Below are 111,372 nucleotides of genomic sequence, written 5' to 3'. Positions count from 1 at the left end.
CCCGGTCACGACGCCCGCTCCAGGGCCTCGGCGTAGGAGACCGTGCGGGCGCCCGGGTGAGCGGCGGTGTAGGCCTTGGCGGTCGCGGCGGTGACGAACGGGTGGAGAGCGTCGCCGTCCGCCACCCACACCGACTTGTCCGCGAACCAGAGCGTGCCGGTGGTCGTGTCGGAGACGTACGCGGCGCGCACGTTCCCGCGGTGGGCGGACACGTGACGGAGCAGGGCGGACGCCGAGGTGAACGTGCGCGTCCCGGTGGCGCCCTCGGGCCACACCTCACCGGCGGCCGGAGAGGGACCGGCGGCCAGGGCGTCGGCGTATCCGGCGGTGCCCAGCGCCTTCTTCACGTACCGGTCGTCGACGAAGGCGTCCACGTCGACGTCCCCGACGAGCTTCGCCGACTTCAGCACGGACACGTCCTTCTTCAGCGCGGCGATCAGCCGGGGCTTGAGGGCGGGACCGAAGGTGGCGATGCCGTGTGCGCCGTTGTAGAGGTAGACGACCTCGGCGGGCAGCCCGGTCGCCTTCGCGACCTTCTCCGCGGCGGGCACGGGATGGTCGTGGAGGTAGTCCGTCGCCCGGTACTGGGCCTTGAGGAAGGCCTCCAGGACGGCGGGGCGTTTCTCGGCGAAGTCCTTGCGGGCGGTGACGCCGTGGAACGTCGGCAGGCGCAGCGCCGCCCCGTCGTACAGGGCCTTCGCCTTGCCCTGGTGGGCGAGGAGACCGGGCCAGGCGACGAACTGGGAGAGGGCGTCGGCGCTGCCGGCCGAGAGGGCCGAAGCGCCCACCGCGGGCTGCTGGTTGAGCTTCTCGATGCCCTTGTCGGGGTCGATTCCGGCGCGTTGGAGGGCGCGGACGAGGGTGCCGTCGGCCGCCGAGCCGATACTCGTCGACACCTTCTTGCCGCGCAGGTCGGCGAGGGAGTCGAGCCGCGAGTCCGGTGCGGTGACGATGGTGTTGAGGCCGCCGCTCAGGTTGTAGCCGGTGACGGAGACGAGACGCGTCGGGCGGTTGAGCTGGGTGCCGCGGGCGGCGTTGATGAGCAGCGGGAAGTCGCCCATCGAGCCGATGTCGATCTTCCCGGCGGTCATCTGGGCGGTGATGGGGGCGCCGGTCGCGTAGTCCTGCCAGGCGACGCGGTAGGTGGTGCCGTCGCCGAGGGCGTTCAGCTCCTGCTCGAAGTAGCCGAGCGAGCGGAGCAGGGTGCCGGCCGTCACGGTGTTGATCGTCTTGGACTGGTAGCCGACGGTGACCGTGACCGTCGAGCCGCCACCGGCCTCGGCGTCGCCGCCGCAGCCGGTGAGGGGAAGCAGGAGGGCTGCGGCGGTCATCGCGACCGCCGTGCGTTTCGCGTTGCTGGGCATGGGAGTTCGGGCCTCTCGCCGGAGCGGTTCGACGGATCAGCGGAGCAGGTACGGCATGTTGACCGTGACGGCGCCGGTCGGGCAGCGGGCGGCGCACGGGCCGCAGTACCAGCACTCGTCGACGTGCATGTAGGCCTTGCCGTTGCTCTCGTCGATGGCGAGGGAGTCCAGCGGGCACATGTCGACGCAGAGGGTGCAGCCGTCGATGCACTTCGACTCGTCGATGGTCACGGGCACGTCGGCCCGCTGGGGCGCCAAGGGCATGGCTGTCTCCAGGAATCGGTACGGGAAGAGGGCCGCGCGGGGCGGTGGGCCGGGCGCCGGTGCGGCGTCCCCGGCGCGGACGGGGCTACAGCAGGCGGTGCAGCCGGCCGTTCATGGTGATGCGGTCGCCGCGGAAGCGGATGAACTCGAGGTCGACGGGGCGGCCGTCGGCGAGGTGGGTGAGCCGTTCCAGCATGAGTACGGCCGTGCCGCGCGGCGCCTCCAGTACGGCGGCGGAGTGCGCGTCCGCGTTCACGGCCTCCAGGGTGATCTCGGCGTGCCCGAGCGGACGGCCGGTGACCGACTCCAGGAGGCGGAAGACGTCCGTGTTCTCCAGGTCGGCGCCGAGCAGGGCGGTGCCGATGTCGAGGGGGATGTAGGTGAGGTCGAGGGAGAGGGGGAGACCGTCCAGGCGGCGCAGGCGCTCGATGTAGAGGACGTCGGCGCCGGGCGGCACGCGCAGGCGTTCGGCGACCGGCCCCGGTGCGGGCACGGGGCCGACGGTCCGCACCTCGTTGCTGACCTGGCCGTGTTCCCGCAGGGTTTCCGCGAGTCCCATCAGCCGGTCGAGTCCGTGGGCGTACTTCTGGGCGACGACGACCGTGCCGACTCCGGGGACCCGGGCCACCAGGCCCTCGGCGCGCAGCAGGTCGAGGGCCTGGCGGACGGTGTTGCGCGAGACGCGGTAGTCGTCGCCGATGGCTGCCTCGTGCGGCAGGGTGCCGTCCGGGAAGCCGCCGGTCAGCACTTGCTGGCGCAGCAGGTCGGCGAGCTGCCTGGCCCGGTCCGCACGCAGCCGCCGCCGGTGGGCGGCGACGGTGGTCGCGCCGGCTCCGGCGTGCTCTCGGATGCGTTCGGTGGGCATGCGAGGGACCCTACCCACGGGGTCCGGGCCGTGGTGTTGCCGCAGTGTTGCGCCACCTGCGCCACCCCGGAGGAACCCGCTGACCTGCACGTCCCGGTCCCCACGAGACAAGATCTGCCACCACGCCGCGCTCCCGCCGCGGTGACCGCCGGGGCCCGGACTCCCTCGGCCACGCCGCGCTCCCTCCCCCCGGTGACCGCGGGGGCCCGGACTCTCTCGGCTGCGGCCGTGCGGCGCCCGTCGCGGGGAGCCGGACACGCGGCGCAGGGGTCGGCGGCGGTCGTTCCCGCGGGGCGCGGCGGCGGGCGGGAGGCCGGCTGCCGCCGCGGCCCGGTCGGGGCGAGGTCAGCTCCTCGGCACCACCGTGCCGGTCACCTCGCCGAGGCCCACCCGCGTACCGCCCGGCCCGGGGGCCCAGGCCGTGAGGGTCACCTCGTCGCCGTCCTCCAGGAACGTCCGCTTGCCGTCGGGGAGTTCGAGGGCGTCGCGGCCGTTCCAGGTGAGTTCCAGCAGCGAACCGCGCTCGCCCTCGGCGGGGCCGCTGACCGTCCCGGAGCCGTACAGGTCACCGGTCCGCAGGGACGCGCCGTTGACCGTCATGTGCGTCAGCTGCTGTGCCGCCGTCCAGTACATGGTGGAGAACGGCGGCTCGGAGACCGTGTGCCCGTTGATCGCGACGGAGATGCGCAGGTCGTAGCCGCCGGGGTCCTCCGAGGCGTCGTCCAGGTAGGGGAGGAGCGGGTGGGTGCGCTCCGGCGGCGCCACCCGCGCGTCCTCCAGCGCGTCGAGCGGGGTGATCCACGCCGACACCGAGGTGGCGAAGGACTTGCCGAGGAAGGGGCCGAGCGGGACGTACTCCCAGGCCTGGATGTCGCGCGCCGACCAGTCGTTGAGGAGGCACAGGCCGAAGACGTGGTCCCGGAAGGCCGACAGGGGGACGGCGGCGCCCATCGCGGAGGGGGTGCCGACGACGAACCCCACCTCCGCCTCGATGTCGAGGCGGACGGACGGACCGAAGACCGGGGCCGCGTCCGTGGGGGCCTTGCGCTGGCCCGAGGGACGGATCACGTCCGTGCCCGACACCACGACCGTGCCGGACCGGCCGTGGTAACCGATCGGCAGGTGCTTCCAGTTCGGCGTGAGGGAGTCCTCCGCGTCCGGGCGGAAGATCTGCCCGACATTGCGGGCGTGGTTCTCGGAGGCGTAGAAGTCGACGTAGTCCGCGACCTCGAAGGGCAGGTGCAGTGTCACCTCGGACAGCGGATGCAGCAGGGGCTCGATCGCCTCGCGGTGGGCGGGGACCGTCACCCACGCGGTGAGCGCGCGCCGTACGTCGGACCAGGCCGTGCGGCCCGCGGCGAGCAGGGGGTTGAGGGTCGGCTGCGCGAGCAGCGCCTCGTAGGGGGAGCCGAGCGCCCGTGCCGCGGCGCCCGCGTCGAGCACCCGGTCGCCGAGCCGCACGCCCACCCGCCGGGCGTCCGGGCCGGACCCCGAAGGGGAGAACACGCCGTACGGAAGATTGTGCGGACCGAAGGGGTCGCCCTCGGGGACATCGAAGGGGGGCATCGGGTGCTGCCTCGCTTTCGTGCTCGCCTGTGATCCATGTGTTCCACGCGTTCCGTGTGGTCGCGGCACACGTTACGTGGGAGGGACGACCCGGGGCAGGTCCCGTGACGGACGGCTCACGCGCGGACGGCGGAGTCCGCGTCCGCCGGTACGGGGAGCGTCGGCCGTCCCGGCGGGGGCACCGTGCGTCACACCGGCGGCACGGTGCGTCATGTGCGGGGTGCCCCGCGTCACAGGACGGCGCCCCGTGCCACGGGTGATGCCCTCGATTCCCTTGCGGGTGAACGGCGTTGCTGTCGGGATACCGGACGACGTCCGGTTCACGCCGGGCCGTTGGGACGTTCGATCCGTATTCTTCGGATCATGGCCGCTCCGACTGCATATTCACTCATCGCCACTGACCTGGACGGAACGCTGCTGCGCGGCGACGACACCCTCTCCGACCGGTCGCGGGCCGCGCTGGCGCGGGTGGCCGAGGCGGGGGCCCGGCATCTCGTGGTGACCGGCCGCCCGGCACCCCGGGTGCGTCCGCTGCTCGCCGAACTCGGCAGCGAGGGGCTGGCGGTGTGCGGGCAGGGCGCGCAGCTGTACGACGCCGGGGCCGGCCGTCTGCTGTGGTCGGTGACCCTGGACCGTGAGCTGGCCGAGACCGCGCTCGGCAAGATCGAGGCCGAGGTCGGTCAGGTCTTCGCGGCCGTGGACCAGGACGGAGTGGACGGGCTCACGCTCATCGAGCCCGGCTACCTGATGCCGCACCCGACCCTGCCCGCGGTGCGGGTGCGGCGGCGCGACGACCTCTGGGCGGAGCCGATCAGCAAGGTGCTGCTCCGCCACTCCGCGCTGTCCGACGACGAGTTGGCGTCGGTGGCCAGAGCGACGGTCGGTTCACTGGCGACGGTCACCATGTCGGGGCCCGGCACCGTCGAACTCCAGCCATGTGGCGTGACCAAGGCGACGGGTCTCGCGCTCGCCGCCGGACACCTGGGCCTGTCGCCGGCGGACACGATCGCCTTCGGTGACATGCCCAACGACCTTCCCATGTTCGACTGGGCGGCCCGCGGCGTCGCCATGGCCAACGCACATCCCGAACTCAAGGCGGTCGCCGACGAGATCACCCTGTCGAACGAGGAGGACGGCATCGCCGTGGTCCTGGAACGGCTGTTCCCCGGCCCTCGGGACCGGGGAACGGCAGCGGCCGTGCCGGTGCAGGGCGCGGCGGGCGCCCTGCACCGTGCGGCTCAGTAGGCGCCGAAGACGTTGTCGATCGAGCCGTACTTGTCGGCGGCGTAGTTGCAGGCCGCCGTGATGTTCGCGACGGGGTCGTACGGGTCCATCGACGTGCCGTCCACGTGGTACGCGGCGAAGGTCGGGTCGATGACCTGGAGGAGACCCTTGGACGGCGTGCCGGCCACGGCGTTGGAGTCCCAGTTGTTGATGGCCTGCGGGTTGCCGGACGACTCGCGCATGACGTTGCGGTGGATGCCCTCGTAGCTGCCCGGGATGCCCTTCTGGGACATGATGTCCAGGGCTTCCTTGATCCAGCCGTCCAGGTCGTTCGTGTAGGTCTTCGCGGCCGCGGGGGCGGCGGCGCTCTTGGCCGTCGCGGTGGCCGCCTTCGCGGTTCCCCCGACGGTCTTCGTGCCGACCGTCAGCTTCAGGCCCGGCCGGATCAGCGACGGGTCGCTGCCGATGACCGCGCGGTTGGCCTCGTACAGCTTCTTCCAGTCGCTGCCCTTGGCGTGCTCGCGGGCGATCTTGGACAGGGTGTCGCCCAGGGCCACCTTGTAGGTGACGAGCTGGACCTGCGGGACCGCGGCCGGTGCGGACTGCGCGGCCTGCGCCGGCTGCGCCGCCTGGGCGCCGGTCGCGCCGATGACGGGGAGCACGAGCGCGGCTCCGCCCGTTCCGACGGCGACGAGCCCGCGGGTGAGGGCGTTGTTTCTGGGACGACGGTGCTTGCCGCGAGCGGCCATGGCGAATTTCCTCTCCGGTGCCTGCGAGGTGAGCTGTCGGGTTCGGGCTGGAGTTGCCCGGCCGCACGGTGACGCGCGACTTCACCCCGAGCCGCTCCGGTGCGTCCGGATCGGCGGCTTACCTGGGTCCCCCGCTCCTGCCGTGCGTGGGTGGGTGGGGTCACCGAGCGGCGGCAGGATTAGGCGGGTCCGCTCGGATCGACTGGAACGTATGCGAGAGCACATGTCCGAAACAAGGCCCGATTTCCCATCGCAGGGCTTTTGATCTACCTCTGAGCAGGGGGGAAATAGTCCGATTAGACCGGAACGTGAAACTCAACTTGCCTTTAGCAAATGGAGACTTGTCCGGCCCGCCGAGCCGGAAGATCCATTGCCGCGTGACCCATTTCACGCAACCAAGCCCCATCAATGGGGCGCGATGCGGCCAACTCGGGCATTACAGGCACCGACCGGGCGGCCGGACACCGGCCGCTCCCGCGCGCCGGCTCCGTTCGTCGGCCCGTCGGGCGCGGCGGCGGAGGGCTAGCCGGCCGTGCGCGGGATGCGCCTCTCCCAGGTGCGGTGGAAGACGACCTCGTCGCCGTCCTTGCAGACGACCTCGTTCCGGGTGACGAAGTCCCTTGCGTCGCAGGTGATTTCGGAGTGGGTCTCCACGTGGGCGTGCCAGGAGTCCTCCGGCCGGTGGAACCGGATCGACCAGTCGGCGCGGGCGCGGGCGGAGAGCGGGTCCGACTCGTCCGTGGTGTACGTCTCCAGGGCGTCCTCGGTGACTTCGAGGCCGTCGGGGTACACGCGGGTGCCGCCCTGGCGCGGGTCCACCTCCAGTCGCCAGGTGCCCGCGGCGACGTCCCGCACGACCAGCCGTTCCGGGCGGGGTTCGTCCAGCGTGGCCGGGACCACCGCGCCGAGCGGCGGTGCCTCCTCCGCCTCCTCGAAGGTCACCGAGGGGTCCAACTCCCTGGCTCGTACCGGAAGTTCCAGCGAACTGCCCTCCGGGTGCAGCGTGAAGCCGGCGTCCGAGCCCGGCTGGGGCCAGACCCACGGCCAGTAGGCCGAGGAGACCGACAGCCGGATGCGGTGGCCCGGGGGGAAGGCGTGGCCGATGGCGGTCAGCTCGAAGGCCACCTCCTGCGTGGCGCCGGGCGGCCACTCCACCACCCGGTCCGTGCCCTCCCGGGCGGAGAGGTTCAGCACGCCGCGCGTGACGAGCGTCGACGCACCGTCCGGGAACACGTCGCAGACCCGCGCGATCACCTGCCCGCGCGGCACCGGCGAGGTCAGCCGCAGCCGGACCCGCGGGCGGCCCAGCACCCAGGTCTCCTCCCGCACCTCGAACTCGAAGCACGCCGACTTCGCGTCCTCGTCCCGCTGGTCGGGCGGCAGGTCGGCGTCGCCGCCGAGGGGGAGGAAGCGGCCGGCGTCCAGGCCCGTGTGCAGGGGCGAGCGCACCGGTACGGGCACGCCCTGAAGCGCGTACGACACCGGTGTCACCGACGGCGGGGGCCAGGCGTCGTCCCCCACCCAGCGGCCGGGCAGGTCCGGGTAGACCGTGGCCGGCCGGTGCGAATCGGTGATGTACGCGCGCAGCAGCGGTTCGGACATCACGTCGGCGGTGCCGTCCCTGCCGTCGGTGCCGTCCCTGCCGTCGGTGCGGGCCCGTCCGTCGGTGCCGTCCCCGTCCGAGGTGCCGACGCCGTCCGGGCCCGGCTTCAGCCAGTGGTCCCACCAGCGCAGCGTCTCCTGCAGGAAGCCGATCGCGGGGCCGGGCGGCAGCCCCCGGTCGGGGTACTGGTGCGACCAGGGTCCGATCAGGCCCCGTACGCGGTCGGCCGGGAGGTACTCCACCAGCCGCAGGACGGTGTCCCGGTACGGGTCGTGCCAGCCGCCGACCGCCAGTACCGCGGCCCGGACCGACCCGTAGTCCTCGCGCACGCCGCCGCTCCGCCAGTACGCGTCCCGGGTCTGGTGCGCGAGCCAGGCGTGGACGGGTGGCTCCACGGCCGCCAGCCGCTTCACCCACATGTCGCGCCACATCACCTGGCCGACGTGCCGCGGGTCCGGCGGCCGGGAGGCGAAGGCGAGCATCGCCGCCGCCCGGGCGTGCAGGCCGCAGGCGAGGACGGAACCGCCCAGGTAATGCCGGTCGTTGTCGTAGCGGTCGTCCGTCGAGCAGACCGCGACGACCGCCTTGAGCGGTCCGGGTGCGAGGGCCGCGACGCGGAGGGAGTCGAGCCCGCCCCAGGACAGGCCGAACATGCCGACGCTGCCGCTGCACCACGGCTGGTCGGCGAGCCACCGGACGACCTCGGCCCCGTCGAGGGCCTCCCCGGGGGCGTGCTCGTCCGCCGGCAGGCCCTCCGAGTTGCCGTGGCCGCGGACGTCCACGCGCACCGACGCGTAGCCGTGGCCCGCGTACCAGGGGTGGCGCTGCCAGTCGCGGGGCGCGGTCCGGTCCGTCAGGCGGTGCGGGAGGTACTCCAGCAGCGCCGGTACCGGCTCGTCGGTGACCGGGCGCCACACCCGTGCGTACAGCCGCATCCCGTCCGGCAGCGGGATCAGGACGTCCTCGTGCACCGACTCGTAGGGGAACGACGTACGGATGTGCGGGCTCATCGCGGTGACCTCGGGGAGTGGGGTTGCCGTGCCTCGGGGAGCGCGCCGTGCGGAGAGCGCCCGTGTCGCGCGCCGGAGGCCTGCACCCGGCCAGGTGACGGCGTCGTGCGGTCCGCGGGCCACCACCCCCGACACGCCGGTACGCCCCCCGTGCCACGCCGCCCCGGTCGGTGCGCGCGCCGACCGGCCCGCCCCCGGCGGGGTGCCGCCGCCGGCTGGAGCGGGCCTCGGCCCTCGCTTGTCCGCCGGTGTGGTTCCGCTCGACCGTCACCGGACGGGGAACGGCCGCCTCCGGACCCGGGACGGCCGGGCGCGCCCCCGGGGCGCGGCGCCGCGGGCACCGGGGCACCGGCCGACGCCTCGCGCGCGAGGGGAGGCGGCCCGTACGGCCACGGGGCGGGGGAGGTGCGCGCCCGGTGGGGCCGGGTGGCGGCGGCGCGTCGGGGCACGGGAGCCTTCCGGTCGATGTCGGTGTATGTCCGGTCCTATCGAGTGATCAAGAACATACCGTCCGTCATCCCGTACCGCCCGGGCGCGACTGCCCTTCCCGGGGGAGGGAAGTCGTAGGTGGGGACGGTGGGCGCTCGTGGTGATCGAAACGTGACCGGATACGCTGACTTGAGTGATGGCAGCGACACATCGACAAACCGTGTCATCGACCGAATGATCGACCGAGTTCGCCATGTGATCGTCAGCAGACAGGAGAACCTCTCGTGACCGTCGTCGGGCCGTTCGGGCTGAGCGTGCGGGACCAGGCTCTCGAAGCCGATGTCCAGGCCGGATTGACGGCTGTCGAGGAGGGCCTGCTCGAAGCCACCAAGAGCGAGGTCCCCTTCATCACGGAGGCCGCCCAGCACCTCGTGCGGGCCGGTGGCAAGCGGTTCCGGCCGCTGCTCGTGATGCTCGCCGCGCAGTTCGGTGACCCCTACTCCCCGGGCATCGTGCCCTCGGCCGTGGTCGTCGAGCTGACCCACCTGGCGACGCTGTACCACGACGACGTGATGGACGAGGCCGAGGTCCGCCGCGGGGTGCCCAGCGCCAACACCCGCTGGGGCAATTCCATCGCCGTCCTGACCGGCGACTTCCTGTTCGCCCGCGCCTCGCACATCCTGGCGGACCTCGGGCCGGAGGCCGTCCGGGTCCAGGCCGAGGCGTTCGAGCGGCTGGTCACCGGCCAGATCCTGGAGACCGCGGGCCCCCGCGACGAGCGCGACCCGATCGACCACTACCTGGACGTGCTCAGCGGCAAGACCGGCTCCCTGGTCGCCGTGGCGTGCCGGTTCGGCGCGATGATGTCGGGCGCCGACGAGACGGTCGTGGACGTGCTCACGCAGTACGGCGAGCGGCTGGGCGTCGCCTTCCAGCTCGCCGACGACGTCCTGGACATCGCGTCCGACTCCCACGAGTCGGGCAAGACGCCCGGCACGGACCTGCGCGAGGGGATCCCCACGCTGCCCGTGCTGCGGCTGCGCGAGCGGGTGGAGCGGCTCGGGCTCGCCGAGGACATCGCGCTGTGCGAGCTGCTCGACTCCGACCTGACGGACGACGCCCGGCACGCCGAGGCGCTGGCGCGGCTGCGGGTGCACCCCGCGCTGGAGCAGGCCCGCCGGGACACCGTGCGCTACGCCGAGGACGCGCGGGCCGCGCTGGCTCCGCTGACCGAGTGCGACGCCAAGGCGGCGCTCCTGGAGCTGTGCGACGCGGTGGTGCACCGGGCCGGCTGAACCGGTCCGCGCCCGACCCCTCCACCGGCCCCGACCTCCCCACCGGCCCCGACCTCTCCACCGGGCCCGGACGGCACGCTCCGTCTCCGGGCCCGCTGCCCGGCGCCGCCCGCCGCTCAAGTGTGGCGCGTGTCACACTGATCACCTTGAGTTGAGCTGCGGTTCCGCTCCGTAATCCTCTCCGGAGGCCGCCGCAGGGGGCGTCGGCCGGGACGCGGGGAGACAGCAGCACCATGGGATCCAACAGCACGTTCGCAGCGCGCCGCACGAGCCTGTTCCTGGCCGGTGCCGCGGCTGCCGCGCTCGCGGCGGCCGCCGTTCCCGCGGCCGCCGACGGCCGAGCCCTGCCGGAGGACGGCGGCACCGTCCTCGCCGCCAGTCTGCGCGGCGCCAACGAGGTCCCGGTCGCGGATGGTCCCGCCGTCGGCGACCGGGACGGCGCGGCTCTGGAATTCATCAGGATCGAGGGCGACACGGTCTCCGTCGCCGTGAGCTGGCGCGGCACCGGCAAGCCGACCCGGCTGCACCTGCACGAGGGCGCCAGGGGCACGAACGGCGGCGTGGCGCTGGACTTCACCGAACTGCTCGACCGGGGCGGGAAGCACCGCGCCCGCGGCTCCGTCGAGGTCGAGGACGCCGCCCTGCTCGCCCGGCTGAAGAGCGAACCGGGCGCGTTCTACGCCAATCTGCACACCTCCCGGTATCCGGGCGGTGCCGTCCGCGGGCAGCTCCACCAGGTCACCACCGCCGTCGACTTCCGCCACGTGTTCGACAACTTCCAGGCGACGGTGGTCAAGGGCGAGCAGATCTACGAGTGCAAGCCGGCCGCCACCGGCGGCCACGCCTACGCCCAGCGGGACGTCGGCGCGGTACTCGCCCGCCGCATCGCTCACTCGTTCGTGGCCCCCAACTCCGGTACGCCGCAATGGGTCGCACCCGACGGCAGCGCGGTCACCGGCGCGGTCCTCACCCGGACCCCGAACGGCGACGGGAACATCCCGGAGCTGGACCTCAAGGCCACCGCGTCCGGGAAGCACCGCGGGCTGCTGGCCGGCACGGCCGAGATCCTGCGCCTCAACACCGTGGGCGGGGTGGCCCCGGCCGGGTCCTGCGCGCCCGGCTCGGTCGTCGGCGTGCCCTACCGGGCGGACTACGTGTTCGTGCAGCGCTGACGGGAGGCCGTCGGCCCGAGGGCGGTGTCTCCCCGTGCGACCCCTACGGGTCGGGGGAGGCGCCGCCCCTTCGTGTCATACCGCAGCAGTACACGGAGTTGAGCCCGGGGTCTGACGCTTCTTCCCGGCCGATTTGGTCAGATGGAAAGCACCACTCCTCATCAATTCGGGTGAGAATGGCGGCACAGGGGTGGACGAGGACAGTGACTGAAGGCCGCCGCCGATGACGGAGGTAAGGGCAGACATGGCACCGTACGAATCCGAGGACACGTTGGCCGACGAGGCCGACGACATGCGCGCGGGCCGGCGCAAGGCCGCGCGGTACGTCGTCCCGGTCGCGGTCGTGGGGGTGGCGGCGGCGACGATCGGGCTCGTCCCGGCCCTCGCCGACTCCGGCGACCCCGACCTGCCGAAGATCACCGCGCAGCAACTCGTCGAGAAGATCGCCAAGTCGGACACCCAGCAGCTGTCCGGCACGGTGAAGATCAGCACCGATCTGGGGCTGCCCGACCTGGGCGGCCTGGCGGACAGCTTCGCCCCGGGGGCGGCCGGCAAGGGCGGAGACTCCTCCGCCGACCCGTCGTCCAAGCTCATGGAGCTGGCCTCCGGCACGCACACCCTGCGCGTCGCGGCCGACGGCCCGGACCGGGGCAAGGTGTCGCTGCTGGACAAGGCGGCCGAGTACAGCGTCATCCACAACGGCGCGGACGTCTGGGCCTACGACAGCAAGTCGAACGAGGTGTACCACTCGACGGCCCCCGAGGGCTCGCCGAAGTCCGAGGCGCCGAAGGACGTCCCGGCCACCCCCCAGGAGCTGGCCGAGGAGGCCCTGAAGGCGGTCGACGACACGACGTCGGTGACCGTCGACGGCACCGCGCAGGTCGCGGGCCGGGACGCCTACCGGCTGGTCGTCAAGCCGAAGCAGTCCGGTTCCACGGTCGGCGCGATCACCGTCGCCGTGGACGCGAAGACCGGGACGCCGCTGAAGTTCACACTCACTCCGGCGAGCGGCGGCGCGGCCGTCGTGGACGCAGGCTTCACCAAGGTCGACTTCGCCCGGCCGGCCGCGTCGACCTTCGACTTCACCCCGCCGAAGGGGGCGAAGGTCACCGAGGACGACACCGCCTCCAAGACGCCGAAGTCCCTGCCGAAGTCCTCCCCGAAGTCCGGCGAGGACCTTCCCGGGGGAGTCGGCGGCCCGAAGACGATCGGTGAGGGCTGGACCGCCATCGTCCGGTTCGACACGGGCGGGGAGGGCCTGCCGTCGCAGTCCTCCGGGAACAGCGACGTCTCCGGGTTCCTGAACTCGCTCGGCGACCGCGTCAGCGGCAAGTTCGGCTCGGGCACCGTCTTCTCGACCCGCCTGGTCAACGCGCTGATCACGGACGACGGCCAGGTGTACGCCGGTGCCGTCACCAAGGACGCGCTGGTGAAGGCGGCCGGCGCCGCGAAGTAGGTCCGCGCGCGGGCCGGCGACCGACGAAGCGAGGGAACGCATGGAGGAACTGTCCGCCGCGGAGCCCGATCGGGTGGACACGGTGATCGCCACTCGCGCGCTCACCAAGCGCTACCGCGGCGGACAGCTCGCCGTCGACGGCCTGGACCTGGCCGTCCCGGCGGGCAGCGTCTTCGGCTTCCTCGGACCGAACGGCTCGGGGAAGACCACCACCATCCGCATGCTGATGGGCCTGATCGAGCCGACGTCGGGCACGGCGCGCGTGCTGGGGCAGCCGATGCCCCGGGCCGCGCGCGCCGTGCTCCCGCACGTCGGAGCCCTCATCGAGGGACCCGCCCTGTACGGATTCCTCTCCGGGCGCGACAACCTCCTGCGGTACGACGCCGCCGACCCGACCGCCGACCCGCGCACCCGGCGGACCCGCGTCGCCGCCGCCCTCGACCGGGTCGGGCTCAACGCCGCCGCGGGCAAGAAGGCGAAGGCGTACTCGCTGGGCATGAAGCAGCGGCTGGGGCTCGCCGCCGCCCTCCTGCAGCCGCGGCGGCTGCTCGTCCTCGACGAGCCGACCAACGGCCTCGACCCGCAGGGCATGCGCGAGATCCGTGCACTGGTCAGGGAGTTGGCGTCCGACGGGGCCACCGTCTTCCTCTCCTCCCACCTGCTCGACGAGATCGAGCAGGTGTGCACGCACGCGGCCGTCATGGCGCGGGGCCGGCTCCTCACCCAGGGCCCGGTGGCGGAGCTGGCCGCGGGCGCGCGGGGGCGTCTCGTCGTGACCACGCCGGACACCGGTGAGGCGGCGCGGGTGCTGAAGGAACAGGGGCTCGCGGATGTCGTGGTGACCGAGACGCGGGTCGGTGCGGAGCCGCCCGACCGTGAACTGGCCGAAATCAACGCCGCGTTGGTCACCGCGGGCGTACGAGTGCGCGGCTTCGGAGTGGAACGGGCTTCGCTGGAGGACGCGTTCGTGGCGCTGACCGGGGAGGGCTTCGATGTCGCGGGCTGAGGTACCGGCCGCCGAGGGTGCCGCCCGCACCGTACGCAGGCCCCGTCCGCTGTGGACGCTCGGGCTGTTCCGCAGCGAGCTGGTCACCACCTTCCGGCGCTGGCGGACGATCGCGCTGCTGGCCGTGCTCGCCGCCGTACCCGTCCTCATCGGTGTCGCCATCAGGATCGAGACCGGCGACGGCTCGGCGGCGGGCGGCGGGGGCGGCGAAGGACCGGCGTTCATCTCGCAGATCACCAACAACGGGCTGTTCCTGGTGTTCACGGCCCTGGCGGCGACCCTCCCCTTCTTCCTGCCGATGGCGATCGGCGTCGTCGCGGGCGATGCCCTCGCCGGCGAGGCGAACGCGGGCACCCTGCGCTATCTGCTCGTCGCCCCCGCGGGCCGTACCCGCCTGCTGCTCACCAAGTACGCCACGGTGCTCACGTTCTGCCTGGTCGCGACGCTGGTGGTGGCGGTCTCCGCGCTGGCGGCGGGCGCCCTGCTGTTCCCACTCGGGGAGCTGACGACGATCTCGGGGACCCGTATCGGCCTCGCCGAGGGATTCGGCCGGGCCCTGCTCATCGCGCTGGCCGTCGCCGCCTCACTGATCGGGGTGGCGGCGCTCGGCCTGTTCGTCTCGACGCTGACCAACAGCGGTATCGCGGCGATGGCGACGACGGTCGGCCTCCTCATCAGCGTCCAGATCCTCGACCAGATCCCGCAGCTCCACGCCCTGCAGCCGTACTTCTTCTCCCACTACTGGCTCTCCTTCGCCGACCTCATGCGCGAGCCGGTGTACTGGGACGACCTGATCCGCAATCTCGAACTGCAGGCCCTGTACGCGGCCGTGTTCGGGTCCGCGGCCTGGGCGCGGTTCACGGCGAAGGACATCTCGGCGTAGACCGGGGCCGGGTCGTCACACGCCCGCCTCCCGGCGGAGCTCGTAGGGGAAGCGGGCGAGCGGTGCCTCCCGAGCGAAGAACGTCTTCGCGCGGGCCAGCGCGACGGAGTCGTCCAGGACGTCACCCGGCTTGCTGCCGTTGCCGAGCAGCACCCCGCCGAAGCGCATGCCCATGTAGGCGGCCGAGTTGTGGAGCGTGCCGATCAGCGGGTCGGCCACCTCCTCCTCCGTGTGCGCCAGCGCCGTGACACCCCACAGGGTGCGCCCGGCGAGCGTCTGCTTGAAGTCGATGCCCGGCGTGCGCAGCCAGCCCGACCAGTGGTCGAGGTAGCGCTTGACGGGTGCGGAGAGGGAGTACCAGTACAGCGGCGAGGCGATCACGATGTCGGTCGCCGCGAGCGTGGCGTCGAGCAGCAGGCCCGCGGTGCCGTCGGTGGGCCGGACGTGGTCGGTGTCGTGCCGCAGGTCCTCGAACTCGGGGAGCCGGTGCTCGGTCAGGCTCAGCCAGCGCTGCTCCACGTCGGGGGGCAGTTGTTCGGCGGCCCGGCGGGCCAGCAGCTCCGTGTTGCCGTCGGTGCGGCTGCTGCCCAGGAGGAAGAGGAAGGAACGGGACATGGGGCGGCCCTCCGGATGCTCGGCGTACGACAATTACATGCGTGCGCAGTATATGCACGAGCAAGTAACTCTGTCAGGGGGCAGGGGCGGCGAGGGGGTGCGGCTCAGGGCCCCGGGTGGGTGAGAGGGGGCGGAGGCCCGGGTGAGCGGAGGCCGGCCCGGATCTCGGCGGCCTCGGCGACGGCGGCCAGCAGCGGCTCGGCGCCGTGCCGGGCCACCAGCTGAAGGCCGACCGGGCAGCCGTCGGGCCCGATGCCCGCAGGAAGGCTGGCAGCGGGGTGACCGCTGAGGTTGAATGCCCAGGTCAGAGCGGTGGAGTAGCGGTCACCCGGACCGGCGTGGCCATGCGGTGCGTTCGGTGTCGCCGGGGTCAGCAGCAGCTCCGCCCGCGCGAAGACCGCGGCGAGCCGCCGGTCGTTCTGCTCCCGGACCGTCCGCCCCGCCCCCGGAGCGGCCCCGGGCGTGCGCAGGGCCAGCCAGGCGGGACCGGGGTCCGCCAGCCGTACGTCCCCCGGAACCAGCCGCACGACACCGGCCCGGACGAGCCGCTCCACGGCGCCGTACGCGAGAGCCGCGAGGGCATCCGCCTCGGCGTCCCCTCCGGCGAAGCCGAGACCGGGGGACCAGACGGCGGCGAGGGGCGCCGGGTACGGGAGCGCACGGCTGCCCGGAACCGGCGCCGGACGGGATCCGGAGGACGGGGCCGAGGGAGGCCCTGCGGTGTGACCCGGAAGGGGGCCGGGTCGGGCGGCCGGGGTGCGGGGGCCGTCCGGATCCGGGCTCGGACGGGCGGGCGGCGGGCGGAAGTTGGCCGGATCCGGGCCATGGGGAGAGGGCGATGAGATCCCCGGGGCGGCACGCGTGACGGAGTCGGGGCGCATCGCCGCGGAGGGAAACCTGGCCGGATCCGCGCCCGGATGGTGCGACGGTGGCGAGTCCGCGCCGCGGGCCGGTGCGGCGGCCGAGGCGGAGCGGACCCCGGACCCGGTGCGGGCGGCGGCGTCGGACACGACCCGCCAGTACGCCGCCAGGTCGGACGCGTGCCGGGTGAGGACACCGGCCGCCGTCAGGCCCGTGCGGTCCGCGGACGGGAGGCGGCCGTTCGTGGTCTTGAGGCCGAAGACCCCGCACCAGGCGGCGGGGATGCGGACGGACCCGGCGCCGTCACTGCCGGTCGCCATCGGCACCACACCCGCGGCGACGGCCGCCGCGGACCCGGCCGACGAACCGCCCGGAGTCCGCTCCTGCCGCCAGGGATTGACGGTCCGCCCGTGCGCCCCGAGCCCCCAGGTCTGCCAGGCCGTGCCCGGACCCGGCACGGACGTCGCGCCCACCGGCACGCAGCCGGCGTGGACCAGAGCCGCCGCGGCGCGCAGCCCATGGCGTCCCTTCACCCCGATCGGCACGCCCGCGAGGACCGGCCGCTCGCCCGCGGCGACCCGCGCGTCCACCTCGCGGGCGCGGCGCAGCGCCTCCGCGTCCCACACCTCGGCGAACGCGCACAGCACAGGCTCCACGGCCCGGAGCCGCGCCAGGCAGGCGGTCACCACGTCGACGGCGCTGACCGCGCGTGCTCGTACGGCAGCGGCGATCTCCACGGCCGACAGGGTCTGGTACGCGTCAACTTCCATGTGCCGTCCCGGTTCTGCTCCGGCCCTGCGGTGCCCGGCAGCCCCCGCGGGGCCGTCCCCGGCGGCGGTCGCGATGCGTGGTGCGTGCGGCGGTCAGCGGGGGCCGCGTCTCCCGGACGGCAGGGCCGCCCCGGTCAGCCGCGCCAGCCGCTCGCACTCGCGCGGAGGCTCCCCGAGGTCGCCCACCCGCCAGGCGGGCACCCACGGCACGTGGTAGACGTCGATCGTCGTCTCGATCGCCTTGACGTGCTGGGCCAGTTGACGCGGAAGCCGGCCGGGCGCGTCGGCGACCAGGACGACGGCGTCGAGGTCGAGGCCCGGTGGTACGTCCCCGCGCCGTAGGGTCTCCAGGGTGTGCGAGACGGACTCCAGCCCGGTGGCGTGCGTACGCGCCACCAGGAGCAGCGAACCCGGCTCGCCCTGGTCGGGCCGCGGCCAGTTGCGGCCCGCGTCGTGGCCGCCGAAGACCGTGGCGAGGGTGGTGGCACCCGCGCCGCCGTGGGTGGCCACCCAGGCGAACCGGCGTGCGGTGGCGACTCCTTGGGCCGGTTGCGGCTGTTCCTGGTCCGGTCCGGTGACCGGACCGCGTATCCACACCTCCGGGCCCTGCGGCCCCTGCCCTGCGGTCCCCTGCATCGCCGTTCCCCTCCGTCGTCGTCCGTCGGTCCGCCCGGCTCCCCGGGGGCGGGGGCGCGGGTTCCTGGGACGAGCCTGTGACGCCCTGGTGACCCAGGAAACGGGAGTGAGCCGGGAGACTCAACCACAGGTGCGCGATCGGGCCTCGACGGGCCGGGTCCGACCGGCCGGGCCCACGTGATGATCTCCCGGGGGGATCACCGGCGGCGACCGGTTCCCGGCGGCCGACAACCGCACACCGGCGGCCGGCGTCCATGTCGGTCGGAGGGCCGCGGCGGGGGGACGGGGGTTCCTCGCCGGCCGGGCCGAATCGCGAGTGCAGAGGGGGGCGTTGATGCGTACGAACGGGGGACCGGCCGCGGACGCGGGTGTGCCGGGTTCGTCCGTCGCCCGGACGGGCCCACGGGCCGACGTCTTTTTGAAACTGGTGCGTTCGGGTACGGGCAAGCCGAGGCGCGTGGCGGAGGTGACGTCGGCGGAGGCAGCGGCCCCGCCGTCCGCGCTCTCGCCCGCCCCGTCTGCCACCCCTTCCTCCACTGACCGACCCGAGTGAGGGAACCGATGTCTCGATTCAGCCGCGATCAGAAGCGGGAACCCAGGCGGGGGCGGCAGGCGCCCGCCGCCTCGGCACCGGGGGCGAGGTCGGGGTCGGGCGTGACGCCGATCGAGGTCCGCGTGCGGGCCCGCGGCGGCGCCGCCGCGTCCGGCGACGGGGGCGCGCTGCCCGGCGGTGCCGCGGTGGCGACGGTCGGCGGCATGCCGGTCGTCACGAGCCCCGGCGAGGTCGTCCAGGACGCCGTCCTGAACTACCTCCACCGCATCGCCCTCGCCACGGGCCACCCCGTCCTCGCCATGGTCCACGACGAGAGCATCGGCTACGTGGTCCCGCTGCAGGTGTACGTCGACGGCTCCAGCGAGTACGCGGGCAACCCGGTCCGCGTGGGCCCGGCCCCCACGACCAGGCCGAGCGCCCCCGACCCGGCCCCCACAGCCGTGCCGAGCGCCCCCGGACCGGCTCCGACGGCCAGGCCGAGCACGCCCGAGCCGGTCCCGGCGCCGGGGCTGAACGCTCACGAGCGGGACCGGACGGCCATGCCGAGCGCCCCCGGACCGACGCCGACGGCCAGGCCGAACAGGCCCGAGCCGGTCCCGGCGCCGAGCACGCCCGACCCGGCCCCCATGGCTTTGCCGAGCGCCCCCGGGCCCGCTCCGGCTCCGCAGACCACGCCGTCCCCGGGCCCCGCGCCCACCGGGATCCACGTCCCCACGTCGCACCGCCCTGGGACGGGGGCGTCCGTGCCGGGCCACGGCCCCGCTCCCGTGACGAAGCCCGCCGTCGCACCGGGATCCGCACCCTCGGTCTCCGCCGTGCCCGTCGGCGAGGCGTCGTCCGCGCGGGACGCGGGTCCGGCGCCGACGGACCGGCCCGCCGGCCCCCTCCACGCCCGGGCCCCGGAGCCCGCGCCGCACCCCACCGCCCCCGCGGCATCGGCACCGAGCGCAGACCCCGCACCCGGCGTCGGGCCCCGCTCGAACCCCGCACCCGCATCCGAGCCGGGCCCTCGCCCCGTCCGCCCGCACGGTCCCGCATCCGACGCCGCCCCGCCCTCGCCGCCCGTCCGGGACAAGGCGACCCACCAGCTGCGCGCGCTTCCCGAGCCGGTGCCGGGTCCGCTCGCCCAGGGCACCCCGGCGGCCGGGTCGGTACCGGTTCCGCAGCCGTCGGACCCCTCCGCACCGGGCACCGCGGCCCCGGAGTCCCCGGCCCCCGGCGCGAACTCCCTCATACCGCCCGCGCCCGCCGCCCCCGGGCAGGACACCGCGGCGCCGGACGCGCGGCCGGCCCCCGTCGAGGGTGTCGCGAACGTGCCGACCTTTCCGCTGAGGGCCGTGCCGGAGCCGGAGCCGCCGGCTCCCGGTGCCGACGGCACCGTGGCCACGTACGTCCTGCGGGCGGTCCCGGAGTCCGCGGCGGACTCCGTCGGGACGCCCGGTCCGGCCCGGCCCCGGGCGGAGGCCACCGCCGGTCCCGGCGTGGAGCCTCCCGGCCCCGCCCGGCCGGCGCCCGAGCCGTCCGCCGAGGACCGGCCGGCACCCGGCACGGTCTCCGCGCCGACGGGCGAGTTCGGCCCGGCCACCGGCCCCGAGTCCCCGGCCCCCTGGGAGCAGCCCCGCCCGGCCGGGGCGGACGGCGGCGCCGATCCGGCCCCCCTCACCCCCTTCGAGCGCGAGGACGAGCCCTATTCCGCACCCGAGTGGAAGGTGATCCCCTCCTCCGGGCTCATCCCGATGGTCGAGACGGAGACGGAATCCGAACCCCTGCCCGCCCCCGAGTGGAACGCGACCCCGACCCGAGGGGGCAACCCGGCACCCGCCCGCGACACCGCCCCGGCCCGCCTGCCGGAGCTGGGACCGGAGCCCGAACCCGACCCGAAGCCCACGCCCGCCCGGGGATTCGACGCCGTGGCCGAAGCGGTGCTGGCGCCGGACGGGGAAGCGGGCGCGCCGGACGCGGTGCCCTCGCCGTTCGCCGAGCCCGTGGCGCGGATCAACGAGGCCGTGAAGCAGGGCCGGATCGAGGATGCGGCGGGCCTGGCCGAGCGCACGGTGGCGGAGGCGTCGGCGACCTGGGGCCCCGAGCACCCCGAGGTGCTGAAGCTGCGCGAACTGACGTCGTACATCGCCTACTTGGCGGGGGACCCGCTCAGGTCGTTCCACCTGTCCCTGGACCTGGCGCGGCTGCGCAGGCGGCACGGCGACCCGGGTGCCGCGTACGGGAACGTGCAGAGCGCCGCCGCGGCCTGGCGCGCCGTCCGCGACCCGCTGCAGGGCCTGCACCTCGGCCGCGACCTGATCGGCGTCTGGACGGAGCTCACGGCCGACGAGGGCCCCGCCGCGGACGACCTGGAGCAGCTGGAGAGCGCCCGCACGCGCATGGGCCGCCTCGCGGAGCGCGCCCGCTCCCTGTCGGACAACCCGTACACCCGCAACCCGCAGCCCCCGGCCCGGTGAGCCCGTACGGTCCGGTCCGGCCGTCCCGCGCGGCGACCGGCGGCGCCGCACGGTGAAGCGCGGGCACGGGCCCGACGGCCCGCGCCCGCGCTCGTCACACCCTCGCCGGCGGGTGCCTAGGCCGACAGCCCCCAGACGGCGTACGCCAGGGCGTCCGCGTTGCGGTTCAGCGCCGTGTCGTTGATGTTGGACGAGGTGTCGCAGGACGAGTGGTAGCAGGCGTCGAACGCCCGGCCCGCCGTGCCGCCCCACTTCGTCGCCTGTGCGCTGGTCTTGATGTAGTCGGCGCCGCTGAACAGGCCGCCGACGGGAATGCCCGCGTTCTTGAAGGGCGCGTGGTCCGAGCGGCCGTCGCCCTCGGTCTCGATCTCCGTGGGGACGCCGATCCCCGTGAAGTAGGTCTTGAAGGTCTTCTCGATCGCGGGGTCGTCGTCGTAGACGAAGTACCCCGGGTTCGGTGAGCCGATCATGTCGAAGTTCAGGTAGCCGCTGATCCTCGAACGGTTCGTGGTGGAGAGGCTGTTGACGTAGTAGCGCGAGCCGACCATGCCCAGTTCCTCGGCGCCCCACCAGGCGAACCGGAGATGCTTCGTGGGCTGGTAGTTCGTACGGGCCACGGTGAGCGCCGCCTCCAGCACGGCCGCCGAGCCGGAGCCGTTGTCGTTGATGCCGGGGCCCGCCGTGACGCTGTCGAGGTGCGACCCGGCCATGACGACCCGGCCGGTGTCGCCGCCGGGCCAGTCGGCGATCAGGTTGTAGCCGGTACGGCCGCCGGAGGTGAACTGCTGGACGGTGGTGGTGAATCCGGCGGCGTCCAGCTTGGCCTTGACGTAGTCGAGCGAGGCCTTGTAGCCGGCGCGGCCGTGCGCGCGGTTGCCGCCGTTGGCGGTGGCGATGGACTGGAGCTGGGAGAGGTGGGCCTTGACGTTGGCCACGGGGATGTCGGGCGCGGCGGCCGCTGCCACGGGGGCGGGGGCCGCCCCGGCTATGGATCCGCCGACGAGCAGCGTGGCGACGGCGACGACCGAGGCCGCCGAGGCACGCCCAGGAATGGAGAGCTTCATGTGGGGGGCTCCGAATTCCAGGGAAATCCGACGGAGCCGCCACGAGGGGTGCGTGGGGCGTCCGGGGACTCCACGGTGAATGGGGTGCCTGGATGGTGAAGCTGGGACTGACTTACCGTCAAGAGCGGTATTCGGTCAGGGGCGTTCGTATACCGGAGACTCCGCTCCGAGCGTGCGGTCGGCGTCCCCGGCGGCCTCGCCCCAGGCGACCGCTCCGCCCTGCTCGGCGGCCCCGGTGCGCGTTGCCGGGCCGGCGGTTCCGGCCGGAGCGGCGGTCCTGCGGGCCTGGATCTCGGCCCGAGCGCGCGCCGAGAGGCGCGCGGTCCGCAGCGCGTCGAAGGTGAGCAGCGACAGCGCGACCCAGACGAGTGCGAAGCCGGCCCACCGCTCGGGCGGCATGGCCTCGTGGAAGTACAGGATGCCCAGCAGGAACTGGAAGACGGGTGCCAGGTACTGGAGCAGCCCCAGTGTGGAGAGCGGTACCCGGATCGCGGCCGCGCCGAAGCAGACGAGGGGGATCGCGGTGACGACACCGGTCGACGCGAGGAGCACGGCGTGACCCGCGCCCTGCGTCGCGAAGGTCGAGTCGCCGTGGGCGCTCAGCCACGCCAGATAGGCGAGCGCGGGCAGGAACTGGATCGCCGTCTCCGCCGCCAGCGACTCGATGCCGCCGAGGTTGACCTTCTTCTTCACCAGTCCGTAGGTCCCGAAGGAGAAGGCGAGACAGAGCGAGATCCACGGCGGGCGGCCGTAGCCGATGGTCAGCACCAGCACCGCCGCGAGGGCGATGCCCACGGCGGCCCACTGCGCGGGCCGCATCCGCTCCTTGAGCACCAGGACGCCCAGCGCGATGGTGACCAGCGGGTTGATGAAGTAGCCGAGCGAGGCCTCCACCACGTGGCCGGCGTTCACCGACCAGATGTAGACGCCCCAGTTGACCGTGATGACCGTCGCGGCGACCGCGACCAGGCCCAGTCTGCGGGGCTGCCGCACCAGTTCGCCGAGCCAGGCCCAGCGCCGCATCACCAGCAGCGCGACCCCGACCACGGCGAGGGACCACACCATCCGGTGGGCCAGGATCTCGACCGCTCCGGCCGGCTTCAGCAGCGGCCAGAAGAGGGGGACGAGCCCCCACATGCCGTATGCCGCGAAACCGTTGAGCAGGCCTGTCCGCTGCTCGCTCTTCGACTGCCCGGCCACCGGCGCCTCCCTCGTGCACGGCTGCCTCCGTGCAGCCTCCCCGACGGTAGCGCCGGGCACCCGCCCCTGTCATGTCCGTATCGCCATACGGTCATGACAGGGTGGGCGGGGGGGGGGGGGGGGGGGGGGGGGGGGGGGGGGGCCCCCCCCCCCCCCCCCCCCCCCAGGCGGCGGGCCGGTGGTCCGTCGGCGCCGCGGCGGGGCGTCAGGCCTTCAGCGCCACCGCGATCGCGTCCGCGACCGGCGTGGTGGGGCGGCCGATCAGCCGCGCCAGGTCGCCGTTCGTCCCCGCGAGCAGCCCGCGGCCGACGGCCGCGTCCACGTCCACCAGGACCGCGGCGAAGGGCTCGGGCAGCCCGGCACCGGTGAGGATGCCCTGGTGCACCTCGGCGGGCACGTCGTCCTGGCCGATCTCCCGCCCGGTCTGCCGGCTCAGCTCGGCCGCGTACTCCGCGAAGCTCCAGGCGGTGTCGCCGCTGAGTTCGTACGCCGCGTTCTCGTGCCCCTCGCCGGTCAGCACGGCGACCGCCGCGGCCGCGTAGTCGGCGCGCGAGGCCGAGGCGACCCGGCCCTCGCCGGCGCTGTGCACGACGGCGCCGTGTGCCAGCACGGGGGCCAGGTTCTCGGTGTAGTTCTCGTGGTACCAGCCGTTGCGCAGGAAGGTGTGGGGCAGGCCGGAGCCGAGGATCGCCCGCTCGGTCTCCTTGTGCTCGTCCGCCAGCCGGAAGTCGGCGGCCGGGCCGCCCAGGACGCCGGTGTACGCCAGCAGCGCGACGCCGGCCGCCTTCGCCGCGTCGATCACGGCCCGGTGCTGGGCCACGCGCCGTCCGACCTCGCTGCCGGAGATCAGCAGCACCCGGTCGCCCGGGGCGAAGACGCCCGCGAGGGTCTCGGGGGCGTCGTAGTCGGCCACGCGCAGGTCGACGCCGCGGGCGGCCAGGTCGGCGGCCTTCTCCTTGTCGCGGACGACGGCGACGACCTCCGCGGCCGGCACCTTCTCCAGCAGACCGTCGATGACGAGACGGCCGAGGCGGCCGGTGGCTCCGGTGACGACGATGCTCATGAGGAAACAGCTCCTTGTGGGGTGGGTATGTCACTCACCATAGGAGCGGCGCTAACTTATTGAAAGTACCCACTTTGAAGTAAGGTACCGGCATGGCGGTAAGCAACCCCGGGGTCGGCAGCGAGGCGATGTGCCCCTACCGACTCGTCCTCGAACACGTCACCAGCCGCTGGGGCGTCCTCGTCCTGATCGCGCTGCGCGAGCGCCCGTACCGGTTCAGCGAGCTGCGCCGCGCCATCGGCCGCGTCAGCGAGAAGATGCTGACCCAGACACTGCAGACCCTGGAGCGCGACGGCCTGGTGCACCGGGACGCCAAGCCGGTGATCCCCCCGCGCGTCGACTACTCGCTCACCGAGCTGGGCCGGGAGGCCGCCGCGCAGGTGGCCGCCCTCGCCGGGTGGACCGAGCGCCGGATGGACGCGGTCCTGGAAGCCCGCGAGGCGTACGACGGGGCACGGGCGGCCCCGAACGGACGGGCCTGAGCGGCCACGTCCGAGAACCGGGCCCGGTCCGGGAACGGGCCCGGTCCGGGAACGCGGACGGCCCCGGCAACGAAGGCGGGCCCGGGAACACGGACGGGCCCGGACCTGATGGTCCGGGCCCGGTGGGACGCGTGGCGGATCAGCCGACGACCGTCCAGGTGTCGCCGCCGGCCAGCAGGGCCGACAGGTCACCCTTGCCGTTCTGCTCGATGGCCGCGTCCAGCTGGTCCGACATCTGGGTGTCGTAGACGGGCCGGTCCACGGAGCGCAGCACGCCGATCGGGGTGTGGTGCAGGGTGTCGGGGTCGGCGAGGCGGGACAGGGCGAAGGCCGTGGTCGGGGACGCGGCATGCGCGTCGTGGACCAGGATCAGCGACTCGTTCTCGGGGGTGACGGTGACGACCCGCAGGTCGCCGGTGAGCTGGTCGCGGACGACACCCTTGGCCCCGTCCGCGCCGAAGCGGATCGGCTTGCCGTGTTCGAGGCGGATGACGGCTTCCTCGGCCTGCTGCCGGTCCTTGAGCACCTCGAAGGCGCCGTCGTTGAAGATGTTGCAGTTCTGGTAGATCTCCACCAGCGCGGTGCCGGGGTGGGCGGCGGCCTGGCGCAGCACGTCCGTGAGGTGCTTGCGGTCGGAGTCGACGGTGCGGGCGACGAAGGACGCCTCCGCGCCGATGGCCAGCGACACCGGGTTGAAGGGGGCGTCGAGGGAGCCCATCGGGGTCGACTTGGTGATCTTGCCGACCTCGGAGGTGGGGGAGTACTGGCCCTTGGTGAGGCCGTAGATCCGGTTGTTGAACAGCAGGATCTTGAGGTTCACGTTGCGACGCAGGGCGTGGATCAGGTGGTTGCCGCCGATGGAGAGGGCGTCGCCGTCACCGGTGACCACCCAGACGCTGAGGTCGCGGCGGGACGAGGCGAGCCCGGTGGCGATGGCGGGGGCGCGGCCGTGGATGGAGTGCATCCCGTAGGTGTCCATGTAGTACGGGAAGCGGGAGGAACAGCCGATGCCGGAGACGAAGACGATGTTCTCCTTGGCCAGGCCGAGTTCGGGCATGAAGCCCTGGACGGCCGCCAGGATCGCGTAGTCGCCGCAGCCGGGGCACCAGCGCACTTCCTGATCGGACTTGAAGTCCTTCATGGACTGCCTGGCCTCGGCCTTGGGCACGAGTGAAAGCGCCTCGATCGTGCCCGCGCCTTCCGTGGTCGTCTCAGCCATCGATGGCCTCCTTGAGAGCCGTGGCGAGCTGTTCGGCCTTGAACGGCATACCGTTGACCTGGTTGTACGAGTGCGCGTCCACCAGGTACTTCGCCCTGACGAGCGTGGCGAGCTGGCCGAGGTTCATCTCGGGGATCACCACCTTGTCGTAACGCCCGAGGACGGCGCCCAGATTCCGCGGGAACGGGTTGAGGTGGCGCAGATGGGCCTGTGCGATGCTCTCGCCCGCGGTCCGCAGCCGCCGTACCGCCGCCGTGATCGGCCCGTAGGTGGAACCCCAGCCCAGCACCAGCGTGGTGGCGTCCTCGCCCGGGTCGTCGACGTCGAGGTCGGGGACCTCGATGCCGTCGATCTTGGCCTGCCGGGTGCGGACCATGAAGTCGTGGTTGGCCGGGTCGTAGGAGATGTTGCCCGAGCCGTCCTGCTTCTCGATGCCGCCGATCCGGTGCTCCAGACCCGGTGTGCCCGGTACGGCCCAGGGGCGGGCCAGGGTCTGCGGGTCGCGCTTGTAGGGCCAGAACACCTCGGTGCCGTCGGCCAGCGTGTGGTTGGGGCCCTGGGCGAACTGCACGCGCAGGTCGGGGAGTTCGTCGGTGTCGGGGATGCGCCAGGGTTCGGAGCCGTTGGCGAGGTAGCCGTCGGAGAGCAGGAAGACCGGGGTGCGGTAGGTCAGGGCGATCCGGGCCGCCTCGACCGCGGCGTCGAAGCAGTCGGCGGGTGTCCTGGGGGCGACGACCGGCACCGGGGCCTCGCCGTTGCGCCCGTACATCGCCTGCAGCAGGTCGGCCTGCTCGGTCTTGGTCGGCAGCCCCGTCGAGGGACCGCCGCGCTGGATGTCGACGACCAGCAGCGGCAGCTCCAGGGACACCGCGAGGCCGATGGTCTCGGACTTCAGCGCCACACCGGGCCCGGACGTGGTGGTCACCGCGAGGGAGCCCCCGAAGGCGGCCCCCAGCGCCGCACCGATGCCCGCGATCTCGTCCTCGGCCTGGAAGGTCCGCACACCGAAGTTCTTGTGCCGGCTGAGCTCGTGCAGGATGTCGGACGCCGGGGTGATCGGGTAGGAGCCCAGATACAGCGGCAGGTCCGCCTGCTGCGAGGCCGCGATCAGCCCGTACGACAGCGCCAGGTTCCCGGAGATGTTCCGGTACGTGCCCGGCGGAAACGCCTGTGCCGCCGGTGCCACCTCGTAGCTGACCGCGAAGTCCTCGGTCGTCTCACCGAAGTTCCAGCCCGCGTGGTACGCCGCGATGTTGGCGGCCGCGATCTCCGGCTTCTTCGCGAACTTGGTCCTGAGGAACTTCTCCGTGCCCTCGGTCGGCCGGTGGTACATCCAGCTCAGCAGACCCAGCGCGAACATGTTCTTCGACCGCTCGGCCTCCTTGCGGGAGAGGTCGAACTCCTTGAGCGCCTCCACGGTGAGCGTGGTCAGCGGGACGGGGTGGACGCTGTATCCGTCCAGCGAGCCGTCCTCCAGCGGACTCGTCGCGTAGCCGACCTTCTGCATCGCCCGTTTGGTGAACTCGTCCGTGTTGACGATGATCTCCGCGCCGCGCGGCACGTCGGCGATGTTCGCCTTCAGCGCGGCCGGGTTCATCGCGACCAGCACGTTCGGCGCGTCACCGGGGGTGAGGATGTCGTGGTCGGCGAAGTGCAGCTGGAAGGACGAGACGCCCGGCAGGGTGCCTGCGGGGGCGCGGATCTCGGCCGGGAAGTTCGGCAGGGTGGACAGGTCGTTGCCGAAGGACGCCGTCTCCGAGGTGAAGCGGTCGCCGGTGAGCTGCATACCGTCACCGGAGTCGCCCGCGAAGCGGATGATGACGCGATCGAGCCGGCGTATGTCCTTGGCGCCCGCCGGTTTGCGCTGCTCTCCTACGACGGTTTCGTCGGCCTGTTCCGCTGGACTGCTGACCTGGCTGGTCACTGAACTGGACCTCCCTCGAGGCGGCTGGCCGGGAGCGGTCGTCCCGCCGACCCTCCCAGGATCAACCCTACGTCGGTAAGGGTCGCCTTCCCTCGGCCATTCGCATGATGGACTCGACTCCGAGATTCTCGGACGCCCTGATCTGCCATGGTGTGCTCGCCCCCCGGCGCTTTACGTGAAGACGCTCCCTGCCGTTCCTTCGGTTCTCGTGCTCGTGCGTGTCGCGGGCGCCCGGCTCCGTACTGGACACCTCGCGACTCGATGCGTGCTGGACAACTGACACAGTGTCAGGCAGTCAGGAGTTCAGATAGGTGAGGACCGCGAGAACACGCCGGTGGTCCCCGTCGCTCGGGGACAGCCCCAGCTTCAGGAAGATGTTGCTGACGTGCTTCTCGACGGCGCCGTCGCTGACCACCAACTGCCGCGCCACGGCCGAGTTGGTGCGTCCCTCGGCCATCAGCCCCAGGACCTCCCGCTCCCGCGGCGTGAGCCCCGCGAGCACGTCCTGCTTGCGGCTGCGCCCCAGCAGTTGCGCCACCACCTCCGGGTCGAGTGCGGTGCCCCCACCGGCCACCCGCACCACCGCGTCCACGAACTCGCGGACCTCGGCCACCCGGTCCTTCAGCAGATAGCCGACCCCGCGGCTGGAACCGGCCAGCAGTTCGGTGGCGTACTGCTCCTCCACGTACTGCGACAGCACGAGCACTCCGAGTCCCGGATGCTCCTTGCGCAGCTGCACCGCCGCCCGCACCCCCTCGTCGGTGTGCGTCGGCGGCATCCGCACGTCGGCGACCACCACGTCGGGCAGCTCGTCCCGGGCCGCGAACTCGGTGATCGTCCTGATCAGCGCCTCCGCGTCCCCCACGCCGGCCACCACGTCGTGCCCGCGGTCGGTCAGCAACCGGGTCAGGCCCTCCCTGAGCAGCACTGAATCCTCGGCGATGACCACCCGCACCCTGTCCTCCACGTTCTCGGCCCCCCACAGCCTGTGCCCGGCCCGCGCCGGTACTTCTCCGCCCCGCACACGCCGGTCGCCTCGCGCCCCGGCCCGCTCGTCCCTCGTACGACAGCCCCAGCATTCCAGTATTCGAACCGGCGCGCGCCCGGGCGTGCCGAATCCGCACGGGTAACGGGGAAGGGGAGACGCGGTACGGGGCCCGCTCGCGGAGGCGGTCCCGGCGGGGCGGCTCCCGGCGCGGTGACACGGGGCGGGCGGCGGCACGGTGACGGCCGGGCCGGGTGGCGGCACGGTGACGGCCGGGCCGGGTGGCGGCGCGACGACGGCAGGCCCGGCCTGGGAGCCGGACCTGCCGTTCTCTGCGTCGGCTCGCCCCGCCCCGCCCCGCCCCGAACCGAACCGGGCCGGGCGTCGGGGCCGACGGGTGTCCTCGTTCAGGAGAGCCGCTGTCCACGCCAGGGCAGCTCCGCCGTGACGCGGGTCGGTCCGGCGACGGGCGAGTCGACCACCAGAATCCCGTCCACCGCGTCGAGACGCTCCGCGAGCCCCGCGAGACCGGACCCGGCGGACGGCTCCGCGCCGCCCACACCGTTGTCCGACACCTGGAGCATCAGCCGGTTCTCGACCCGCCAGACGTCGACCGTCGCCCGAGTCGCCCTCGAGTGCTTGCTGACGTTCTGCAGCAGCTCGGACACCGTGAAGTAGGCGATGCCCTCGATCGCCGGGGCCGGCCGGGACGGCAGGTCCACCTCGACCTGCACCGGCACCGTGCACCGCGAGGCGACCGCCGACAGTGCCGCGTCCAGTCCCCGGTCCGTCAGGACGGCGGGGTGGATGCCCCGCGCCAGATCCCGCAGCTCCTGCAGCGCCGTCTTCACCTCGCCGTGCGCCTCGTCCACCATCCGCGCCGCCTCGCGCGGGTCCTCCGTCAGCTTCTCCTTGGCGAGCCCGAGGTCCATGGCCAGCGCCACCAGCCGGGCCTGGGCCCCGTCGTGCAGGTCGCGCTCGATGCGCCGCAGGTCGGCGGCGGCCGTGTCCACGACCACCCCGCGGTCCGACTCCAGTTCCACGACCCGGGTGGCCAGCTTCGAGGGGCCGAGCAACCCGAGCACCATCACCCGGTCCACCGTCGTCAGGGCCCGCACGATCCAGGGCGTGGCCAGCGTGAACAGCAGCCCGACCAGCGCGGTCACCCCGATCTCGAACGGGTTGTCCAGATAGATGCGGTGCCCCTCGTCGCCGTAGAGCTGGAGGCCGCCCTGCCCGCCGTACAGCGGGAAGAGCCAGAACCACAGCGGATACGTCAGCATCGCCCAGCCGTACGCCCAGAACGACAGCGCCACCGAGAACGCGAACACCGCCCACGGGAAGTGCAGCAGCGCGTACAGCAGGTGCCGCCAGGACGTACCGCTCCTGAGCAGCGCCCCCACCGCGGCCATCGGGCCCCGGCCCCTGCGGCGCAGCGGCTCCGGGTCGGCGATCTCCAGGTCCAGCAGCGCCCGCGCCCGCGTCCGCTCCAGGGACCCGATGCCTCGGCACCCGGCCAGGGCCGCCGCCAGGACCGGGACTCCCAGGAAGGTGATCAGCAGCCCCGCGCCGAGCGAGACCATCGTGACCGCGAAGACGAAGCCCGCGACGGCGATCGGCAGGCTCAGCATCAGATATCCGAACTCGCGCAGGCCGCGTGCCTCGATCGGCGCCCGCAGCGCGACCGGCAGCCGATGCCGCCGGCCCCCGGAACCCGCCCCGTGGACCCCGGGACCGCTGTGCCGCCCGTATCCCTGTCCGTAGTCCGTGGCCATCGGCGTCGTCCGTTTCTACTCGTCCGGTCGGTGAGCTGTCGTCCCCCGTCGTACCTCCACCCTGCTCGGTCCCGGGCCCCCCGGCCATGGAGTCCATCGGCGTCTTCGCCCGGGGGTTTTCCCTACCTGCCGGACCGGGGTCGGCCTCGACCGGCGAGGCGGGGACGCGGCATTGCGGCGTCCCCGCCCGGCCGGTCGGGGGCGAGGCCGGTCGGGGCCCGGTGCGCGGGCGATGCCGGCGTGCGTGCGGTGCCCGGCGGACGGGCGGCACCCCGCGTACGCGCGGCTTGGGCGTCGTACACCGGGTGGCATTGCCGGGGGGAGTGCGGGGGGTACGAGGGCGGCACCGGCCGGGGTGCTCGGTCGGGGTCGGCCGACCGGCACCCGGGGTGCAGGGGGCAGGGGTGCCGGTCGGCCGGGTGGCACCCGGGGTGCGGGGAGGCGGGGTGCCGGCGCCGTCGGCCGGGTGGCACCCGGTGGGGAGGTGGGCGTCGCTACCGCCGCTCGTCCCCGGCCTCCCGGGCCCGCCACGGCAGCTCGGCGGTGACCGTGGTCGGTCCGCCCTCCGGCGACTCGACGAGGAACAGCCCGTCGACCGCGCCCAGGCGGTCCGCGAGGCCCGCCATCCCCGTACCGCCGTCGAGACTGGCCCCGCCGCGTCCGTCGTCCCTCACCTGGATGAGCAGTCGCTCGTCCGCCCGCCACACGTCCACCGAGGCCGACCGCGCCCCACTGTGCTTGCTGACGTTCTGCAGCAGCTCGGAGACCGTGAAGTACGCGATGCCCTCGATGGCCGCGGCCGGCCTCTCCGTCAGATCCGCCGTCACCTTCACCGGCACCGTGCACCGCGAGGCGATCGAGGACAGGGCGGCGTCCAGACCGCGGTCCGTGAGCACCGCGGGATGGATCCCGCGGGCCAGGTCGCGCAGCTCCTGCAGCGCGAGCTTCACCTCGCCGTGCGCCTCCTCGACCATCACCGCGACGCTGTCGTCGGCCTGGCCCTCCAGGAGTTTCTCCTTCGCCAGCCCCAGCCCCATCGCGAGGTTGACCAGCCGGGCCTGGGCCCCGTCGTGCAGGTCGCGCTCGATGCGCCGCAGATCCGCCGCGGCGGTGTCGACGACCACCCCGCGGTCCGACTCCAGCTCGGCGATGCGCCGCTCCAGCTCGTCCGAGGGGGACAGCAGCCCCCGCACCATCGCCCGGTCCGCGTTGGTCAGACCACGGGTGATGAACGGCAGCACCGGCCACAACACGAAGAAGGACACCAGCGTGATCGTGAACGTAGCGATGCCCCACGGCAGCCGTATGAACTCGTACAGCGTCGTCCGCCAGCCCACCGGGTCCTTCAGCGTCGACCAGAGCCAGCCGAAGAAACCGTCCCGGCCCATCGGCAGACGGCTCGGCTCCTCGATCCGCACGCCGAGCAGCGCCCGGGCCCGCGCCCGCTCCGCCCTGCCCAGCAGCCGCGCGCCCATCAGCCCGCCCGCGAGCAACGGCAGCCCCACCACGGTGACCGTGAGCCCCGCTCCGGTCGACATCACGGCCACGACGTAGGTGAAGCCGAGGATCGAGATCGGCAGATTGGCGAGGAGGTGCGCGATCTCCTTCCACGTCTGCCGGTCCAGGGCGAGGCGTGCGGGCGGCAGGAGCCCGCTGTCGGACGCCGGCTCGTCCGCGGCGCCGGTGGTCGTGATGCGTTCGGTCATATGCGCTAGCGTGCCGGGCCGCGCGTCCCGGCGCCATGAGGCGGGCCGCCACGACGCCCGGGGGAAAACCCCACCCCGGCGGTGTTCCACGGGCGTCCTGCCCATGCCAAGGCGTGACGGGCTGCTTACGCGTTCTTTAGCAGGCCCTAGACTCCCGTGCGTACAGATCGTCGAACGCGAGGTTCACGAAGGACCACGAGGTCAGAGAGCGAGGGGCGGACGTGCCGGAACCGACCGTTGCCGCCGGGACCGGGGGCGTGGAGGCCGCGACCGTGGTCGCGTCGGACTATTTCCAGTCCTACTCGGTCGTCGGACTGCTCACCCTCGTCGGGGTGGTGTTCGTCGCCGTCGCCTTCGGCGCCGGACGACTGCTGCGTCCCGTCGTGCCGACACCCGAGAAACTCCTGACCTACGAGTGTGGTGTCGACCCCGTGGGCGAGGGCTGGGCCCACACCCAGGTCCGCTACTACGTCTACGCGTTCCTGTACGTCATCTTCGCGGTGGACTCGATCTTCCTGTTCCCGTGGGCAACCGTCTTCGCCCGGGCCGGCTACGGCGCGACCACGCTCGTGGAGATGTTCATCTTCCTCGGCTTCCTCGCCGTGGGCCTGCTGTACGCCTACAGGAAGGGCGTCCTCACATGGACGTGACCCCGGAGCCGGCCCAGCCGGTACTGCTTCCCGAGCCGAAGAGGCTGGGCGCGCTCGCCCGGCTGGCTCCCGAGCCGATGAAGGTGGTCCTCAACTGGGGCCGCCGCTACAGCCTGTGGGTCTTCAACTTCGGCCTCGCCTGCTGCGCGATCGAGTTCATCGCCGCGTCGATGGCCCGGCACGACTTCATCCGCCTCGGCGTGATCCCCTTCGCGCCCGGCCCCCGCCAGGCCGACCTGATGGTCGTCTCCGGCACGGTCACGGACAAGATGGCCCCGGCCGTGAAGCGCCTCTACGAGCAGATGCCGGAGCCCAAGTACGTCATCTCCTTCGGCGCCTGCTCCAACTGCGGCGGCCCGTACTGGGATTCGTACTCCGTGACCAAGGGCGTCGACCAGATCATCCCCGTCGACGTGTACGTCCCCGGCTGCCCGCCCCGGCCCGAGGCCCTGCTGCAGGGGATCCTGAAGCTCCAGGAGAAGATCGCCCGCGAGTCGCTGAGCGAGCGGTACGGCACCGCCCGTCCCTCCACGGCCGCGCTCCAGAGCGGCCTGGTGCAGCCGCCCGCGGCAGGGGAGGGCCGATGACCACCGGCTGGCTGCCCGCCCCCGTCGAGGAACTCTTCGGCCCCGACGCCACGGCCGAGGAGTCCTACGCGCTCCTCACCGTCGACGTACCGCCGGCGTCCTGGACCACCGCGCTGGAGACCGCGCGCGACACCCTGCGGTGCACGTACTTCGACTGGCTCAGCGCCGTCGACGAACCCGGCACGGGCTTCCGCGTCTCCGCCCACGTGGTCGCCCTGTCCCCGGTGCGCCGGCTCCTCGTCCGTACGACCGTGCCGCACTCCGCGCCGGTCCTGCCGTCCGCCGTCACCGTCTACGCGGGCGCCGGCTGGCACGAGCGCGAGACCCACGAGATGTTCGGCGTCGACTTCGAGGGACACCCCGGCCTGGACCCGCTCCTGCTGCCCGAGGGCTTCGAGGGGCATCCGCTGCGCAAGGACTTCGTGCTCGCCGCCCGGGTCGCCAAGGCATGGCCCGGCGCGAAGGAGCCGGGGGAGTCGGACCACGGCGGCCCCAAGCGGCGGCAGATGCTCCCGCCCGGCGTCCCCGACCCGAACGAGTGGGGCCCCCTGAAGGGGCAGGTCCCGCCCGCTCCGGCCCGCCCCGCCCGGGGTGCCGCGCGCGCCGCCGGCGACCGGCCGGCGCGCCGCACCCGCACGGCGGCCGAGGGCTCGGCCGGCCAGACCCCCGCGGCCACCCCGGCATCTCCCGGCCCCTCGCCCACGCCTTCCACGCCCCCTGGGGCGCCCGGTGCGGCTGGCGCGGCCGGGGGTCCGGCCGGGCCGCGGCGGGCCCGGTCGGCGAGCGAGGGCTCGGCGAGCCGGCAGACGCCGACGGACGCGCCGGCGGCTCCGGCAGCCCCGGGCACTTCCACGACTCCCACGGGCGGTGCGGCTCCTGAGGCTCCCGCGGTTCCGGGGACTCCGCCGGCTCCTGAGGCTCCGTCGGGTGAGGCCACCGCGGCGGCTCCGGCTGCTCCGGCGGATTCGGCCGGCGGTTCCGCCGGTGCCGGCGACGCGACCGGTGCCAATGGTCCGGCGAGGCCGCGGCGGGCGCGCAGCGCGGGCGAGGGTTCGGCGACCCAGCGTGCCGCGACCGGTCCGGCGGAACCGAGCACCCCGGCCGGCCCGGAGGGGGCCGGCGCGGAGGACGCCGGCCGGAAGTCCGACCCGGGTGCCGCCCGGGACGCCGCTCCGGAGACCGGCCGGGACGCTGGTCCGGACGCTGGTCCGGAGAACGGTTCCGCGAGTGACACCGACGGGGTGCAGCGGACCCCGGAGCGGGCGGCACCGTCGCGCCCCGCCGAGCCGAAGCCCGCCAGGGCCCCGCGCAGCGCGGACGCTCCGTGGCACCACGCCCGGCCCGCGTTCGACGAGCCGGAGGCCGGCCCCGACCCGGACGCCGACAAGGCCACCGAATCCGACGCCGGTACGCAACCCGATGCCGCCCCCGAGACCCGACCCTCCGGGACGGCCGGACCGAAGGCGGAGCCCGGCCCGGCGCCCGACGCCGGTGCCGATGCCGGCGCCGACGCGGACTCCGAGCGCCCCGCGCATGCCGAGCCCGACGCCGAGCCACGTACGCAAGCCGGACCCGAGCCCGACACCGGACCCGAGCCCGACACCGGACCCGAGCCCGACGCCGACCCCGCGAGGGAGCCCGAGGCCGGACCCGGACCTGCCCCCGCGAGGGAGCCCGAGCCCGAGGCCGGAACCGCCCCCGCACGCGAGACCGAACCCGGCCCCGCACGCGACGCCGACGCCGACGCCGATGCCGGACCCGATCGAGAGTCCGCGCCCGACGCCGGACCCGATCGCGAGTCCGCGCCCGACGCCCGACCCGGCTCGGGGCCCGCTCGTCGAGCCGACCCCGCCAAGGACGACCCCACCGGAGGCCCGCAGTGAACGACGCTCTCGACGTCGCCCTGCGACTCCTCGTCGTCTTCGTCGTGTTCCTGACCTTCCCGCTGATCGTGGGGCAGACGGAGCACAAGGTGATGGCCCACATGCAGGGCCGCCTGGGCCCGATGTACGCGGGCGGCTTCCACGGCTGGGCCCAACTGGTCGCGGACGGAGTCAAGTTCGCCCAGAAGGAGGACGTCGTCCCGGCCGGGGCGGACCGCCGTATCTTCCAGCTCGCACCCGCCGTCGCCCTCCTCCCGTACCTCCTGGTCCTGCTCGCCATCCCGATCGGCCCGGGCGAGGGCGCCGTCGGCGAGGTCGTCGACGCGGGCATCTTCTTCGTCCTCGCCGTCATGGGCGTGGGCGTCCTGGGCTCGCTCATGGCGGGCTGGGCGTCGGCCAACAAGTTCTCCCTGCTCGGCGGCCTCCGCACGGCCGCCCAGCTCCTCGCGTACGAACTGCCCATGCTCCTCACCGCGGCCTCGGTCGCGATGGCGGCCGGCACGGTCTCCCTGCCCGGCATCGTCGACGCGTTCGAATGGTGGTGGCTGCCCTGGCAGATCGTCGGCGCCGTCGTCTTCTTCGTCGCCGGCCTCGCCGAACTCCAGCGCCCGCCCTTCGACATGCCCGTCGCCGACTCGGAGATCATCTTCGGCGCGTACACCGAGTACACGGGCCTGCGCTTCGCCCTCTTCCTCCTCGCCGAGTACGCCGGGATCGTCGTCCTGTGCGGCCTGACCACCGTCCTCTTCCTGGGCGGCTGGCACGGCCCGTGGGGTGCCGACGGCCTCGGCTGGGTGTGGACCCTGCTGAAGACCGCGATCCTCGCCTTCGTCGTCATCTGGCTGCGCGTCACCTACCCCCGTCTCCGCGAGGACCAGCTCCAGAAACTCGCCTGGACCCTCCTCGTCCCGCTCGCCCTCGCCCAGATCGCCCTCACCGGCGTCGTCAAGGTGGTGAACTCCTAGTGGCCCCCATCCCCGGCGCCGGCCTGGCCAAGGGCCTCGCCGTCACGCTCCGCACGATGACGAAGAAGACCGTCACCGAGCAGTACCCGGACGCCCAGCCCGAACTCCCGCCCCGCAGCCGCGGCGTCATCGGCCTCTTCGAGGAGAACTGCACGGTCTGCATGCTGTGCGCCCGCGAGTGCCCGGACTGGTGCATCTACATCGACTCCCACAAGGAGACGGTCCCGCCCGCCGCGCCCGGTGGCCGCGAGCGCAGCCGCAACGTCCTCGACCGCTTCGCCATCGACTTCGCCCTGTGCATGTACTGCGGTATCTGCATCGAGGTCTGCCCTTTCGACGCCCTCTTCTGGTCCCCGGAGTTCGAGTACGCCGAGACCGACATCCACGAACTCACCCACGAACGCGACAAGCTCCGCGAATGGATGTGGACGGTTCCGGCCCCGCCCGCCCTCGACCCCGGCGCCGAGGAACCGAAGGAGAGCGCCGCCGCCCGCAAGACCGCCGACAAGCTGGCCGCCGAGCAGGCGACGCGAGCCGAGCAGCCCGCGCCGAGTGACGACAACGGTCAGCCGGGGCCGGCCGGTCCCACCGAGCCGCGGGAGGGCCAGTCGTGAGCCTCGCAGCCGCCACGGCCGTCGCCACGGCACGCGCCACGACCACCGCCGCCGAGAGCCACGGCTTCCTGTCGCCGACCGGCGTGGAGATCGCGTTCCTCCTCGTCGGCCTCGTCACCTTCGGCGCCGCGATCGTGACCGTCACCACCAGGCAGCTGGTGCACGCCGCCCTCTGGCTGGTGGTCGCGCTCGGCGGCCTCGCCGTCGAATACCTCCTCCTCACCGCCGAGTTCATCGCCTGGGTGCAGGTCCTCATCTACGTCGGCTCCGTCGTCGTCCTCCTCCTGTTCGGGCTGATGCTCACCAGAGCCCCCATCGGTCGTTCGCCGGACGCCGACTCCGGCAACCGCTGGGCCGCCCTCGCCGTGGCCGTCGCCGCTGCCGCCGCCCTGGTCTGGGTCGTCGTCGACGCCTTCCGCACGACCTGGATGGATCTGGACGGCGCCGCCGAGGGCTCCACCGAAGTGGCGGGCGAGAGCCTCTTCCAGAGCTGGGTGCTCCCCTTCGAGGCGCTCTCGGTGCTGCTCCTCGCCGCCCTCGTCGGCGCGATCGTGCTGTCCCGCAAGGCCGCGGCCGAGGAGTCCGGCCCGGCCGGCACCGCACCCGGTACACCGCCCTCCGGCAAGCTCCCCCCGAGCCGCACGGTCCCCGGCCCGACGGCGACCGGCGAGCGGCCCTCCGGCAAGGAAGGGAACCGCTGATGCACCTCGCCTATCCCGCCGTGCTCTCCGCCCTCCTGTTCTGCACGGGCCTGTACGGAGTCCTCGCGCGCCGCAACGCGATCCTGGTCCTGATGTCCGTCGAGCTGATGCTCAACGCCGTCAACCTGAACCTCGTCGCCTTCGACGTCTGGCTGTCCAAGGCCGCCCGCGACACGCTGCACTCCGGCCAGGCGCTGACCCTGTTCACCATCGCCATCGCCGCCGCCGAGATCGGCATCGGCCTCGCGATCGTCCTCGCCGTCCACCGCAACCGCGGCACCTCGGACATCGACAAGCTCCGCGACACCGCCGAGACCGGCGACGGCCCCGACGGCGCCGGCCCGGACACCGCCGCGCCGACCACGGCCGAGAAGGCTGAGGCCACCGCGTGACCACGACCACCCTCGCCGTCCTCGTCCCCCTCCTCCCGTTCCTGGGCGCCGTGGCCGGCCTGCTGCTCGGCCGGACGGCCCCCGGTTTCGTACGCCCCCTCGCCGTACTCCCGACCCTCGCGGCACTCGTCCTGGCCGTGCTGGTCGCCGTGCGCCAGGGCGGCGGCCAGGCCGTCGACGCCGCCACCGAACTCACGCCCACCGGCTCGGTCCCCATCGAGCTCGCCCTGCACATCGACGGCTTCGCCGCCCTCGTCGCCGTCGTGGTCGGCCTGGTCGCGTCCTGCGTGCAGATCTACTCCACGGGCTACCTGCGCGACGACCCGCGCTACCCCTCGTACGCCGCTCTCGTCTCCCTCTTCACCTCCGCGATGATGCTCGTCGTCTACTCCGGCGACCTGATCGTGCTGCTGGTCGGCTGGGAGATCATGGGCATCTGCTCGTACTTCCTGGTCGGCCACTACTGGGAGACCCCCGAGGCGCGCGCCGCCTCGATCAAGGCCTTCCTGGTCACCAAGCTCGGCGACGTCCCCTTCCTGATCGGCCTGTTCGCGCTCGGCACCGACGCCGGGTCCTTCCGCATCACGAAAGTCCTCGGCACCGTCGCGAGCGGCGGACTCGACCATCCGACCCTGATCGCCCTGCTGCTCCTCGCCGGCGTGGCGGGCAAGTCGGCGCAGTTCCCGCTGCACACGTGGCTGCCCGACGCGATGGCGGGCCCCACGCCCGTCTCCGCGCTGATCCACGCCGCGACGATGGTCGCCGCCGGCGTCTACTTCGTCGCCCGGCTCCTCCCCGTGTTCGAGGCCTCCGCGGCCGCGATGGTGGTCCTCGCCGTGATGGCCGCGGTCACGATGGCCGGTTCGGCGCTCGCCGCGCTCGCCCAGGACGACATCAAGCGCGTCCTCGCGTACTCGACGATCGGCCAGCTCGGCTACATGACCGGCGCCCTCGCCGTCGCCGACCGCGGGGCCGCCGTCTTCCACCTCCTGTCGCACGGCGCCTTCAAGGCGCTGCTCTTCCTCGCCGCCGGCGTGATCATCCACGCCTCCGGCACCAACTCGCTGGCCGCCATGTCCCGCATGAAGGACCTGCGCGTCCGCGTCCCCGACGCCTACTGGACGATGACCGTGGCGCTGCTCGCGCTCACCGCGATCCCGCCGTTCAGCGGCTTCTTCTCCAAGGAGGCCGTCCTCGGGGCCGCCGAGCACGTCGCCACCGGCCACACCGAGCACGCCCCCGGCGCCGCCGGCTGGATCGTCCTCGTCTCCGGCCTGGTCACCGCCGTACTCACCGCCGCCTACGCGACCCGCCTGTGGCTGCTCGCCTTCTGCGGCCGGGGAGCCGAGGCTCCCGACCACGGCAGGCAGCCGCTCACGATGACCGTGGTGCTCTGGGTGCTCACCGTCCCCTCGCTCGCCTTCGGCCTGGCATACGGTCCGCTGCCCGACTGGTTCGACGGCCGCGACCTGACTCCGGTCCTCACCACCTCCGTCCTCGGTACGGGACTCGCCCTGGTCGGCGGTCTCGTCACCTACGGCGCCTGGCGGCACACCACCGCCATGACCGCGCCCACCCCGCTCGGCGCGGTGGCGGCCCACCCCGAGGGCGACGCCGGACTGGTCGAGGCCGAGGCCATCGCCAGCCATGCGCCGGCCTACGGGGACGTCGCCTCCGCACCGGATCCGGCGGACCCCGGCCGTCTCCTGCTCGGCCCGCTGCACCGCCACGCGGCCGTCGGCTTCCACCTCGACGCCCTCTATACGAACCTGTTCGTCCGCCCGGTCCAGGCCGCGGCCACACTCGTCCGGTTCCTGGACCGCGAGGTCGTCGACACCTACGTACGCGGGGCCGGCGCCCTGCCCCGCTGGCTCGGCGAGGCCGCACGGCGCGCCCAGACCGGCAATGTGCAGACCTATGTGAGCGCGCTGCTCGCCGGCACCGTCGTCCTGACGGTCGCCGTCCTCCTCGTCGCCACGGGAGCGTGAGCAGGCGTGATCGATATCAGCGAATCCGTGATGCAGATCCTTCTCGCATTGATCGTCGTCGGCCCGCTCATCGGCGCCGCCGCGGCCCTCCTCCCGGCGCCGCCCGGGCTGAAGGGGAAGTCGCCCGAGCAGGCGGTGCTGCGGCACGGGGTGTTCGTCACCGGTGCCGTGCTCATCGCCGCGATCGCCCTCGCGCTCGGCTTCGACCACGACCACCCGTCGAAGATGCAGGCCACCACGGACATCAGCTGGATCCCCGCACTCGATGTGCGCATCCACCTCGGTGTCGACGGCATTTCCCTCCCCCTTCTGGTCCTGACCGCGCTGCTGACCTTCCTCTGCGCGCTCTACAGCTACTTCAAGATGCCCGCGGGCCCCACCCCGAAGGCGTTCGTCGCTCTCGTCCTCGTGCTCGAGTCCGGCACCCTCGCGACCTTCGCCGTCCTCGACCTGCTGCTGTTCTTCCTCGCGTTCGAGATGGTGCTGATCCCGATGTACTTCCTCATCGCCCGCTGGGGCGGTGCCGGGCGGCAGGCCGCCGCCTGGAAGTTCATCCTGTACACCCTGCTCGGGTCCGTCGTCATGCTCCTGGGCCTGCTCCTGATCGGGATCAAAGCGGGCACATTCGACATGGTGGCACTCGCCACTGACAACGGCCGGGGGCTGACCACATCCGTGCAGGTCATCGCGGTTCTGGCGGTCGGGCTCGGGCTCGCCGTCAAGACGCCGATGTGGCCGCTGCACAGCTGGCTGCCCGACGCCCACACCGCCGCGCCCACCGTCGGCTCGGTCCTGCTGGCGGGCGTGCTGCTGAAGATGGGAACGTACGGGTTCGTCCGGATTCTGCTCCCGGTCACGCCCGAGGGAATGGCCACGTTCGCGCCCTACCTCGCCGCGCTCGCGGTGGTCGGCATCATCTACGGATCGCTGGCCTGCCTCGCCCTCGCCAAACAGGGCGCGAAGGGCGATCTCAAGCGCCTCATCGCGTACTCCTCCGTCGGCCACATGGGCTTCGTCCTGCTCGGCATCGCGACGATGACCCCGACGGGCGTGAACGGCGCGCTCTTCGCCAACATCGCCCACGGCCTCATCACCGGCCTGCTCTTCTTCCTGGTCGGCGCGCTCAAGGACCGTACGGGCACCACCGACCTCGACACCCTCGCCCAGGAGACCGGCGCCGCCCTCTACGGCAAGGCACCGCGGCTCGGCGGCCTGCTCGCCTTCGGTGCCGTCGCCTCGCTCGGACTGCCCGGCCTCGCCGGGTTCTGGGGCGAGATGCTGGCGCTCTTCGGCGCGTTCGAACCGGCCGACGACCTCAGCCGCCCCGCGTTCCTGACCTTCATGGCGATCGCCGCCTTCGGCACCCTGCTGACCGCCGCGTACATGCTCGTCGTGGTGCGCCGCGTCTGCATGGGCGCCGTGCCCCGACAGGACGCCCCGCGGCTCGCCGACGTGCAGGCCTACGAGTTCGCCGCCTGGACCCCGCTCGTCGTCCTCACCGTCATCGCCGGACTCTGGCCGAGGGCCCTCCTCGGCCTCACCGACCCGGCCGTGCAGCAGCTCTTCGCAGGAGGCACCCGATGAGCTCCCTGGTCCAGTCCGTCGACTGGCTCGCGATCGCGCCGCCCACCCTCGCGGCCGCCGTCGGACTCGTCGTGCTCGTCGCCGACCTCTTCGTCGGCGAGGCCAGGAAGCCGCTGCTCGGCTGGATCGCGGTGGCCGGTCTCGCCGCCTCCGCGCTGACGCTGCTGCCCCTCCTGGACGGGGACCGCGCCACCTTCTGCCTCACCGGCGACGCCGACGTGTGCAGTTACACCGCGGACCGGTTCACGCTGGTCATCCAGTTCCTGGTCCTCGGCGGCGCGCTCCTGGCAGCCCTGCTCTCGGTGACCGCCCTGAAGGACGCCGACAAGGAGCTCCCCGAGGGCGAGTACTGGTTCCTGCTGCTGTCCTCCGCCGCCGGCGCCGCCCTGCTGCCCGCCTCCCGGGACCTCGCCACCCTCATCGTCGCCCTGGAGGTCGCCTCACTGCCGGCCTTCGCCCTGGTCGGCATCAGGCACGGCGACAGAAAGTCCTCCGAAGCGGCCTTGAAGTTCTTCCTGTCCTCGGTCACCGCGACCGCCGTCAGCCTCATGGGCGTCAGCTTCGTCTACGCCACGACCGGCACCCTGTACCTGACGGAGATCGCCGACAAGATCCAGCACGTCGACGGCCAGTTCGTCACCCTCGCCCAGACCGGCGTCGTCCTCACGCTCATCGGTTTCGCCTTCAAGACGGCCGCGGTGCCCTTCCACTTCTGGGTGCCCGACACCTACGTGGGCGCACCCCTGCCGATCGCCGCCTATCTGTCGGTCGTCGGCAAGGCGGTCGGGTTCTCCGGCCTGATCCTCGTCACGGTCGTCGCCTTCCCCTCGTACGCGGACATCTGGGGACCCGCGCTCGCCGTACTGGCCGCCCTCACCATGACCATCGGCAACGTCGGCGCCCTGCGCCAGCGGCCCACGCGCGCGTACAGCGCGGTCCGCCTCCTCGCCTGGTCCTCCGTCGGCCAGGCCGGCTACCTCCTGGTGCCGATCGCGGCCGCCGCCTACTCCGAGGACCCGCAGAAGGCCATCGGCTCCACCGTCGCGTACGCCCTGATGTACGCCGCCGTGAACCTCGGTGCGTTCGCCGTGGCCGCCCTCGTGGCCCGTACGAGGCCCCTGAACCGCGTCAGCGACTACCGCGGCCTCTACGCCGCGAACCCCGTCACGGCGCTGCTCCTGGGCTTCTTCCTGCTCTGCCTCGCGGGACTGCCGCCGGGCATCGTCGGCCTCTTCGCCAAGGTCACCGTCTTCTCGGCGGTCGTCGACGCCGGGCTCGGCTGGCTGGCCGTGGTCATGGCCGTGAATGTGGTGATCGCACTCTTCTACTACCTCCAGTGGACGACCCTGCTGTTCCGCGCACCCGAGGGAGAGGCCGCCGAGCACCGGGTCCCGGCCCCGCTCGCCGCCGCCATCGCCCTGACGGCCGTCCTCGGAATCGCCCTCTCCGGAGCACCCCAGTTGGTCCTGCGCTTCTCGGACACCGGCCTCTTCTGACCGGTCCGGACCCGGTGACGACGGATCCGTCCCGCCCGGGTCGGCCGCCCTCGGCCCGTGCGGCGACACCTGCGACAACGAGTCCCCGGCGCCCCGGCACGCGGGCGTGTACCCAACTCGCGCCCGCGGGTGGACGCGTGTCCGGCCGACGGCCTCACGACGCCCCCATGCGCGCGTGGAGCCACCGTCCCCGTCACCCGGTCGGCCCACGTCCGCAGCGGCGGGCACAAGGGAACTAGTGCCTCCCGCCTGGCGTTGACCAGTACGGGAGGGTCCACTGAGGAGTGGACGCACGCAGCATCAGCAAGCAAGGGTTCCCCTGCCGCACCACTTGGAGGGCGTACCGTGCACCGCCGGCACAACGGGCTCAGGACGGCCCTCCTCCTCGGGGGACTGTCCGCACTCATCATCGTCATCGGCAGCTTCTTCGGGCGTGTGGGTCTGATCGTCGCCCTCGTCATCGCCGTCGGCACCAACGCGTACGCGTACTGGAACAGCGACAAGCTGGCGCTACGCGCGATGCGCGCCCGTCCGGTGAGCGAGTTCGAGGCGCCGGCCCTGTACCGCATGGTCCGTGAGCTCTCGACCCAGGCCCGCCAGCCCATGCCGCGCCTGTACATCTCGCCCACCGAGGCGCCGAACGCGTTCGCGACGGGCCGCAACCCGCGCAACGCCGCGGTGTGCTGCACCGACGGCATCCTGCGGATCCTGTCCGAGCGCGAGCTGCGCGGCGTCATCGGACACGAACTGAGTCACGTCTACAACCGCGACATCCTGATCTCGTCCGTCGCCGGTGCGCTCGCCTCCGTGATCATGTTCCTCGTCAACTTCGCCTGGCTGATCCCGATCGGCCGCTCGAACGACGACGACGGCCCCGGCCTCCTGGGCATGCTGCTGATCATGATTCTGGGCCCGCTCGCGGCGTCCCTCATCCAACTCGCCATCAGCCGCTCCCGGGAGTACGAGGCGGACGCCTCCGGCTCCCAGCTCACCGGGGACCCGCTGGCCCTCGCGAGCGCGCTGCGCAAGCTGGACGCCGGCACCAAGCAGCTGCCGCTGCCCCCCGAGCCGCGCATCGAGACGGCGAGCCACATGATGATCGCGAATCCGTTCCGCCCGGGCCAGGGACTCTCCAAGATGTTCTCCACGCATCCGCCGATGGCGGAGCGCATCGCCCGGCTCGAGAAGATGGCAGGTCGGCACCAGTGAAGACAATCCTGAACATCATCTGGCTCATCCTGAGCGGCTTCTGGCTGTTCCTCGGCTATCTGCTCGCGGGCGTGCTGCTGTGCATCACCATCATCGGCATCCCGTTCGGCATCGCGGCCTTCCGCATCGGCGTCTACGCGCTCTGGCCGTTCGGCTATTCGGCCGTGGAGCGCCACGACGCGGGCGCCCCCTCCTGCGTGGGCAACGTCCTGTGGCTGGTCCTCGCGGGCTGGTGGCTCGCCCTCACCCACATCGTGACGGGCATCGCCCTCTGCCTCACGATCATCGGCATCCCGTTCGGCATCGCCAACTTCAAGCTCATCCCTGTCTCGCTGCTCCCGCTGGGCCGTGAAATCGTGCGCTCGGACCAGCCGTTCGCGACGCGCTAGCGTCCGGAGGCGGGACCGGGGCGGCGGTCTACGTGCGCCCCGGTTCCGTACGTCGCCGGCCCGCCCGCCCGGCCGCTCCGCCCCACTCCCGCCACCGCCGGACGGCCGGTCACCCGGACCCCCACAGGTCCTCAACTCCTCAACTCGGCCGCAGCCAACGTTTTCCACAGGCTCGGACGCCGCCGAGCCGCCGGTGTCCACAGGCCTCCACGGCTGTCGGTGGCGGGCTGCATCATGAGCGCATGACCGAAATCGAGCAGCTGCTGGCACGGGTCGCCGTACGGGCCCGCGACACCCGTCCATGGGGCTGGCCGTCGCTCCCCGAACCCGTGACCCCGTCCGCGATCGCCCGTGCGGAATCCGTCCTCGGCTTCCCGCTGCCGGCGCTGCTCGCCGCGCTCTACCTGCGGATAGGAGACGGCGGATTCGGCCCGGAGTACGGACTGTTGCCGCTCCTCGACAGCGCACCGTCCGGTGAGCCGGCGGTCGTCCCGCAGTACGCCGCCCATCGCGCGGAGAGCGTCCAGGACTCGGACCGGCCCTGGCCCGAGGGCGTCCTGCCGATATCCCACTGGGGCTGTGGAATGTACGCCTGCGTGGACTGCCAGGACCCGGAGGGCACGGTCCTGCTCTTCGAACCGAACGCCGACCGCGCCGACGACGCCTGGTTCGTGGACGCGCCGAGCCTCAAGGACTGGCTGCGCACCTGGCTGGACGGCACCGGCTGGTACGAGGAGGCGAACGACAGCGCCGACCTGGCCCCCTGGCCCGACTTCCGCATACGGACGGGGCCGACCCGGCCCACGTAACCGGCCGCCCCCCTCCACTCACGTCCTGCCGCGATCCGCCACCGCTCACTGCGTATCACCTACCGGGAGGCCGCCCGCCGCCCACCGCGGGGCGGTCCACCGCCCACCGCCCGGCGCCCACCGCCAGCGCCCACCGGGAGGCCGCCCAGGCCGCGAACCGCCCACCGGGAGACCGCCCAGGCCGCGAACCGCCCACCGGGAGACCGCACGAGCCACCCGATGCCCACCACCAGGCCACCCAATGCCCACCACGGGCCGCCCACTGCCTACCGGGAAGCCGCCCACCGTCGCACGCCGTAGGCCGCCGCCCCCGCCGCCAGGACAGCCGCTCCCACCACGACCGAGACCCCCGGCAGCGCGCACGCCAGCGTCACGCACCCGACGAGACCCACCACCGGGCCGACCCGCTGCACGGGAGCCGAACCGAGCGTCCAGGCCGACGCGTTGGCCACCGCGTAGTACGCCAGCACACCGAAGGAGGAGAAACCGATGGCACCCCGCACATCCACCGTCGCGGCCAGCACCGCGACCACGGCACCCACCGCGAGCTCCGCACGGTGGGGCACCTGGAAGCGCGGGTGGACGACGGCCAGGGCACCCGGCAGATGCCGGTCACGCGCCATGGCCAGCGTCGTCCGCGACACGCCCAGGATCAGTGCGAGGAGGGAGCCCAGCGCGGCCACAGCCGCACCCACCCGCACCACCGGCACGAGCCACGAGACCCCCGCCGCCCGCACGGCATCGGCCAGGGGAGCCGACGCCGCCCCCAGCCCCTCCGCACCCAGGACGGACAGAACCGACACGGCCACGGCCACGTACACCGCCAGTGCGATACCGAGCGCCAGCGGAATGGCACGCGGAATCGTGCGCGCCGGATCCCGGACCTCCTCGCCGAGAGTCGCGATCCGCGCGTACCCGGCGAACGCGAAGAACAGCAGGCCGGCCGCCTGAAGCACCCCGTCCGCCCCTCCGGAGAGGCCGACGTCGAGCCGCCCGGCGTCGGAGGTGCCCGAGCCGCTGCACACGACCACCACGGAAGCGAGGACCGCGAGGACCACCGCCACGATCACCCGGGTCAGCCAGGCCGACTTCTGGATCCCGCCGTAGTTCACCGCGGTCAGAGCCACCACGGCGGCGACCGCCACCGCGTGCGCCTGCCCCGGCCAGACGTACGCGCCCACGGTGAGCGCCATCGCCGCACAGGAGGCCGTCTTGCCGACGACGAACGACCAGCCCGCGAGGTACCCCCAGAAGTCACCGAGGCGCTCGCGTCCGTACACGTACGTGCCACCGGAGGCGGGATACAGGGCTGCCAGCCGCGCGGAGGACATCGCGTTGCAGTAGGCGACGACGGCGGCGACCGCGAGGCCGATCAGCAGCCCGGAGCCGGCCGCCCGGGCCGCGGGGGCCAGGGCGGCGAAGATCCCGGCGCCGACCATGGACCCCAGTCCGATCACGACCGCGTCCCCGACGCCGAGCGTCCGTCGCAGCCCGCCACCGGCACCTGCACCCGCGTCCGGCCCGGATGCCCCCTGGTGTGTCATGACCCGCACCCTACTGATCAGAGCAACCGACCGGTGGCGCACGGGCGTCCTCTCCGGCGACGGGACGTCAACACGAGCGCGGCGAGCCGCTCACCGGCAGGAACGACGAGCGGCTCACGTGCTTGAACACAGCCTGGCCGGAGCAGGAACGCAGCTCAGGCACAGTACGGAGAGGCAGGTTCGGGGCATGGGCATCATCAGCTGGATCATTCTGGGACTGCTGGCCGGGGCCATCGCCAAGTTCCTGCTGCCGGGCCGGGACCCGGGCGGGTTCGTCGGGACGACGCTCATCGGCGTCGCGGGCGCCTTCATCGGCGGCTGGATCTCGGCCCGTTGGCTTGATCACCCGATCAGCAAGGAGTTCTACGACGGCGCCACCTGGGCTGCCGCGATCGGAGGCTCGCTCGTCCTGCTGGTGATCTACCGCATCCTGTTCGGGGACTCACGCCGCTGAGCGCGGACCGCTGAGGCAGCAGTCCATGGGAGAAGGGTGGGCACCCCGGGGTGCCCACCCTTCCTCGTACTCGCGTCGCCCCAGCGCCGCACGCAGACCGGACGCTTCGACCGCTCGCCGGGCCGAGTCGTCTGCCCGGTCACCGGGCCGACTCGTCGGCAGCGTCCGTCCGCCCGTCCGACGGACGAGGCAACGGCTACCGGTAGTTCACGAACTGCAGGGCGAAGTCGAAGTCCTTGCCCTTGAGCAGCGCCTGCACGGCCTGAAGGTCGTCCCGGCTCTTCGAGCTGACGCGCAGCTCGTCGCCCTGCACCTGGGCCTTCACGCCCTTCGGGCCCTCATCACGGATGATCTTGGCGACCTTCTTCGCGTTCTCCTGGGAGATGCCCTCCTCGATGGACGCGAAGAGCTTGTACTCCTTGCCGGAGAGCTGCGGCTCCCCGGCGTCCAGCGACTTGAGCGAGATCCCGCGCTTGATCAGCTTGGTCTCGAACACATCGAGGATGGCCTTGACCCGCTCCTCGGAGTTCGCCTCCATCAGGATCTTCTCGCCGGACCAGGAGATGGAGGCGCCCACGTTCTTGAAGTCGTAGCGCTGGGAGATCTCCTTGGCGGCCTGGTTGAGGGCGTTGTCGACCTCCTGCCGCTCGACCTTCGAGACGATGTCGAAACTGGAGTCGGCCATGTCCTGTGGCTCCTTGTATCGGGGTGCGTAGGGGCGGCAGCAGAGCCGGCATGTGCCCCGCGCCGCATCCGCATAAGCCTAGCCACCCACCCCCCGCCGAGTACTGATCAATCGGGTGGCGAAGCACCCCCGGGCATCGGGTATCGTTTACGTCGTTGCCACGGAGCACCGCCGCAAAGCGGTCCTCACGGCAGCGACCCCGGCGGTGTGCCCGAGCGGCCAAAGGGAGCAGACTGTAAATCTGCCGGCTCAGCCTTCCCAGGTTCGAATCCTGGCGCCGCCACATGAAGGTAGACCCCCTCCGATCTGCGGAAACGTGGACCGGAGGGGGTCTTTTCGTGCGCACGCAACGGAGCGGCCCTCCCGGGCGTCCGCCTGCTCCGTCGGCAGCGGAGAGCGCCCTCCCGGGGCGGACCGGTCCTCCCTTCCCCGGAGGACTCAGGCGCGGCATCCCGCGGACGGTGACCGGAGGGCGAATCGGGTCGGACCGCCCTGCCTCCTCGTCGGCGGAGGTCGCGAAGACTGCACGAGCGAGTGCTCCGGATCCGGTGAGAATGGGCACACCGGAACCCCAATGTCGATTTAGCGCCTTGTGGATAAAATTCGTCGGTGAGCGGCGCCGATCCGCCGACGCCCCCAGGTACGGAGTTCTGGTTTTGTTCCGAGCGCAGAAGTCACCGGCGAAAGCACTGTCCGGCACCCGTCCCGTCTCTCGCAGGTCGATGCTGGCCCTGGTCTCCGTCCCGCTTCTGGCAGCGGCGCCGCGCATTCCCGGCGACACCAAGGCCGATGTGCTCGTGAAGGATTACCCCACGCCCCAGCGGGCGGCCGACGCCGCCGCGGGCAAGCGCCTGGTCTTTCCCGCCGGGCGGACGTACACGGTCACGTCCCTGTCGATTCCCGCGGGCTGTCACGTCGTAGGCAACGGCTCGACCTTGCGGTTCCCGGACAATTCCACGGAATCCACGACCCACAGTGACGAAATTCTGACCGTACGTGGGTCAGGCGTCACCATCGAGGATCTCAAGTTCGACGGGCGGGCGTCGAAGCAGGGTGCGACCTGGTCCCAGTACCGGCACTGCGTGCGCATTCAGGGCAACGTCAGCAATGTCACGGTCAGGAACTGCGAGTTCGTCGACATCATCGGTGACGGCGTCTACGTCAACATCGGCAGTTCCGCCAAGAATTGCGTCATCGGCCCGGACAACACGTTCACGTCCGACCATTTCAACCGGAACGGTGTTTCCGTCGTCACCGGCACCCGCATCGAGGTGCACCACAACAGGTTCGTCAAGTGCTCGCGCTCGGGGATGCCCGGCCCCATCGACCTCGAACCCAACTCCTCCACGGAGACCCTGTCCGACGTGTTCATCCACCACAACACGATCGTCGGTGGTTCCGAGAGCGGTACGGGAACCCTGCCGGGCATTGTGTACAGCGGCTTCCAGAACGCGGCGGCCGACAACATCAACATTCACGACAACGACATCAGCGGGACCAGGTTCACGGACGGCATCCTGATCATCGGCATCAGCGGCGGCCCGTTCAATGCCGTGAAGAATCTGAACGTCTACAACAACCACATCCACGACATCGGCAATGCCGACAGGTTCGGCGTGGGCATCAACCACTACATCGGCGCGAACGTGTACGACAACACGTTCAGCGGCATGCAGTGGGCCATCTACAACTACAAGGGCATGCTCGGGACGTCGGCCGGCAACACGTTCATCGGAGTGGCGACGAACATCACGAACGACGATCCCTACCTCGCGTAGTCGTCGGGCGTGCGCGCCCCGGGGCCCGTCCGACGTCGGCACCTCTTCCGTCGTCACGGCACCGGGGGCCCGTCGTCACCCGGAATCCGTCGGTCACGTGGATTCCGTCGTCCCCCGGATCCGGCGGGGCGGCGGGCACACTGGATCACATGTCGTCCCGCCGCAGGAAGTGCCCCGCATGCCGTCGTGAGATCGCTGTCGTCGCCGGGCGGTTCGCGCGGCACGACCCGGCCGGGGCCCGGGGGAGCGGTGATCTGGTGTCGTGCCCTGGGTCCCGCCGGCAGGCCGAGCTCGGGGCGGCCCAGCCGGGCGCTGGACGGGTATGTCGTGCCCGACTTCCCCGGCCAGCTGCCGCTGTTCTGACGGTCGCGCTAGTTCCCCGCCACCGACTTCACCGCCACCGACACCGGGGCGGAGCCGCTGATCAGTTCCAGGGTGAGACCGGCCGTCGCCGGGGTGTCCACCAGTTCCGCGAGGACCGCCGCGACGTCGTCACGGGGGACCGAGCCGCGTCCGGTGGAGGCCTCCAGGCGGACCCGGCCCGTACCCGGGTCGTTGGTCAGGGCACCCGGGCGGAGGATCGTCCAGTCCAGGGCGTCCCGGCTGCGTACGTAGTCGTCCGCCTCGCCCTTGGCGCGCAGATACGCGTCGAACACCTCGTGGCCCTGGTGCGCGGCGTCCGCGCCCATGGAGGACACGACGACGTACCGGCGTACGCCCGCCAGTTCCGCCGCGTCCGCGAACAGGACCGCCGCGGCCCGGTCCACGGTGTCCTTGCGGGCCACGGTGCTGCCCGGACCGGCGCCCGCCGCGAAGACGGCGGCGTCGGCACCGCGCAGATGCCCGGCGACCTCCTCGACCGAGGCCGACTCCAGATCGCACAGGACCGGCTCGGCGCCGGCCTCCCGCAGATCGTCGCCCTGTTCCGCGCGGCGGATGATGCCCGCCGCCTCGTCGCCGCGCGCGGCGAGCAGACGCTCCAGCCGCAGCGCGATCTGACCATGACCTCCAGCAATGACAATGCGCATGATTCCGACCGTACGCCCGGGTGGGCGGGTTCGCCGCACAACCCTGCGGACGGTTCGCGGGTCATAGCAGTGATCACTGGAATCAGAGGTCGCTGTGCTACGCCGTACGACGCCCGGGGGCGTGCGGCGTAGTCCGGCCTCGTTAGGAGACCGCCATCACCGCCATACGCAAGACCGTCACCGTGGCCGGCTGTGCCGCCGTCCTGTTCGCCACGGCGACAGCCTGCGGCACCGTCGAGAATCTGACCGCCGGCCAGAAGGTCGACCACGCCGTCGACCGGCTCGGCGAACAGAAGTCGCTCGCCTTCGAGTTGGGCCTGGACGCCACCCCCGAGGCGCTGGCCTCGCTGTCGGGGGACGCCGAGCCGGGGGAGGAGATGCCCGAGGCGTTCACCGAGTTCATCACCGGACTGCACATCGACGTGACGGTCAAGTCCCGCAAGGCGCTGGCCGATTCGGGCGAGAAGGACCTCATCGGTACGAGCGTGCAGATCGCCGGCTCCAAGGGCGTCCTGGCCGAGTACCGGGTCGTCGGCGACTTCATGTACTACCGCGCCGACCTGCAGGCCGTCGGCGACGCCATGGGATTCCCCTTCCCGACGGCCGACGAACTCCCCGAAGAGAAAAAGGAGTTCAAGAGCGTCCTCGAAGGCGAGTGGGCCAAGGTCGACACCCGCGACCTGGAGAAGTCGGGCAAGGGCGCCGGGGGCTCCGGTGGCGGCGACGAGATCGACGCCAAGACCCAGCGCAAGATCATGAAGGCCGTACGCGGTGTCATCACCGACGAGGTCACCTTCCGCAACAAGAGCGGCGGCGACGGCGAACACGTCGTCGCCAGGGCCAACTTCCGTGACCTGCTCACCGGCCTGTTCGACAAACTCCGTCCGCTGGAGGGAGACCTCCCTCCGGGCGCCGAACTCCCCACGGCCAGGGACCTCAAGGACGCACCGAACAAGAAGGTGGCCGTCGACTTCAAGCTGAAGAACGGCGACCTCAAGCAGGTCAGGATCGACCTGGCCGTCCTCGCCGACAAGCCGAACGGAGCCAAGCTGCCTCTCGTCCTGAAGTTCACCGAAGCGGGTGACGTGAAGGCCCCGTCGGGTGCCAAGGAGTTCCCGGCGGACGCGCTGCGCGACGGCAACCCGCTCACCGCGGGCCTGCTGGGCGGCGGCGCGCTCTGACCCGTCCGTGAGGACAGCGGCCCGGCGGCCGAGGGAACCCGCACGCGCGTGAGTTCCCCCGGCTGCCAGGCCGCGCTGCACGCCACGCCCGGCTGCCAGGCCGCGCTGCACGCCACGCCCGGCTGCCAGGCCGCGCTGCACGCCACGCCCGGCTGCCAGGCCGCGCTGCACGCCATGCCCGTCAGTCAGAACGCGCCGCTCACCACGCCTGTCAGGCCCCACGCCACGCCCGCCGGACCGTGCCGCACGCAACCGCCCACGAGGCCCGCGGCGCGCCCCGAGCCGCCGTACCACCGAGCACCCTTCGTCAGGGCAGACCGCCCACCCCACCCGGGCCGACCCGGCGGCCGGGCTCGCCCAGCCGCCAGCCGCGCTCCGTCAGGGCAACCGGCCACCCCGCCCGGGCCGGCCCGCCGCCCGGGACCGCCTACGCCGCCGGGCACCCCGTCACGACGGCTCCCCCCGCCCCTGCCGAGGCAGGTCGAGCCCCGCCGCCGCACCCGAACTGCAGTACTCCCGCACCGCGCTCGTCCGCGCCACCACCCGCCCCGCGTGGACGACGATCCGGCTGTACGCCAGCGACAGCGCGCCCGCCAGCCCGTCGCCGCGCACCGCGAGCAGTTCCGCCGGGAAGCCCGCCTCCACACGGACTCCGGGAAGCCCGAGGGCGCCTCGGGCGGCGGAACCGACGGTGTCGTAGGCGTCCTCGGGCCGCAGTCCGTAGCGGGACGCGAGCAGGTAGGCCGCCTCCAGCGGGTCCCCGCGTCCGACCGGGTTCGAGACGTCGCGCAGGGCACCGCTGCCCGCCGCGACCCGTACACCGGCCGACCGCAGCAGCCGTACCGGAGCCGTCCCGTGCCGGTCGACGCCGCCGCAGCCACCCTGCGGGAGACACACCACCGTGACCCCGGCCGCCGCGAGTTGGTCGGCCGCGCGGGACGCCACCTCGGCGGGCAGCCGTCCTAGACCGCCGCAGGGGCCGATCGTCACGCCCGGACGCAGCCCGCCCGCCATCGCCGCGAGGCGGGCCAGCCGGGCCGGGTCGGCGCCGTCCGTGTGCAGGTCGACCGGGCAGCCGTGTTCTGAGGCGACCTCCAGGACCGCCTCCACGTATCCCGTCGGATCCGGATCGGCGTCCGGGCAGCCGCCCACCACGGAGGCGCCCATCTTCACGGCGTCCCGCAGCATCGCGAGACCGTCGGCGCCGGCCGCCCCGGTCAGCAGCCGGGGCATCGCCACCGCCGACAGTTCGGTGAGGCCGCGCAGCGCCCGCCGCGCCTGGAGCACGGCCCCCAGCGCGCCCAGCCCCTGCACGTCTCCGACATGGACGTGCGACCGCAACGCCGTGGCCCCGTGGCCGAGTTGGAGCAGCGCCGCCTCCGTGGCCCGGCGCTGGACCTCGTCCGGGTCGTACGAGAGCGGGCCGTCCTCGTCGGCCGTGAAGGCCGTGTCGCCGTGTGCGTGTGCCTCGGCCGGCGCCGGCAGGAGCAGGTAGCCGTCGAGGTCCACCCGGGTGCCGTGGGCCGGGGCCCCGCCGGGGGTGAGGCTCCCCGCGGTGCCCACGGCCTCGATGCGTCCGCCGACCAGCCGCACGTCCACGGTCCTGCCGTCGGTGAGCCGTGCCCCGCACAGCACGAGGGCCGCGGTGTCGGCGTGCCCCGAGGAGGAGGACGAGGAGTGGTGCGGCTGCGGCTGGCTGTCGGGCATCGCGCTCCTGGGGGTTCGGGGACGTCTGCGCGGCAGGGACGCAAGATCACGCAGAGTGAGTCGAGCCTAGGGTCGCGACGCGCCCGTATCCGGGAGGAGCGCAATAGTCGTACTGGTGTGGTCAGCAGGTTGACCGGATCCGGCGAATGGGCCGGAGGGGTCCCGTGAGCAGGCCGAACGGACCCGGCCGGCTCGTCCGGCGTACCGGCTTCCCGCGATCCCCGTGGCCTCGTGCGCACCAGCACTCACCCCGTGCGCACGAGCATCAACCTCGCGTGCCCGCCGGCCCACCCCGTCTCGCTCACGCGACGGCACGCTCCGTGCGGACGAGCGTCATCGCCGCCCCCGTTCGACTGTCACCCCGGGCGTCACCGCCGTCCGCGCACCGGCGATGACTCACGCACCGACGATCACCCGCGTATCGGCAACCACCGCGGCACCGCCGCCCGGTGAGCCCCGACCGCCGGACCGGCCAGGCCTCCTGCGCCCCGTCCGCACCCCCGGGAGCAGCCCTTGGAGCGCGTGGGAGACACCCCGGGGCAGGTGCCGCGAAACGGATTTGGGCGATCGGCGGCCGACCGTGTAATGTCTTCATCGCTCGCCCCAATAGCTCAGTCGGCAGAGCGTCTCCATGGTAAGGAGAAGGTCTACGGTTCGATTCCGTATTGGGGCTCTGGTGTGTGAGGTTCCCGTCGCAAGGCGGGGCCCGATCGCATCTCAGCGGTGTAGCTCAGTCGGTAGAGCAAGCGGCTCATAATCGCTGTGTCACCGGTTCAAGTCCGGTCACCGCTACTGACAGTAGCCGATTGTGGGGTCGGTCCTTCGATCGGCTACTCTTCTATGCGTTAATCGTCCCATCCGTTCGTCAAGGAGCACTCCTGTGGCTGCCACCGACGTCCGCCCGAAGATCACGCTGGCCTGCGTGGAGTGCAAGGAGCGGAACTACATCACCAAGAAGAACCGGCGTAACAACCCGGACCGACTGGAGATGAAGAAGCACTGCCCGCGTTGCAACGCGCACACCGCGCACCGCGAAACGCGATAGATCCAGGCTCGTACACGAGGCCGTCCCCAGCAACGGGGGCGGCCTCGCGTCGTTCACCGGCCGAGCGTCCCGCCGCGGACCTCGGCTGAGACTCGTTGTTCCGGCTGGAAAACCAGGAGGTGCCGAGCCCATGGCGCTCGACCAGTCCTTCGTGGGGCGGTCCTACCCGCCCACCGACCCCTATGAGGTCGGCCGGGAGAAGATCCGCGAGTTCGCGGAGGCAGTGGGGGACGACAACCCCGCGTACACGGACCCCGAGGCCGCCAAGGCGCTCGGCTACTCCGATGTGATCGCCCCGCCGACCTTCGTCTTCGCGATCACCTTCAAGGCCGCGGGACAGGTCGTCCAGGACCCCCAACTGGGCCTCGACTACAACCGCGTGGTGCACGGCGACCAGAAGTTCGCCTACACCCGGCCGGTGCGCGCGGGCGACCGCCTCACCGTCACCTCGACCATCGAGTCGATCAAGTCCCTCGCGGGCAACGACATCGTCGACATCCGCGGTGAGGTCCACGACGAGGCGGGCGAGCACGTGGTGACGGCGCTCACGAAGCTCGTGGCGCGTGCGGCGGAGGAGGGCTGACATGGCGGCGAAGATCGCTTACACGGACGTCGAGGTCGGTACCGAGCTGCCGGCCAAGGACTTCCCCGTGACCCGCGCCACGCTGGTGCGGTACGCGGGCGCCTCCGGGGACTTCAACCCGATCCACTGGAACGAGAAGTTCGCGGTCGAGGTCGGTCTCCCCGACGTCATCGCGCACGGCATGTTCACCATGGCCGAGGCCATCCGTGTCGTCACGGACTGGGTCGGCGACCCGGGCGCGGTCGTCGAGTACGGCGTGCGCTTCACCAAGCCCGTCGTGGTGCCGAACGACGACCAGGGCGCGACCATCGAGGTCAGCGCCAAGGTCGCGGCCAAGCTCGACGACAACACGGTCCGCGTCGACCTCACGGCGATGAGCGCCGGACAGAAGGTTCTGGGGATGTCGCGAGCGGTCGTACGGCTGGCCTGAGCATCGCCGCGGTGTGACTGTGCGTAAGGGGCGCCCTCCATCGGAGGGCGCCCCTTACTGCGATCAGGCCCCCGCTCGGCACCCACGCAATCCCTTGACTAAGTTAGTGATTGAGTACTAACTTTCTCGCATGGTCAGGATGAGCGCAGAGGAGAGGCGCGAGAGCGTCATCCGTGCGGCGACGAGCGAGTTCGCCCGCGGCGGCTACTACGGGACCTCGACCGAGGCGATCGCCAAGCGGGTCGGTGTCTCGCAGCCGTATCTCTTCCGGCTCTTCCCCAGCAAGAAGGCGATCTTCCTCGCGGCGGCCGAGCGGTGCGTGGAGGACACGATCCGCACCTTCGAGGAGGCCTCCGAGGGGCTCGAGGGCGAAGAGGCCCAGGTGGCCATGGGGAACGCGTACAGCAAGGTCATCGCGGAGCAGCCCGAACGGCTGATGATGCAGATGCAGATGTACCTGGCGGTGGCCGCCGCCGAGCAGGCCGGGGAGCGCGAGTTCGGGGAGGCGGTGCGGGCCGGCTGGACGCGGCTGTGGGACACCGTCCACCTGTCGCTCGGTGCCGACGTCGACGCGACCACGGTCTTCATGGCGTACGGCATGCTCATCAACTGCCTGGTGGCCATGGGGTTTCCGGCTGAGCACCGGGTCTGGGAAGGGATCTACCCGTCGGCGCGGCTCGACGGCCGACTGGAGAAGTGAGCGAGAACCGGGCGAGAAGTGCTCCGGCGGCCCCTTCTCACGCCCACCAAAGTTAGTCATCAATAACTAACCGAAGTCACCAGCATCCTCTGGGGGAGAGATGTCAGAGCAGACCGCACGTCGCGGGGGCGCCGCCTGGGCCCTCGTCATCACCAGCGTCGCCGGATTCATGGCCGCCCTGGACAACCTCGTCGTCACCACCGCGCTGCCCTCCATCCGCAAGGACCTCGGGGGAGCGCTGGACGACCTCGAATGGACCGTCAGCGCGTACACGCTCACCTTCGCCGTGCTGCTGATGTTCGGCGCGGCCCTGGGTGACCGGTTCGGGCGCCGCCGGCTCTTCCTCGTCGGCCTCACCGTCTTCACCGGGGCCTCCGCCGCCGCGGCCATGGCACCCGGCATCGACTCGCTGATCGCCGCCCGTGCGGTCCAGGGCGTCGGAGCCGCGATCATGATGCCGCTCACGCTGACCCTGCTCACGGCCGCGGTCCCCGCCGCCAAGCGCGGGATGGCGTTCGGGATCTGGGGAGCCGTGAACGGCCTCGCCGTCGCTTCCGGGCCGCTCATCGGCGGCAGTCTCACGGAACACGTGTCCTGGCACTGGATCTTCTGGCTGAACGTCCCGCTGGGTCTCGCGCTGCTGCCCCTGGCCCGGCTCCGCCTCTCCGAGTCCCACGGCAGCGGCGCCCCGCTGGACATCACCGGCACCGTCCTCGCCAGCGGCGGCCTCTTCGGGATCGTGTACGGGCTGGTCCGGGGGCCCGCCGACGGCTGGAGCAGCGGGCTCGTCCTGACGGCCCTGTTCGCCGGCGCCGCGCTGCTGGCCGCGTTCGTTCTCCACGGCATCCGCGCCGAGGCCCCGATGCTCCCGATGCGGCTCTTCCGATCCCGTGCCTTCGCCGGTATCAACGCGGCCAGCCTGCTGATGTTCCTCGGCATGTTCGGCTCGATCTTCCTGCTGAGCCAGTACATGCAGGGCGTCCTCGGCTACTCGCCGACCGAGGCCGGGCTGCGGATGCTGCCCTGGACCGGGATGCCGATGCTCGTCGCGCCGATCGCCGGCTACCTCTCCGACCGCGTCGGGGGCCGGCCGGTCGTCGCCGCGGGTCTCTTCCTGCAGGCCGCCGGGCTCGCCTACCTCGCCGCCGTGGTCACCGCGGACGTCTCCTACTCCGGACAGCTGCCCGGCCTGATCGTCAGCGGCATTGGGATGTCCCTGTACTTCGCCCCGGCCTCGGCGCTGGTCATGTCCAGCGTGCTGCCGCGGGAGCAGGGCATCGCCTCCGGCGCCAACAACGCCCTGCGCGAGGTCGGCGGCGCACTCGGCATCGCGGTGATGTCCTCGATCTTCGCCGCCCAGGGCGGTTACGAGTCCGCGCAGAGTTTCGTGGACGGCCTGCGGCCCGCGCTGTGGGTGGGTGCCTCGGTGGTGGCCGTGGCGGCGATGGCGGCACTGGCCATCCCGGGCCGCCGCACCGTGCGGCCCGACGACGCCGGCACCGTCACCCCGGCCGGGGAACCGGCCAAGGAAACCGTCTCCCTCTGAGCACCCGTAAGCCCAGGAAGGAGTACCCCTCGTGCCCACTCTCCCGTGGACCGTGCCGAACACCCCGCCGCAGCACACCGAGGTGCACGTCATGGCCTCCCGATTCGAGACCCGCACCCTCTGGGGAGCCCTCACGTTCTTCGCCCGCACGCCCGGTGTGTGGCGCCAGGTCCGCAAGGCGCCGGGCGCGTACGGGGCCTCCCTCAAGGCGTGGCCCCTGCGGCGGACCTTCTGGACCCTCTCCGCCTGGGAGTCGCCCGCGGCGCTCAAGCACTTCGCCCGGTCCGGCCCGCACGCTCCGGCCGCCGGCGGCCTGCGGCCCCTGATGCGGGACGCGACGTTCCTGACCTGGACGGTGACGTCCGACGCCCTGCCCCTCGACTGGGACGAGGTGCTGCGGCGCTTCGGCTGAGCACGGTCCCGATCCCGAGGACGGCCCCGCCCGACCGGCGGGGCCGTCCCCTGCCGTCCGGCGTCCCGCGGGGAACGCCCCGCCCCCCCGCCGGGCCCTACCGTGGGCAGAGGCTCCCGTGCTCTCTCGTACTCTTGAGCCCGTGCAGGAACTCCACGACGCTCCGCTCGCCCCCCTGACCACCTTCCGGCTCGGCGGGCCCGCCGACCGGCTGATCACCGCCACGACCGACGCCGAGGTGATCGCCGCCGTCCGCGAGGCCGACGACAGCGGCACGCCGCTGCTGCTCATCGGCGGCGGATCGAACCTGGTCATCGGTGACAAGGGCTTCGCAGGCACGGCCCTGCGCATCGCCACGACCGGCATCGGCCTCGACGGTACGAGGCTGGAGCTGGCCGCGGGCGAGGTGTGGACCGACGCCGTCGCCCGCACCGTCGAGGCCGGACTCGCCGGCGTCGAGTGCCTCGCCGGAATCCCCGGCTCGGCGGGTGCCACGCCCATCCAGAACGTCGGTGCGTACGGCCAGGAAGTGTCGTCGACCATCACCGAAGTGGTCGCCTACGACCGCCGGACGCGCGAGACGGTCACGCTGGCCAACGCCGACTGCGCCTTCTCGTACCGCCACAGCCGCTTCAAGGCGGACCCCGAGCGCTTCGTCGTGCTGCGCGTCCGCTTCCAGCTGGAGGACGCGGCCGGGCTCTCGGCACCGGTCAAGTACGCCGAGACGGCGCGGGCCCTCGGCGTGGCGGCGGGCGACCGCGTGCCCCTCGGCGCCGCCCGCGAGACCGTCCTGAAGCTGCGGTCCGGCAAGGGGATGGTCCTCGACCCGGAGGACCACGACACCTGGTCGGCGGGGTCGTTCTTCACCAACCCGATCCTCACGCACGAGGAGTTCGCCGTGTTCCACGCGCGCGTGCGGGAGCGGCTCGGCGACGAGGCGATGCCGCCGGCCTATCCCGCCGGCGACAGCCACACCAAGACCTCCGCGGCCTGGCTGATCGACAAGTCTGGCTTCACCAAGGGCTACGGCACCGGTCCCGCCCGGATCTCCACCAAGCACACGCTGGCCCTCACCAACCGGGGCGGGGCCACCACCGAGGACCTGCTCGCGCTGGCCCGCGAGGTCGTCGCGGGCGTCCGGGACGCCTTCGGGATCACACTGGTCAACGAGCCGGTGACGGTGGGCGTCGACCTCTAGGGGGCGATCCGAAGCGGCCCCCGGTCCCTAGTAGGCGACGCCGACGCCCTGCTTCACCGTCGCCGGATCGTCGGTCATCGCCAGCGTCGCGTGCGCCACGTCGGCGCGCGCGATGGTCCGGCCCCGGCTCGGGTTCCCGCCGACGACCCGCCGGTACGTGCCGGTGACCGGCCGGTTCGTCAGCCGCGGAGGGCGCACCGACGTCCAGTCCGTCGCGCTCGCCGCCAGTTCCCGCTCCATCGCCCGCAGATCCGCGTAGACGTCCTTCAGCAGTGTGTTGATCACGGCCAGCACGGCACGGTCCAGGACGGCCTGCCGCTCGGGCACCGGGCCCACCGGAGCGGCGCTCACCACCAGCAGCCGCCGGGTGCCCTCCGCCTCCATGGCGTCCAGCACCGTACGCGTCAGCCCGGCCGCGACGCCCGCGTCCTTGCGGCTGCGGGCACCGAGCCCGGAGAGGACCGCGTCCCGTCCCGCCACCGCGGGGCGCACCGCGTCCGCGTCCGTGAGGTCCGCGCGATGGACCTGGAGACCGGCACCCCGGACGGTGAGGCGGGCCGGGTCCCGGACCACCGCGGTCACCTCGTGGCCCGCGTCCAGCGCCTGCCGCACGATCTCCTGGCCGATGCCTCCGGTGGCACCGAAAACGGTGAGCTTCATGGCGTGCTCCCAGTAGGAGGTGGGTGAGTGTTCACTTACCGAGCTTCCTTCTAGAGTGAGTAAGTACTCACCCACCCGTCAAGCCTGATCGGAACGGCCATGGACACCTCGGGGCCCGTGCGGCGGAAACCGGCACGGCCGCGCATCCTCGACGCGGCACACGAACTGATGCTCACCGTGGGCCTCGCCCGCGCCACCACCAAGGAGATCGCCCGCGCGGCCGGCTGCTCCGAGGCGGCCCTCTACAAGCACTTCGCCAACAAGGAGGAGCTGTTCATCCACGTCCTGGAGGAGCGGCTGCCCACCCTCGGCCCGCTCCTGGGCAGACTCACGGCCGATCCGGGCGCGCACAGCGTCGAGGAGAACCTCACGGAGATCGCCCGCCAGGCCGCCCTGTTCTACGAGCAGAGCTTCCCGATCGCCGCCTCCCTGTACGCCGAGAAGCAGCTCAAGAGGCGTCACGACGAGGCCATGCGGCGGCTCGGTGCCGGCCCGCACATGCCGATCCGCGGGGTCGACGCGTATCTGCGGGCCGAGCAGCGCGCCGGACGCGTCCATGTCCGTGCCGACACCTACACGGCGGCCTCCCTGCTGCTGGGCGCCTGCGCGCAGCGCGCTTTCGCCTACGACGCGACCGAGGAGGGCGAGGCCCCCGACCTGGACACCTTCGCCCCCGCTCTCGCCCGCACCCTCCTGCGCGGCATCTCCCTCTAGGAGGCGAGCCAGTCGTCGACGCCGGACAGCAGCTTCGCCCGGACGTCCTGCGGGGCGGCCGAGGCGCGGATGGACTGCCGGGCCAGCTCGGCCAGCTCCGCGTCCGTGAAGCCGTGGTGGCGGCGGGCGATCTCGTACTGGGCGGCGAGACGCGAGCCGAACAGGAGCGGGTCGTCGGCTCCGAGCGCCATCGGGACCCCCGCCTCGAACAGAGTCCTCAGGGGTACGTCCTCGGGCTTCTCGTAGACGCCCAGGGCGACGTTCGAGGCCGGGCAGACCTCGCAGGTCACCTGACGGTCCGCCAGCCGCTTCATCAGCCGCGGATCGTCGGCGGCCCGCACCCCGTGCCCGATCCGCGTGGCGTGCAGGTCGTCCAGGCAGTCGCGTACGGACGAGGGCCCGGCGAGCTCGCCGCCGTGCGGCGCCGACAGCAGCCCGCCCTCCCGCGCGATCGCGAAGGCACGGTCGAAGTCCCGCGCCATGCCCCGCCGTTCGTCGTTGGAGAGCCCGAAGCCGACGATGCCCCGGTCCGCGTACCGCACCGCCAGGCGGGCCAGCGTGCGGGCGTCCAGCGGGTGCTTCATCCGGTTCGCGGCCACCAGGACGCGCATCCCGAGGCCGGTCTCCCGCACGGCCGAGTCCACCGCGTCCAGGATGATCTCCAGGGCCGGGATGAGCCCGCCCAGGCGCGGTGCGTACGACGTCGGGTCGACCTGGATCTCCAGCCACCCGGAACCGTCCTTCAGGTCCTCCTCGGCGGCCTCGCGCACCAGCCGCCGGATGTCCTCGGGATCCTGGAGGCAGGACCGGGCCGCGTCGTACAGCCGCTGGAAGCGGAACCAGCCCCGCTCGTCGGTCGCCCGCAGCTGCGGCGGCTCCGCGCCGGTCAGCGCGTCCGGCAGCCGCACCCCGTGCTTGTCGGCCAGCTCCAGCAGGGTGCTGGGGCGCATGGACCCCGTGAAGTGCAGGTGCAGATGGGCCTTGGGCAGTTCAGAGAGATCACGTACACGCTCCATCCCAGGATCCTGCCGCACGGGAATGTCGCGCCGGTAGCGTTTTCCCTGATCGTGGTCTTGTTCGAACGAAGAAGCGGGCCGCCCCCGACAGGAGGCGGCCCGCACACGCGCGTGGCGCACGAAAAGGGGAACGACGCCCCGAGGGCGTACGAGAACGTCAGTCGCGCGCTTCGGCCAGCAGCTTCTGGACCCGCGAGACACCCTCGACCAGGTCCTCGTCGCCCAGGGCGTACGACAGTCGCAGATAGCCCGGCGTACCGAAGGCCTCGCCCGGGACGACCGCGACCTCGGCCTCCTCCAGGATGAGTGCGGCCAGCTCGACCGTGTCCTGCGGGCGCTTGCCGCGGATCTCCTTGCCGAGCAGCGCCTTCACCGACGGGTACGCGTAGAAGGCACCCTCCGGCTCCGGGCAGAGCACGCCGTCGATCTCGTTCAGCATGCGCACGATGGTCCGGCGGCGGCGGTCGAAGGCCTCGCGCATCTTCGCGACGGCCTCCAGGTCGCCCGAGACGGCGGCGAGGGCGGCGACCTGCGCCACGTTGGAGACGTTCGACGTGGCGTGCGACTGCAGGTTGGTCGCGGCCTTGACGACGTCCTTCGGGCCGATGATCCAGCCCACCCGCCAGCCGGTCATGGCGTACGTCTTGGCGACGCCGTTGACGACGATGCACTTGTCGCGCAGCTCGGGCAGGAGGGCCGGCAGCGAGACGGAGACCGCGTCCCCGTAGACCAGGTGCTCGTAGATCTCGTCGGTGAGCACCCACAGGCCGTGCTCGACGGCCCAGCGGCCGATGGCCTCGGTCTCGGCCTCGGTGTAGACGGCGCCGGTGGGGTTCGAGGGGGAGACGAAGAGGACCACCTTGGTCTTCTCCGTGCGCGCCGCCTCCAGCTGCTCGACCGAGACCCGGTAGCCGGTGGTCTCGTCCGCGACCACCTCGACCGGCACACCACCGGCGAGGCGGATCGACTCCGGGTAGGTCGTCCAGTACGGCGCCGGGACGATCACCTCGTCGCCCGGGTCGAGGATCGCGGCGAAGGCCTCGTAGATGGCCTGCTTGCCACCGTTGGTCACGAGGACCTGCGAGACGTCGGGCTCGTAGCCGGAGTCGCGCAGCGTCTTGGCGGCGATCGCGGCCTTCAGCTCGGGCAGACCGCCCGCCGGCGTGTAGCGGTGGTACTTCGGGTTCTTGCACGCCTCGACGGCGGCTTCGACGATGTAGTCCGGGGTCGGGAAGTCGGGCTCACCGGCGCCGAAGCCGATCACCGGACGCCCGGCGGCCTTGAGGGCCTTCGCCTTGGCGTCCACGGCGAGGGTTGCGGACTCGGAGATCGCACCGATCCGGGCGGAGACCCGACGCTCGGTGGGAGGGGTTGCAGCGCTCATGGGCCCATCGTTTCAGACCGGAAACTCCCCCGGCACGCGGGTTTCACAGACTGAACACCCATGGATCAACCACGGACAAAGCCCGTACGGACACTTTCTGTTCGACGCCCGGCCGCCGAGCACGTACACTCTCACCTCGTTGGCCTTCACCGGCCGCGCCCTCCCGGTGCACACCGAGCACCCGGGCGGATGCGGTACGTTGGGGGAACCAAAGGGTCGTAGCTCAATTGGTAGAGCACTGGTCTCCAAAACCAGCGGTTGGGGGTTCAAGTCCCTCCGGCCCTGCTACACACTCCTTCGCCAGGATGTGTGCGCATGTACGTACTGCTTTGCACCGCCGTGCGGCTCAACCGGGCGCGGCACGGCCACGACCCGGAATCAGGTGAGGACGAGTGACGGACGCCGTGGGCTCCATCGACATGCCTGATGCCCAGGACGAGGCGCCGGAGTCCAAGAAGAAGACCCGCAAGGGCGGCAAGCGTGCCAAGAAGGGCCCGCTGAAGCGCCTTGCCCTCTTCTACCGCCAGATCGTCGCGGAACTCCGCAAGGTCGTCTGGCCGTCTCGCAATCAGCTGACGACGTACACGACCGTGGTGATTGTCTTCGTCATCATCATGATCGGTCTGGTCACCGTGATTGACTATGGACTCGATCACGCCGCCAAGTACGTCTTCGGCTGAGCCAAGAGCGAAGGGCGCCGTCACCGGCGCCCCTTTCGCGTGTTCCACCCCCATGTATCCAGGAAGAAGCAGCCACCGTGTCTGACCCGAACCTGAACGACGCCACCGAGTCGGTCGAGTCCGCTGAGGACGAGCTCGACATCGTTGAGGCGGCGGACGCCGAGGACCCGGACCAGGCCGAGGCTGCCGACGCCGAGGCGGGCGAGCCCGCCGACGAGGCGTCACAGGTCGAGGACGAGTCCGACGAGTCCGCCGACGACGTCGAGGCCACCGACGACACCGAGGAGACGGCGTCCGACGAGGACTCCGCCGACGAGGCCGTCGCCGAGGAAGAGGCCGAGCCGGTCGACCCCGTCACCGCCCTGCGCGAGGAACTGCGCACCCTCCCCGGCGAGTGGTACGTCATCCACACCTACGCCGGTTACGAGAACCGCGTGAAGACCAACCTCGAGCAGCGCGCCGTCTCGCTGAACGTCGAGGACTTCATCTTCCAGGCCGAGGTGCCGCAGGAAGAGGTCGCGCAGATCAAGAACGGCGAGCGCAAGACCATCCGGCAGAACAAGCTCCCCGGCTACGTGCTGGTGCGCATGGATCTGACGAACGAGTCCTGGGGCGTCGTCCGCAACACCCCGGGCGTCACCGGCTTCGTGGGCAACGCCTACGACCCGTACCCGCTGACCCTGGACGAGATCGTCAAGATGCTCGCCCCGGAGGCCGAGGAGAAGGCCGCCCGCGAGGCCGCCGAGGCCGAGGGCAAGCCGGCTCCGGCCCGCAAGGTCGAGGTCCAGGTGCTGGACTTCGAGGTCGGCGACTCGGTCACCGTCACCGACGGCCCGTTCGCGACGCTGCAGGCGACGATCAACGAGATCAACGCCGACTCGAAGAAGGTCAAGGGGCTCGTCGAGATCTTCGGTCGCGAGACCCCGGTCGAGCTCTCCTTCGACCAGATCCAGAAGAACTAGCCCTTCTGGAACAGATGCCTCCGACCAGGTCAGACAGGCTCTCGCAGCCGGTCTGACCTGCTCGGTTTTTGGCCGCGCACAGATACCCGTTATCGTTGTGCGGTATGCCTCCATCCGGATCATTGGTCCGGTTGAGGGCAGCCGTCTGGGGCGACTCGGACGTAGGAAGGCGAAAACGAAAGAGGACCCGGAATGCCTCCCAAGAAGAAGAAGGTCACGGGGCTTATCAAGCTCCAGATCCAGGCCGGTGCCGCCAACCCGGCTCCGCCGGTCGGCCCCGCGCTGGGCCAGCACGGCGTCAACATCATGGAGTTCTGCAAGGCCTACAACGCCGCGACCGAGTCGCAGCGCGGTTGGGTCATCCCGGTGGAGATCACGGTCTACGAGGACCGCTCCTTCACCTTCATCACCAAGACGCCGCCGGCCGCGAAGATGATCCTCAAGGCTGCGGGCGTGGAGAAGGGCTCCGGCGAGCCGCACAAGACCAAGGTCGCCAAGATCACCCAGGCGCAGGTCCGTGAGATCGCCACGACCAAGATGCCCGACCTGAACGCCAACGACCTGGACGCCGCGTCGAAGATCATCGCCGGCACCGCCCGTTCCATGGGCATCACGGTCGAGGGCTGAACCCCACCTCGTAAGTCTTGAACCGTGGAAGGGCCTGCTCGGCCCGGACCACGACTCCTCAGAACACACAGGAGCAGTAGTGAGCAAGCGCAGCAAGTCTCTCCGCGCTGCGGACGCCAAGATCGACCGGGACAAGCTCTACGCCCCGCTCGAGGCCGTCCGTCTCGCCAAGGAGACCTCCACGACCAAGTTCGACGGCACCGTCGAGGTCGCCTTCCGCCTGGGTGTCGACCCGCGCAAGGCCGACCAGATGGTCCGTGGCACCGTGAACCTCCCGCACGGCACCGGTAAGACCGCCCGGGTCCTGGTCTTCGCGACCGGTGACCGTGCCGAGGCCGCGCTCGCCGCGGGCGCCGACATCGTCGGCTCCGACGAGCTCATCGACGAGGTGTCGAAGGGCCGTCTGGACTTCGACGCCGTCGTCGCCACCCCGGACCTCATGGGCAAGGTCGGCCGCCTCGGCCGTGTCCTCGGCCCGCGTGGTCTGATGCCGAACCCGAAGACCGGCACCGTGACCCCGGACGTGGCCAAGGCCGTGACCGAGATCAAGGGCGGCAAGATCGAGTTCCGCGTCGACAAGCACTCGAACCTGCACTTCATCATCGGTAAGGCGTCCTTCGACGACTCCCAGCTGGTGGAGAACTACGGCGCCGCGCTGGACGAGATCCTTCGTCTGAAGCCGTCCGCCGCCAAGGGTCGCTACATCAAGAAGGCCGCGATCAGCACCACGATCGGCCCCGGCGTTCCCGTCGACCCGAACCGCACCCGCAACCTCCTCGTCGAGGAGGACCCGGCCGCCGTCTGAGCCCAGCGCTCACCGAGGCAGCCGCGTCGCGCACGCGATGTAGATGCACAGGACGGGCCCCGCACCTTTCGAGGTGCGGGGCCCGTCCCCTTTCTCCCGGCTCCCGCGGGATGCGCGAACCCCGCCCCCGCGCCAGTGGCCTGCGCTAACGTGCCGATCACAGTCATCGCTCAGGGGTGGGGGACATGATCAGCACCGTGCTGCGGCGTGCGGGCCTGTCGATGGCCGTGCTCGGCGCCCTGACCGGCACCCTGACCGCCTGCGGCCCGGACGACTCCGCACCGGGCCGGGACGACGACCGCGGCGCCGCCGTGAACCCCTCGGTCACCGCGGCCCTGAAGGAGGTCCGGAGCAGGACGCACCGGGCGGGATCGGCCCGCGTCGACTGCACCATGGCGCTGGGGGACACGGTGGCCACCCGGTCCAAGGGCACCCTCGGCTGGAGCAAGGGCCTCTCGGGCACCCTGACCATCACCTACACCGGCGGCAGCTGGGCCCGGACCATGCGGGATCTCGGCAACAGCTCCACGCCGGCCCGCTTCGTCTCCCGGGCCTACTACGCCCGGATGAGCGACCGGTTCGCCACCGTCTCCGGCAGCGGCAGGCACTGGATCCGGTACGACTACGACGCCTCCGTAAACTTCACCCCGGCCCAGTCCGTGGAACTGCTCCTGGCGGCGTCCGACGCCCGCGAGGCCGGTACGGAGCGGGTCCGCGGAGTCCGTACGACGCACTACACGGGCACCGCGACCGCGGCCGGGCTGGGCCGTTCGCACCCCGGGCTGACCGCCGCGCAGGTGGCCGGACTCCGGAAGTGGTTCACCCAGGCCGGGGTCACGAAGGAGAAGGTCGACATCTGGGTCGACGCCGAGGGCCTGCTGGTCAAGCGGTCGGAGCGGGGCGAGACGGAGAACGGCACCTCGCTGACGACGGCGTACTACCGCGACTTCGGGACCCCGGTCCGGGTCCCCGAGCGACCGCCCGCCGACGACACCGTCGACTTCGCGGACCTCGCGGACACGAAGACCCCCTGACCCGGCCCGACCGGCCTCACGTGCCCCTGTGGTCCCACGGAACTCGGGAGACCGCGCGAATCCCGCTGGGTTACGCTCTCCGCTCTTGCTGTGAGAACGCTGTCCGTTCCTTGGGGGGAACCATGCTGACGACTGTGCGCGGAACCGTACGACGCGGGACGACCGGAGTGGCACTCGCCGCCCTCGCCCTGGGCGGGGGAGCGGTCGCGTGTTCCAAGGGCGGCGAGGAGTCGCCGTCGATGGCGCCCGCCGCCGCCGTGGCCAAGGCCGCGAAGAACACGGAGGACATCACGTCCTTGCGCTACCGGATGAAGGGCCAGGTCCCGGAGCAGGGCCGGGTGGAGGCCGAGGCCTCGATGAGCATGAAGCCGATGGCCATGAGCATGAAGATGTCGGCGAAGGACGCGGGGCCCGACAGCGGAGAGGTGGAGCTCCGCTTCGTCGACGGCGCGCTCTACGTGAGCGGCGGCGCCGAGGCCGCCGAGGAGATGGACGGCAAGCACTGGATGAAGTTCGGCGTCACGGAGAAGGGCGGCGCCTCCGGTGCCGGCGGCCTCGGCATGCAGGACCAGGTCGAGAAGAACCCGGCCCAGGAGTCCACGTTCCTCACCGGCTCCAAGGACGTGAAGAAGGTCGGCACCGAGAAGGTGGACGGCGTCGAGACCACCCACTACAAGGGAACGGTCACCCTCGACGAGTTCCGCGACGGACTCAAGGACGAGGACAAGGCCACGCGCAAGTCGCGCGAGAAGAGCCTCAAGCAGTACGAGGACATGGGCGTCGACAAGCTCACCATGGACATGTGGATCGACGAGGACGAGCACACCAAGCAGTTCCGGATGCGCGGTGACGCGGACAAGGGCCCGCTCGACATGACCATCACCTTCCTCGACCTCAACAAGCCCGTGACGGTGCGCGCCCCGGCCGCCGCCGACACCGTCGACCTGGCCGAGGCCCTGAGCGACGCCCAGGAGGGCTGAGCCCGCCCCGGCGCCCGACAGGCACCCGTACCAGGCGCTCCCCGCCCCGGCAGGGCGGGGACACCGCGGTCCGGACCGGTGCCTTCCGGGTGGATTTGCTCGACGGCGATGCGTTCGCGTACTCTTCCACAGAAGCCAAAGACCGCTGGTCGTTGCCGTGCGCTCGTCAGAGAGTGCGGCGGCCGAAGGATCCGCTGAAACTGCGGACGACCCGCGTAGGTGACTGTGGATGTGCTCCCGGGAGTTCGCTCGCGAACAGCCGGTCGAGCCACGCCCCTGCGCCTGCGCCGGGGCGTTTTGTTTTGTCGGCCTCTTCTGAGCGGTCCTCATCACCCGGAAGGAGGCCACGCTTATGGCAAGGCCCGACAAGGCTGCCGCGGTAGCCGAGCTCGCGGACCAGTTCCGCAGCTCGAACGCCGCCGTGCTGACCGAGTACCGGGGTCTCACCGTGGCGCAGCTCAAGACGCTGCGTCGTTCGCTCGGTGAAGACGCCCAGTACGCCGTGGTGAAGAACACGCTGACCAAGATCGCGGCCAACGAGGCCGGGATCAACCAGCTCGACGACCTGTTCAACGGTCCGACGGCGGTTGCCTTCATCACCGGTGACCCGGTGACGTCGGCGAAGGGTCTTCGTGACTTCGCCAAGGACAACCCCAACCTCGTCATCAAGGGCGGTGTCCTTGACGGTAAGGCGCTGTCCGCCGACGAGATCAAGAAGCTTGCGGACCTCGAGTCCCGCGAGGTTCTGCTCGCCAAGCTGGCGGGTGCCATGAAGGGCAAGCAGTCCCAGGCTGCCGCGCTCTTCCAGGCGCTCCCCTCGAAGTTCGTCCGCACCGCGGAGGCGCTTCGTGCCAAGCAGGCCGAGCAGGGCGGTGCCGAGTAATTCGGCTCGCGCATTGACCGCCGCCTGAGGCGACGGTCGCAGCGGGCCGAACGTACGCCCGCCTCACCAGTACATCCGGCACCTGCCGAATTAGTGGAAGGACGCCATCATGGCGAAGCTGTCCCAGGAAGAGCTGCTCGAGCAGTTCGAGAACCTCACCCTCATCGAGCTCTCCGAGTTCGTGAAGGCCTTCGAGGAGAAGTTCGACGTCACCGCCGCCGCCCCGGTCGCCGTTGCCGGTGGTCCGGTTGCCGGCGCCCCGGCCGAGGCCGCTGAGGAGCAGGACGAGTTCGACGTCATCCTCACGGGTGCCGGCGACAAGAAGATCCAGGTCATCAAGGTCGTGCGTGAGCTGACCTCCCTGGGTCTGAAGGAGGCCAAGGACCTCGTGGACGGCGCTCCGAAGCCGGTCCTCGAGAAGGTCGCCAAGGACGCCGCCGAGAAGGCCGCCGAGTCCCTCAAGGGCGCCGGCGCCTCCGTCGAGGTCAAGTAACACCACGAGTCCCGCGAGGGGCTCACGCGCGCCGACACAGCCGCTCCCGTAGCGCTGTAACGCTGACGCACCGAAGAGCGATCACCCACTTGGGTGGTCGCTTTTCGGCGTTCAGGGGGTCCCCGAGCGGCTGCCTTGCGCTGCCGGTCGCGACGAGTATGGTGATCTTCGTCGTGCCTCCGGCGGACCCTGGACGAGCGGCACGTGACGTTGGCAGCATCTTGTTCGGGCTTGGGGGGCCTTGACGAACTGCACGGAGCGCGCAATTCTCAGGACGCGTCGTCACAACGATCCGGATCCGAGGCATGGATCGGCGGCGAAGAGGGCAGTATCGATGTGCATCGAGGGCATGGCTTGCAGCAGGGGTTGAGAACAACGAGGGTCTTCAAAAACCCGCACTGGACATCAGTGGGCCTAGTGGCTACACTGACCCTTTGCGCTGCCTGTTAGCTGCCTCCTGCCCGTCACCAGGGGCATACCCTCGCTTGACCGCCGACGATCGAATCATCTCTGACCTGGCCTTATCGGCCGAAATCAGGAACGGTTCGTCTCTGTGTCCGAGCTGGGGACCGGTACGCGCGTAGTGAGTCCGAGCCCTCGGAAGGACCCCCTCTTGGCCGCCTCGCGCACTGCCTCGACCGCGAATACGAACAACGGCGCCAGCACCGCCCCGCTGCGCATCTCCTTTGCAAAGATCAAGGAGCCCCTCGAGGTTCCGAACCTTCTTGCGCTGCAAACCGAGAGCTTCGACTGGCTGCTCGGCAACGACGCGTGGAAGGCTCGTGTCGAGGCGGCTCTGGACAACGGACAGGACGTCCCCACCAAGTCCGGTCTGGAGGAGATCTTCGAGGAGATCTCCCCGATCGAGGACTTCTCCGGGTCGATGTCGCTGACGTTCCGCGACCACCGCTTCGAGCCTCCCAAGAACTCCATCGACGAGTGCAAGGAGCGCGACTTCACGTACGCGGCCCCGCTCTTCGTCACCGCCGAGTTCACCAACAACGAGACCGGCGAGATCAAGTCCCAGACGGTCTTCATGGGCGACTTCCCGCTCATGACCAACAAGGGCACCTTCGTCATCAACGGCACCGAGCGTGTCGTGGTGTCGCAGCTGGTCCGTTCGCCGGGTGTCTACTTCGACTCCTCCATCGACAAGACGTCCGACAAGGACATCTTCTCGGCCAAGGTGATCCCCTCCCGGGGCGCCTGGCTCGAGATGGAGATCGACAAGCGCGACATGGTCGGTGTCCGCATCGACCGCAAGCGCAAGCAGTCCGTCACCGTTCTTCTGAAGGCTCTCGGTTGGACGACCGAGCAGATCCTCGAGGAGTTCGGCGAGTACGAGTCCATGCGCGCCACCCTGGAGAAGGACCACACCCAGGGCCAGGACGACGCGCTCCTCGACATCTACCGCAAGCTGCGTCCGGGCGAGCCGCCGACCCGTGAGGCCGCGCAGACGCTGCTCGAGAACCTCTACTTCAACCCCAAGCGCTACGACCTCGCCAAGGTCGGCCGCTACAAGGTGAACAAGAAGCTGGGCGGCGAAGCCCCGCTGGACGCCGGCGTCCTGACCGTCGAGGACATCATCTCGACGATCAAGTACCTGGTGAAGCTGCACGCCGGTGAGACCGAGACCGTTGGCGACAACGGCACGTCGATCGTCGTCGAGACCGACGACATCGACCACTTCGGCAACCGTCGTCTGCGCAACGTCGGCGAGCTCATCCAGAACCAGGTCCGCACGGGTCTGGCTCGTATGGAGCGCGTCGTCCGCGAGCGGATGACGACCCAGGACGTCGAGGCGATCACGCCGCAGACCCTGATCAACATCCGGCCGGTCGTCGCCTCCATCAAGGAGTTCTTCGGCACCAGCCAGCTCTCGCAGTTCATGGACCAGAACAACCCGCTGTCGGGTCTGACGCACAAGCGTCGTCTCTCGGCTCTGGGTCCCGGTGGTCTGTCGCGTGAGCGGGCCGGCTTCGAGGTCCGAGACGTGCACCCCTCGCACTACGGCCGCATGTGCCCGATCGAGACCCCCGAAGGCCCGAACATCGGCCTGATCGGCTCGCTCGCCTCCTACGGCCGGGTCAACGCGTTCGGTTTCGTCGAGACGCCCTACCGCCGGGTCACCGACGGTGTGGTCACCGACGAGGTCGACTACCTGACCGCCGACGAGGAGGACCGCTTCGTCATCGCCCAGGCCAACGCGCCGCTGAGCGACGACTTCCGGTTCGAGGAGGCCCGCGTCCTGGTCCGCCGTCGTGGCGGAGAGGTCGACTACGTCCCCGGTGACGACGTCGACTACATGGACGTCTCGCCGCGCCAGATGGTGTCGGTCGCGACCGCCATGATCCCGTTCCTCGAGCACGACGACGCCAACCGTGCCCTCATGGGCGCGAACATGATGCGCCAGGCCGTGCCGCTCATCAAGTCCGAGGCGCCGCTGGTCGGCACCGGCATGGAGTACCGCTGCGCGGTCGACGCCGGTGACGTCCTGAAGTCGGAGAAGGACGGTGTGGTCCAGGAGGTCTCCGCGGACTACATCACCACCGCCAACGACGACGGCACGTACACCACGTACCGCCTCGCCAAGTTCTCGCGCTCCAACCAGGGCACCTCGGTCAACCAGAAGGTTGTCGTGGACGAGGGCGCCCGGATCATCGCCGGCCAGGTGCTGGCCGACGGTCCCGCCACCGAGAACGGCGAGATGGCGCTCGGCAAGAACCTGCTCGTGGCGTTCATGCCGTGGGAGGGTCACAACTACGAGGACGCGATCATCCTGTCGCAGCGCCTCGTGCAGGACGACGTCCTCTCCTCGATCCACATCGAGGAGCACGAGGTCGACGCCCGTGACACCAAGCTCGGCCCGGAGGAGATCACCCGGGACATCCCGAACGTCTCCGAGGAGGTCCTCGCCGACCTCGACGAGCGCGGCATCATCCGTATCGGTGCCGAGGTCGTCGCCGGCGACATCCTCGTCGGCAAGGTCACGCCCAAGGGTGAGACCGAGCTGACCCCCGAGGAGCGCCTGCTCCGCGCGATCTTCGGTGAGAAGGCGCGCGAAGTGCGCGACACCTCGCTGAAGGTGCCGCACGGCGAGATCGGCAAGGTCATCGGCGTCCGCGTCTTCGACCGCGAGGAGGGCGACGAGCTTCCCCCCGGTGTGAACCAGCTGGTGCGCGTGTACGTGGCGCAGAAGCGCAAGATCACCGACGGTGACAAGCTCGCCGGCCGTCACGGCAACAAGGGCGTCATCTCGAAGATCCTGCCGATCGAGGACATGCCGTTCCTGGAGGACGGCACCCCGGTCGACATCATCCTCAACCCGCTGGGTGTCCCGTCCCGAATGAACCCGGGACAGGTCCTGGAGATCCACCTCGGCTGGCTCGCCAGCCGCGGCTGGGACGTCTCCGGGCTCAGCGAGGAGTGGGCGCAGCGCCTGCAGGCCATCGAGGCCGACCGGGTCGACCCGGGCACCAACGTCGCGACCCCCGTCTTCGACGGTGCGCGCGAGGACGAGCTCGCGGGTCTGCTGCAGCACACCATCCCGAACCGCGACGGCGAGCGCATGGTGCTCCCCTCCGGCAAGGCGAGGCTGTTCGACGGCCGCTCCGGCGAGCCGTTCCCGGAGCCGATCTCGGTCGGCTACATGTACATCCTCAAGCTGCACCACCTGGTCGACGACAAGCTGCACGCCCGCTCGACCGGTCCGTACTCGATGATCACCCAGCAGCCGCTGGGTGGTAAGGCCCAGTTCGGTGGCCAGCGCTTCGGTGAGATGGAGGTGTGGGCGCTGGAGGCATACGGCGCCGCGTACGCCCTCCAGGAGCTGCTGACCATCAAGTCCGACGACGTGACCGGCCGCGTGAAGGTCTACGAGGCCATCGTCAAGGGCGAGAACATCCCGGAGCCCGGCATCCCCGAGTCCTTCAAGGTGCTCATCAAGGAGATGCAGTCCCTGTGCCTCAACGTGGAGGTGCTGTCCTCGGACGGCATGTCCATCGAGATGCGCGACACCGACGAGGACGTCTTCCGCGCTGCGGAGGAGCTTGGCATCGACCTGTCCCGGCGCGAGCCGAGCAGCGTCGAAGAGGTCTGACGGGAGTCCGGTACGGGGGCTCAGCCCTAGGCATGAGCCCCCGTCCGGCCCCAGGACCCCCGTATCAGACCCCATGACTTACAACCCTGAGAGGGATTGACGCATAGTGCTCGACGTCAACTTCTTCGATGAGCTCCGGATCGGTCTGGCCACCGCTGACGACATCCGTCAGTGGAGCCACGGCGAGGTCAAGAAGCCCGAGACCATCAACTACCGCACGCTCAAGCCCGAAAAGGACGGACTCTTCTGCGAGAAGATCTTCGGTCCGACCCGGGACTGGGAGTGCTACTGCGGCAAGTACAAGCGTGTCCGCTTCAAGGGCATCATCTGCGAGCGCTGCGGCGTCGAGGTCACTCGCGCCAAGGTGCGTCGTGAGCGGATGGGTCACATCGAACTGGCCGCCCCCGTCACCCACATCTGGTACTTCAAGGGCGTTCCGTCGCGGCTGGGCTACCTGCTCGACCTCGCCCCGAAGGACCTCGAGAAGGTCATCTACTTCGCCGCGTACATGATCACGTACGTGGACGAGGAGCGCCGCACGCGCGACCTGCCCTCGCTGGAGGCCCACGTCTCCGTCGAGCGCCAGCAGGTCGAGAACCGTCGCGACGCCGACCTGGAGGCCCGCGCCAAGAAGCTCGAGACCGACCTGGCCGAGCTGGAGGCCGAGGGCGCCAAGGCCGACGTGCGCCGCAAGGTGCGCGAGGGTGCCGAGCGCGAGATGAAGCAGCTGCGCGACCGTGCGCAGCGCGAGATCGACCGCCTCGACGAGGTGTGGACCCGGTTCAAGAACCTCAAGGTCCAGGACCTGGAGGGCGACGAGCTCCTCTACCGCGAGCTGCGTGACCGCTTCGGCACGTACTTCGACGGTTCGATGGGTGCCGCGGCGCTGCAGAAGCGCCTGGAGTCCTTCGACCTGGACGAGGAGGCCGAGCGCCTCCGCGAGATCATCCGCACCGGCAAGGGCCAGAAGAAGACCCGTGCGCTCAAGCGCCTCAAGGTCGTCTCCGCGTTCCTGCAGACCAGCAACAGCCCCAAGGGCATGGTGCTCGACTGCGTGCCGGTCATCCCGCCGGACCTGCGTCCGATGGTGCAGCTGGACGGTGGCCGCTTCGCGACCTCCGACCTGAACGACCTGTACCGCCGCGTGATCAACCGCAACAACCGCCTGAAGCGGCTTCTCGACCTCGGCGCGCCCGAGATCATCGTGAACAACGAGAAGCGCATGCTCCAGGAGGCCGTGGACGCCCTCTTCGACAACGGTCGTCGCGGTCGCCCGGTCACCGGTCCCGGCAACCGCCCGCTGAAGTCCCTGAGCGACATGCTCAAGGGCAAGCAGGGTCGTTTCCGTCAGAACCTGCTCGGCAAGCGTGTGGACTACTCCGCGCGTTCCGTCATCGTCGTCGGTCCGCAGCTGAAGCTGCACCAGTGCGGTCTGCCCAAGGCCATGGCGCTGGAGCTCTTCAAGCCGTTCGTGATGAAGCGCCTGGTCGACCTGAACCACGCGCAGAACATCAAGAGCGCCAAGCGGATGGTCGAGCGCGGCCGCACGGTCGTGTACGACGTCCTGGAAGAGGTCATCGCCGAGCACCCGGTTCTGCTGAACCGTGCGCCGACGCTGCACCGCCTCGGCATCCAGGCCTTCGAGCCCCAGCTGGTCGAGGGCAAGGCCATCCAGATCCACCCGCTCGTCTGCACCGCGTTCAACGCGGACTTCGACGGTGACCAGATGGCCGTGCACCTGCCGCTCTCCGCGGAGGCGCAGGCCGAGGCCCGCATCCTGATGCTGTCCTCGAACAACATCCTCAAGCCGGCCGACGGCCGCCCGGTCACGATGCCGACCCAGGACATGGTCCTCGGTCTGTTCTTCCTGACCACCGACGGCGCCCTGCGCGACGTCAAGGGCGAGGAGCGCTCCTTCGCGTCCGTCGCCGAGGCGATCATGGCGTTCGACGCCGGCGAGCTCTCGCTGCAGTCCCGCGTGGACATCCGCTTCCCGGTGGGCACCATCCCGCCGCGCGGCTGGACCCCGCCGGCGCGCGAGGAGGGCGAGCCGGAGTGGCAGCAGGGTGACACCTTCCGGCTGCGGACGACCCTGGGCCGCGCGCTCTTCAACGAGCTGCTGCCCGAGGACTACCCGTTCGTCGACTACGAGGTCGGCAAGAAGCAGCTCTCCGAGATCGTCAACGACCTCGCCGAGCGCTACCCCAAGGTCATCGTGGCGGCGACGCTCGACAACCTGAAGGCGGCCGGCTTCTTCTGGGCGACCCGCTCCGGCGTCACCGTGGCCATCTCCGACATCGTCGTTCCCGAGGCGAAGAAGGAGATCGTCAAGGGCTACGAGGCGCAGGACGAGAAGGTCCAGAAGCAGTACGAGCGCGGTCTGATCACCAAGGACGAGCGCACGCAGGAGCTCATCGCGATCTGGACCAAGGCGACCAACGAGGTTGCCGAGGCGATGAACGCGAACTTCCCGAAGACGAACCCCATCTTCATGATGGTCGACTCGGGTGCCCGCGGAAACATGATGCAGATGCGTCAGATCGCCGGTATGCGTGGTCTGGTGTCGAACGCCAAGAACGAGACGATCCCGCGTCCCATCAAGGCGTCGTTCCGTGAGGGCCTGTCCGTGCTGGAGTACTTCATCTCCACGCACGGTGCCCGTAAGGGTCTGGCGGACACCGCCCTGCGTACCGCCGACTCGGGTTACCTCACCCGTCGTCTGGTCGACGTCTCGCAGGACGTCATCATCCGCGAGGAGGACTGCGGCACCGACCGCGGTCTGCGCCTGGCCATCGCCGAGCGCGACGCCGACGGCGTCCTGCGCAAGGCGGACAACGTCGAGACCAGCGTGTACGCACGTGCGCTGGCCGAGGACATCGTCGTCGACGGTGTGGTGCTGGCCCCGGCCAACACCGACCTGGGCGACGTCCTCATCGACGAGCTGGTCAAGCACGGCATCGAGGAGGTCAAGACCCGCTCGGTCCTGACCTGTGAGTCCGCCGTCGGCACCTGCGCCATGTGCTACGGCCGCTCGCTGGCCACCGGCAAGCTGGTCGACATCGGTGAGGCGGTCGGCATCATCGCCGCCCAGTCCATCGGTGAGCCCGGTACCCAGCTGACGATGCGTACCTTCCACACCGGTGGTGTGGCCGGTGACGACATCACCCAGGGTCTGCCCCGTGTCGTTGAGCTCTTCGAGGCCCGTACGCCGAAGGGTGTCGCCCCGATCTCCGAGGCGGACGGTCGCGTCCGCATCGAGGAGACCGAGAAGACCAAGAAGATCGTCATCACCCCCGACGACGGCAGCGACGAGACGGCGTTCCCGATCTCGAAGCGTGCCCGTCTGCTGGTGGGCGAGGGCGACCACGTCGGGGTGGGCCAGAAGCTCACCGTGGGTGCCACCAACCCGCACGACGTGCTGCGGATCCTCGGTCAGCGCGCGGTCCAGGTCCACCTGGTCGGCGAGGTCCAGAAGGTCTACAACTCGCAGGGTGTGTCGATCCACGACAAGCACATCGAGATCATCATCCGGCAGATGCTCCGCCGGGTGACGATCATCGAGTCCGGCGACGCGGAGCTGCTGCCGGGCGAGCTGGTCGAGCGCGGCAAGTTCGAGACCGAGAACCGTCGTGTGGTCCAGGAAGGCGGCCACCCGGCCTCCGGCCGTCCGCAGCTGATGGGTATCACCAAGGCCTCGCTCGCCACCGAGTCGTGGCTGTCGGCGGCGTCCTTCCAGGAGACGACCAGGGTTCTGACGGACGCGGCGATCAACGCCAAGTCCGACTCCCTGATCGGCCTCAAGGAGAACGTCATCATCGGTAAGCTCATCCCGGCCGGTACGGGTCTGTCCCGCTACCGCAACATCCGGGTCGAGCCGACCGAGGAGGCCAAGGCCGCGATGTACTCGGCCGTGGGCTACGACGACATCGACTACTCGCCGTTCGGCACGGGCTCCGGCCAGGCCGTTCCGCTGGAGGACTACGACTACGGTCCGTACAACCAGTAAGGCGTACGTCATCGGCGGGCGGCCGTCCCTTCGGGGCCGGCCGCCCGTCGGCGTGTGCGGGGGAGCACCGGAATCCGGCGCCCCGGCGGCATCCGGTCCTACGGGTCGTGCCCACGGGCGCCATCCGGTCCTACGGGCCGCTCGGGGCCGCGCATCGCCCGCGGGCACCCCTGATCCCCGCGGAGCCTTCCGGGACCCTGAGGGGCTTCTGGACGCGCTCAGGGCCGTACGCCGGAGGGACGGCACGAGGTGTTGCGGCGGTGTGGCGATCGTGTGGCGGACCCGGCGTGTCCCCTGCGCAGGCATTTGTTTTGACCGGAGTGGATGCGATAGGTACGCTCAGACCTTGTGCCTGGGGTGTGCCCTGGCTCCCGTGCGTGCCTTCAAACCGCAAGGGGAGTCGTAAGCGGCCACCGTAATCTGCGCCCTTTTCGCCTCGCGGCGGGAGTCTGCAGTATTCGACACACCCGACCGCGTGGGTCGGCGACGTTCCAGGTTAGCTTCACCATTCGGCACACAGAAACCGGAGAAGTAGTGCCTACGATCCAGCAGCTGGTCCGGAAGGGCCGGCAGGACAAGGTCGAGAAGAACAAGACGCCCGCACTCGAGGGTTCGCCCCAGCGTCGCGGCGTCTGCACGCGTGTGTTCACGACCACCCCGAAGAAGCCGAACTCGGCCCTGCGTAAGGTCGCGCGTGTGCGTCTGACCAGCGGGATCGAGGTCACCGCTTACATTCCGGGTGAGGGACACAACCTGCAGGAGCACTCCATCGTGCTCGTGCGCGGCGGCCGTGTGAAGGACCTGCCGGGTGTTCGCTACAAGATCATCCGCGGCTCGCTCGACACCCAGGGTGTCAAGAACCGCAAGCAGGCCCGCAGCCGCTACGGCGCCAAGAAGGAGAAGTAAGAATGCCTCGTAAGGGCCCCGCCCCGAAGCGCCCGGTCATCATCGACCCGGTCTACGGTTCTCCTCTTGTCACCTCCCTGATCAACAAGGTGCTGCTGAACGGCAAGCGCTCCACCGCCGAGCGCATCGTGTACGGCGCCATGGAGGGCCTGCGCGAGAAGACCGGCAACGACCCGGTCATCACGCTGAAGCGCGCTCTTGAGAACATCAAGCCGACCCTCGAGGTCAAGTCCCGCCGCGTCGGCGGTGCGACGTACCAGGTCCCGATCGAGGTCAAGCCCGGTCGCGCCAACACGCTCGCGCTGCGCTGGCTGGTCGGTTACTCCCGCGCCCGTCGCGAGAAGACCATGACCGAGCGTCTGCTCAACGAGCTTCTCGACGCCTCCAACGGCCTTGGTGCCGCTGTGAAGAAGCGCGAGGACACCCACAAGATGGCCGAGTCCAACAAGGCCTTCGCGCACTACCGCTGGTAGTCGCTACCCACATCGAGACCGAGAGAAGACTGAAGCCTTATGGCTACCACTTCACTTGACCTGGCCAGGGTCCGCAACATCGGGATCATGGCCCACATCGACGCGGGCAAGACGACCACCACCGAGCGGATCCTCTTCTACACCGGCGTTTCGTACAAGATCGGTGAGGTCCACGACGGCGCTGCCACCATGGACTGGATGGAGCAGGAGCAGGAGCGTGGCATCACGATCACGTCTGCTGCGACCACCTGTCACTGGCCGCTCGAGGACAACGACTACACGATCAACATCATCGACACCCCGGGGCACGTCGACTTCACCGTTGAGGTGGAGCGCTCCCTGCGTGTGCTCGACGGTGCCGTGACGGTGTTCGACGGTGTCGCCGGTGTGGAGCCGCAGTCCGAGACGGTGTGGCGTCAGGCCGACCGTTACGGCGTGCCGCGCATCTGCTTCGTCAACAAGCTCGACCGGACCGGCGCGGAGTTCCACCGCTGCGTCGACATGATCTCGGACCGCCTTGGTGCGCAGCCGCTGGTCATGCAGCTCCCGATCGGTGCCGAGGCCGACTTCAAGGGCGTCGTGGACCTGGTCCGCATGAAGGCGCTCGTGTGGTCCGCCGAGGCGGCGAAGGGCGAGATGTACGACACCGTCGACATCCCGGCCACGCACACCGAGGCTGCCGAGGAGTGGCGCAACAAGCTGGTCGAGGCCGTCGCGGAGAACGACGAAGAGATCATGGAGCTGTACCTCGAGGGCCAGGAGCCCACCGAGGAGCAGCTGTACGCCGCGATCCGTCGCATCACCATCGCGTCCGGCAAGTCCAGCGACACCACGGTCACCCCGGTGTTCTGCGGTACCGCGTTCAAGAACAAGGGCGTCCAGCCCCTGCTCGACGCGGTCGTGCGCTACCTGCCGACTCCGCTTGACGTCGAGGCCATCGAGGGCCACGACGTGAAGGACCCGGAGCTGGTCGTCAAGCGCAAGCCGTCCGAGGACGAGCCGCTGTCCGCCCTCGCGTTCAAGATCATGAGCGACCCGCACCTGGGCAAGCTCACCTTCGTCCGGGTGTACTCGGGCCGCCTGGAGTCCGGCACCGCGGTGCTGAACTCCGTCAAGGGCAAGAAGGAGCGCATCGGCAAGATCTACCGCATGCACGCGAACAAGCGTGAGGAGATCGAGGCGGTGGGCGCCGGCGACATCGTCGCCGTGATGGGCCTGAAGCAGACCACCACCGGTGAGACGCTTTCGGACGACAAGAACCCGGTCATCCTGGAGTCCATGGACTTCCCGGCGCCGGTCATTCAGGTCGCCATCGAGCCCAAGTCCAAGGGTGACCAGGAGAAGCTGGGTGTCGCCATCCAGCGTCTCGCGGAGGAGGACCCCTCCTTCCAGGTCCACTCGGACGAGGAGACCGGCCAGACCATCATCGGTGGTATGGGCGAGCTGCACCTCGAGGTGCTGGTCGACCGTATGCGCCGTGAGTTCAAGGTCGAGGCCAACGTCGGTAAGCCGCAGGTCGCGTACCGTGAGACGATCCGCAAGGCCGTCGAGCGCGTGGACTACACCCACAAGAAGCAGACCGGTGGTACCGGTCAGTTCGCCAAGGTGCAGATCGCGATCGAGCCCATCGAGGGCGGCGACGCCTCGTACGAGTTCGTGAACAAGGTGACCGGTGGTCGTATCCCGAAGGAGTACATCCCTTCGGTCGACGCCGGTGCGCAGGAGGCCATGCAGTTCGGCATCCTCGCCGGGTACGAGATGACGGGCGTCCGCGTCACGCTTCTCGACGGTGCCTACCACGAGGTCGACTCCTCCGAGCTCGCGTTCAAGATCGCCGGCTCGCAGGCCTTCAAGGAGGCCGCCCGCAAGGCCAGCCCCGTGCTGCTCGAGCCGATGATGGCCGTCGAGGTCACCACGCCCGAGGACTACATGGGCGAGGTCATCGGCGACATCAACTCCCGTCGTGGCCAGATCCAGGCCATGGAGGAGCGGATGGGCGCGCGCATCGTGAAGGGCCTCGTGCCCCTCTCGGAGATGTTCGGCTACGTCGGCGACCTCCGCAGCAAGACCTCGGGTCGCGCAAGCTACTCGATGCAGTTCGACTCCTACGCCGAGGTTCCCCGGAACGTCGCCGAGGAGATCATCGCGAAGGCCAAGGGCGAGTAACACACCCCGTTTACACGCTTTAGGCTTGACACCGACCGCCGGGGTGACCCCGGTAAGGGAAACCCCGGCGGGCGGCATCCCAGCAAAGATCACCTGGCGCCGATGAGTAAGGCGTACCAGAACCACTCCACAGGAGGACCCAGTGGCGAAGGCGAAGTTCGAGCGGACTAAGCCGCACGTCAACATCGGCACCATCGGTCACATTGACCACGGTAAGACGACCCTCACGGCCGCCATTACCAAGGTGCTGCACGACGCGTACCCGGACCTGAACGAGGCCTCGGCCTTCGACCAGATCGACAAGGCTCCTGAGGAGCGCCAGCGCGGTATCACCATCTCCATCGCGCACGTCGAGTACCAGACCGAGACGCGTCACTACGCCCACGTCGACTGCCCCGGTCACGCGGACTACATCAAGAACATGATCACGGGTGCGGCGCAGATGGACGGCGCCATCCTCGTGGTCGCCGCCACCGACGGCCCGATGCCGCAGACCAAGGAGCACGTGCTCCTGGCCCGCCAGGTCGGCGTTCCCTACATCGTCGTCGCCCTGAACAAGGCCGACATGGTGGACGACGAGGAGATCCTGGAGCTCGTCGAGCTCGAGGTTCGTGAGCTCCTCTCCGAGTACGAGTTCCCGGGCGACGACCTGCCGGTCGTCAAGGTCTCGGCGCTCAAGGCCCTTGAGGGCGACAAGGAGTGGGGCCAGTCCGTCCTCGACCTGATGAAGGCCGTCGACGAGAACATCCCGCAGCCCGAGCGTGACGTCGACAAGCCGTTCCTCATGCCCATCGAGGACGTCTTCACGATCACCGGTCGCGGTACGGTCGTCACCGGCCGTATCGAGCGTGGTGTCCTCAAGGTCAACGAGACCGTTGACATCGTGGGCATCAAGCAGGAGAAGACCACCACCACGGTCACCGGCATCGAGATGTTCCGCAAGCTGCTCGACGAGGGCCAGGCCGGTGAGAACGTCGGTCTGCTCCTCCGTGGCATCAAGCGCGAGGACGTCGAGCGCGGCCAGGTCATCATCAAGCCGGGCTCGGTCACCCCGCACACCGAGTTCGAGGCCCAGGCCTACATCCTGTCCAAGGACGAGGGTGGCCGCCACACGCCGTTCTTCAACAACTACCGTCCGCAGTTCTACTTCCGTACGACTGACGTGACCGGTGTTGTGACCCTCCCCGAGGGCACGGAGATGGTCATGCCGGGCGACAACACTGAGATGAAGGTCGAGCTCATCCAGCCCGTCGCCATGGAGGAGGGCCTCAAGTTCGCCATCCGTGAGGGTGGCCGGACCGTCGGCGCCGGCCAGGTCACCAAGATCAACAAGTAAGCCTCGCTTACCTGTTGGGCTTGACGCCTGGTAGCTCTTCCCTGAGCTCCTGAAGGGGCCCGCACGACTTCGGTCGTGCGGGCCTCTTTGCGTTGGGCGGCGGTTCACCATTCGCCGGGGACGGGTCGAAGAGGTGAGGTCCGGGAGGAGGGGCGGGGAGGCCGACCGCAAGGGGTTGCAGAGGGAATGTGACGGTGTGGGGGCTCCCGTCGTACGCACTGTCACCGGGTTGCTAGGCTGGCAGGCGCACGTCAAGTTGAGCAATCGGGGGCACACAGTGGTGGGGGAGTCCGCAGCAGAGCAGCGAGCGGCCGGCAGCGGCGTCGTGCACCCCTCGTATCCCGTGGTCATCTTTCGATGACCGATCACCGATCACCCGGATTGGATCCGACTGTGCTCGCACACCGCTTGTCCACCGCGTCCTGGGCCTTCCTGGCCGCAGCCGCCGTCGCGCTGCTCGTCGGCTGTTCGGCCTCCGTCCACGTAGGGGCCTCCGAGCCGGAGCTGGCCGCCGAGAAGGTGTCCGACGAGGTCGCCAAGCAGCTCGCCGCCACGACGGGGCAGCCGAAGCCGGACGTCACCTGCCCCGAGGACCTCGTCGGGAAGGTCGGCACCACCACCCGGTGCACCCTCACCGCGGGGGACGGGAGCACCCTGGGTGTCACGGTCGAGGTCACCGCCGTCGAGGACGAGCAGATCAAGTTCGACATCGAGGCCGACCGGACGGCCTCGCCGGCTCCGAACTGACCGCGGGCCGTCCCGCCGGCGGGCGGAGTCGTCGCGGGGCGGCTGCCGGCGGGCGCCCGGTTCGTGTGGGACTGCTCACATGTGGCGGTACGGCGAGGACGGGAAAGGGCGCCGCAAGGCCGTCAGGGTTTGACCTGTGTCACCTTCGGGGTAAAGTCCTCGGCTCGATTGGCCAGCGACATGCCCCGTATGGCAGACTAGCGGGGTTGCTCGGTCGAGTGCCGATGCTGCGCGCCTCCCGCCGGGAGGACTGGAAGCGAGTCCCACAGTACTCGTCGCTCCAACTGTCGAGAGGCAGCGCTGGGGCGGACGTACGGGAATCTTCCGGGAAGTGTCAGCGGGGTGCCGGCCAGGCGCCCGGTGGGTGTTCAGCCCCCGGTCCTGCGGTCTTTGGGCCGCGTCCCTCGGTAGGGAATTCCATTCGTGGAGATCTCTGTCAGCGAGGACGCGACACGCCCGACCGCGTGGGTCGGAGGCGGAGGCATTCGCCCCCGGGTACCAGAGCGTTTATTCGAGACAAAGGACTACTGAGTAGCCATGGCGGGACAGAAGATCCGCATCCGGCTCAAGGCCTACGACCACGAGGTCATCGACAGCTCGGCGAAGAAGATCGTCGAGACGGTGACGCGTACTGGTGCGTCGGTCGCGGGCCCGGTGCCGCTGCCCACTGAGAAGAACGTGTACTGCGTCATCAAGTCGCCGCACAAGTACAAGGACTCGCGCGAGCACTTCGAGATGCGCACGCACAAGCGCCTGATCGACATCCTCGACCCGACCCCCAAGACCGTTGACTCCCTGATGCGACTCGACCTCCCGGCCGGTGTCGACATCGAGATCAAGCTCTGAAGGCCGGTGATCTGAAGATGGCTAAGCAGATCAAGGGCATCCTGGGCGAGAAGCTCGGCATGACGCAGGTGTGGGACGAGAACAACCGTGTTGTTCCGGTCACCGTCGTCAAGGCCGGCCCGAACGTCGTCACCCAGGTCCGTACGAACGACACCGACGGCTACGAGTCGGTCCAGATCGCCTTCGGCGAGATCGACCCGCGCAAGGTGAACAAGCCCCTCAAGGGTCACTTCGCCAAGGCCGACGTCACCCCCCGTCGTCACCTCGTCGAGATCCGTACCGCTGACGCCAGCGAGTACGTCCTCGGCCAGGAGATCACCGCCGAGACCTTCGAGGCCGGCGTCAAGGTGGACGTGACCGGCAAGAGCAAGGGCAAGGGCTTCGCCGGTGTCATGAAGCGTCACAACTTCAAGGGCCTCGGCGCCGGTCACGGCACCCAGCGCAAGCACCGCTCTCCCGGCTCCATCGGTGGCTGTGCCACCCCGGGCCGTGTGTTCAAGGGCCTCCGCATGGCGGGTCGCATGGGCAACGAGCGGGTCACCACCCAGAACCTGACCGTTCACGCCGTTGACGCGGAGAAGGGCCTGCTCCTTATCAAGGGCGCGGTTCCTGGTCCGAACGGCGGCCTCGTCCTGGTCCGCACCGCGGCCAAGGGGGCCTGAGGACTATGAGCACCATTGACATTCTGTCGCCCTCCGGCGACAACGCCGGGACCGTCGAGCTCCCGGCCGAGATCTTCGACGTCGAGAAGATCAGCATCCCGCTGCTTCACCAGGTCGTCGTCGCGCAGCTGGCCGCCGCCCGTCAGGGCACGCACAAGGTCAAGCGTCGTGGCGAGGTCCGCGGTGGCGGTAAGAAGCCGTACCGCCAGAAGGGCACCGGCCGCGCCCGCCAGGGTTCGACCCGTGCGCCGCAGTTCGCCGGCGGTGGCGTCGTCCACGGCCCCACGCCGCGTGACTACTCGCAGCGGACCCCGAAGAAGATGAAGGCCGCGGCCCTGCGCCACGCCCTCACCGACCGGGCCCGCAACGCTCGCATCCACGTCGTCACCGGCGTGATCGAGGGCGAGACCCCCTCCACCAAGGCCGCGAAGAGCTTCCTCGGCAAGGTCAGCGAGCGCAAGAACGTGCTCCTGGTCATCGAGCGCTCCGACGAGGCCGCGCTGCTTTCCGCGCGCAACCTGCCCCAGGTCCACATCCTGGAGCCGGGCCAGCTGAACACGTACGACGTTCTCGTCTCGGACGACGTGGTCTTCACCCAGGCCGCTTTCGAGTCCTTCGTGTCTGGCGCGCCGCAGTCGTCGGCTGCTGACACCGAAGGGAGCGAAGCCTGATGGCTACGCGTCACCCGAGCATCGCCTCGAAGGCCGCCAAGGCCGCCAAGGCCGCGCGCGTCGCCAAGGCGAAGCGCCACGCCACCGAGGGCAAGAACACCGTCGAGACCCCGCTGAGCAAGTCCTTCACGGACCCCCGTGACGTGCTGCTCAAGCCGGTCGTCTCGGAGAAGAGCTACGCGCTTCTCGACGAGGGCAAGTACACCTTCATCGTCGCGCCTGGCGCCAACAAGACGCAGATCAAGGAGGCCGTCCAGGCGGTCTTCTCGGTCAAGGTCACCGGGGTCAACACGATCAACCGTCAGGGCAAGCGCAAGCGGACCAAGACGGGCTTCGGCAAGCGTGCGGACAGCAAGCGCGCGATCGTGACCCTCGCTGAGGGCGACCGTATCGACATCTTCGGCCAGGCCTCCTAACGGAGCGCCCTGGTCCGAATATCGGACGAGGACTGAGAAATGGGAATCCGCAAGTACAAGCCGACGACGCCGGGCCGCCGTGGCTCCTCCGTCGCCGACTTCGTCGAGGTCACGCGGTCCACGCCGGAGAAGTCGCTGGTCCGCCCGCTGCACAGCAAGGGCGGCCGTAACAACGCCGGTCGTGTGACCGTTCGCCACCAGGGTGGCGGACACAAGCGCGCCTACCGAGTGATCGACTTCCGTCGTCACGACAAGGACGGCGTGCCGGCGAAGGTCGCGCACATCGAGTACGACCCCAACCGCACCGCGCGCATCGCGCTGCTGCACTACGCGGACGGCGAGAAGCGCTACATCCTCGCCCCGCGCAACCTGTCGCAGGGTGACCGCGTCGAGAACGGTCCTGGGGCCGACATCAAGCCGGGCAACAACCTGGCCCTCCGCAACATCCCGGTCGGTACCACGATCCACGCGATCGAGCTCCGTCCCGGTGGCGGTGCCAAGTTCGCCCGCTCCGCCGGTGCCTCCGTGCAGCTGCTCGCGAAGGAGGGCCAGATGGCCCACCTGCGCATGCCGTCCGGAGAGATCCGCCTGGTCGACGTGCGCTGCCGCGCCACCGTCGGCGAGGTCGGCAACGCCGAGCAGTCGAACATCAACTGGGGCAAGGCCGGCCGCAAGCGCTGGCTCGGCGTCCGCCCGACCGTTCGCGGTGTGGCGATGAACCCGGTTGACCACCCGCACGGTGGTGGTGAGGGCAAGACCTCCGGTGGTCGCCACCCGGTCTCGCCGTGGGGTCAGAAGGAGGGTCGTACTCGTTCGCCGAAGAAGGCTTCGAACAAGTACATCGTCCGCCGCCGCAAGACGAACAAGAAGCGCTAGGAGCGGGTTTAGATGCCGCGCAGTCTCAAGAAGGGACCCTTCGTCGACGGACACCTTGTAAAGAAGGTGGACGCTCAGAACGAAGCCGGTACCAAGAACGTCATCAAGACCTGGTCCCGTCGCTCGATGATCATCCCGGCCATGCTCGGCCACACGATCGCGGTGCACAACGGCAAGACCCACATTCCGGTGTTTGTCACCGAGTCGATGGTCGGCCACAAGCTCGGCGAGTTCTCGCCGACGCGCACCTTCCGGGGTCACGTGAAGGACGACCGGAAGTCGAAGCGCCGCTAACGCGGGGTGGAATGACCATGACAGACACTGGAAGGACAACCATGGAAGCCAGGGCCCAGGCGCGGTACATCCGCGTTACGCCCATGAAGGCCCGCCGCGTGGTGGACCTTATCCGTGGCATGGATGCCACGGAGGCTCAGGCGGTCCTGCGTTTCGCCCCGCAGGCCGCGAGCGTGCCGGTCGGCAAGGTGCTTGACAGCGCCATTGCCAACGCCGCGCACAACTACGACCACACCGACGCCGACAGCCTCTTCATCTCCGAGGCCTACGTCGACGAGGGCCCGACCCTGAAGCGGTTCCGGCCGCGCGCCCAGGGCCGCGCCTACCGGATCCGCAAGCGGACCAGCCACATCACCGTGGTCGTCAGCAGCAAGGAAGGAACCCGGTAATGGGCCAGAAGGTTAACCCGCATGGGTTCCGGCTCGGTGTCACCACGGACTTCAAGTCCCGGTGGTACGCCGACAAGCTGTACAAGGACTACGTCAAGGAAGACGTCGCCATCCGTCGGATGATGACGTCCGGCATGGAGCGCGCCGGCATCTCGAAGGTTGAGATCGAGCGCACCCGTGACCGCGTGCGGGTGGACATCCACACCGCGCGTCCCGGCATCGTCATCGGCCGCCGTGGCGCCGAGGCCGACCGCATCCGCGGCGACCTCGAGAAGCTCACGGGCAAGCAGGTCCAGCTGAACATCCTCGAGGTCAAGAACCCCGAGACCGACGCTCAGCTGGTTGCCCAGGCCGTTGCCGAGCAGCTGTCCTCCCGCGTCTCCTTCCGTCGCGCCATGCGTAAGAGCATGCAGTCGGCGATGAAGGCGGGCGCCAAGGGCATCAAGATCCAGTGTGGTGGCCGTCTCGGCGGCGCCGAGATGTCCCGCTCGGAGTTCTACCGCGAGGGCCGCGTGCCCCTGCACACGCTCCGCGCGAACGTCGACTACGGCTTCTTCGAGGCCAAGACGACCTTCGGCCGTATCGGTGTGAAGGTCTGGATCTACAAGGGCGACGTCAAGAACATCGCCGAGGTCCGCGCCGAGAACGCCGCTGCCCGTGCGGGTAACCGCCCGGCCCGTGGCGGCGGCAACGACCGCCCGGCCCGTGGTGGCCGTGGTGGCGAGCGTGGCGGTCGCGGCCGCAAGCCGCAGCAGCAGTCCGCGCCGGCTGCCGAGGCCCCCAAGGCCGACGCTCCCGCCGCCGCTGCCGCTCCGGCTGAGAGCACCGGAACGGAGGCCTGACCGAAATGCTGATCCCCCGTAGGGTCAAGCACCGCAAGCAGCACCACCCGAAGCGCCGTGGTCAGGCCAAGGGCGGTACGCAGGTTTCGTTCGGCGAGTACGGCATTCAGGCCCTCACGCCGGCGTACGTCACCAACCGCCAGATCGAGGCGGCGCGTATCGCGATGACCCGCCACATCAAGCGTGGCGGCAAGGTCTGGATCAACATCTACCCGGACCGCCCGCTGACGAAGAAGCCCGCCGAGACCCGCATGGGTTCCGGTAAGGGTTCTCCCGAGTGGTGGGTCGCGAACGTGCACCCGGGCCGGGTCATGTTCGAGCTGTCCTACCCCAACGAGAAGATTGCGCGTGAGGCGCTCACTCGCGCAGCCCACAAGCTGCCGATGAAGTGCCGGATCGTCAAGCGCGAGGCAGGTGAAGCGTGATGTCGGCCGGTACCAAGGCGTCCGAGCTGCGCGAACTGGGTGACGAGGAGCTTCTTGCGAAGCTTCGCGAAGCCAAGGAAGAGCTGTTCAACCTCCGCTTCCAGGCGGCGACCGGTCAGCTCGAGAACCACGGGCGGCTCAAGGCCGTCCGCAAGGACATCGCGCGGATCTACACCCTGATGCGTGAGCGCGAGCTGGGCATCGAGACGGTGGAGAGCGCATGAGCGAGAACAACGTGACTGAAGAGACCAAGACGGACCGCGGTTTCCGCAAGACCCGTGAGGGCCTGGTCGTCAGCGACAAGATGGACAAGACCGTCGTCGTCGCCGTCGAGGACCGCGTCAAGCACGCGCTGTACGGCAAGGTCATCCGCCGTACGAACAAGCTCAAGGCCCACGACGAGCAGAACGCTGCGGGCGTCGGCGACCGTGTCCTCCTGATGGAGACCCGGCCGCTGTCCGCGACGAAGCGCTGGCGCGTCGTCGAGATTCTCGAGAAGGCCAAGTAAGGAAATCCCCGCAAGGGGATTCCAACGACACACCTGAGGGGTTTCCCTCGGGTTCGTTCCGCCAGGCTCGGCAGGGGCTCCGCCTCCCAGAGGCAGCCCCTGCCGGGAACCGGCAGACAATCAGGAGATAGACGTGATCCAGCAGGAGTCGCGACTGCGTGTCGCCGACAACACTGGTGCGAAGGAAATCCTTTGCATCCGTGTGCTCGGTGGCTCCGGTCGCCGCTACGCGGGCATCGGTGACGTCATCGTCGCCACCGTCAAGGACGCGATCCCCGGTGGCAACGTGAAGAAGGGTGACGTCGTCAAGGCGGTCATCGTTCGCACCGTCAAGGAGCGCCGCCGTCCGGACGGCTCGTACATCCGCTTCGACGAGAACGCCGCCGTCATTCTGAAGAACGACGGCGACCCTCGCGGCACCCGTATCTTCGGCCCGGTCGGCCGTGAGCTGCGCGAGAAGAAGTTCATGAAGATCATCTCGCTCGCGCCGGAGGTGCTGTAAGCATGAAGATCAAGAAGGGCGACCTGGTCCAGGTCATCACCGGTAAGGACAAGGGCAAGCAGGGCAAGGTCATCGCGGCCTACCCCCGCGAGGACCGCGTCCTGGTCGAGGGTGTCAACCGGGTCAAGAAGCACACGAAGGCCGGCCCCACCGCTCGCGGTTCGCAGGCCGGCGGCATCGTGACCACCGAAGCCCCTGTCCACGTGAGCAACGTTCAGCTCGTCGTGGAGAAGGACGGCAACAAGGTCGTCACGCGCGTCGGTTACCGCTTCGACGACGAGGGCAACAAGATCCGCGTTGCCAAGCGGACGGGTGAGGACATCTGATGGCTACCACCACCACTCCGCGTCTCAAGACGAAGTACCGCGAGGAGATCCAGGCCAAGCTGCAGGAAGAGTTCTCGTACGAGAACGTCATGCAGATCCCCGGCCTGGTCAAGATCGTGGTCAACATGGGTGTCGGCGACGCCGCCCGTGACTCGAAGCTCATGGACGGTGCCGTCCGTGACCTGACCACGATCACCGGTCAGAAGCCGGCCGTCACCAAGGCCCGCAAGTCCATCGCGCAGTTCAAGCTGCGCGAGGGTCAGCCGATCGGTGCCCACGTCACGCTCCGTGGCGACCGCATGTGGGAGTTCCTGGACCGCACCCTGTCGCTCGCGCTGCCGCGCATCCGCGACTTCCGCGGCCTGTCCCCCAAGCAGTTCGACGGCCGTGGCAACTACACCTTCGGTCTCACGGAGCAGGTCATGTTCCACGAGATCGACCAGGACAAGATCGACCGCGTCCGGGGTATGGACATCACCGTGGTCACCACGGCGACCAACGACGCCGAAGGCCGTGCCCTTCTCCGTCACCTCGGCTTCCCCTTCAAGGAGGCGTAAGCGAGATGGCGAAGAAGGCTCTGATTGCCAAGGCTGCTCGTAAGCCCAAGTTCGGCGTTCGTGGCTACACGCGCTGCCAGCGCTGCGGCCGTCCGCACTCCGTGTACCGCAAGTTCGGCCTCTGCCGCGTGTGCCTTCGTGAGATGGCTCACCGTGGCGAGCTGCCGGGCGTGACCAAGAGCTCCTGGTAGTCCCGTACTTCGGGATTCCGGAAGCTCTCGGTAAGTAGAGGTTCGGTCAGGGCCCAGCTCTCCATGGCTTAGGCTAGGAGGGTTGGGCGTCTGACCGCCCGTACGACTTACTACGCCGTAGGTCCCCGCACCGCACCCGTCCCGCCACTGAGTGGGGAGAGGGATGGCGCATACAGGAAACCCCGGCGAGAGAGGCCGAAGGCCAATTCATGACCATGACTGATCCGATCGCAGACATGCTTACGCGTCTGCGTAACGCGAACTCGGCGTACCACGACACCGTGGGTATGCCGCACAGCAAGATCAAGTCGCACATCGCGGAGATCCTCCAGCAGGAGGGCTTCATCACGGGCTGGAAGGTCGAGGACGCCGAGGTCGGCAAGAACCTCGTCCTCGAGCTGAAGTTCGGCCCGAACCGTGAGCGCTCCATCGCGGGCATCAAGCGGATCTCCAAGCCCGGTCTCCGGGTGTACGCGAAGTCCACCAACCTGCCGAAGGTGCTCGGCGGCCTCGGCGTGGCGATCATCTCCACGTCTCACGGGCTCCTCACCGACAAGCAGGCCGGCAAGAAGGGCGTAGGCGGAGAAGTTCTCGCCTACGTCTGGTAGCGGAAGGGAACGGAGGAAACAGCTATGTCGCGTATTGGCAAGCTCCCCATCACGGTTCCCGCCGGCGTGGACGTCACCATCGACGGCCGTACGGTGCAGGTGAAGGGCCCGAAGGGGACCCTCTCCCACACCATTGCGGCGCCGATCGAGATCGCTAAGGGTGAGGACGGCGTTCTGAACGTCACCCGCCCGAACGACGAGCGTCAGAACAAGGCCCTCCACGGCCTGTCCCGCACGCTGGTGGCGAACATGATCACCGGCGTGACCCAGGGTTACGTGAAGAAGCTCGAAATCAGCGGTGTCGGTTACCGCGTCCTGGCGAAGGGCTCCAACCTGGAGTTCTCGCTCGGCTACAGCCACTCGATCACTGTCGAGGCGCCCGAGGGCATCACCTTCAAGGTGGAGGCTCCGACCCGTTTCTCGGTCGAGGGCATCGACAAGCAGAAGGTCGGCGAGGTTGCGGCCAACATCCGCAAGCTGCGCAAGCCCGACCCGTACAAGGCCAAGGGCGTCAAGTACGAAGGCGAAGTCATCCGCCGCAAGGTCGGAAAGGCGGGTAAGTAAGCCATGGCATACGGTGTCAAGATTGCTAAGGGCGACGCTTACAAGCGTGCTGCCATCAAGCGTCGTCACATCCGGATCCGGAAGCACATCTCGGGTACGGCTGAGCGTCCGCGCCTGGTCGTGACGCGCTCCAACCGCCACATCGTGGCCCAGGTCATCGACGACATCAAGGGTCACACCCTGGCGTCGGCGTCGACCCTGGACGCGTCGATCCGCGGCGAGGGCGAGAAGTCCGCGCAGGCCGGCAAGGTCGGCGCCCTGGTCGCCGAGCGCGCCAAGGCCGCGGGCGTCGAGGCTGTCGTATTCGACCGTGGTGGTAACCAGTACGCCGGGCGCATTGCCGCTCTGGCGGACGCCGCCCGCGAAGCCGGACTCAAGTTCTGAGTCGGTTCCGTAGCTAGCGGAAACAGAGAGAGGTAATTCCAATGGCTGGACCCCAGCGCCGCGGAAGCGGTGCCGGTGGCGGCGAGCGGCGGGACCGGAAGGGCCGTGACGGCGGCGCTGCTGCCGCCGAGAAGACCGCGTACGTTGAGCGCGTCGTCGCGATCAACCGCGTCGCCAAGGTTGTGAAGGGTGGTCGTCGCTTCAGCTTCACCGCGCTGGTCGTGGTGGGCGATGGTGACGGCACCGTCGGCGTCGGTTACGGCAAGGCCAAGGAGGTGCCGGCCGCCATCGCCAAGGGTGTTGAGGAGGCCAAGAAGCACTTCTTCAAGGTCCCCCGTATCCAGGGCACCATCCCGCACCCGATCACGGGCGAGAAGGCCGCGGGCGTCGTCCTGCTCAAGCCTGCTTCCCCCGGTACCGGCGTTATCGCCGGTGGCCCGGTGCGTGCGGTGCTCGAGTGCGCCGGCGTCCACGACATCCTGTCGAAGTCGCTCGGCTCGTCCAACGCGATCAACATCGTGCACGCGACCGTGGCGGCCCTCAAGGGTCTGCAGCGTCCCGAGGAGATCGCGGCTCGCCGTGGTCTGCCCCTCGAGGACGTCGCCCCTGCGGCTCTGCTGCGTGCGCGTGCGGGAGCGGGTGCGTAATCATGGCTCAGCTCAAGATCACGCAGACGAAGTCGTACATCGGCAGCAAGCAGAACCACCGCGACACCCTTCGTTCGCTTGGCCTCAAGCGGATCAACGACGTGGTCGTCAAGGAGGACCGCCCCGAGTTCCGCGGAATGGTGCACACCGTCCGCCACCTCGTGACGGTTGAGGAGGTCGACTGATCATGGCGGAGAACAACCCGCTCAAGATCCACAACCTCCGTCCCGCCCCGGGCGCCAAGACCGCCAAGACCCGTGTGGGTCGTGGTGAGGCGTCGAAGGGTAAGACGGCTGGTCGTGGTACCAAGGGCACGAAGGCCCGTTACCAGGTTCCGGAGCGCTTCGAGGGTGGCCAGATGCCCCTCCACATGCGTCTTCCGAAGCTGAAGGGCTTCAAGAACCCGTTCAAGACCGAGTTCCAGGTCGTGAACCTCGACAAGCTGGCGTCGCTGTACCCGGAGGGTGGCGAGGTCACCGTCGAGGGTCTCGTCGCCAAGGGTGCCGTTCGCAAGAACAGCCTCGTCAAGGTCCTCGGCCAGGGCGAGATCTCCGTGGCGCTGCAGGTGACGGTCGACGCCGTCTCCGGCTCCGCCAAGGAGAAGATCACCGCTGCCGGCGGTACCGTCACCGAGCTCGTCTGACCGACGTCTCGCTGACTTGAACGACCCGACCGGGGATGCCTCTCGCAGGCATCCCCGGTCGGCGTTTGTGCGTGTTCGGGGCGGAATCCGAATTCCTCCCCCGCGATCCGGTGACGGGACGTTCTGCGGGCGCTCAGGCCCGAATCCCGCGGCTCGACCGGACGGGTGCTTCACACCGGAGGGTGGCCGGAAGCTGCTCGTGAGTGATTGCGGGAGATCGTCGTTCCGAGATGCCGCTGGTATCGGTAGGCTGTGCCGCTGGTGCCCAATGCGTTGCCGGGGTGCCGTAATCTCGTTTGACAGGCCATCATCCCTTTTGACCATCACCTCACGCGACGATACGCGGGGGTCGCAGGAGGCACCGTGCTCACCGCGTTCGCCCGGGCGTTCAGGACGCCCGACCTGCGCAAGAAGCTGCTCTTCACGCTCGGCATCATCGTGGTCTACCGGGTCGGTACCCACATTCCGATCCCGGGAGTCGACTACAAGAACGTCCAGACCTGTATCGATGCGGCGTCGCAAGGCGGCAGCCAGGGTCTGTTCGGTCTGGTCAACATGTTCAGCGGTGGCGCACTGCTGCAGATCACGATCTTCGCGCTCGGCATCATGCCGTACATCACCGCGAGCATCATCCTTCAGCTGCTGACGGTGGTGATCCCGCGCCTGGAGGCCCTCAAGAAGGAGGGCCAGGCCGGCACCGCGAAGATCACGCAGTACACCCGATACCTGACGGTGGCGCTGGCCATCCTGCAGGGCACCGGCCTCGTGGCCACCGCCCGCAGCGGCGCGCTGTTCAGCACCTGCCCGGTCGCCAACCAGATCGTGCCGGACCAGTCGATCTTCGTGACCATCACCATGGTCATCACGATGACCGCCGGTACCGCCGTCGTCATGTGGCTCGGTGAGCTCATCACCGACCGCGGCATCGGCAACGGCATGTCGATCCTGATGTTCATCTCGATCGCCGCCACCTTCCCGGCCGCCCTCTGGGCGATCAAGCAGCAGGGCTCGCTGGCCGACGGCTGGATCGAGTTCGGCACCGTGATCCTCGTCGGCCTGGTGATGGTCGGCCTGGTGGTCTTCGTCGAGCAGGCCCAGCGCCGCATCCCGGTGCAGTACGCGAAGCGCATGATCGGGCGTCGGTCCTACGGCGGTACGTCCACGTACATCCCGTTGAAGGTGAATCAGGCAGGTGTGATTCCTGTCATCTTCGCGTCGTCGCTGCTCTACATTCCGGCCCTGGTCGCCCAGTTCTCGAACGGCACCTCTGGCTGGAAGACGTGGATCGAGCAGAATCTGACCAAGGGCGACCACCCGATTTACATCACTATGTACTTCCTTCTGATCGTTTTCTTCGCGTTCTTCTACGTGGCGATCTCGTTCAACCCCGAGGAAGTCGCGGACAACATGAAGAAGTATGGTGGCTTCATCCCGGGCATCCGGGCTGGCAGGCCGACCGCTGAGTACCTCAGCTACGTACTCAACCGGATCACCTGGCCGGGTTCGCTGTATCTGGGCCTGATCGCTCTCGTACCGACGATGGCGTTGGTTGGCTTCGGGGCAAGCCAGAACTTCCCGTTCGGTGGCACCAGCATCCTGATCATCGTGGGTGTCGGTCTCGAGACGGTGAAGCAGATCGAGAGCCAGCTTCAGCAGCGCAATTACGAAGGGTTCCTCCGCTGATGCGAATCGTCCTCGTCGGGCCGCCCGGTGCCGGCAAGGGAACGCAGGCTGCGTTCCTCGCGCAGAACCTGTCGATCCCGCACATCTCCACGGGCGACCTCTTCCGCGCCAACATCAGCCGGCAGACGGAACTCGGCAAGCTCGCCAAGTCCTACATGGACGCGGGCAACCTGGTTCCGGACGAGGTCACCATCGCCATGGCGAAGGACCGCATGGAGCAGCCGGACGCCGAGAACGGCTTCCTGCTGGACGGCTTCCCGCGCAACGTGCTGCAGGCCGAGGCGCTGGACGCCATGCTCAAGGCCGAGGGCATGAAGCTGGACGCGGTCCTGGACCTGGAGGTCCCCGAGGACGAGGTGGTCAAGCGCATCGCTGGTCGCCGCGTGTGCCGCAAGGACTCGAGCCACGTGTTCCACGTGGAGTACAAGAAGCCGGCCAAGGAAGGCGTCTGCGACGTCTGCGGCGGCGAGCTGTACCAGCGCGACGACGACTCCGAGGAGACCGTCCGCAAGCGACTCGAGGTCTACCACACGCAGACCGAGCCGATCATCGACTACTACCGGGCGCAGAACCTGGTCGTCACGATCTCCGCGCTCGGCAAGGTCGAGGACGTCACCGCGCGGGCGATGGACGCGCTCAAGCAGCAGGTGGACAGCAAGTAGCAGTGGACGTTGCTCCGGCCGCGGTGCCCTCGACGGGCGTCGCGGCCGTAGTGTTGTGTACGTAACGGATGTCGGAGAAGACGGAGAGCGCAGGCCGCCATGGTGCAGATCAAGACCCCCGAGCAGATCGCCAAGATGCGTGAGGCGGGCCTGGTCGTCGCCGCCATTCATGCGGCCACGCGTGAGGCGGCCGTGCCCGGCGCCACCACGAAGGACCTGGACGAGGTCGCGCGCAAGGTGCTCGACGAGCACGGCGCCAAGTCGAACTTCCTCGGATACGGCGGCTTCCCCGCGACGATCTGCACCTCGGTCAACGAGGTCGTCGTCCACGGCATCCCGGACGACAAGACCGTCCTGAAGGACGGCGACATCATCTCGATCGACGCCGGTGCGATCGTCGACGGCTGGCACGGCGACGCCGCCTACACCGCCTTCGTCGGTTCCGGGCACGCCGCGGAGCTGGTCGAGCTCTCCCGGGTGACCGAGGAGTCGATGTGGGCGGGCATCGCCGCCATGAAGCTCGGCAACCGCCTGGTCGACGTCTCCCGGGCCATCGAGACGTACATCCGCCGCCAGCCCAAGCCGGGCGGCGGCAAGTACGGGATCGTCGAGGACTACGGCGGCCACGGCATCGGCACCGAGATGCACATGGACCCGCACCTGCTGAACTACGTCGAGCGCCGCCGCGGCAAGGGCCCCAAGCTGGTCCCCGGCTTCTGCCTCGCGATCGAGCCGATGGTCTCCCTCGGCACCCCCCGGACCGAGGTCCTCGAGGACGACTGGACGGTCATCACGACCGACGGCACCTGGTCCTCGCACTGGGAGCACTCCGTCGCGCTGACCGAGGAGGGCCCGCTGGTCCTCACCGCTCCCGACGGCGGCCGGGCCAAGCTCGCCGAGTACGGCGTCACGGCCGCTCCCGATCCGCTTGCTTAAGGATCACCTCTGTGGGGCAAACTTCCTCGATTCGTCTTTCCGGGTGCGCTGACGTAGACTGACTCGTCGGCTCTCGTGCACCCGCATGCCTGCATGCGCTCACCACGCGAGCCGATCAAGGTAGTCGATTCGAAGGGCGAAGCGTGGCCAAGAAGCAAGGTGCCATCGAGATCGAGGGCACTGTCGTCGAGTCTCTTCCGAACGCCATGTTCAAGGTCGAGCTCCAGAACGGCCACCAGGTCCTGGCACACATCAGCGGCAAGATGCGTATGCACTACATCCGCATCCTCCCTGACGACCGGGTCGTGGTGGAGCTGTCTCCGTACGACCTGACGCGTGGCCGGATCGTCTACCGGTACAAGTAGATCTTGCCTGTGCCCCGTGTCCGCGGGGCGGTGGCACTGACCCGGAGAACCTCACCAATGAAGGTCAAGCCGAGCGTCAAGAAGATCTGCGACAAGTGCAGGGTGATCCGCCGTCACGGCCGGGTCATGGTCATCTGCGAAAACCCGCGCCACAAGCAGCGCCAGGGCTGACGCACGACCGCACCTTCTGCATCCGCAGATACTTCGCGCGACGCAAGCAGTACATGTTCATACGCAGAGCCCAGGTCTGAGTCCCATCAGTCCTGACACCCCCGGTCGGAGGCCGGGGACCCGGGCCGTACCGACTCTTCCCGAGGGAGGACGACGGCGGGCGGGATCCGGTTCTGCGGAAGACCTCCGAACGACAACTGGAGCCATTGAATGGCACGCGTTTCCGGTGTTGACATCCCGCGCGACAAGCGCGTGGAGGTCGCCCTCACCTACGTGTTCGGCATCGGCCGGACCCTCTCGCAGAAGACGCTGGCCGAGACCGGCGTCAACCCGAACACCCGCGTTCGCGACCTCTCCGAGGAGGAGCTGGTCAAGATCCGCGAGTTCGTGGACAACAACATCAAGACCGAGGGTGACCTCCGTCGTGAGGTTCAGGCCGACATCCGCCGCAAGGTCGAGATCGGCTGCTACCAGGGTCTGCGTCACCGTCGTGGCCTGCCCGTCCACGGTCAGCGCACCAGCACGAACGCTCGTACCCGCAAGGGCCCGCGTCGCGCCATCGCCGGCAAGAAGAAGCCGGGCAAGAAGTAGTCCTCAGCGGACGCTGCGGCTGTCCGGGCCCGCCCCGGACGCCCGCATTCCAGCGGTCTTCGCTGTAGGACCGACCACCTCCCGTAGGAGAACAAGACATGCCCCCCAAGGGACGTCAGGGCGCCGCCAAGAAGGTGCGCCGCAAGGAAAAGAAGAACGTCGCTCACGGCCACGCGCACATCAAGAGCACGTTCAACAACACGATCGTGTCCATCACGGACCCGACCGGCAACGTGATCTCCTGGGCCTCCGCCGGCCACGTCGGCTTCAAGGGCTCGCGCAAGTCCACCCCCTTCGCCGCGCAGATGGCCGCCGAGTCGGCCGCCCGCCGCGCGCAGGAGCACGGCATGCGCAAGGTCGACGTCTTCGTCAAGGGTCCCGGCTCCGGCCGTGAGACCGCGATCCGCTCCCTCCAGGCCACCGGCCTCGAGGTCGGCTCGATCCAGGACGTCACCCCCACCCCGCACAACGGCTGCCGTCCGCCCAAGCGCCGCCGCGTCTGAGGCTCGGTTGTCTTGAGGATTCGGGCGGTACGGCTCTTCGGCCGTGCCGCCCGTACCCTTGCAGTAACCGCACGGTCGAACGTGCGATCCGTCGGGCGTCAAATAGCGGGCGTCCACGAAAGAAGGATCTGATTCACACATGCTGATCGCTCAGCGCCCCTCGTTGACCGAAGAGGTCGTCGACGAATTCCGCTCCCGGTTCGTGATCGAGCCGCTGGAGCCGGGCTTCGGTTACACCCTCGGCAACTCCCTGCGCCGTACGCTCCTCTCCTCGATCCCGGGTGCGGCGGTCACGTCCATCCGCATCGACGGCGTTCTGCACGAGTTCACCACCGTGCCGGGCGTCAAGGAGGACGTCACCGACCTGATCCTCAACATCAAGCAGCTGGTCGTCTCCTCGGAGCACGACGAGCCGGTCGTGATGTACCTGCGCAAGCAGGGCCCGGGTCTGGTCACCGCCGCCGACATCGCGCCCCCGGCCGGTGTCGAGGTGCACAACCCCGACCTCGTCCTCGCCACGCTCAACGGCAAGGGCAAGCTGGAGATGGAGCTGACCGTCGAGCGCGGTCGCGGCTACGTCTCCGCCGTCCAGAACAAGCAGGTCGGTCAGGAGATCGGGCGCATCCCGGTCGACTCGATCTACTCGCCGGTTCTCAAGGTCACCTACAAGGTCGAGGCGACCCGTGTCGAGCAGCGCACAGACTTCGACAAGCTGATCGTCGACGTCGAGACCAAGCAGGCCATGCGTCCCCGTGACGCCATGGCGTCGGCCGGCAAGACCCTGGTCGAGCTGTTCGGTCTGGCCCGCGAGCTCAACATCGACGCCGAGGGCATCGACATGGGCCCGTCCCCCACGGACGCCGCCCTCGCCGCCGATCTCGCCCTGCCGATCGAGGAGCTCGAGCTCACCGTTCGGTCGTACAACTGCCTCAAGCGTGAGGGCATCCACTCCGTGGGTGAGCTCGTCGCCCGCTCCGAGGCCGACCTCCTCGACATTCGCAACTTCGGTGCGAAGTCCATCGACGAGGTCAAGGCCAAGCTCGCCGGCATGGGCCTGGCTCTCAAGGACTCGCCTCCCGGGTTCGACCCGACCGCCGCCGCCGACGCCTTCGGCGCCGACGACGACGCGGACGCGGGCTTCGTGGAGACCGAGCAGTACTGACAGCTCGGGACCGCCGCCGGTTCTCGGGTGCGGTGCGCTGTGGCCGATCGGCCCACGCGACGGAGTCGCCTGTCGACAGCGTCCCGCGCCCCCTTCCGGACCGCCCCTTCGGGGGCGTGTTCGGATCTTCGACGGGCAGCCGCCCGCTCGGACACTGACCTCGGTACCTGATACGGCCGGGGCAGACACCTAGGAGAAACACCATGCCGAAGCCCACCAAGGGTGCCCGTCTGGGCGGCAGCGCCGCGCACGAGAAGCTGCTCCTCGCGAACCTCGCGAAGTCGCTCTTCGAGCACGGCCGCATCACCACCACCGAGGCCAAGGCCCGCCGCCTGCGTCCCTACGCCGAGCGTCTGGTCACCAAGGCGAAGAAGGGCGACCTTCACAACCGCCGTCAGGTGCTCTCGGTGATCACGGACAAGAGCATCGTGCACACGCTCTTCACCGAGATCGGCCCGCGCTACGAGAACCGCCCGGGTGGCTACACCCGTATCACCAAGATCGGTAACCGCCGGGGCGACAACGCGCCCATGGCCGTCATCGAGCTGGTGGAGGCCCTGACCGTGGCCCAGCAGGCCACCGGTGAGGCCGAGGCGGCGACCAAGCGTTCCGCCAAGGACGCCGAGGCTCCGGCCAAGGCCGAGGACACCAAGGTCGAGGACGCCCCCGAGGCTCCCGCCGAGGAGTCCAAGGACGCCTGAGGCTCTGCCTGGCTGTGAGCGGGTCCGTCCCTTCGGGGGCGGGCCCGCTTCCGCGTGTCCGGAGCGATTCCGGGCCTGAGAGGATCAGCGTGTGAGTGACGAAGCAGAGCCCGGGTTCGTGCGGGTGCGGTTGGATCTGTCGTACGACGGCAGCGGGTTCTCCGGGTGGGCCAAGCAGGCCAGTGGCCGGCGGACCGTGCAGGGCGAGATCGAGGACGCCCTGCGCACGGTCACGCGGTCCGGGGAGACCACGTACGAGCTGACGGTGGCGGGCCGGACGGACGCCGGCGTGCACGCCCGGGGGCAGGTGGCGCACGTCGACCTGCCCGTGGAGCTGTGGGCGGAGCACCGCGAGAAGCTGCTCAAGCGGCTCGCGGGGCGGCTCTCCAAGGATGTGCGGGTGTGGTCCCTGACCGAGGCGCCGAGCGGCTTCAACGCGCGGTTCTCGGCGATCTGGCGGCGCTACGCGTACCGGGTCACCGACAACCCCGGCGGCGTCGACCCGCTGCTGCGGGGACACGTGCTGTGGCACGACTGGCCGCTGGACGTCGACGCCATGAACGAGGCCGCCGCCCGGCTCGTCGGGGAGCACGACTTCGCCGCCTACTGCAAGAAGCGGGAGGGCGCGACCACCATCCGCACCCTGCAGGAGCTGAGCCTCGTGCGCGACGCCGACGGGGTGATCACGGCGACGGTGCGCGCCGACGCGTTCTGCCACAACATGGTGCGCTCGCTGATCGGGGCGCTGCTGTTCGTGGGGGACGGGCACCGCGGGCCCGAGTGGCCGGGGAAGGTGCTGGCCGCCGGGGTGCGCGACTCCGCCGTGCACGTCGTACGGCCGCACGGGCTGACGCTGGAGGAGGTCGGCTATCCCGCCGACGAGCTGCTCGCCGCGCGCAGCAAGGAGGCGCGGAACCGGCGCACGCTGCCGGGAGTCCAGCCGGGCTGCTGCTGAACTCCCGGTGTCGCGCTACTGGTTGGCCGCCGCGGACGCCTGTGCCTCACCGCGGCGGCGGATCTGGCGGAAGGTGAACTCGGCGAGGTCGTCGCCGGTGGTGAAGACCTTGGCGTCCTTCGTCGTCACGTCCTTGCCGCTGGTGAACCCGGCGAGCGTGAAGTAGGCGTAGCGGCCGAAGGAGTTGGTGGTCGAGCGGCAGATCGCGGTGCGGCAGAACGTGGGCACCCCGGAGCCGGACAGCGAGGCGACGATGCTCTTCTTGTCCGCGTCCGTCTTGGCCTTGGTCGCCTGCGCCTCGGTGTCGAAGACGGCGACACCGACGGTCACCGCGACGCCGTCCTTGATGTAGGTGACCCGCAGGACCCGCGTGCAGTCGTTCTTGGTGAGCACGGCGGGGAGGGTGTTCTGCGCGGCGGACGCGCAGTCGGTCGTGGAGGCGGTCGGGCCCTTGCGGTAGACGCGCTCACCCATCGTCAGCTGCGACCCGGGGAAGAGGATGTCCGGGCTGAGCGGCGCGGTGTCCTTCTTCACGCTGGATATGAAGTCCTTCGGATCCAGCGGGGGAGGGGCCGACGTCGGCTCGAACGAGGGCGTCGGATCGGCGGTGCCGCTCGGGATGTCCGCGGTGGCGGGCAGGCCGCTCGGCGCATTGGTGGCCTGGTCGTCACCGTTCGAGGAGACGACCGCCACCGCCACCGCGGCGCCCACCGCGACGGTGGCCAGGGCCGCGCCGCCGACCAGCAGCAGCCTGCGGCGCCGGTTGCGCGACTCGGACGCCTCGGCGAGTGCCGCCCAGTCCGGCGTGGAGTTGTCCCACTGCGGCTGCTGAGAACCCGGTTTCCAGGGATCCCACGGGGGCTCCCCCTGCCCATAACTCATGGGGCGCATCTTAGACGTGCCGCGGGGGGTGCCGTTCCGCCCCGACGGGCACTTGAGCCCCTAGCGTGATCTGAATGCACACGGGCAAAAGTGACATCTCCGGATGGTTGGTGCGCCGGGCCTCCTGGCATGTGTGGCTGGTGCCGGTGGTGGTGCTCTGCGCCGGCGTCGTGGGCGTCGCGCGCCGCAGCGCCGACGGCGGGATGGACAACGCGATCGTCGTCCGCGCCGCCCGTACCTGGCTGGACGGGGGCTCTCCCTACGCCGACCCGCACTTCCTCTATCTGCCGAGCGCCGTCCTCGCCGCGGTGCCGCAGGCGCTGCTGCCGCCGACCGCGCTGAAGGTGCTGGTCCCGCTGACGGTGACCGCTCTGCTGGTGGCGGCCTGGGCCTGCGCCCTGCGGATCCACGGGGTGCCGTGGGCCAGCCGTTTCGCCGCGGTGGGCCTGGCCGGTCTCGCGCTGGGCTTCGCGCCCTTCGGGCATCTGGTGCGACTGGGCAACTGGACCGTGACCGCCGCTCTGGCGCTGCCTCTGGCGCTGCTGTGCGCGGTGCGCGGGCGGTGGGTGACGGCGGGCGCGGTGATCGGCGCCGCCATCGCCCTGAAGCCGCTGCTGGCGCCGGTGGCGCTGCTGTTCGTCTTCGCCGGCCGGTGGCGGGCGCTGGCGGCGGCGGTGCTGGTGCCGGCGGCGCTCTCCGGCGGCGCGGCGCTGCTGATGCCGGATCCGGCGGGGTTCGTGACGCGGACGCTGCCGTTCCTGCTGCGCGGCGGGGACGACTTCGTCCGGCTCTACGAGGCGTCGCCGGGGGCGGTGCTGCCGCGGCTCGGGGTGCCGGCGGGGATCGCCGCGCCGCTCGCGCTGGCCGCGGCGGTGTGCGGGACGTGGTGCGCGTACCGGCGCTGGCGGCTCGGTGATCCCGGGCCGCTGCGGATCGTGGAGACGGCGGTGCTGCTGATGCTGTCGGCGTTCCTGGTCTCGCGGCCGTCGTACGACCACTACCTGCTGGTCGTGGTGCCGCTGCTGCTCGCCGGTGCGCCGTCCGCGGGCTCGGTGGCGCGCGGCCCCTGGTTCTGGCTCGCGCTGGTGCCGCAGATCCCCGGCTTCACCTGGCCCTACCTGGAGCCGGAGACCAGGCGGGCTTTCAAGGACTGTCTTACGCTGTGCGTACTGGCCGCCTCGGTGGCCGTGCGGCCGGAACTCCTTGCGCGGACCGGGGCCCGGAGCCCGGTGACGCGGGTCGTCCCGGCCCGCCCCGCGGAGCGGGAGGACTGCTCCCGGCGGTAGCGTCATAGCGGCCGGCACGGTCGCGGCGACAGCCGCCGGACGGGTGGTGCACGCGCGTTTTGACCCGTCCGAGGCAGGACGGTACTCTTGCAGTTCGTTATGTGTATTGGCTTGCTCATTCTCACGTGAGGGGCCCTTACACCGGTCCACCGGGCCGATGACCAGCGACCAGCACGCGGTTTGCGTCACCGCAGTGCGGTCAGGGCTGTCGTGATCGTCCGTGGTGGCCATGTCAGGACCCACTCACTGAAGAAGCGAAGGCTACGACCGTGCGTACGTACAGCCCCAAGCCCGGCGACATCACTCGCCAGTGGTACGTCATCGACGCCCAGGATGTCGTCCTGGGTCGTCTGGCGACCACTGCCGCGAACATCCTGCGGGGCAAGCACAAGCCGATCTACGCGCCCCACGTCGACGCTGGTGACTTCGTCATCATCATCAACGCCGACAAGGTGCACCTCTCCGGCAACAAGAAGACCCAGAAGCTGGCGTACCGCCACTCCGGTTACCCGGGTGGTCTGCGCTCCGTCCGTTACGACGAGCTGCTGGCGAAGAACCCCGAGAAGGCCGTCGAGAAGGCCATCAAGGGCATGATCCCCAAGAACACCCTGGGCCGTCAGGTGCTCTCGAAGCTGAAGGTCTACTCGGGCGACCAGCACCCGCACGCTGCCCAGCAGCCGGTGCCGTTCGAGATCACCCAGGTCGCGCAGTAGTTCCGGCCACCCCCTAAGACTGAAGAGAATCTGAGGAGAATCGTGGCCGAGACCACCGTTGAGCAGCCGGTTGAAGAGACTGAGCTCGTCGACGTAGAGAACTACACCACCGAGTCCGAGGTCCCCGTCGAGGGCGAGTACACCTCCGAGTCGATGGCTTCCCGCTTCGGTGACCCGCAGCCGGCCGCCGGCCTGGGCCGTCGCAAGAACGCCATCGCGCGTGTGCGCATCGTGCCGGGCAGCGGCAAGTGGAGGGTCAACGGGCGCACGCTCGAGGACTACTTCCCGAACAAGGTCCACCAGCAGGAAGTCAACGAGCCCTTCAAGGTGCTCGAGCTCGACGGCCGCTACGACGTCATCGCCCGCATCTCGGGTGGCGGCGTCTCCGGTCAGGCCGGTGCCCTGCGCCTCGGCGTGGCCCGCGCGCTGAACGAGGCGGACGTGGACAACAACCGCCCGGCGCTGAAGAAGGCCGGTTACCTCAAGCGTGACGACCGTGCGGTCGAGCGCAAGAAGGCCGGTCTCAAGAAGGCCCGTAAGGCCCCGCAGTACAGCAAGCGTTAATCGCTGCCTGCTTCGTACGTTCGTTCGCCCCGGCGGCACGCTGTGTGCCGCCGGGGCGTTCGTTTATCACAGCCGTGGGCGTATAACGGCATAAGGCGTTCAAAGGTTTGGCTGCTCGGATGCTTATCGAGGCCTGATAAAGGCCTCATTCACTTTCCGGCACCTCGTCAGGGTCGAGGTGCCGGAGGGTTTCTTCGGGATTTCCGATAGTTCGGAGGACAGCAAGTGGGACGACTCTTCGGCACGGACGGCGTGCGCGGTGTCGCCAATGCGGATCTGACGGCCGAGCTGGCTCTCGGTCTCTCCGTAGCGGCGGCTCACGTACTGGCCGAGGCGGGTACGTTCGAGGGCCACCGGCCGGTGGCGATCGTCGGGCGGGACCCGCGCGCGTCCGGGGAGTTCCTGGAGGCCGCGGTGGTCGCCGGGCTGGCGAGCGCGGGCGTGGACGTCCTGCGGGTCGGTGTGCTCCCCACCCCGGCGGTGGCGTATCTCACCGGCGCGCTCGGCGCCGACCTCGGCGTGATGCTCTCCGCCAGTCACAACGCGATGCCCGACAACGGCATCAAGTTCTTCGCGCGCGGCGGCCACAAGCTCGCCGACGAGCTCGAGGACCGTATCGAGTCCGTCTACGAGGAGCACCGCACCGGCGCTCCCTGGGATCGTCCGACCGGCGCCGGCGTCGGCCGGGTGTCGGCGTACGAGGAGGGCTTCGACAAGTACGTCGCCCACCTGATCAGCGTGCTGCCGAACCGGCTCGACGGGCTGAAGGTCGTCCTCGACGAGGCGCACGGAGCGGCGGCCCGGGTGTCGCCCGAGGCCTTCACGCAGGCCGGCGCCGAGATCGTCACGATCGGTGCCGACCCGGACGGCCTCAACATCAACGACGGCTGCGGATCGACCCACCTGGACCTGCTGAAGGCGGCCGTCGTCGAGCACGGCGCGCACCTCGGCATCGCGCACGACGGCGACGCCGACCGCTGCCTCGCCGTGGACCACACGGGCGCGGAGGTGGACGGCGACCAGATCCTGGCCGTGCTGGCGCTGGCGATGCGGGAGCGTTCCGCCCTCCGGTCCGACACCGTCGTGGCCACGGTCATGTCCAACTTGGGCTTCAAGCTCGCCATGGAGCGCGAGGGTGTCTCCCTGGTGCAGACGGCGGTCGGTGACCGCTACGTCCTGGAGGAGATGAAGGAGCACGACTACGCCCTCGGCGGCGAGCAGTCGGGGCACGTCATCGTCCTGGACCACGCGACCACCGGCGACGGCACGCTGACCGGCCTGCTGCTCGCGGCCCGGGTCGCGCAGACCGGCCGTACGCTCCGGGACCTCGCGTCCGTCATGGAGCGGCTGCCGCAGGTGCTCATCAACGTGCCGGACGTCGACAAGTCGCGGGTGAACACCTCCGCCGAACTGGCCACGGCCGTCTCCGACGCCGAGCGTGAACTCGGCGCCACCGGGCGGGTGCTGCTGCGTTCGTCGGGCACCGAGCCGCTGGTGCGCGTGATGGTCGAGGCCGCCGACATCGACCACGCCCGGTCGGTGGCCGGACGGCTCGCGGACGCGGTGAAGTCCGCGCTCGGCTAGGCCGCATCGAACCGGGCCGGTCCGAACCGGCCCGGCCCGCTAGGCGGTTCGGGTCGGTGTGCGCCTGCGCTGCATCGCCCAGAAGCCCTTCTGGGCGAGCAGCGTGAGCGTGCCCGCCACCACGATGCCGCCGAGGTTGGCCAGCAACTGCCAGGTGGAGCCCCAGGTCTGGGAGTAGTCGGCGTAGCTGAAGGCCACCGCCGCGTTGGCCGCCGCCGGGACCGTCGTCACCGAGATCGCGACGCCGATGAGGGCGCCCGACTTGGCCGAGGTGAGCGACAGGGTGCCCGCGATGCCGGCCAGGAACGCGACCACGAAGGACATCGCGTCCGGCTGCCAGATGAACGCGGTGTTGGGCCGCTTCGCCTCCACCATCGACCGCTCGAAGAGCCCGAAGACGTCCATCAGCCAGCTGAAGCCCGCCGTGAGCAGCATCGCCACCGCGAAACCGGCGAGCAGCGCCCACAGGGAACGCCACACCAGCTTCGGGGCGCGCTGCACCAGAGCCGTGGAGATGCCGGCCAGCGGCCCGAACTCCGGTCCCACCGCCATCGCGCCGACGATCAGGATCGCGTTGTCGAGCATCACACCGCAGGCCGCGAGCATCGTGGCGACCGAAAGGAACGCGATGTAGGTGACGTTGAGGGTCGACTCCTCGTGCGTGGCGTCCGACAACTGCTCCCACAACACGGCGTCCGCGCCCTCGCCCGGTGCGTCGTCCTCCGCCTTGTCCGCGTGCTCCGACAGGGACAGGTCGATGTTCTCGACCGCGATGGAACCGGTCCTGTCGAGGCCCAACTCCCTCAGGCCACCGATCAGTTCGTCGCCGGCCTCACGGGCGACGTCGCACATCACCACGTCGCCCGGCGGGTTGCGGGCGGCTCCGGGCAGGACGACGAGATGGGTGGAGCCGACCGTCTTCTCGATCAGGCGGACCACGTCGTCCGTTCGGTCGGCCGGGGTGATGAGGCGCAGATGCAGCATGAGGTCTTTCTACAGGGCTCGTTACAGCTTGCGCAGGCTCAGGCGCTGCACCTTGTGGTCCGGCCCCTTGCGCACGACGAGGGTCGCCCGGCCGCGGGTGGGGGCCACGTTCTCCAGCAGGTTGGGCTTGTTGATGGTCCGCCAGGTGGTGCGGGCGTAGTCGAGGGCCTCCTCCTCCGAGACCTGGGTGTACTTGCGGAAGTACGAGGAGGGGTTCTGGAAGGCCGTGGCGCGCAGCTTGCGGAAGCGGTTGAGGTACCAGCGCTCGATGTCCTCGGCCCGGGCGTCGACGTACACGCTGAAGTCGAAGTAGTCGGCGAGGCCGACGCGGGTGCGGCCGTCCTTGCCGGGGAGAGCCGGCTGCAGGACGTTCAGGCCCTCGACGATGAGGATGTCGGGGCGGCGCACGGTCAGCTTCCGGCCGGGCACGATGTCGTAGATCAGGTGCGAGTAGACGGGGGCGGTCACCTCGTCCTTGCCGGCCTTGATGTCGGCGACGAAGCGGGTGAGGGCGCGCCGGTCGTAGGACTCGGGGAAGCCCTTCCGCGACATCAGGCCGCGCGCCTCCAGGTCCTTCGTGGGGAGCAGGAAGCCGTCCGTGGTGACCAGCTCGACCCGCGGGTGTTCCGGCCAGCGGGAGAGCAGCGCCTGCAGCAGGCGGGCCACCGTGGACTTGCCGACCGCGACGGAGCCGGCGACCCCTATGACGAACGGGGTGCCGGACTGGGAGCCCTGCTCGCCGAGGAACGTGTTGAGGGCGCCGCGCAGCCCGTCGGTCGCGCCGACGTACAGATTCAGCAGCCGGGACAGCGGGAGGTAGATGTCCCGCACCTCGTCGAGGTCGATGACGTCGCCCAGGCCGCGCAGCTTCTCGACCTCCTCGGCGTTCAGCGGCAGCGGCGTCTTTTCGCGCAGCGCGCTCCACTCGGCACGGGTGAGGTCGACGTAGGGAGTCGCCTCCGGCTTGGGCCGGTGGGCGCTCCGCGGCAACGAGGAGACCGGAGAGATCACAGTCCATTGTTACGGGGATTTGAACAGGGTGAGAGGTGGGATCCGTCACGCACGGGCGGGTGACAGCCGTGTCCCAGGTCTGGACCGGAGCGGCGGGTGGGGATAGGTTCCCGCCATCCGGGACGCAGCGTCGCATTCCGGAAGCGCGGGGGGTTGGGAGTGGCGAACGCCATGCACATCCGTGATTTCGTACGCCGTAGGCCCGCACCCGTCTCCGCGGCCGCACCGCCCGATCTGGCCGGGCGAGTCTGGAGCGAACTCTCCGTCGACCTGCCCGACGAGGATCTCGGGGAGGACCTCGGCGACTGCCTCGCCCTGTACGAGCTGGGCAGCAAGCCGCGCTGCGAGGAGGTCGAGTACCTCGGGATGGTCCAGGACGCGATCGAGCGGATCGAGCGCGGGGACTGACCCGGGCGGGGCCGGAATTTCCGATATCGGGCACGGGATGCCCGGTCGGGACGAGTCCGGGCCTTTAGGCTGCCAGCCATGTGCGGAATCGTGGGATACGTGGGGTCGCAGTCGGCACTGGACGTGGTGGTGGCCGGACTGAAGCGGCTGGAGTACCGGGGATACGACTCGGCGGGCGTCGCGGTGCTCGCGGACGGCGGACTCGCCGCCGCGAAGCGGGCCGGGAAGCTGGTCAACCTGGAGAAGGAGCTGGTCGACCGGCCGCTGCCGAGCGGTTCGACCGGCATCGGACACACCCGTTGGGCGACGCACGGCGGCCCTACGGACGCGAACGCCCATCCTCACCTGGACAACGCCGGCCGCGTCGCCGTCGTGCACAACGGCATCATCGAGAACTTCGCCGAGCTGCGCGCCGAGCTGGCCGAGCGCGGCCACGAGCTGACCTCGGAGACGGACACCGAGGTGGTGGCGCACCTCCTCGCCGAGGAGTTCTCCTCGTGCGCGGACCTCCCGGAGGCCATGCGGCTGGTGTGCCGCCGGCTGGAGGGCGCGTTCACGCTGGTCGCCGTGCACGCCGACGAGCCGGACGTGGTCGTGGGGGCGCGCCGGAACTCGCCCCTGGTGGTGGGGGTCGGGGAGGGCGAGGCCTTCCTCGCCTCGGACGTCGCCGCGTTCATCGCCCACACGCGGTCGGCGATCGAGCTGGGCCAGGACCAGGTGGTCGAACTGCGCCGCGACGGGGTGACGGTGACCGGCTTCGACGGCCGCCCCGCCGACGTCCGGTCGTACCACGTCGACTGGGACGCCTCGGCGGCCGAGAAGGGCGGCTACGACTACTTCATGCTCAAGGAGATCGCCGAGCAGCCCAAGGCGGTCGCCGACACCCTGCTGGGGCGCATCGACGGGTCCGGTTCGCTGTCGCTGGACGAGGTGCGGATCCCCGTCTCGGTGCTGCGCGAGATCGACAAGGTCGTCATCGTGGCCTGCGGTACGGCCTTCCACGCCGGGATGATCGCCAAGTACGCCATCGAGCACTGGACCCGGGTGCCGTGCGAGGTGGAGCTGGCCAGCGAGTTCCGCTACCGCGACCCGATCCTCGACCCCCGTTCCCTGGTGATCGCCATCTCGCAGTCCGGCGAGACCATGGACACGCTGATGGCCCTGCGGCACGCCCGCGAGCAGGGGTCCCGGGTACTGGCGATCTGCAACACCAACGGGTCGACGATCCCGCGGGAGTCGGACGCGGTGCTCTACACGCACGCGGGTCCGGAGGTCGCCGTCGCCTCCACCAAGGCGTTCCTCACCCAGCTCGTGGCGTGCTACCTGGTGGCGCTCTACCTCGGTCAGGTGCGCGGCACCAAGTGGGGCGACGAGATCCGGGCCGTGATCCGGGACCTGGCGGAGATCTCCCGTTCGGTCGACCGGGTGCTGGAGACCATGGAGCCGGTGCGGGAGCTGGCGCGCTCGCTCGCCGACAAGGACACGGTGCTGTTCCTCGGGCGGCACGTGGGATACCCCGTCGCGCTCGAAGGCGCCCTGAAGCTGAAGGAACTGGCGTACATGCACGCCGAGGGCTTCGCGGCGGGCGAGCTGAAGCACGGGCCGATCGCGCTGATCGAGGAGGATCTGCCGGTCGTCGTGATCGTCCCTTCGCCGCGGGGCCGTTCGGTGCTGCACGACAAGATCGTCTCCAACATCCAGGAGATCCGGGCGCGGGGTGCGCGCACGATCGTGATCGCGGAGGAGGGGGACGAGGCGGTGGTGCCGTACGCGGACCACCTGATCCGCGTCCCGGCGACACCGACCCTGCTCCAGCCCCTGGTGACCACCGTTCCGCTCCAGGTGTTCGCCTGCGAGCTGGCCACGGCCCGCGGCAACGAGGTGGACCAGCCCCGCAACCTCGCCAAGTCCGTGACGGTGGAGTGACGCCGGCCAGGGGCCGCGGCCGCCGTAGGGTGCGGGCATGAGCATCATCGGGGTCGGTATCGACGTGGCCGAGATCGACCGGTTCCGGGTGTCGCTGGAGCGTACGCCCGGGCTGGCCGACCGGCTGTTCCTGGAGCGGGAGCTGCTCCTGCCGAGCGGTGAGCGGCGGGGCATCGCGTCCCTCGCCGCCCGCTTCGCCGCGAAGGA

General features: G+C 70.3%; 112 protein-coding genes, 4 tRNA genes, 1 pseudogene and 1 riboswitch (1 of these 118 cut by a window edge). Of the genes and pseudogenes, 90 read left to right on the top strand and 27 right to left on the bottom strand.

The genetic code is table 11. The annotated features are described in order from the left end of the window. Window positions 1–5: 5 nt before the first annotated feature. From ACZ4NT_RS26895 to fahA, 4 genes are all read right to left on the bottom strand, one after another. A complete protein-coding gene (locus tag ACZ4NT_RS26895; protein WP_467728042.1) occupies window positions 6–1,364 on the bottom strand; it encodes an ABC transporter substrate-binding protein in 1,359 nt (452 codons plus the stop codon). Between the two features lie 36 nt (window positions 1,365–1,400). Continuing rightward, complete coding sequence (locus ACZ4NT_RS26890; protein WP_010986276.1) at window positions 1,401–1,628, bottom strand: 4Fe-4S dicluster domain-containing protein; 228 nt, start codon at window positions 1,626–1,628, stop codon at window positions 1,401–1,403. 85 nt (window positions 1,629–1,713) lie between these two features. After that, the gene (locus tag ACZ4NT_RS26885; protein ID WP_467728040.1) at window positions 1,714–2,493 is read right to left on the bottom strand and encodes a GntR family transcriptional regulator; all 780 of its coding nucleotides are present in this window, start codon (window positions 2,491–2,493) and stop codon (window positions 1,714–1,716) included. 345 nt (window positions 2,494–2,838) lie between these two features. Next, a complete protein-coding gene (gene fahA / locus ACZ4NT_RS26880; RefSeq protein ID WP_121405440.1) occupies window positions 2,839–4,059 on the bottom strand; it encodes a fumarylacetoacetase in 1,221 nt (406 codons plus the stop codon). 363 nt (window positions 4,060–4,422) lie between these two features. Here fahA and ACZ4NT_RS26875 point away from each other — a divergent pair, with 363 nt between their 5' ends. Further along, window positions 4,423–5,304 (top strand): HAD family hydrolase, encoded by an 882-nt coding sequence (locus ACZ4NT_RS26875; RefSeq protein ID WP_467728038.1) that lies wholly within the window; start codon window positions 4,423–4,425, stop codon window positions 5,302–5,304. On the opposite strand, the gene ACZ4NT_RS26870 is transcribed toward ACZ4NT_RS26875, so the two are convergent. Together ACZ4NT_RS26870 and ACZ4NT_RS26865 are read right to left on the bottom strand one after the other, a co-directional pair. Next, a complete protein-coding gene (locus tag ACZ4NT_RS26870) occupies window positions 5,298–6,032 on the bottom strand; it encodes a LysM peptidoglycan-binding domain-containing protein (RefSeq protein WP_121405441.1) in 735 nt (244 codons plus the stop codon). The two genes, ACZ4NT_RS26875 and ACZ4NT_RS26870, sit on opposite strands and share 7 nt — an antisense overlap. A gap of 3 nt (window positions 6,033–6,035) precedes the next feature. Beyond that, window positions 6,036–6,195, bottom strand: a riboswitch (cyclic di-AMP (ydaO/yuaA leader). A gap of 359 nt (window positions 6,196–6,554) precedes the next feature. Then, entirely contained in the window at window positions 6,555–8,645 is a 2,091-nt protein-coding gene (locus ACZ4NT_RS26865; RefSeq protein WP_467728035.1) for a CocE/NonD family hydrolase, read from the bottom strand. 713 nt (window positions 8,646–9,358) lie between these two features. On the opposite strand from ACZ4NT_RS26865, the gene ACZ4NT_RS26860 reads away from it, so the two are divergent. From ACZ4NT_RS26860 to ACZ4NT_RS26840, 5 genes are all read left to right on the top strand, one after another. Further along, window positions 9,359–10,369 carry a polyprenyl synthetase family protein gene (locus ACZ4NT_RS26860; RefSeq protein ID WP_467728033.1) on the top strand — a complete coding sequence of 337 codons (1,011 nt, stop codon included), beginning with the start codon at window positions 9,359–9,361 and terminating at the stop codon, window positions 10,367–10,369. A gap of 233 nt (window positions 10,370–10,602) precedes the next feature. Next, window positions 10,603–11,541: a CHRD domain-containing protein gene (locus ACZ4NT_RS26855; protein ID WP_467728031.1), complete on the top strand. Its 939-nt coding sequence runs from the start codon at window positions 10,603–10,605 to the stop codon at window positions 11,539–11,541. A 244-nt stretch (window positions 11,542–11,785) separates the two neighbouring features. Beyond that, a complete protein-coding gene (locus ACZ4NT_RS26850; protein ID WP_121405445.1) occupies window positions 11,786–12,997 on the top strand; it encodes an outer membrane lipoprotein carrier protein LolA in 1,212 nt (403 codons plus the stop codon). A 40-nt stretch (window positions 12,998–13,037) separates the two neighbouring features. After that, a complete protein-coding gene (locus tag ACZ4NT_RS26845) occupies window positions 13,038–14,003 on the top strand; it encodes an ABC transporter ATP-binding protein (RefSeq protein WP_121405446.1) in 966 nt (321 codons plus the stop codon). Further along, a complete protein-coding gene (locus tag ACZ4NT_RS26840) occupies window positions 13,990–14,886 on the top strand; it encodes an ABC transporter permease (protein ID WP_467728029.1) in 897 nt (298 codons plus the stop codon). Before ACZ4NT_RS26845 ends, ACZ4NT_RS26840 begins: the two co-directional genes overlap by 14 nt. Before the next feature lie 15 nt (window positions 14,887–14,901). Here ACZ4NT_RS26840 and ACZ4NT_RS26835 read toward each other — a convergent pair whose 3' ends face one another. The 3 genes from ACZ4NT_RS26835 to ACZ4NT_RS26825 all read right to left on the bottom strand — a co-directional run bounded on the left by ACZ4NT_RS26835 (window position 14,902) and on the right by ACZ4NT_RS26825 (window position 17,768). Beyond that, window positions 14,902–15,501, bottom strand: a complete 600-nt coding sequence (locus ACZ4NT_RS26835) for an NAD(P)H-dependent oxidoreductase (RefSeq protein ID WP_121405448.1) — start codon at window positions 15,499–15,501, stop codon at window positions 14,902–14,904. 104 nt (window positions 15,502–15,605) lie between these two features. Next, window positions 15,606–17,132, bottom strand: a complete 1,527-nt coding sequence (locus tag ACZ4NT_RS26830; RefSeq protein ID WP_467728026.1) for an amidase family protein — start codon at window positions 17,130–17,132, stop codon at window positions 15,606–15,608. Between the two features lie 93 nt (window positions 17,133–17,225). After that, entirely contained in the window at window positions 17,226–17,768 is a 543-nt protein-coding gene (locus ACZ4NT_RS26825; RefSeq protein WP_467728024.1) for a DUF6668 family protein, read from the bottom strand. 654 nt (window positions 17,769–18,422) lie between these two features. Here ACZ4NT_RS26825 and ACZ4NT_RS26820 point away from each other — a divergent pair. Then, entirely contained in the window at window positions 18,423–20,780 is a 2,358-nt protein-coding gene (locus ACZ4NT_RS26820) for a hypothetical protein (protein ID WP_467728022.1), read from the top strand. Between the two features lie 116 nt (window positions 20,781–20,896). On the opposite strand, the gene ACZ4NT_RS26815 is transcribed toward ACZ4NT_RS26820, so the two are convergent. The 3 genes from ACZ4NT_RS26815 to ACZ4NT_RS26805 form a co-directional block, all read right to left on the bottom strand. Further along, on the bottom strand, window positions 20,897–21,844 hold the full coding sequence (locus tag ACZ4NT_RS26815; protein ID WP_121405452.1) for a M28 family metallopeptidase: 948 nt from the start codon (window positions 21,842–21,844) through the stop codon (window positions 20,897–20,899). Between the two features lie 135 nt (window positions 21,845–21,979). Further along, complete coding sequence (rarD, locus tag ACZ4NT_RS26810) at window positions 21,980–23,044, bottom strand: EamA family transporter RarD (RefSeq protein WP_467728019.1); 1,065 nt, start codon at window positions 23,042–23,044, stop codon at window positions 21,980–21,982. A 205-nt stretch (window positions 23,045–23,249) separates the two neighbouring features. Then, the gene (locus tag ACZ4NT_RS26805; protein ID WP_467728017.1) at window positions 23,250–24,107 is read right to left on the bottom strand and encodes an NAD(P)H-binding protein; all 858 of its coding nucleotides are present in this window, start codon (window positions 24,105–24,107) and stop codon (window positions 23,250–23,252) included. 92 nt (window positions 24,108–24,199) lie between these two features. On the opposite strand from ACZ4NT_RS26805, the gene ACZ4NT_RS26800 reads away from it, so the two are divergent. Beyond that, complete coding sequence (locus tag ACZ4NT_RS26800) at window positions 24,200–24,589, top strand: winged helix-turn-helix transcriptional regulator (protein WP_467728015.1); 390 nt, start codon at window positions 24,200–24,202, stop codon at window positions 24,587–24,589. Window positions 24,590–24,728: 139 nt separating this feature from the next. Here ACZ4NT_RS26800 and ACZ4NT_RS26795 read toward each other — a convergent pair whose 3' ends face one another. The 5 genes from ACZ4NT_RS26795 to ACZ4NT_RS26775 all read right to left on the bottom strand — a co-directional run bounded on the left by ACZ4NT_RS26795 (window position 24,729) and on the right by ACZ4NT_RS26775 (window position 32,198). Further along, window positions 24,729–25,808, bottom strand: a complete 1,080-nt coding sequence (locus ACZ4NT_RS26795; RefSeq protein WP_121405456.1) for a 2-oxoacid:ferredoxin oxidoreductase subunit beta — start codon at window positions 25,806–25,808, stop codon at window positions 24,729–24,731. Beyond that, window positions 25,801–27,732: a 2-oxoacid:acceptor oxidoreductase subunit alpha gene (locus tag ACZ4NT_RS26790; RefSeq protein WP_467728013.1), complete on the bottom strand. Its 1,932-nt coding sequence runs from the start codon at window positions 27,730–27,732 to the stop codon at window positions 25,801–25,803. Before ACZ4NT_RS26790 ends, ACZ4NT_RS26795 begins: the two co-directional genes overlap by 8 nt. Before the next feature lie 295 nt (window positions 27,733–28,027). Beyond that, window positions 28,028–28,687 (bottom strand): response regulator, encoded by a 660-nt coding sequence (locus ACZ4NT_RS26785; RefSeq protein ID WP_467728061.1) that lies wholly within the window; start codon window positions 28,685–28,687, stop codon window positions 28,028–28,030. 437 nt (window positions 28,688–29,124) lie between these two features. After that, window positions 29,125–30,492 carry a sensor histidine kinase gene (locus ACZ4NT_RS26780; RefSeq protein ID WP_467728011.1) on the bottom strand — a complete coding sequence of 456 codons (1,368 nt, stop codon included), beginning with the start codon at window positions 30,490–30,492 and terminating at the stop codon, window positions 29,125–29,127. A 494-nt stretch (window positions 30,493–30,986) separates the two neighbouring features. Beyond that, a complete protein-coding gene (locus ACZ4NT_RS26775) occupies window positions 30,987–32,198 on the bottom strand; it encodes a sensor histidine kinase (RefSeq protein ID WP_121405459.1) in 1,212 nt (403 codons plus the stop codon). Between the two features lie 221 nt (window positions 32,199–32,419). Between ACZ4NT_RS26775 and ACZ4NT_RS26770 the strand changes: the two genes are divergently transcribed. The 13 genes from ACZ4NT_RS26770 (at window position 32,420) to ACZ4NT_RS26710 (ending at window position 45,465) form a co-directional block, all read left to right on the top strand. Continuing rightward, complete coding sequence (locus tag ACZ4NT_RS26770) at window positions 32,420–32,848, top strand: NADH-quinone oxidoreductase subunit A (RefSeq protein ID WP_467728008.1); 429 nt, start codon at window positions 32,420–32,422, stop codon at window positions 32,846–32,848. Next, window positions 32,839–33,435, top strand: a complete 597-nt coding sequence (locus tag ACZ4NT_RS26765; protein ID WP_467728006.1) for an NADH-quinone oxidoreductase subunit B — start codon at window positions 32,839–32,841, stop codon at window positions 33,433–33,435. The genes ACZ4NT_RS26770 and ACZ4NT_RS26765 overlap by 10 nt, the downstream gene beginning before the upstream one ends. Further along, window positions 33,432–35,318 carry an NADH-quinone oxidoreductase subunit C gene (locus ACZ4NT_RS26760; RefSeq protein WP_467728004.1) on the top strand — a complete coding sequence of 629 codons (1,887 nt, stop codon included), beginning with the start codon at window positions 33,432–33,434 and terminating at the stop codon, window positions 35,316–35,318. The genes ACZ4NT_RS26765 and ACZ4NT_RS26760 overlap by 4 nt, the downstream gene beginning before the upstream one ends. Then, window positions 35,315–36,283 carry a complex I subunit 1 family protein gene (locus ACZ4NT_RS26755; protein WP_121405463.1) on the top strand — a complete coding sequence of 323 codons (969 nt, stop codon included), beginning with the start codon at window positions 35,315–35,317 and terminating at the stop codon, window positions 36,281–36,283. Before ACZ4NT_RS26760 ends, ACZ4NT_RS26755 begins: the two co-directional genes overlap by 4 nt. After that, window positions 36,283–36,897, top strand: coding sequence for a NuoI/complex I 23 kDa subunit family protein (locus tag ACZ4NT_RS26750; protein WP_467728001.1), 615 nt, complete (start codon window positions 36,283–36,285; stop codon window positions 36,895–36,897). Before ACZ4NT_RS26755 ends, ACZ4NT_RS26750 begins: the two co-directional genes overlap by 1 nt. Beyond that, window positions 36,894–37,598: an NADH-quinone oxidoreductase subunit J family protein gene (locus tag ACZ4NT_RS26745; RefSeq protein WP_467727999.1), complete on the top strand. Its 705-nt coding sequence runs from the start codon at window positions 36,894–36,896 to the stop codon at window positions 37,596–37,598. The genes ACZ4NT_RS26750 and ACZ4NT_RS26745 overlap by 4 nt, the downstream gene beginning before the upstream one ends. Then, window positions 37,598–37,990, top strand: a complete 393-nt coding sequence (gene nuoK / locus ACZ4NT_RS26740; RefSeq protein WP_121405466.1) for an NADH-quinone oxidoreductase subunit NuoK — start codon at window positions 37,598–37,600, stop codon at window positions 37,988–37,990. The genes ACZ4NT_RS26745 and nuoK overlap by 1 nt, the downstream gene beginning before the upstream one ends. Next, window positions 37,987–39,978 carry an NADH-quinone oxidoreductase subunit L gene (locus ACZ4NT_RS26735; RefSeq protein WP_121405467.1) on the top strand — a complete coding sequence of 664 codons (1,992 nt, stop codon included), beginning with the start codon at window positions 37,987–37,989 and terminating at the stop codon, window positions 39,976–39,978. Before nuoK ends, ACZ4NT_RS26735 begins: the two co-directional genes overlap by 4 nt. 6 nt (window positions 39,979–39,984) lie before the next feature. Further along, window positions 39,985–41,562, top strand: coding sequence for an NADH-quinone oxidoreductase subunit M (locus ACZ4NT_RS26730; RefSeq protein WP_121405468.1), 1,578 nt, complete (start codon window positions 39,985–39,987; stop codon window positions 41,560–41,562). Beyond that, window positions 41,559–43,058: an NADH-quinone oxidoreductase subunit N gene (locus ACZ4NT_RS26725; RefSeq protein ID WP_467727996.1), complete on the top strand. Its 1,500-nt coding sequence runs from the start codon at window positions 41,559–41,561 to the stop codon at window positions 43,056–43,058. The genes ACZ4NT_RS26730 and ACZ4NT_RS26725 overlap by 4 nt, the downstream gene beginning before the upstream one ends. Before the next feature lie 345 nt (window positions 43,059–43,403). Continuing rightward, window positions 43,404–44,267: a zinc metalloprotease HtpX gene (gene htpX / locus ACZ4NT_RS26720; RefSeq protein WP_121405470.1), complete on the top strand. Its 864-nt coding sequence runs from the start codon at window positions 43,404–43,406 to the stop codon at window positions 44,265–44,267. Next, entirely contained in the window at window positions 44,264–44,656 is a 393-nt protein-coding gene (locus tag ACZ4NT_RS26715) for a YccF domain-containing protein (RefSeq protein ID WP_121405471.1), read from the top strand. Before htpX ends, ACZ4NT_RS26715 begins: the two co-directional genes overlap by 4 nt. 242 nt (window positions 44,657–44,898) lie before the next feature. Further along, entirely contained in the window at window positions 44,899–45,465 is a 567-nt protein-coding gene (locus ACZ4NT_RS26710; RefSeq protein ID WP_121405472.1) for an SMI1/KNR4 family protein, read from the top strand. 266 nt (window positions 45,466–45,731) lie between these two features. On the opposite strand, the gene ACZ4NT_RS26705 is transcribed toward ACZ4NT_RS26710, so the two are convergent. Next, on the bottom strand, window positions 45,732–47,009 hold the full coding sequence (locus ACZ4NT_RS26705) for an APC family permease (RefSeq protein ID WP_467727993.1): 1,278 nt from the start codon (window positions 47,007–47,009) through the stop codon (window positions 45,732–45,734). Window positions 47,010–47,196: 187 nt separating this feature from the next. Here ACZ4NT_RS26705 and ACZ4NT_RS26700 point away from each other — a divergent pair, with 187 nt between their 5' ends. Next, complete coding sequence (locus ACZ4NT_RS26700) at window positions 47,197–47,463, top strand: GlsB/YeaQ/YmgE family stress response membrane protein (RefSeq protein ID WP_121405474.1); 267 nt, start codon at window positions 47,197–47,199, stop codon at window positions 47,461–47,463. 196 nt (window positions 47,464–47,659) lie between these two features. On the opposite strand, the gene ACZ4NT_RS26695 is transcribed toward ACZ4NT_RS26700, so the two are convergent. After that, entirely contained in the window at window positions 47,660–48,148 is a 489-nt protein-coding gene (locus tag ACZ4NT_RS26695; RefSeq protein WP_121405475.1) for a YajQ family cyclic di-GMP-binding protein, read from the bottom strand. Between the two features lie 201 nt (window positions 48,149–48,349). Between ACZ4NT_RS26695 and ACZ4NT_RS26690 the strand changes: the two genes are divergently transcribed. The 3 genes and pseudogenes from ACZ4NT_RS26690 to ACZ4NT_RS26680 all read left to right on the top strand — a co-directional run bounded on the left by ACZ4NT_RS26690 (window position 48,350) and on the right by ACZ4NT_RS26680 (window position 50,289). Further along, window positions 48,350–48,431, top strand: a tRNA-Tyr gene (locus tag ACZ4NT_RS26690). A gap of 271 nt (window positions 48,432–48,702) precedes the next feature. Next, complete coding sequence (locus ACZ4NT_RS26685) at window positions 48,703–49,926, top strand: right-handed parallel beta-helix repeat-containing protein (protein ID WP_467727990.1); 1,224 nt, start codon at window positions 48,703–48,705, stop codon at window positions 49,924–49,926. 149 nt (window positions 49,927–50,075) lie between these two features. Next, window positions 50,076–50,289 (top strand): annotated as a pseudogene (locus ACZ4NT_RS26680) (hypothetical protein). An 8-nt stretch (window positions 50,290–50,297) separates the two neighbouring features. Here the strand turns inward: ACZ4NT_RS26680 and ACZ4NT_RS26675 are convergent. After that, on the bottom strand, window positions 50,298–50,954 hold the full coding sequence (locus tag ACZ4NT_RS26675; protein WP_121405478.1) for an SDR family oxidoreductase: 657 nt from the start codon (window positions 50,952–50,954) through the stop codon (window positions 50,298–50,300). A 182-nt stretch (window positions 50,955–51,136) separates the two neighbouring features. Between ACZ4NT_RS26675 and ACZ4NT_RS26670 the strand changes: the two genes are divergently transcribed. Continuing rightward, the gene (locus ACZ4NT_RS26670; protein ID WP_467727988.1) at window positions 51,137–52,135 is read left to right on the top strand and encodes a hypothetical protein; all 999 of its coding nucleotides are present in this window, start codon (window positions 51,137–51,139) and stop codon (window positions 52,133–52,135) included. A 447-nt stretch (window positions 52,136–52,582) separates the two neighbouring features. On the opposite strand, the gene ACZ4NT_RS26665 is transcribed toward ACZ4NT_RS26670, so the two are convergent. Then, window positions 52,583–53,842, bottom strand: a complete 1,260-nt coding sequence (locus tag ACZ4NT_RS26665) for an amidohydrolase family protein (RefSeq protein ID WP_467727986.1) — start codon at window positions 53,840–53,842, stop codon at window positions 52,583–52,585. A gap of 600 nt (window positions 53,843–54,442) precedes the next feature. Between ACZ4NT_RS26665 and ACZ4NT_RS26660 the strand changes: the two genes are divergently transcribed. From ACZ4NT_RS26660 to ACZ4NT_RS26620, 9 genes are all read left to right on the top strand, one after another. Beyond that, a tRNA-Thr gene (locus ACZ4NT_RS26660) sits at window positions 54,443–54,515 on the top strand. 46 nt (window positions 54,516–54,561) lie between these two features. Next, window positions 54,562–54,634, top strand: a tRNA-Met gene (locus tag ACZ4NT_RS26655). Between the two features lie 88 nt (window positions 54,635–54,722). Further along, window positions 54,723–54,887 (top strand): 50S ribosomal protein L33, encoded by a 165-nt coding sequence (rpmG, locus tag ACZ4NT_RS26650; RefSeq protein ID WP_003948671.1) that lies wholly within the window; start codon window positions 54,723–54,725, stop codon window positions 54,885–54,887. Window positions 54,888–55,017: 130 nt separating this feature from the next. Continuing rightward, window positions 55,018–55,470: a MaoC family dehydratase N-terminal domain-containing protein gene (locus ACZ4NT_RS26645; protein WP_121405481.1), complete on the top strand. Its 453-nt coding sequence runs from the start codon at window positions 55,018–55,020 to the stop codon at window positions 55,468–55,470. Between the two features lies 1 nt (window position 55,471). Then, window positions 55,472–55,900, top strand: a complete 429-nt coding sequence (locus ACZ4NT_RS26640; protein WP_121405482.1) for a MaoC family dehydratase — start codon at window positions 55,472–55,474, stop codon at window positions 55,898–55,900. Window positions 55,901–56,030: 130 nt separating this feature from the next. Then, window positions 56,031–56,600, top strand: a complete 570-nt coding sequence (locus ACZ4NT_RS26635) for a TetR/AcrR family transcriptional regulator (protein ID WP_183116977.1) — start codon at window positions 56,031–56,033, stop codon at window positions 56,598–56,600. Window positions 56,601–56,700: 100 nt separating this feature from the next. Continuing rightward, window positions 56,701–58,146 (top strand): MFS transporter, encoded by a 1,446-nt coding sequence (locus ACZ4NT_RS26630; RefSeq protein ID WP_467727983.1) that lies wholly within the window; start codon window positions 56,701–56,703, stop codon window positions 58,144–58,146. A 31-nt stretch (window positions 58,147–58,177) separates the two neighbouring features. Continuing rightward, the gene (locus ACZ4NT_RS26625) at window positions 58,178–58,558 is read left to right on the top strand and encodes a DUF3291 domain-containing protein (RefSeq protein ID WP_467727981.1); all 381 of its coding nucleotides are present in this window, start codon (window positions 58,178–58,180) and stop codon (window positions 58,556–58,558) included. 142 nt (window positions 58,559–58,700) lie between these two features. Next, complete coding sequence (locus ACZ4NT_RS26620; protein WP_121405484.1) at window positions 58,701–59,756, top strand: UDP-N-acetylmuramate dehydrogenase; 1,056 nt, start codon at window positions 58,701–58,703, stop codon at window positions 59,754–59,756. Window positions 59,757–59,783: 27 nt separating this feature from the next. Here ACZ4NT_RS26620 and ACZ4NT_RS26615 read toward each other — a convergent pair whose 3' ends face one another. Beyond that, window positions 59,784–60,416: an NAD(P)-dependent oxidoreductase gene (locus tag ACZ4NT_RS26615; protein WP_467727979.1), complete on the bottom strand. Its 633-nt coding sequence runs from the start codon at window positions 60,414–60,416 to the stop codon at window positions 59,784–59,786. A gap of 99 nt (window positions 60,417–60,515) precedes the next feature. Here ACZ4NT_RS26615 and ACZ4NT_RS26610 point away from each other — a divergent pair, with 99 nt between their 5' ends. Continuing rightward, the gene (locus tag ACZ4NT_RS26610; RefSeq protein WP_183116978.1) at window positions 60,516–61,130 is read left to right on the top strand and encodes a TetR/AcrR family transcriptional regulator; all 615 of its coding nucleotides are present in this window, start codon (window positions 60,516–60,518) and stop codon (window positions 61,128–61,130) included. Here the strand turns inward: ACZ4NT_RS26610 and ACZ4NT_RS26605 are convergent. Together ACZ4NT_RS26605 and ACZ4NT_RS26600 are read right to left on the bottom strand one after the other, a co-directional pair. After that, on the bottom strand, window positions 61,127–62,146 hold the full coding sequence (locus ACZ4NT_RS26605) for an adenosine deaminase (protein WP_121405486.1): 1,020 nt from the start codon (window positions 62,144–62,146) through the stop codon (window positions 61,127–61,129). The two genes, ACZ4NT_RS26610 and ACZ4NT_RS26605, sit on opposite strands and share 4 nt — an antisense overlap. Before the next feature lie 157 nt (window positions 62,147–62,303). Continuing rightward, the gene (locus ACZ4NT_RS26600) at window positions 62,304–63,530 is read right to left on the bottom strand and encodes a pyridoxal phosphate-dependent aminotransferase (RefSeq protein WP_121405487.1); all 1,227 of its coding nucleotides are present in this window, start codon (window positions 63,528–63,530) and stop codon (window positions 62,304–62,306) included. Window positions 63,531–63,742: 212 nt separating this feature from the next. Between ACZ4NT_RS26600 and ACZ4NT_RS26595 the strand changes: the two genes are divergently transcribed. The 47 genes from ACZ4NT_RS26595 to truA all read left to right on the top strand — a co-directional run bounded on the left by ACZ4NT_RS26595 (window position 63,743) and on the right by truA (window position 101,807). After that, window positions 63,743–63,815, top strand: a tRNA-Trp gene (locus tag ACZ4NT_RS26595). A 107-nt stretch (window positions 63,816–63,922) separates the two neighbouring features. Then, a complete protein-coding gene (secE, locus tag ACZ4NT_RS26590; protein ID WP_121405488.1) occupies window positions 63,923–64,210 on the top strand; it encodes a preprotein translocase subunit SecE in 288 nt (95 codons plus the stop codon). Between the two features lie 77 nt (window positions 64,211–64,287). Continuing rightward, window positions 64,288–65,172, top strand: a complete 885-nt coding sequence (nusG, locus tag ACZ4NT_RS26585) for a transcription termination/antitermination protein NusG (protein WP_121405489.1) — start codon at window positions 64,288–64,290, stop codon at window positions 65,170–65,172. 192 nt (window positions 65,173–65,364) lie between these two features. Then, window positions 65,365–65,799, top strand: a complete 435-nt coding sequence (gene rplK, locus ACZ4NT_RS26580) for a 50S ribosomal protein L11 (RefSeq protein WP_030359033.1) — start codon at window positions 65,365–65,367, stop codon at window positions 65,797–65,799. Between the two features lie 79 nt (window positions 65,800–65,878). Beyond that, window positions 65,879–66,604, top strand: a complete 726-nt coding sequence (gene rplA / locus ACZ4NT_RS26575; protein WP_121405490.1) for a 50S ribosomal protein L1 — start codon at window positions 65,879–65,881, stop codon at window positions 66,602–66,604. 185 nt (window positions 66,605–66,789) lie between these two features. Next, complete coding sequence (locus ACZ4NT_RS26570; protein ID WP_467727975.1) at window positions 66,790–67,638, top strand: SCO4651 family lipoprotein; 849 nt, start codon at window positions 66,790–66,792, stop codon at window positions 67,636–67,638. Between the two features lie 122 nt (window positions 67,639–67,760). Then, window positions 67,761–68,618 carry an SCO4651 family lipoprotein gene (locus ACZ4NT_RS26565; RefSeq protein WP_467727973.1) on the top strand — a complete coding sequence of 286 codons (858 nt, stop codon included), beginning with the start codon at window positions 67,761–67,763 and terminating at the stop codon, window positions 68,616–68,618. Window positions 68,619–68,970: 352 nt separating this feature from the next. Then, window positions 68,971–69,501, top strand: a complete 531-nt coding sequence (gene rplJ / locus ACZ4NT_RS26560) for a 50S ribosomal protein L10 (protein ID WP_121405493.1) — start codon at window positions 68,971–68,973, stop codon at window positions 69,499–69,501. Window positions 69,502–69,610: 109 nt separating this feature from the next. Further along, window positions 69,611–69,994, top strand: a complete 384-nt coding sequence (gene rplL / locus ACZ4NT_RS26555; RefSeq protein ID WP_121405494.1) for a 50S ribosomal protein L7/L12 — start codon at window positions 69,611–69,613, stop codon at window positions 69,992–69,994. 613 nt (window positions 69,995–70,607) lie between these two features. Continuing rightward, window positions 70,608–74,093: a DNA-directed RNA polymerase subunit beta gene (rpoB, locus tag ACZ4NT_RS26550; protein WP_121405495.1), complete on the top strand. Its 3,486-nt coding sequence runs from the start codon at window positions 70,608–70,610 to the stop codon at window positions 74,091–74,093. Window positions 74,094–74,199: 106 nt separating this feature from the next. Next, the gene (locus ACZ4NT_RS26545) at window positions 74,200–78,099 is read left to right on the top strand and encodes a DNA-directed RNA polymerase subunit beta' (protein WP_121405496.1); all 3,900 of its coding nucleotides are present in this window, start codon (window positions 74,200–74,202) and stop codon (window positions 78,097–78,099) included. Between the two features lie 534 nt (window positions 78,100–78,633). After that, complete coding sequence (gene rpsL / locus ACZ4NT_RS26540; RefSeq protein WP_003948652.1) at window positions 78,634–79,005, top strand: 30S ribosomal protein S12; 372 nt, start codon at window positions 78,634–78,636, stop codon at window positions 79,003–79,005. Between the two features lie 2 nt (window positions 79,006–79,007). Next, window positions 79,008–79,478 (top strand): 30S ribosomal protein S7, encoded by a 471-nt coding sequence (gene rpsG, locus ACZ4NT_RS26535; protein ID WP_003974303.1) that lies wholly within the window; start codon window positions 79,008–79,010, stop codon window positions 79,476–79,478. 39 nt (window positions 79,479–79,517) lie between these two features. Then, window positions 79,518–81,644: an elongation factor G gene (gene fusA / locus ACZ4NT_RS26530; protein WP_121405497.1), complete on the top strand. Its 2,127-nt coding sequence runs from the start codon at window positions 79,518–79,520 to the stop codon at window positions 81,642–81,644. A gap of 142 nt (window positions 81,645–81,786) precedes the next feature. Then, window positions 81,787–82,980: an elongation factor Tu gene (gene tuf, locus ACZ4NT_RS26525; protein ID WP_093905285.1), complete on the top strand. Its 1,194-nt coding sequence runs from the start codon at window positions 81,787–81,789 to the stop codon at window positions 82,978–82,980. A gap of 393 nt (window positions 82,981–83,373) precedes the next feature. Further along, window positions 83,374–83,727, top strand: coding sequence for a DUF4333 domain-containing protein (locus ACZ4NT_RS26520; RefSeq protein WP_467727968.1), 354 nt, complete (start codon window positions 83,374–83,376; stop codon window positions 83,725–83,727). Between the two features lie 537 nt (window positions 83,728–84,264). Next, complete coding sequence (rpsJ, locus tag ACZ4NT_RS26515; protein ID WP_003948644.1) at window positions 84,265–84,573, top strand: 30S ribosomal protein S10; 309 nt, start codon at window positions 84,265–84,267, stop codon at window positions 84,571–84,573. Window positions 84,574–84,590: 17 nt separating this feature from the next. Beyond that, the gene (gene rplC, locus ACZ4NT_RS26510; protein ID WP_121405499.1) at window positions 84,591–85,235 is read left to right on the top strand and encodes a 50S ribosomal protein L3; all 645 of its coding nucleotides are present in this window, start codon (window positions 84,591–84,593) and stop codon (window positions 85,233–85,235) included. Between the two features lie 5 nt (window positions 85,236–85,240). Beyond that, window positions 85,241–85,906, top strand: a complete 666-nt coding sequence (rplD, locus tag ACZ4NT_RS26505) for a 50S ribosomal protein L4 (RefSeq protein ID WP_121405500.1) — start codon at window positions 85,241–85,243, stop codon at window positions 85,904–85,906. Beyond that, window positions 85,906–86,322, top strand: coding sequence for a 50S ribosomal protein L23 (gene rplW / locus ACZ4NT_RS26500; protein ID WP_121405501.1), 417 nt, complete (start codon window positions 85,906–85,908; stop codon window positions 86,320–86,322). The genes rplD and rplW overlap by 1 nt, the downstream gene beginning before the upstream one ends. 39 nt (window positions 86,323–86,361) lie before the next feature. Further along, window positions 86,362–87,198 (top strand): 50S ribosomal protein L2, encoded by an 837-nt coding sequence (gene rplB, locus ACZ4NT_RS26495; RefSeq protein ID WP_028805741.1) that lies wholly within the window; start codon window positions 86,362–86,364, stop codon window positions 87,196–87,198. 12 nt (window positions 87,199–87,210) lie between these two features. Beyond that, window positions 87,211–87,492: a 30S ribosomal protein S19 gene (gene rpsS / locus ACZ4NT_RS26490; RefSeq protein WP_015035577.1), complete on the top strand. Its 282-nt coding sequence runs from the start codon at window positions 87,211–87,213 to the stop codon at window positions 87,490–87,492. A gap of 41 nt (window positions 87,493–87,533) precedes the next feature. Next, on the top strand, window positions 87,534–87,881 hold the full coding sequence (rplV, locus tag ACZ4NT_RS26485; protein ID WP_003974262.1) for a 50S ribosomal protein L22: 348 nt from the start codon (window positions 87,534–87,536) through the stop codon (window positions 87,879–87,881). Continuing rightward, the gene (gene rpsC / locus ACZ4NT_RS26480) at window positions 87,881–88,723 is read left to right on the top strand and encodes a 30S ribosomal protein S3 (RefSeq protein ID WP_121405502.1); all 843 of its coding nucleotides are present in this window, start codon (window positions 87,881–87,883) and stop codon (window positions 88,721–88,723) included. Before rplV ends, rpsC begins: the two co-directional genes overlap by 1 nt. Before the next feature lie 5 nt (window positions 88,724–88,728). After that, window positions 88,729–89,148, top strand: coding sequence for a 50S ribosomal protein L16 (gene rplP / locus ACZ4NT_RS26475; protein ID WP_099500627.1), 420 nt, complete (start codon window positions 88,729–88,731; stop codon window positions 89,146–89,148). Next, entirely contained in the window at window positions 89,148–89,372 is a 225-nt protein-coding gene (gene rpmC, locus ACZ4NT_RS26470) for a 50S ribosomal protein L29 (RefSeq protein WP_003998824.1), read from the top strand. The genes rplP and rpmC overlap by 1 nt, the downstream gene beginning before the upstream one ends. Then, entirely contained in the window at window positions 89,369–89,656 is a 288-nt protein-coding gene (gene rpsQ, locus ACZ4NT_RS26465) for a 30S ribosomal protein S17 (RefSeq protein ID WP_095748091.1), read from the top strand. The genes rpmC and rpsQ overlap by 4 nt, the downstream gene beginning before the upstream one ends. 133 nt (window positions 89,657–89,789) lie before the next feature. After that, the gene (gene rplN, locus ACZ4NT_RS26460; protein WP_003998823.1) at window positions 89,790–90,158 is read left to right on the top strand and encodes a 50S ribosomal protein L14; all 369 of its coding nucleotides are present in this window, start codon (window positions 89,790–89,792) and stop codon (window positions 90,156–90,158) included. A gap of 2 nt (window positions 90,159–90,160) precedes the next feature. Next, window positions 90,161–90,484: a 50S ribosomal protein L24 gene (rplX, locus tag ACZ4NT_RS26455; RefSeq protein WP_030967306.1), complete on the top strand. Its 324-nt coding sequence runs from the start codon at window positions 90,161–90,163 to the stop codon at window positions 90,482–90,484. Next, window positions 90,484–91,041, top strand: a complete 558-nt coding sequence (gene rplE / locus ACZ4NT_RS26450) for a 50S ribosomal protein L5 (protein WP_121405503.1) — start codon at window positions 90,484–90,486, stop codon at window positions 91,039–91,041. Before rplX ends, rplE begins: the two co-directional genes overlap by 1 nt. A 5-nt stretch (window positions 91,042–91,046) precedes the next feature. Beyond that, window positions 91,047–91,232: a type Z 30S ribosomal protein S14 gene (locus tag ACZ4NT_RS26445; RefSeq protein ID WP_003948630.1), complete on the top strand. Its 186-nt coding sequence runs from the start codon at window positions 91,047–91,049 to the stop codon at window positions 91,230–91,232. Window positions 91,233–91,441: 209 nt separating this feature from the next. Further along, window positions 91,442–91,840, top strand: a complete 399-nt coding sequence (rpsH, locus tag ACZ4NT_RS26440; protein ID WP_010986352.1) for a 30S ribosomal protein S8 — start codon at window positions 91,442–91,444, stop codon at window positions 91,838–91,840. Between the two features lie 24 nt (window positions 91,841–91,864). Then, window positions 91,865–92,404: a 50S ribosomal protein L6 gene (rplF, locus tag ACZ4NT_RS26435; protein ID WP_121405504.1), complete on the top strand. Its 540-nt coding sequence runs from the start codon at window positions 91,865–91,867 to the stop codon at window positions 92,402–92,404. A 3-nt stretch (window positions 92,405–92,407) separates the two neighbouring features. Then, window positions 92,408–92,788: a 50S ribosomal protein L18 gene (rplR, locus tag ACZ4NT_RS26430; protein WP_121405505.1), complete on the top strand. Its 381-nt coding sequence runs from the start codon at window positions 92,408–92,410 to the stop codon at window positions 92,786–92,788. 41 nt (window positions 92,789–92,829) lie between these two features. Continuing rightward, complete coding sequence (rpsE, locus tag ACZ4NT_RS26425) at window positions 92,830–93,435, top strand: 30S ribosomal protein S5 (RefSeq protein WP_006376045.1); 606 nt, start codon at window positions 92,830–92,832, stop codon at window positions 93,433–93,435. A 2-nt stretch (window positions 93,436–93,437) separates the two neighbouring features. Then, entirely contained in the window at window positions 93,438–93,620 is a 183-nt protein-coding gene (gene rpmD, locus ACZ4NT_RS26420; RefSeq protein ID WP_033319647.1) for a 50S ribosomal protein L30, read from the top strand. Between the two features lie 2 nt (window positions 93,621–93,622). Continuing rightward, window positions 93,623–94,078 carry a 50S ribosomal protein L15 gene (rplO, locus tag ACZ4NT_RS26415; RefSeq protein WP_093824865.1) on the top strand — a complete coding sequence of 152 codons (456 nt, stop codon included), beginning with the start codon at window positions 93,623–93,625 and terminating at the stop codon, window positions 94,076–94,078. Window positions 94,079–94,441: 363 nt separating this feature from the next. Beyond that, window positions 94,442–95,761 carry a preprotein translocase subunit SecY gene (gene secY / locus ACZ4NT_RS26410; RefSeq protein ID WP_121405506.1) on the top strand — a complete coding sequence of 440 codons (1,320 nt, stop codon included), beginning with the start codon at window positions 94,442–94,444 and terminating at the stop codon, window positions 95,759–95,761. Then, complete coding sequence (locus ACZ4NT_RS26405) at window positions 95,761–96,423, top strand: adenylate kinase (RefSeq protein ID WP_121405507.1); 663 nt, start codon at window positions 95,761–95,763, stop codon at window positions 96,421–96,423. The genes secY and ACZ4NT_RS26405 overlap by 1 nt, the downstream gene beginning before the upstream one ends. Before the next feature lie 99 nt (window positions 96,424–96,522). Beyond that, entirely contained in the window at window positions 96,523–97,359 is an 837-nt protein-coding gene (gene map / locus ACZ4NT_RS26400) for a type I methionyl aminopeptidase (RefSeq protein WP_121405508.1), read from the top strand. A gap of 143 nt (window positions 97,360–97,502) precedes the next feature. After that, window positions 97,503–97,724 (top strand): translation initiation factor IF-1, encoded by a 222-nt coding sequence (gene infA, locus ACZ4NT_RS26395; RefSeq protein ID WP_003948620.1) that lies wholly within the window; start codon window positions 97,503–97,505, stop codon window positions 97,722–97,724. Between the two features lie 57 nt (window positions 97,725–97,781). Further along, entirely contained in the window at window positions 97,782–97,895 is a 114-nt protein-coding gene (gene rpmJ / locus ACZ4NT_RS26390; RefSeq protein ID WP_003998809.1) for a 50S ribosomal protein L36, read from the top strand. A 210-nt stretch (window positions 97,896–98,105) separates the two neighbouring features. After that, window positions 98,106–98,486 (top strand): 30S ribosomal protein S13, encoded by a 381-nt coding sequence (gene rpsM, locus ACZ4NT_RS26385; RefSeq protein WP_121405509.1) that lies wholly within the window; start codon window positions 98,106–98,108, stop codon window positions 98,484–98,486. Window positions 98,487–98,584: 98 nt separating this feature from the next. After that, window positions 98,585–98,989: a 30S ribosomal protein S11 gene (gene rpsK, locus ACZ4NT_RS26380; RefSeq protein WP_003948617.1), complete on the top strand. Its 405-nt coding sequence runs from the start codon at window positions 98,585–98,587 to the stop codon at window positions 98,987–98,989. A gap of 139 nt (window positions 98,990–99,128) precedes the next feature. After that, window positions 99,129–100,151 carry a DNA-directed RNA polymerase subunit alpha gene (locus tag ACZ4NT_RS26375; RefSeq protein ID WP_003966937.1) on the top strand — a complete coding sequence of 341 codons (1,023 nt, stop codon included), beginning with the start codon at window positions 99,129–99,131 and terminating at the stop codon, window positions 100,149–100,151. A gap of 203 nt (window positions 100,152–100,354) precedes the next feature. After that, window positions 100,355–100,852, top strand: a complete 498-nt coding sequence (gene rplQ / locus ACZ4NT_RS26370) for a 50S ribosomal protein L17 (protein ID WP_121405510.1) — start codon at window positions 100,355–100,357, stop codon at window positions 100,850–100,852. A gap of 91 nt (window positions 100,853–100,943) precedes the next feature. Then, complete coding sequence (truA, locus tag ACZ4NT_RS26365; RefSeq protein WP_467727959.1) at window positions 100,944–101,807, top strand: tRNA pseudouridine(38-40) synthase TruA; 864 nt, start codon at window positions 100,944–100,946, stop codon at window positions 101,805–101,807. A gap of 15 nt (window positions 101,808–101,822) precedes the next feature. Here truA and ACZ4NT_RS26360 read toward each other — a convergent pair whose 3' ends face one another. Beyond that, window positions 101,823–102,689, bottom strand: a complete 867-nt coding sequence (locus ACZ4NT_RS26360; protein WP_121405512.1) for a hypothetical protein — start codon at window positions 102,687–102,689, stop codon at window positions 101,823–101,825. A gap of 74 nt (window positions 102,690–102,763) precedes the next feature. Between ACZ4NT_RS26360 and ACZ4NT_RS26355 the strand changes: the two genes are divergently transcribed. The 4 genes from ACZ4NT_RS26355 to glmM all read left to right on the top strand — a co-directional run bounded on the left by ACZ4NT_RS26355 (window position 102,764) and on the right by glmM (window position 106,836). Further along, window positions 102,764–103,975, top strand: a complete 1,212-nt coding sequence (locus tag ACZ4NT_RS26355) for a glycosyltransferase 87 family protein (RefSeq protein ID WP_467727956.1) — start codon at window positions 102,764–102,766, stop codon at window positions 103,973–103,975. Between the two features lie 269 nt (window positions 103,976–104,244). Beyond that, window positions 104,245–104,688 (top strand): 50S ribosomal protein L13, encoded by a 444-nt coding sequence (gene rplM / locus ACZ4NT_RS26350; protein ID WP_010986363.1) that lies wholly within the window; start codon window positions 104,245–104,247, stop codon window positions 104,686–104,688. A 42-nt stretch (window positions 104,689–104,730) separates the two neighbouring features. Beyond that, window positions 104,731–105,252 (top strand): 30S ribosomal protein S9, encoded by a 522-nt coding sequence (rpsI, locus tag ACZ4NT_RS26345; protein ID WP_121405514.1) that lies wholly within the window; start codon window positions 104,731–104,733, stop codon window positions 105,250–105,252. Between the two features lie 225 nt (window positions 105,253–105,477). Then, window positions 105,478–106,836, top strand: a complete 1,359-nt coding sequence (gene glmM / locus ACZ4NT_RS26340; RefSeq protein WP_121405515.1) for a phosphoglucosamine mutase — start codon at window positions 105,478–105,480, stop codon at window positions 106,834–106,836. A gap of 39 nt (window positions 106,837–106,875) precedes the next feature. On the opposite strand, the gene ACZ4NT_RS26335 is transcribed toward glmM, so the two are convergent. Together ACZ4NT_RS26335 and coaA are read right to left on the bottom strand one after the other, a co-directional pair. Beyond that, a complete protein-coding gene (locus tag ACZ4NT_RS26335) occupies window positions 106,876–107,820 on the bottom strand; it encodes a DUF389 domain-containing protein (RefSeq protein ID WP_467727953.1) in 945 nt (314 codons plus the stop codon). A 21-nt stretch (window positions 107,821–107,841) separates the two neighbouring features. Next, window positions 107,842–108,831, bottom strand: a complete 990-nt coding sequence (gene coaA, locus ACZ4NT_RS26330; protein ID WP_121405517.1) for a type I pantothenate kinase — start codon at window positions 108,829–108,831, stop codon at window positions 107,842–107,844. A 171-nt stretch (window positions 108,832–109,002) separates the two neighbouring features. Here coaA and ACZ4NT_RS26325 point away from each other — a divergent pair, with 171 nt between their 5' ends. The 3 genes from ACZ4NT_RS26325 to ACZ4NT_RS26315 all read left to right on the top strand — a co-directional run. Beyond that, the gene (locus ACZ4NT_RS26325; RefSeq protein WP_467727951.1) at window positions 109,003–109,239 is read left to right on the top strand and encodes a hypothetical protein; all 237 of its coding nucleotides are present in this window, start codon (window positions 109,003–109,005) and stop codon (window positions 109,237–109,239) included. 78 nt (window positions 109,240–109,317) lie between these two features. Further along, window positions 109,318–111,165: a glutamine--fructose-6-phosphate transaminase (isomerizing) gene (gene glmS / locus ACZ4NT_RS26320; RefSeq protein ID WP_121405519.1), complete on the top strand. Its 1,848-nt coding sequence runs from the start codon at window positions 109,318–109,320 to the stop codon at window positions 111,163–111,165. A 37-nt stretch (window positions 111,166–111,202) separates the two neighbouring features. Next, window positions 111,203–111,372 carry the beginning of a holo-ACP synthase gene (locus ACZ4NT_RS26315; RefSeq protein WP_121405520.1) on the top strand. It continues 202 nt past the right edge of the window, so the window shows 170 of its 372 coding nt (coding positions 1–170); the start codon lies at window positions 111,203–111,205; the stop codon falls past the right edge of the window.

This window comes from Streptomyces sp. NPDC026417 (assembly GCF_055567695.1).
Note: the sequence above shows the minus strand (reverse complement) of the source record. Positions and strands in the feature narration are given on the sequence as shown.

What these genes read in the sequence shown, in the direction of transcription:
- ACZ4NT_RS26445 (WP_003948630.1), top strand. Translation starts at nt 91,047, where the DNA reads ATGGCGAAGAAGGCTCTGATTGCCAAGGCTGCTCGTAAGCCCAAGTTC.
- ACZ4NT_RS26695 (WP_121405475.1), bottom strand. Translation starts at nt 48,148, where the DNA reads ATGGCCGACTCCAGTTTCGACATCGTCTCGAAGGTCGAGCGGCAGGAG.
- ACZ4NT_RS26870 (WP_121405441.1), bottom strand. Translation starts at nt 6,032, where the DNA reads ATGGCCGCTCGCGGCAAGCACCGTCGTCCCAGAAACAACGCCCTCACC.
- rplQ (WP_121405510.1), top strand. Translation starts at nt 100,355, where the DNA reads ATGCCGAAGCCCACCAAGGGTGCCCGTCTGGGCGGCAGCGCCGCGCAC.
- ACZ4NT_RS26805 (WP_467728017.1), bottom strand. Translation starts at nt 24,107, where the DNA reads ATGAGCATCGTCGTCACCGGAGCCACCGGCCGCCTCGGCCGTCTCGTC.
- rpsJ (WP_003948644.1), top strand. Translation starts at nt 84,265, where the DNA reads ATGGCGGGACAGAAGATCCGCATCCGGCTCAAGGCCTACGACCACGAG.
- ACZ4NT_RS26570 (WP_467727975.1), top strand. Translation starts at nt 66,790, where the DNA reads ATGATCAGCACCGTGCTGCGGCGTGCGGGCCTGTCGATGGCCGTGCTC.
- rplE (WP_121405503.1), top strand. Translation starts at nt 90,484, where the DNA reads ATGGCTACCACCACCACTCCGCGTCTCAAGACGAAGTACCGCGAGGAG.
- ACZ4NT_RS26335 (WP_467727953.1), bottom strand. Translation starts at nt 107,820, where the DNA reads ATGCTGCATCTGCGCCTCATCACCCCGGCCGACCGAACGGACGACGTG.
- ACZ4NT_RS26610 (WP_183116978.1), top strand. Translation starts at nt 60,516, where the DNA reads ATGGACACCTCGGGGCCCGTGCGGCGGAAACCGGCACGGCCGCGCATC.
- ACZ4NT_RS26705 (WP_467727993.1), bottom strand. Translation starts at nt 47,009, where the DNA reads ATGACACACCAGGGGGCATCCGGGCCGGACGCGGGTGCAGGTGCCGGT.
- ACZ4NT_RS26890 (WP_010986276.1), bottom strand. Translation starts at nt 1,628, where the DNA reads ATGCCCTTGGCGCCCCAGCGGGCCGACGTGCCCGTGACCATCGACGAG.
- ACZ4NT_RS26405 (WP_121405507.1), top strand. Translation starts at nt 95,761, where the DNA reads ATGCGAATCGTCCTCGTCGGGCCGCCCGGTGCCGGCAAGGGAACGCAG.
- rplO (WP_093824865.1), top strand. Translation starts at nt 93,623, where the DNA reads ATGGCGGAGAACAACCCGCTCAAGATCCACAACCTCCGTCCCGCCCCG.
- rpsS (WP_015035577.1), top strand. Translation starts at nt 87,211, where the DNA reads ATGCCGCGCAGTCTCAAGAAGGGACCCTTCGTCGACGGACACCTTGTA.
- ACZ4NT_RS26850 (WP_121405445.1), top strand. Translation starts at nt 11,786, where the DNA reads ATGGCACCGTACGAATCCGAGGACACGTTGGCCGACGAGGCCGACGAC.
- ACZ4NT_RS26665 (WP_467727986.1), bottom strand. Translation starts at nt 53,842, where the DNA reads ATGCCCGACAGCCAGCCGCAGCCGCACCACTCCTCGTCCTCCTCCTCG.
- ACZ4NT_RS26685 (WP_467727990.1), top strand. Translation starts at nt 48,703, where the DNA reads ATGGGCACACCGGAACCCCAATGTCGATTTAGCGCCTTGTGGATAAAA.
- ACZ4NT_RS26675 (WP_121405478.1), bottom strand. Translation starts at nt 50,954, where the DNA reads ATGCGCATTGTCATTGCTGGAGGTCATGGTCAGATCGCGCTGCGGCTG.
- ACZ4NT_RS26700 (WP_121405474.1), top strand. Translation starts at nt 47,197, where the DNA reads ATGGGCATCATCAGCTGGATCATTCTGGGACTGCTGGCCGGGGCCATC.
- ACZ4NT_RS26645 (WP_121405481.1), top strand. Translation starts at nt 55,018, where the DNA reads ATGGCGCTCGACCAGTCCTTCGTGGGGCGGTCCTACCCGCCCACCGAC.
- ACZ4NT_RS26835 (WP_121405448.1), bottom strand. Translation starts at nt 15,501, where the DNA reads ATGTCCCGTTCCTTCCTCTTCCTCCTGGGCAGCAGCCGCACCGACGGC.
- rpmD (WP_033319647.1), top strand. Translation starts at nt 93,438, where the DNA reads ATGGCTCAGCTCAAGATCACGCAGACGAAGTCGTACATCGGCAGCAAG.
- ACZ4NT_RS26635 (WP_183116977.1), top strand. Translation starts at nt 56,031, where the DNA reads ATGGTCAGGATGAGCGCAGAGGAGAGGCGCGAGAGCGTCATCCGTGCG.
- rplB (WP_028805741.1), top strand. Translation starts at nt 86,362, where the DNA reads ATGGGAATCCGCAAGTACAAGCCGACGACGCCGGGCCGCCGTGGCTCC.
- rpsG (WP_003974303.1), top strand. Translation starts at nt 79,008, where the DNA reads ATGCCTCGTAAGGGCCCCGCCCCGAAGCGCCCGGTCATCATCGACCCG.
- rpsM (WP_121405509.1), top strand. Translation starts at nt 98,106, where the DNA reads ATGGCACGCGTTTCCGGTGTTGACATCCCGCGCGACAAGCGCGTGGAG.
- ACZ4NT_RS26815 (WP_121405452.1), bottom strand. Translation starts at nt 21,844, where the DNA reads ATGAAGCTCTCCATTCCTGGGCGTGCCTCGGCGGCCTCGGTCGTCGCC.
- rpmJ (WP_003998809.1), top strand. Translation starts at nt 97,782, where the DNA reads ATGAAGGTCAAGCCGAGCGTCAAGAAGATCTGCGACAAGTGCAGGGTG.
- ACZ4NT_RS26825 (WP_467728024.1), bottom strand. Translation starts at nt 17,768, where the DNA reads ATGCAGGGGACCGCAGGGCAGGGGCCGCAGGGCCCGGAGGTGTGGATA.
- nuoK (WP_121405466.1), top strand. Translation starts at nt 37,598, where the DNA reads ATGCACCTCGCCTATCCCGCCGTGCTCTCCGCCCTCCTGTTCTGCACG.
- rplX (WP_030967306.1), top strand. Translation starts at nt 90,161, where the DNA reads ATGAAGATCAAGAAGGGCGACCTGGTCCAGGTCATCACCGGTAAGGAC.
- rpsE (WP_006376045.1), top strand. Translation starts at nt 92,830, where the DNA reads ATGGCTGGACCCCAGCGCCGCGGAAGCGGTGCCGGTGGCGGCGAGCGG.
- ACZ4NT_RS26865 (WP_467728035.1), bottom strand. Translation starts at nt 8,645, where the DNA reads ATGAGCCCGCACATCCGTACGTCGTTCCCCTACGAGTCGGTGCACGAG.
- rpsC (WP_121405502.1), top strand. Translation starts at nt 87,881, where the DNA reads ATGGGCCAGAAGGTTAACCCGCATGGGTTCCGGCTCGGTGTCACCACG.
- rplK (WP_030359033.1), top strand. Translation starts at nt 65,365, where the DNA reads ATGCCTCCCAAGAAGAAGAAGGTCACGGGGCTTATCAAGCTCCAGATC.
- fahA (WP_121405440.1), bottom strand. Translation starts at nt 4,059, where the DNA reads ATGCCCCCCTTCGATGTCCCCGAGGGCGACCCCTTCGGTCCGCACAAT.
- map (WP_121405508.1), top strand. Translation starts at nt 96,523, where the DNA reads ATGGTGCAGATCAAGACCCCCGAGCAGATCGCCAAGATGCGTGAGGCG.
- ACZ4NT_RS26780 (WP_467728011.1), bottom strand. Translation starts at nt 30,492, where the DNA reads ATGGCCACGGACTACGGACAGGGATACGGGCGGCACAGCGGTCCCGGG.
- ACZ4NT_RS26885 (WP_467728040.1), bottom strand. Translation starts at nt 2,493, where the DNA reads ATGCCCACCGAACGCATCCGAGAGCACGCCGGAGCCGGCGCGACCACC.
- ACZ4NT_RS26355 (WP_467727956.1), top strand. Translation starts at nt 102,764, where the DNA reads ATGCACACGGGCAAAAGTGACATCTCCGGATGGTTGGTGCGCCGGGCC.
- ACZ4NT_RS26800 (WP_467728015.1), top strand. Translation starts at nt 24,200, where the DNA reads ATGGCGGTAAGCAACCCCGGGGTCGGCAGCGAGGCGATGTGCCCCTAC.
- rplF (WP_121405504.1), top strand. Translation starts at nt 91,865, where the DNA reads ATGTCGCGTATTGGCAAGCTCCCCATCACGGTTCCCGCCGGCGTGGAC.
- rpsQ (WP_095748091.1), top strand. Translation starts at nt 89,369, where the DNA reads ATGAGCGAGAACAACGTGACTGAAGAGACCAAGACGGACCGCGGTTTC.
- ACZ4NT_RS26325 (WP_467727951.1), top strand. Translation starts at nt 109,003, where the DNA reads ATGCACATCCGTGATTTCGTACGCCGTAGGCCCGCACCCGTCTCCGCG.
- ACZ4NT_RS26840 (WP_467728029.1), top strand. Translation starts at nt 13,990, where the DNA reads ATGTCGCGGGCTGAGGTACCGGCCGCCGAGGGTGCCGCCCGCACCGTA.
- rpsK (WP_003948617.1), top strand. Translation starts at nt 98,585, where the DNA reads ATGCCCCCCAAGGGACGTCAGGGCGCCGCCAAGAAGGTGCGCCGCAAG.
- ACZ4NT_RS26845 (WP_121405446.1), top strand. Translation starts at nt 13,038, where the DNA reads ATGGAGGAACTGTCCGCCGCGGAGCCCGATCGGGTGGACACGGTGATC.
- rplJ (WP_121405493.1), top strand. Translation starts at nt 68,971, where the DNA reads ATGGCAAGGCCCGACAAGGCTGCCGCGGTAGCCGAGCTCGCGGACCAG.
- ACZ4NT_RS26375 (WP_003966937.1), top strand. Translation starts at nt 99,129, where the DNA reads ATGCTGATCGCTCAGCGCCCCTCGTTGACCGAAGAGGTCGTCGACGAA.
- rplP (WP_099500627.1), top strand. Translation starts at nt 88,729, where the DNA reads ATGCTGATCCCCCGTAGGGTCAAGCACCGCAAGCAGCACCACCCGAAG.
- ACZ4NT_RS26855 (WP_467728031.1), top strand. Translation starts at nt 10,603, where the DNA reads ATGGGATCCAACAGCACGTTCGCAGCGCGCCGCACGAGCCTGTTCCTG.
- rplD (WP_121405500.1), top strand. Translation starts at nt 85,241, where the DNA reads ATGAGCACCATTGACATTCTGTCGCCCTCCGGCGACAACGCCGGGACC.
- ACZ4NT_RS26360 (WP_121405512.1), bottom strand. Translation starts at nt 102,689, where the DNA reads ATGAGTTATGGGCAGGGGGAGCCCCCGTGGGATCCCTGGAAACCGGGT.
- glmS (WP_121405519.1), top strand. Translation starts at nt 109,318, where the DNA reads ATGTGCGGAATCGTGGGATACGTGGGGTCGCAGTCGGCACTGGACGTG.
- ACZ4NT_RS26605 (WP_121405486.1), bottom strand. Translation starts at nt 62,146, where the DNA reads ATGGAGCGTGTACGTGATCTCTCTGAACTGCCCAAGGCCCATCTGCAC.
- ACZ4NT_RS26615 (WP_467727979.1), bottom strand. Translation starts at nt 60,416, where the DNA reads ATGAAGCTCACCGTTTTCGGTGCCACCGGAGGCATCGGCCAGGAGATC.
- ACZ4NT_RS26600 (WP_121405487.1), bottom strand. Translation starts at nt 63,530, where the DNA reads ATGAGCGCTGCAACCCCTCCCACCGAGCGTCGGGTCTCCGCCCGGATC.
- rpmC (WP_003998824.1), top strand. Translation starts at nt 89,148, where the DNA reads ATGTCGGCCGGTACCAAGGCGTCCGAGCTGCGCGAACTGGGTGACGAG.
- rpsH (WP_010986352.1), top strand. Translation starts at nt 91,442, where the DNA reads ATGACCATGACTGATCCGATCGCAGACATGCTTACGCGTCTGCGTAAC.
- fusA (WP_121405497.1), top strand. Translation starts at nt 79,518, where the DNA reads ATGGCTACCACTTCACTTGACCTGGCCAGGGTCCGCAACATCGGGATC.
- ACZ4NT_RS26830 (WP_467728026.1), bottom strand. Translation starts at nt 17,132, where the DNA reads ATGGAAGTTGACGCGTACCAGACCCTGTCGGCCGTGGAGATCGCCGCT.
- ACZ4NT_RS26565 (WP_467727973.1), top strand. Translation starts at nt 67,761, where the DNA reads ATGCTGACGACTGTGCGCGGAACCGTACGACGCGGGACGACCGGAGTG.
- ACZ4NT_RS26875 (WP_467728038.1), top strand. Translation starts at nt 4,423, where the DNA reads ATGGCCGCTCCGACTGCATATTCACTCATCGCCACTGACCTGGACGGA.
- rplL (WP_121405494.1), top strand. Translation starts at nt 69,611, where the DNA reads ATGGCGAAGCTGTCCCAGGAAGAGCTGCTCGAGCAGTTCGAGAACCTC.
- rplW (WP_121405501.1), top strand. Translation starts at nt 85,906, where the DNA reads ATGGCTACGCGTCACCCGAGCATCGCCTCGAAGGCCGCCAAGGCCGCC.
- ACZ4NT_RS26775 (WP_121405459.1), bottom strand. Translation starts at nt 32,198, where the DNA reads ATGACCGAACGCATCACGACCACCGGCGCCGCGGACGAGCCGGCGTCC.
- ACZ4NT_RS26895 (WP_467728042.1), bottom strand. Translation starts at nt 1,364, where the DNA reads ATGCCCAGCAACGCGAAACGCACGGCGGTCGCGATGACCGCCGCAGCC.
- ACZ4NT_RS26795 (WP_121405456.1), bottom strand. Translation starts at nt 25,808, where the DNA reads ATGGCTGAGACGACCACGGAAGGCGCGGGCACGATCGAGGCGCTTTCA.
- rplV (WP_003974262.1), top strand. Translation starts at nt 87,534, where the DNA reads ATGGAAGCCAGGGCCCAGGCGCGGTACATCCGCGTTACGCCCATGAAG.
- rplR (WP_121405505.1), top strand. Translation starts at nt 92,408, where the DNA reads ATGGCATACGGTGTCAAGATTGCTAAGGGCGACGCTTACAAGCGTGCT.
- ACZ4NT_RS26760 (WP_467728004.1), top strand. Translation starts at nt 33,432, where the DNA reads ATGACCACCGGCTGGCTGCCCGCCCCCGTCGAGGAACTCTTCGGCCCC.
- ACZ4NT_RS26765 (WP_467728006.1), top strand. Translation starts at nt 32,839, where the DNA reads ATGGACGTGACCCCGGAGCCGGCCCAGCCGGTACTGCTTCCCGAGCCG.
- ACZ4NT_RS26710 (WP_121405472.1), top strand. Translation starts at nt 44,899, where the DNA reads ATGACCGAAATCGAGCAGCTGCTGGCACGGGTCGCCGTACGGGCCCGC.
- rplC (WP_121405499.1), top strand. Translation starts at nt 84,591, where the DNA reads ATGGCTAAGCAGATCAAGGGCATCCTGGGCGAGAAGCTCGGCATGACG.
- ACZ4NT_RS26725 (WP_467727996.1), top strand. Translation starts at nt 41,559, where the DNA reads ATGAGCTCCCTGGTCCAGTCCGTCGACTGGCTCGCGATCGCGCCGCCC.
- ACZ4NT_RS26640 (WP_121405482.1), top strand. Translation starts at nt 55,472, where the DNA reads ATGGCGGCGAAGATCGCTTACACGGACGTCGAGGTCGGTACCGAGCTG.
- ACZ4NT_RS26630 (WP_467727983.1), top strand. Translation starts at nt 56,701, where the DNA reads ATGTCAGAGCAGACCGCACGTCGCGGGGGCGCCGCCTGGGCCCTCGTC.